General features: G+C 54.6%; 102 protein-coding genes and 1 riboswitch (2 of these 103 running past the window's edge). Of the genes, 15 read left to right on the top strand and 87 right to left on the bottom strand.

All coding sequences use genetic code 11. The features are described from left to right. The 3 genes from FHS19_RS13095 to FHS19_RS13085 all read right to left on the bottom strand — a co-directional run. On the bottom strand, positions 1 to 553 hold the 5' portion of the coding sequence (locus FHS19_RS13095) for a carbohydrate ABC transporter permease (RefSeq protein WP_183582241.1). The gene continues 281 nt to the left of window position 1, outside the view; only the first 553 of its 834 coding nucleotides appear in the window; it begins with the start codon at positions 551 to 553; its stop codon lies off the left edge, out of view. Between the two features lie 2 nt (positions 554 to 555). Beyond that, on the bottom strand, positions 556 to 1449 hold the full coding sequence (locus tag FHS19_RS13090) for a carbohydrate ABC transporter permease (protein ID WP_183582240.1): 894 nt from the start codon (positions 1447 to 1449) through the stop codon (positions 556 to 558). A 75-nt stretch (positions 1450 to 1524) separates the two neighbouring features. Beyond that, on the bottom strand, positions 1525 to 2856 hold the full coding sequence (locus FHS19_RS13085; protein WP_183582239.1) for an ABC transporter substrate-binding protein: 1332 nt from the start codon (positions 2854 to 2856) through the stop codon (positions 1525 to 1527). Between the two features lie 760 nt (positions 2857 to 3616). Between FHS19_RS13085 and FHS19_RS13080 the strand changes: the two genes are divergently transcribed. Beyond that, positions 3617 to 4993 carry a serine hydrolase gene (locus FHS19_RS13080; RefSeq protein ID WP_183582238.1) on the top strand — a complete coding sequence of 459 codons (1377 nt, stop codon included), beginning with the start codon at positions 3617 to 3619 and terminating at the stop codon, positions 4991 to 4993. 170 nt (positions 4994 to 5163) lie between these two features. Here FHS19_RS13080 and FHS19_RS13075 read toward each other — a convergent pair whose 3' ends face one another. From FHS19_RS13075 to ggt, 33 genes are all read right to left on the bottom strand, one after another. Next, on the bottom strand, positions 5164 to 6048 hold the full coding sequence (locus tag FHS19_RS13075; protein WP_183582237.1) for a carbohydrate ABC transporter permease: 885 nt from the start codon (positions 6046 to 6048) through the stop codon (positions 5164 to 5166). A 22-nt stretch (positions 6049 to 6070) separates the two neighbouring features. Further along, positions 6071 to 6961: an ABC transporter permease gene (locus tag FHS19_RS13070; protein ID WP_183582236.1), complete on the bottom strand. Its 891-nt coding sequence runs from the start codon at positions 6959 to 6961 to the stop codon at positions 6071 to 6073. A gap of 94 nt (positions 6962 to 7055) precedes the next feature. Then, entirely contained in the window at positions 7056 to 8732 is a 1677-nt protein-coding gene (locus FHS19_RS13065; RefSeq protein ID WP_183582235.1) for an extracellular solute-binding protein, read from the bottom strand. Positions 8733 to 8890: 158 nt separating this feature from the next. Further along, positions 8891 to 10342 carry a response regulator transcription factor gene (locus tag FHS19_RS13060; protein ID WP_183582234.1) on the bottom strand — a complete coding sequence of 484 codons (1452 nt, stop codon included), beginning with the start codon at positions 10340 to 10342 and terminating at the stop codon, positions 8891 to 8893. Further along, positions 10335 to 12083, bottom strand: a complete 1749-nt coding sequence (locus FHS19_RS13055; protein WP_246426557.1) for a sensor histidine kinase — start codon at positions 12081 to 12083, stop codon at positions 10335 to 10337. Before FHS19_RS13055 ends, FHS19_RS13060 begins: the two co-directional genes overlap by 8 nt. A 238-nt stretch (positions 12084 to 12321) precedes the next feature. Then, entirely contained in the window at positions 12322 to 12708 is a 387-nt protein-coding gene (locus FHS19_RS13050) for a GntR family transcriptional regulator (RefSeq protein WP_183582233.1), read from the bottom strand. Continuing rightward, positions 12705 to 13361, bottom strand: coding sequence for an ABC-2 transporter permease (locus FHS19_RS13045; RefSeq protein ID WP_183582232.1), 657 nt, complete (start codon positions 13359 to 13361; stop codon positions 12705 to 12707). Before FHS19_RS13045 ends, FHS19_RS13050 begins: the two co-directional genes overlap by 4 nt. After that, positions 13354 to 14208 (bottom strand): ABC transporter ATP-binding protein, encoded by an 855-nt coding sequence (locus FHS19_RS13040; RefSeq protein ID WP_183582231.1) that lies wholly within the window; start codon positions 14206 to 14208, stop codon positions 13354 to 13356. Before FHS19_RS13040 ends, FHS19_RS13045 begins: the two co-directional genes overlap by 8 nt. A 245-nt stretch (positions 14209 to 14453) precedes the next feature. Beyond that, a complete protein-coding gene (locus tag FHS19_RS13035; RefSeq protein WP_183582230.1) occupies positions 14454 to 15506 on the bottom strand; it encodes an ABC transporter substrate-binding protein in 1053 nt (350 codons plus the stop codon). Positions 15507 to 16406: 900 nt separating this feature from the next. Further along, on the bottom strand, positions 16407 to 17678 hold the full coding sequence (locus FHS19_RS13030; RefSeq protein WP_376771873.1) for a (S)-ureidoglycine--glyoxylate transaminase: 1272 nt from the start codon (positions 17676 to 17678) through the stop codon (positions 16407 to 16409). After that, positions 17675 to 18934: a Zn-dependent hydrolase gene (locus tag FHS19_RS13025; protein WP_183582229.1), complete on the bottom strand. Its 1260-nt coding sequence runs from the start codon at positions 18932 to 18934 to the stop codon at positions 17675 to 17677. The genes FHS19_RS13030 and FHS19_RS13025 overlap by 4 nt, the downstream gene beginning before the upstream one ends. Continuing rightward, a complete protein-coding gene (gene allB / locus FHS19_RS13020) occupies positions 18931 to 20352 on the bottom strand; it encodes an allantoinase AllB (protein ID WP_183582228.1) in 1422 nt (473 codons plus the stop codon). Before allB ends, FHS19_RS13025 begins: the two co-directional genes overlap by 4 nt. Before the next feature lie 19 nt (positions 20353 to 20371). Further along, positions 20372 to 20731: a hydroxyisourate hydrolase gene (gene uraH, locus FHS19_RS13015; protein ID WP_183582227.1), complete on the bottom strand. Its 360-nt coding sequence runs from the start codon at positions 20729 to 20731 to the stop codon at positions 20372 to 20374. Further along, positions 20728 to 21708, bottom strand: a complete 981-nt coding sequence (pucL, locus tag FHS19_RS13010; RefSeq protein ID WP_183582226.1) for a factor-independent urate hydroxylase — start codon at positions 21706 to 21708, stop codon at positions 20728 to 20730. Before pucL ends, uraH begins: the two co-directional genes overlap by 4 nt. A 7-nt stretch (positions 21709 to 21715) precedes the next feature. Next, the gene (gene uraD, locus FHS19_RS13005) at positions 21716 to 22234 is read right to left on the bottom strand and encodes a 2-oxo-4-hydroxy-4-carboxy-5-ureidoimidazoline decarboxylase (protein WP_246426556.1); all 519 of its coding nucleotides are present in this window, start codon (positions 22232 to 22234) and stop codon (positions 21716 to 21718) included. Then, a complete protein-coding gene (locus FHS19_RS13000) occupies positions 22231 to 22761 on the bottom strand; it encodes a (2Fe-2S)-binding protein (RefSeq protein WP_183582224.1) in 531 nt (176 codons plus the stop codon). Before FHS19_RS13000 ends, uraD begins: the two co-directional genes overlap by 4 nt. Further along, positions 22758 to 25034 carry a xanthine dehydrogenase subunit D gene (gene pucD, locus FHS19_RS12995; protein ID WP_183582223.1) on the bottom strand — a complete coding sequence of 759 codons (2277 nt, stop codon included), beginning with the start codon at positions 25032 to 25034 and terminating at the stop codon, positions 22758 to 22760. Before pucD ends, FHS19_RS13000 begins: the two co-directional genes overlap by 4 nt. After that, positions 24976 to 25989 carry an FAD binding domain-containing protein gene (locus FHS19_RS12990; RefSeq protein WP_183582222.1) on the bottom strand — a complete coding sequence of 338 codons (1014 nt, stop codon included), beginning with the start codon at positions 25987 to 25989 and terminating at the stop codon, positions 24976 to 24978. Before FHS19_RS12990 ends, pucD begins: the two co-directional genes overlap by 59 nt. 191 nt (positions 25990 to 26180) lie before the next feature. Continuing rightward, positions 26181 to 26840 carry a nucleotidyltransferase family protein gene (locus tag FHS19_RS12985; protein WP_183582221.1) on the bottom strand — a complete coding sequence of 220 codons (660 nt, stop codon included), beginning with the start codon at positions 26838 to 26840 and terminating at the stop codon, positions 26181 to 26183. Continuing rightward, positions 26837 to 27796: an XdhC family protein gene (locus tag FHS19_RS12980; protein ID WP_183582220.1), complete on the bottom strand. Its 960-nt coding sequence runs from the start codon at positions 27794 to 27796 to the stop codon at positions 26837 to 26839. Before FHS19_RS12980 ends, FHS19_RS12985 begins: the two co-directional genes overlap by 4 nt. Before the next feature lie 61 nt (positions 27797 to 27857). Beyond that, entirely contained in the window at positions 27858 to 29180 is a 1323-nt protein-coding gene (locus FHS19_RS12975; RefSeq protein ID WP_183582219.1) for a 5'-deoxyadenosine deaminase, read from the bottom strand. Positions 29181 to 29275: 95 nt separating this feature from the next. Continuing rightward, a complete protein-coding gene (locus FHS19_RS12970) occupies positions 29276 to 30595 on the bottom strand; it encodes an FAD-binding oxidoreductase (protein ID WP_183582218.1) in 1320 nt (439 codons plus the stop codon). Positions 30596 to 30688: 93 nt separating this feature from the next. Beyond that, positions 30689 to 31570 (bottom strand): fumarylacetoacetate hydrolase family protein, encoded by an 882-nt coding sequence (locus tag FHS19_RS12965; RefSeq protein ID WP_183582217.1) that lies wholly within the window; start codon positions 31568 to 31570, stop codon positions 30689 to 30691. After that, positions 31567 to 32397, bottom strand: coding sequence for a creatininase family protein (locus FHS19_RS12960; RefSeq protein WP_183582216.1), 831 nt, complete (start codon positions 32395 to 32397; stop codon positions 31567 to 31569). The genes FHS19_RS12965 and FHS19_RS12960 overlap by 4 nt, the downstream gene beginning before the upstream one ends. Positions 32398 to 32413: 16 nt before the next feature. Then, positions 32414 to 33622, bottom strand: a complete 1209-nt coding sequence (locus FHS19_RS12955) for an amidase (RefSeq protein WP_183582215.1) — start codon at positions 33620 to 33622, stop codon at positions 32414 to 32416. Positions 33623 to 33639: 17 nt separating this feature from the next. Continuing rightward, on the bottom strand, positions 33640 to 34092 hold the full coding sequence (locus tag FHS19_RS12950; RefSeq protein ID WP_183582214.1) for a cupin domain-containing protein: 453 nt from the start codon (positions 34090 to 34092) through the stop codon (positions 33640 to 33642). Further along, the gene (locus FHS19_RS12945; protein ID WP_183582213.1) at positions 34089 to 34871 is read right to left on the bottom strand and encodes a cysteine hydrolase family protein; all 783 of its coding nucleotides are present in this window, start codon (positions 34869 to 34871) and stop codon (positions 34089 to 34091) included. Before FHS19_RS12945 ends, FHS19_RS12950 begins: the two co-directional genes overlap by 4 nt. 51 nt (positions 34872 to 34922) lie before the next feature. Beyond that, positions 34923 to 35801, bottom strand: coding sequence for an ABC transporter permease (locus FHS19_RS12940; RefSeq protein WP_183582212.1), 879 nt, complete (start codon positions 35799 to 35801; stop codon positions 34923 to 34925). A 90-nt stretch (positions 35802 to 35891) separates the two neighbouring features. Beyond that, positions 35892 to 36701 (bottom strand): ABC transporter ATP-binding protein, encoded by an 810-nt coding sequence (locus FHS19_RS12935; RefSeq protein ID WP_183582211.1) that lies wholly within the window; start codon positions 36699 to 36701, stop codon positions 35892 to 35894. Between the two features lie 299 nt (positions 36702 to 37000). Next, entirely contained in the window at positions 37001 to 37705 is a 705-nt protein-coding gene (locus FHS19_RS12930) for an NAD(P)H-dependent oxidoreductase (RefSeq protein ID WP_183582210.1), read from the bottom strand. 55 nt (positions 37706 to 37760) lie between these two features. Next, positions 37761 to 39128: an amidohydrolase family protein gene (locus FHS19_RS12925; RefSeq protein ID WP_183582209.1), complete on the bottom strand. Its 1368-nt coding sequence runs from the start codon at positions 39126 to 39128 to the stop codon at positions 37761 to 37763. A gap of 176 nt (positions 39129 to 39304) precedes the next feature. Beyond that, entirely contained in the window at positions 39305 to 41002 is a 1698-nt protein-coding gene (locus FHS19_RS12920; RefSeq protein WP_204797522.1) for a CocE/NonD family hydrolase, read from the bottom strand. Positions 41003 to 41196: 194 nt separating this feature from the next. Further along, complete coding sequence (ggt, locus tag FHS19_RS12915) at positions 41197 to 42777, bottom strand: gamma-glutamyltransferase (RefSeq protein ID WP_183582208.1); 1581 nt, start codon at positions 42775 to 42777, stop codon at positions 41197 to 41199. Between the two features lie 268 nt (positions 42778 to 43045). Between ggt and chrB the strand changes: the two genes are divergently transcribed. The 3 genes from chrB (at position 43046) to FHS19_RS12900 (ending at position 45922) form a co-directional block, all read left to right on the top strand. Next, a complete protein-coding gene (gene chrB, locus FHS19_RS12910) occupies positions 43046 to 43645 on the top strand; it encodes a chromate efflux transporter ChrB (protein WP_183582207.1) in 600 nt (199 codons plus the stop codon). Further along, a complete protein-coding gene (chrA, locus tag FHS19_RS12905) occupies positions 43629 to 44165 on the top strand; it encodes a chromate efflux transporter ChrA (RefSeq protein WP_183582206.1) in 537 nt (178 codons plus the stop codon). Before chrB ends, chrA begins: the two co-directional genes overlap by 17 nt. Before the next feature lie 170 nt (positions 44166 to 44335). Beyond that, positions 44336 to 45922 (top strand): PucR family transcriptional regulator, encoded by a 1587-nt coding sequence (locus tag FHS19_RS12900; RefSeq protein ID WP_183582205.1) that lies wholly within the window; start codon positions 44336 to 44338, stop codon positions 45920 to 45922. A 252-nt stretch (positions 45923 to 46174) separates the two neighbouring features. On the opposite strand, the gene FHS19_RS12895 is transcribed toward FHS19_RS12900, so the two are convergent. From FHS19_RS12895 to FHS19_RS12855, 9 genes are all read right to left on the bottom strand, one after another. Continuing rightward, positions 46175 to 46618: a MarR family winged helix-turn-helix transcriptional regulator gene (locus FHS19_RS12895; RefSeq protein ID WP_183582204.1), complete on the bottom strand. Its 444-nt coding sequence runs from the start codon at positions 46616 to 46618 to the stop codon at positions 46175 to 46177. A gap of 236 nt (positions 46619 to 46854) precedes the next feature. Further along, a complete protein-coding gene (locus FHS19_RS12890) occupies positions 46855 to 47532 on the bottom strand; it encodes an SGNH/GDSL hydrolase family protein (RefSeq protein ID WP_183582203.1) in 678 nt (225 codons plus the stop codon). Positions 47533 to 47571: 39 nt separating this feature from the next. Next, on the bottom strand, positions 47572 to 50616 hold the full coding sequence (locus FHS19_RS12885; RefSeq protein ID WP_183582202.1) for an alpha-mannosidase: 3045 nt from the start codon (positions 50614 to 50616) through the stop codon (positions 47572 to 47574). Between the two features lie 214 nt (positions 50617 to 50830). After that, positions 50831 to 51691: a sugar phosphate isomerase/epimerase family protein gene (locus FHS19_RS12880; RefSeq protein WP_183582201.1), complete on the bottom strand. Its 861-nt coding sequence runs from the start codon at positions 51689 to 51691 to the stop codon at positions 50831 to 50833. Positions 51692 to 51760: 69 nt separating this feature from the next. Further along, on the bottom strand, positions 51761 to 53386 hold the full coding sequence (locus FHS19_RS12875) for a hypothetical protein (protein ID WP_183582200.1): 1626 nt from the start codon (positions 53384 to 53386) through the stop codon (positions 51761 to 51763). A 68-nt stretch (positions 53387 to 53454) separates the two neighbouring features. After that, positions 53455 to 55086: a glycoside hydrolase family 183 protein gene (locus tag FHS19_RS12870; RefSeq protein WP_246426555.1), complete on the bottom strand. Its 1632-nt coding sequence runs from the start codon at positions 55084 to 55086 to the stop codon at positions 53455 to 53457. Between the two features lie 61 nt (positions 55087 to 55147). Then, positions 55148 to 56779: a type 2 periplasmic-binding domain-containing protein gene (locus tag FHS19_RS12865; RefSeq protein ID WP_183582199.1), complete on the bottom strand. Its 1632-nt coding sequence runs from the start codon at positions 56777 to 56779 to the stop codon at positions 55148 to 55150. Positions 56780 to 56860: 81 nt separating this feature from the next. Further along, the gene (locus FHS19_RS12860) at positions 56861 to 57757 is read right to left on the bottom strand and encodes a carbohydrate ABC transporter permease (RefSeq protein ID WP_183582198.1); all 897 of its coding nucleotides are present in this window, start codon (positions 57755 to 57757) and stop codon (positions 56861 to 56863) included. Positions 57758 to 57769: 12 nt separating this feature from the next. Beyond that, the gene (locus tag FHS19_RS12855; protein WP_376771900.1) at positions 57770 to 58624 is read right to left on the bottom strand and encodes an ABC transporter permease; all 855 of its coding nucleotides are present in this window, start codon (positions 58622 to 58624) and stop codon (positions 57770 to 57772) included. Between the two features lie 584 nt (positions 58625 to 59208). On the opposite strand from FHS19_RS12855, the gene FHS19_RS12850 reads away from it, so the two are divergent. Then, positions 59209 to 60291 (top strand): GntR family transcriptional regulator, encoded by a 1083-nt coding sequence (locus FHS19_RS12850; protein WP_183582196.1) that lies wholly within the window; start codon positions 59209 to 59211, stop codon positions 60289 to 60291. A 173-nt stretch (positions 60292 to 60464) separates the two neighbouring features. On the opposite strand, the gene FHS19_RS12845 is transcribed toward FHS19_RS12850, so the two are convergent. From FHS19_RS12845 to FHS19_RS12830, 5 genes are all read right to left on the bottom strand, one after another. After that, the gene (locus FHS19_RS12845) at positions 60465 to 62243 is read right to left on the bottom strand and encodes a glycoside hydrolase family 35 protein (RefSeq protein ID WP_183582195.1); all 1779 of its coding nucleotides are present in this window, start codon (positions 62241 to 62243) and stop codon (positions 60465 to 60467) included. A 33-nt stretch (positions 62244 to 62276) separates the two neighbouring features. Continuing rightward, positions 62277 to 62555, bottom strand: coding sequence for a hypothetical protein (locus tag FHS19_RS34845; protein WP_246426554.1), 279 nt, complete (start codon positions 62553 to 62555; stop codon positions 62277 to 62279). 50 nt (positions 62556 to 62605) lie between these two features. Continuing rightward, positions 62606 to 63280 carry a type 2 periplasmic-binding domain-containing protein gene (locus FHS19_RS12840; RefSeq protein ID WP_246426553.1) on the bottom strand — a complete coding sequence of 225 codons (675 nt, stop codon included), beginning with the start codon at positions 63278 to 63280 and terminating at the stop codon, positions 62606 to 62608. 258 nt (positions 63281 to 63538) lie between these two features. Next, on the bottom strand, positions 63539 to 64429 hold the full coding sequence (locus FHS19_RS12835) for an aldo/keto reductase (RefSeq protein WP_183582194.1): 891 nt from the start codon (positions 64427 to 64429) through the stop codon (positions 63539 to 63541). A gap of 262 nt (positions 64430 to 64691) precedes the next feature. After that, on the bottom strand, positions 64692 to 65180 hold the full coding sequence (locus FHS19_RS12830; RefSeq protein ID WP_183582193.1) for a GNAT family N-acetyltransferase: 489 nt from the start codon (positions 65178 to 65180) through the stop codon (positions 64692 to 64694). A 185-nt stretch (positions 65181 to 65365) separates the two neighbouring features. Between FHS19_RS12830 and xerS the strand changes: the two genes are divergently transcribed. After that, positions 65366 to 66448 carry a tyrosine recombinase XerS gene (xerS, locus tag FHS19_RS12825; RefSeq protein WP_183582192.1) on the top strand — a complete coding sequence of 361 codons (1083 nt, stop codon included), beginning with the start codon at positions 65366 to 65368 and terminating at the stop codon, positions 66446 to 66448. An 81-nt stretch (positions 66449 to 66529) separates the two neighbouring features. Here the strand turns inward: xerS and mobB are convergent, their stop codons facing one another. The 7 genes from mobB to FHS19_RS12790 all read right to left on the bottom strand — a co-directional run bounded on the left by mobB (position 66530) and on the right by FHS19_RS12790 (position 72268). Continuing rightward, positions 66530 to 67078 (bottom strand): molybdopterin-guanine dinucleotide biosynthesis protein B, encoded by a 549-nt coding sequence (mobB, locus tag FHS19_RS12820; RefSeq protein WP_183582191.1) that lies wholly within the window; start codon positions 67076 to 67078, stop codon positions 66530 to 66532. Next, positions 67075 to 68349, bottom strand: a complete 1275-nt coding sequence (locus FHS19_RS12815; RefSeq protein WP_183582190.1) for a molybdopterin molybdotransferase MoeA — start codon at positions 68347 to 68349, stop codon at positions 67075 to 67077. The genes mobB and FHS19_RS12815 overlap by 4 nt, the downstream gene beginning before the upstream one ends. A 130-nt stretch (positions 68350 to 68479) precedes the next feature. After that, positions 68480 to 69241: a DUF4247 domain-containing protein gene (locus FHS19_RS12810; RefSeq protein WP_183582939.1), complete on the bottom strand. Its 762-nt coding sequence runs from the start codon at positions 69239 to 69241 to the stop codon at positions 68480 to 68482. A gap of 14 nt (positions 69242 to 69255) precedes the next feature. Then, positions 69256 to 69762 carry a DUF4178 domain-containing protein gene (locus tag FHS19_RS12805; protein ID WP_145024276.1) on the bottom strand — a complete coding sequence of 169 codons (507 nt, stop codon included), beginning with the start codon at positions 69760 to 69762 and terminating at the stop codon, positions 69256 to 69258. 49 nt (positions 69763 to 69811) lie between these two features. Continuing rightward, positions 69812 to 70216, bottom strand: a complete 405-nt coding sequence (locus tag FHS19_RS12800; protein ID WP_183582189.1) for a DUF350 domain-containing protein — start codon at positions 70214 to 70216, stop codon at positions 69812 to 69814. 113 nt (positions 70217 to 70329) lie between these two features. Beyond that, on the bottom strand, positions 70330 to 70998 hold the full coding sequence (locus FHS19_RS12795) for a PspA/IM30 family protein (protein ID WP_183582188.1): 669 nt from the start codon (positions 70996 to 70998) through the stop codon (positions 70330 to 70332). Positions 70999 to 71245: 247 nt separating this feature from the next. Beyond that, positions 71246 to 72268: an NADH:flavin oxidoreductase/NADH oxidase gene (locus FHS19_RS12790; RefSeq protein WP_183582187.1), complete on the bottom strand. Its 1023-nt coding sequence runs from the start codon at positions 72266 to 72268 to the stop codon at positions 71246 to 71248. Between the two features lie 267 nt (positions 72269 to 72535). Between FHS19_RS12790 and FHS19_RS12785 the strand changes: the two genes are divergently transcribed. Then, the gene (locus tag FHS19_RS12785) at positions 72536 to 73378 is read left to right on the top strand and encodes a polysaccharide deacetylase family protein (protein ID WP_183582186.1); all 843 of its coding nucleotides are present in this window, start codon (positions 72536 to 72538) and stop codon (positions 73376 to 73378) included. A 69-nt stretch (positions 73379 to 73447) separates the two neighbouring features. Here the strand turns inward: FHS19_RS12785 and FHS19_RS12780 are convergent, their stop codons facing one another. From FHS19_RS12780 to FHS19_RS12765, 4 genes are all read right to left on the bottom strand, one after another. After that, positions 73448 to 74107: a 3D domain-containing protein gene (locus FHS19_RS12780; protein WP_183582185.1), complete on the bottom strand. Its 660-nt coding sequence runs from the start codon at positions 74105 to 74107 to the stop codon at positions 73448 to 73450. Positions 74108 to 74110: 3 nt separating this feature from the next. After that, positions 74111 to 74264: riboswitch (cyclic di-AMP (ydaO/yuaA leader) on the bottom strand. A gap of 236 nt (positions 74265 to 74500) precedes the next feature. Next, the gene (locus FHS19_RS12775; RefSeq protein WP_183582184.1) at positions 74501 to 75223 is read right to left on the bottom strand and encodes an amino acid ABC transporter ATP-binding protein; all 723 of its coding nucleotides are present in this window, start codon (positions 75221 to 75223) and stop codon (positions 74501 to 74503) included. Further along, positions 75210 to 75869: an amino acid ABC transporter permease gene (locus tag FHS19_RS12770; protein WP_183582183.1), complete on the bottom strand. Its 660-nt coding sequence runs from the start codon at positions 75867 to 75869 to the stop codon at positions 75210 to 75212. Before FHS19_RS12770 ends, FHS19_RS12775 begins: the two co-directional genes overlap by 14 nt. 164 nt (positions 75870 to 76033) lie before the next feature. Next, the gene (locus FHS19_RS12765; protein ID WP_183582182.1) at positions 76034 to 76843 is read right to left on the bottom strand and encodes a transporter substrate-binding domain-containing protein; all 810 of its coding nucleotides are present in this window, start codon (positions 76841 to 76843) and stop codon (positions 76034 to 76036) included. Between the two features lie 467 nt (positions 76844 to 77310). Between FHS19_RS12765 and FHS19_RS12760 the strand changes: the two genes are divergently transcribed. Continuing rightward, complete coding sequence (locus tag FHS19_RS12760) at positions 77311 to 79059, top strand: alpha-glycosidase (RefSeq protein WP_183582181.1); 1749 nt, start codon at positions 77311 to 77313, stop codon at positions 79057 to 79059. Positions 79060 to 79168: 109 nt separating this feature from the next. Here FHS19_RS12760 and glgA read toward each other — a convergent pair whose 3' ends face one another. Then, positions 79169 to 80599 (bottom strand): glycogen synthase GlgA, encoded by a 1431-nt coding sequence (glgA, locus tag FHS19_RS12755; protein ID WP_183582180.1) that lies wholly within the window; start codon positions 80597 to 80599, stop codon positions 79169 to 79171. Between the two features lie 12 nt (positions 80600 to 80611). After that, entirely contained in the window at positions 80612 to 82717 is a 2106-nt protein-coding gene (glgB, locus tag FHS19_RS12750) for a 1,4-alpha-glucan branching protein GlgB (RefSeq protein WP_183582938.1), read from the bottom strand. Between the two features lie 196 nt (positions 82718 to 82913). On the opposite strand from glgB, the gene FHS19_RS12745 reads away from it, so the two are divergent. Continuing rightward, complete coding sequence (locus FHS19_RS12745; RefSeq protein ID WP_183582179.1) at positions 82914 to 84134, top strand: glucose-1-phosphate adenylyltransferase; 1221 nt, start codon at positions 82914 to 82916, stop codon at positions 84132 to 84134. A 71-nt stretch (positions 84135 to 84205) separates the two neighbouring features. Here FHS19_RS12745 and FHS19_RS12740 read toward each other — a convergent pair whose 3' ends face one another. The 5 genes from FHS19_RS12740 to FHS19_RS12720 form a co-directional block, all read right to left on the bottom strand. Continuing rightward, complete coding sequence (locus tag FHS19_RS12740; protein ID WP_183582178.1) at positions 84206 to 85654, bottom strand: sensor histidine kinase; 1449 nt, start codon at positions 85652 to 85654, stop codon at positions 84206 to 84208. Further along, positions 85651 to 86349 carry a response regulator transcription factor gene (locus FHS19_RS12735; protein ID WP_183582177.1) on the bottom strand — a complete coding sequence of 233 codons (699 nt, stop codon included), beginning with the start codon at positions 86347 to 86349 and terminating at the stop codon, positions 85651 to 85653. Before FHS19_RS12735 ends, FHS19_RS12740 begins: the two co-directional genes overlap by 4 nt. Next, positions 86342 to 87673, bottom strand: a complete 1332-nt coding sequence (locus FHS19_RS12730; RefSeq protein ID WP_183582176.1) for an FG-GAP repeat protein — start codon at positions 87671 to 87673, stop codon at positions 86342 to 86344. The genes FHS19_RS12735 and FHS19_RS12730 overlap by 8 nt, the downstream gene beginning before the upstream one ends. A gap of 44 nt (positions 87674 to 87717) precedes the next feature. Further along, positions 87718 to 88443 carry a phosphonate ABC transporter ATP-binding protein gene (locus tag FHS19_RS12725; protein ID WP_183582175.1) on the bottom strand — a complete coding sequence of 242 codons (726 nt, stop codon included), beginning with the start codon at positions 88441 to 88443 and terminating at the stop codon, positions 87718 to 87720. A 117-nt stretch (positions 88444 to 88560) separates the two neighbouring features. Beyond that, complete coding sequence (locus FHS19_RS12720; RefSeq protein WP_183582174.1) at positions 88561 to 89748, bottom strand: MFS transporter; 1188 nt, start codon at positions 89746 to 89748, stop codon at positions 88561 to 88563. A 121-nt stretch (positions 89749 to 89869) separates the two neighbouring features. Between FHS19_RS12720 and FHS19_RS12715 the strand changes: the two genes are divergently transcribed. Continuing rightward, positions 89870 to 90787: an ArsR/SmtB family transcription factor gene (locus FHS19_RS12715; RefSeq protein ID WP_183582173.1), complete on the top strand. Its 918-nt coding sequence runs from the start codon at positions 89870 to 89872 to the stop codon at positions 90785 to 90787. A 13-nt stretch (positions 90788 to 90800) separates the two neighbouring features. Then, positions 90801 to 91565, top strand: a complete 765-nt coding sequence (locus FHS19_RS12710) for an HAD family hydrolase (protein ID WP_183582172.1) — start codon at positions 90801 to 90803, stop codon at positions 91563 to 91565. Between the two features lie 71 nt (positions 91566 to 91636). Here the strand turns inward: FHS19_RS12710 and FHS19_RS12705 are convergent, their stop codons facing one another. From FHS19_RS12705 to FHS19_RS12695, 3 genes are all read right to left on the bottom strand, one after another. Continuing rightward, positions 91637 to 93898, bottom strand: coding sequence for a type IA DNA topoisomerase (locus tag FHS19_RS12705; protein WP_183582171.1), 2262 nt, complete (start codon positions 93896 to 93898; stop codon positions 91637 to 91639). A 234-nt stretch (positions 93899 to 94132) separates the two neighbouring features. Further along, positions 94133 to 94954, bottom strand: a complete 822-nt coding sequence (locus FHS19_RS12700) for an ABC transporter permease (RefSeq protein ID WP_183582170.1) — start codon at positions 94952 to 94954, stop codon at positions 94133 to 94135. Next, on the bottom strand, positions 94951 to 95922 hold the full coding sequence (locus FHS19_RS12695) for an ATP-binding cassette domain-containing protein (RefSeq protein WP_183582169.1): 972 nt from the start codon (positions 95920 to 95922) through the stop codon (positions 94951 to 94953). Before FHS19_RS12695 ends, FHS19_RS12700 begins: the two co-directional genes overlap by 4 nt. A 221-nt stretch (positions 95923 to 96143) precedes the next feature. On the opposite strand from FHS19_RS12695, the gene FHS19_RS12690 reads away from it, so the two are divergent. Continuing rightward, the gene (locus tag FHS19_RS12690; RefSeq protein ID WP_183582168.1) at positions 96144 to 96929 is read left to right on the top strand and encodes a TioE family transcriptional regulator; all 786 of its coding nucleotides are present in this window, start codon (positions 96144 to 96146) and stop codon (positions 96927 to 96929) included. A gap of 28 nt (positions 96930 to 96957) precedes the next feature. On the opposite strand, the gene FHS19_RS12685 is transcribed toward FHS19_RS12690, so the two are convergent. The 12 genes from FHS19_RS12685 to pdhA all read right to left on the bottom strand — a co-directional run bounded on the left by FHS19_RS12685 (position 96958) and on the right by pdhA (position 110178). After that, a complete protein-coding gene (locus tag FHS19_RS12685) occupies positions 96958 to 97401 on the bottom strand; it encodes a GNAT family N-acetyltransferase (protein ID WP_312887211.1) in 444 nt (147 codons plus the stop codon). Positions 97402 to 97512: 111 nt separating this feature from the next. Further along, a complete protein-coding gene (locus FHS19_RS12680; RefSeq protein WP_183582166.1) occupies positions 97513 to 99000 on the bottom strand; it encodes a glutamate synthase subunit beta in 1488 nt (495 codons plus the stop codon). A gap of 277 nt (positions 99001 to 99277) precedes the next feature. Then, positions 99278 to 99766 carry a dihydrofolate reductase gene (locus tag FHS19_RS12675; RefSeq protein WP_183582165.1) on the bottom strand — a complete coding sequence of 163 codons (489 nt, stop codon included), beginning with the start codon at positions 99764 to 99766 and terminating at the stop codon, positions 99278 to 99280. Between the two features lie 37 nt (positions 99767 to 99803). After that, entirely contained in the window at positions 99804 to 100598 is a 795-nt protein-coding gene (gene thyA / locus FHS19_RS12670; protein ID WP_183582164.1) for a thymidylate synthase, read from the bottom strand. A 255-nt stretch (positions 100599 to 100853) separates the two neighbouring features. After that, positions 100854 to 101729: a carbohydrate ABC transporter permease gene (locus tag FHS19_RS12665; RefSeq protein WP_183582163.1), complete on the bottom strand. Its 876-nt coding sequence runs from the start codon at positions 101727 to 101729 to the stop codon at positions 100854 to 100856. 16 nt (positions 101730 to 101745) lie between these two features. Continuing rightward, positions 101746 to 102633: a carbohydrate ABC transporter permease gene (locus tag FHS19_RS12660; RefSeq protein WP_183582162.1), complete on the bottom strand. Its 888-nt coding sequence runs from the start codon at positions 102631 to 102633 to the stop codon at positions 101746 to 101748. Positions 102634 to 102696: 63 nt separating this feature from the next. Continuing rightward, on the bottom strand, positions 102697 to 103971 hold the full coding sequence (locus FHS19_RS12655) for an ABC transporter substrate-binding protein (protein WP_246426552.1): 1275 nt from the start codon (positions 103969 to 103971) through the stop codon (positions 102697 to 102699). A gap of 162 nt (positions 103972 to 104133) precedes the next feature. Further along, a complete protein-coding gene (locus tag FHS19_RS12650; RefSeq protein WP_183582161.1) occupies positions 104134 to 105003 on the bottom strand; it encodes an AraC family transcriptional regulator in 870 nt (289 codons plus the stop codon). A 295-nt stretch (positions 105004 to 105298) separates the two neighbouring features. Beyond that, positions 105299 to 106720, bottom strand: coding sequence for a dihydrolipoyl dehydrogenase (gene lpdA / locus FHS19_RS12645; RefSeq protein ID WP_183582160.1), 1422 nt, complete (start codon positions 106718 to 106720; stop codon positions 105299 to 105301). A gap of 3 nt (positions 106721 to 106723) precedes the next feature. After that, positions 106724 to 108043, bottom strand: a complete 1320-nt coding sequence (locus FHS19_RS12640) for a dihydrolipoamide acetyltransferase family protein (RefSeq protein WP_183582159.1) — start codon at positions 108041 to 108043, stop codon at positions 106724 to 106726. Between the two features lie 32 nt (positions 108044 to 108075). Beyond that, positions 108076 to 109056: an alpha-ketoacid dehydrogenase subunit beta gene (locus FHS19_RS12635; RefSeq protein WP_076171334.1), complete on the bottom strand. Its 981-nt coding sequence runs from the start codon at positions 109054 to 109056 to the stop codon at positions 108076 to 108078. 54 nt (positions 109057 to 109110) lie between these two features. Further along, positions 109111 to 110178: a pyruvate dehydrogenase (acetyl-transferring) E1 component subunit alpha gene (pdhA, locus tag FHS19_RS12630; protein ID WP_076171332.1), complete on the bottom strand. Its 1068-nt coding sequence runs from the start codon at positions 110176 to 110178 to the stop codon at positions 109111 to 109113. Positions 110179 to 110437: 259 nt separating this feature from the next. Here pdhA and FHS19_RS12625 point away from each other — a divergent pair, with 259 nt between their 5' ends. Continuing rightward, a complete protein-coding gene (locus FHS19_RS12625; RefSeq protein WP_183582158.1) occupies positions 110438 to 111169 on the top strand; it encodes an alpha/beta hydrolase in 732 nt (243 codons plus the stop codon). 196 nt (positions 111170 to 111365) lie between these two features. Here FHS19_RS12625 and FHS19_RS12620 read toward each other — a convergent pair whose 3' ends face one another. Both FHS19_RS12620 and FHS19_RS12615 read right to left on the bottom strand, forming a co-directional pair. Further along, complete coding sequence (locus FHS19_RS12620) at positions 111366 to 111830, bottom strand: low molecular weight protein-tyrosine-phosphatase (protein WP_183582157.1); 465 nt, start codon at positions 111828 to 111830, stop codon at positions 111366 to 111368. Between the two features lie 22 nt (positions 111831 to 111852). Next, positions 111853 to 112506: a trimeric intracellular cation channel family protein gene (locus FHS19_RS12615; RefSeq protein ID WP_183582936.1), complete on the bottom strand. Its 654-nt coding sequence runs from the start codon at positions 112504 to 112506 to the stop codon at positions 111853 to 111855. A gap of 178 nt (positions 112507 to 112684) precedes the next feature. Here FHS19_RS12615 and FHS19_RS12610 point away from each other — a divergent pair, with 178 nt between their 5' ends. Together FHS19_RS12610 and FHS19_RS12605 are read left to right on the top strand one after the other, a co-directional pair. After that, on the top strand, positions 112685 to 113326 hold the full coding sequence (locus FHS19_RS12610; RefSeq protein WP_183582156.1) for a thiamine diphosphokinase: 642 nt from the start codon (positions 112685 to 112687) through the stop codon (positions 113324 to 113326). Positions 113327 to 113602: 276 nt separating this feature from the next. Beyond that, on the top strand, positions 113603 to 114121 hold the full coding sequence (locus tag FHS19_RS12605) for a C40 family peptidase (protein ID WP_183582155.1): 519 nt from the start codon (positions 113603 to 113605) through the stop codon (positions 114119 to 114121). 42 nt (positions 114122 to 114163) lie between these two features. On the opposite strand, the gene FHS19_RS12600 is transcribed toward FHS19_RS12605, so the two are convergent. Both FHS19_RS12600 and FHS19_RS12595 read right to left on the bottom strand, forming a co-directional pair. Further along, positions 114164 to 114853, bottom strand: coding sequence for a response regulator transcription factor (locus FHS19_RS12600; protein WP_183582154.1), 690 nt, complete (start codon positions 114851 to 114853; stop codon positions 114164 to 114166). 147 nt (positions 114854 to 115000) lie between these two features. Then, positions 115001 to 115343: the final stretch of a thiazole biosynthesis adenylyltransferase ThiF gene (locus FHS19_RS12595; RefSeq protein WP_183582153.1), read on the bottom strand. Its footprint extends 689 nt past the window's final position; only the last 343 of its 1032 coding nucleotides appear in the window; its start codon lies off the right edge, out of view; it ends in the stop codon at positions 115001 to 115003.

Below are 115343 nucleotides of genomic sequence, written 5' to 3'. Positions count from 1 at the left end.
CGTAAATGCCGTATTCGCTCGCGCCGTCCACCCTGCCCGAAGCGATAATCTCTTTCGGAATGCCGGACAGGTACTGCCTGAAGAAGAAAATCGTCGCCGCATTGGCGATGCCCGGCAAAATAATCGCCGAGTAGGAGTTCATCATGCCAAGGTTAAAAGTAAGCGTGTATAAAGGAAGCAGCAATATTTCAAAAGGAACCATCATGATCAGAAGCACGCAGATAAATAAGATATTTTTGCCCTTAAAGTCGTAAGCGGCAAAGCCGTAAGCTACCGTCGCGCTGACCAGCAGCGTCAGGACGACCTGCACCACGGTCAGCAGCAGCGAGTTAAAGAACCAGGTGAAATAAGCGTGATCCCCTGTGAACAAAAAGACAAAATTGTCCAGGCTCATGACTGAGAAATCTAGCTTCAGGTTCAATCCATACCGGATCAGCTCTTCGCCGGGCTTGAAGGAAGCTAACGTGATGGCGTAAAACGGCAGCAGAATCAGGAAGCAGATGACGGCGAAAACGACGACGAGGACGATGTTGAGTGCGGTATTCTTTTTCATCCCTAATCCTCCTTCTTAAACATGCCGGAGAACGCCAGCTGTGTCAGATTGATGATCATCGTAACCGCCAGCAGCACAATACCGACCGCAGCGGCATAGCCGAGGTTGTTCTTCTCGATCCCCTGGCGGTACAAGTAGCCGACGATCGTGAGGCCGATGTTTTTCGGTGAATTGTTGCCGTTCCACAGCATGAGGCTTTCGATAAACATGGCCAGTCCCGCGTAAATGCTGATTGTAAGCACATAAATCGTAGTCGGCTTCAGCAGCGGCATCGTGATTCTGGTGAATTTTTGGAATGCCGAGGCGCCGTCGATCGAGGCGGCTTCGTAGTATTCCTCCGGAATATTTTTCAGACCGGACAGAAAATACAGGATGTTAACTCCAGTCCACCGCCAGGTCGCCAGGGCGAGCAGCGCGACAAAACCAGTCAGATGACCTTTCAGGAACTTGACCGGCTCGATGCCGAAGACGCCAAGGACGCTGTTGATCAGCGACCCTTCCATCTCTCCGAACATCAGGCGGAAGATCGTCCCCGCCACTACGACGGATGTCAGCGCGGGAAAGAAGAAAGCCGACTTGAAGAACTCCCGGCCCCACATCCGTTTGTTGTTGATCAGCACGGCCAGCAGCATCGGAAACGGAATCAGAATCACCAGTGTCAACACCATATACAGCGCGCTGTTGCCGATCGACTTTAGAAAGACGCTGTCCCCCATCAGCTTCTGATAGTTGTCCATTCCGGTCCACTCGGCCTCCTGACCCAGGGTGACATGCTGGAAACTCATGCCGAACGAGCTGAGCAGCGGGTACACCCAGAACACCAGAAAAATGGCGACAAATGGGAACACGAACACATACGGGGCCACCTTCTGTGAATACAAAAACCGCTTGATCATGTCTCTACTCCTTTCTGTTTGAAAAAGAGCCGCTCCCCGAAAAGACAAGAGCAGCTCTGTTTCAAGGCATGCTGACTATTTCAGTTCCTGTTCGATCTGTGCCTGCGCATCGTCCAGCGCTTCCTTAATGTCCCGTCCGTCCTCGAAAATTTCGTTGAGCGTCGTCGTGTACAGCACGTTGTTGATCGTCGGCGAAGCCGGTGTCGATTTGATCAGACGGATTTCGTCCTTAATATCGTTCAACACGTCAAACGGGTTGTTGACGAAGTACTTCACGAATTGGTTTTCGGGATTATGCGTCACGTCCTTCATATCCCATACGTCCATGTTGATCGGGTCAAAGCCGAGCGTGTTCCAGATTTCGATGTTCGCGTCGAGGGACAGCTTGGCGTAAGCAATAAAGTCTTTGGCCAGCTGAACGTCTTTGGCCGTTTGGGTCACGACGGTGCCGGTTCCGCCTCCGCCATAAGAGCGCGGCATTCCTTTTTCCAGGACCGGAATCGGCGCGAGTGCAATTTTACCGGACAGGTCAGGCATGTAGTTCGTGTAGCGCGACATCATCCACAGCGGCATAAAAGCGGTGGCGTATTTTCCTTCATTAAACTCGCCGTAGGCTTCCTCCGTGTCCGGTTGTCCGCCGGCAATCGTGGCGATGACGTTGTTGTCCTGCAGGTCTTTCAGGACCTTCAAACCTTTTACCATGGCGTCCGAATTGACAATCGGGTTGCCTGCATCGTCGGTAAAATCGCTTTTTTGCTGAGCCAGCATCATTGATGCCTCCCAACCTGCACTCGTATCTGCTGTACCCATGTATTTGCCGGTCTTCTCGTACAACTGCATGCCTGCCTTCTTGAAATCGTCCCAGGTGACGATCGATTTGTAGTCCACGCCGGCTTCCTTCAAAATCTCGGTGTTATAGAACGCAACCGACGCGCCGACGTGAGTCGAGAGGCCGTATACCTTCCCTTCTTTGCTGTACATATCGATCTGGGACTGCACGATCGTATCTTTGTAAGGCTCGACCACGTCGTTCAGAGGTTCCAGCTGAGGGGTGCCTTTCAGAAAATCGGGAAATTTGCCGATCTCAATGTCTGCAATATCCGGTGCCCCAACGCCTGTCTGTACCGCGATCGAGAGCTTGTTATGCATGTCGTCATACGGCATGACCGTGACGTTCAGCTTGATCTGGCGGTCCGGGTTCGCCGCGTTCCATTTCTCCAGCATCTTCTTGAAATGCTGCCCGTGCAGCTCCACAAACGTCCAGTAGGACAGCTCGGTTGCCGTGTCGCCGGCCCCTCCGTCCAGGACGGACGTTTTGCCTTCCGCACTGTCGGAAGACTTGCCGCATCCCCATAACATCGTTGTCATCGTGACGACCAGCAGCAGCATCAGCCATTTTTTCTTCATATCCAGGATCCTCCCCTAATGTTCAATGATTTTCTTGCTGCTAAGCACTTGCAGGACAAAACAAATCTGACTGACCAAGAACGAGTTACCTAAAAATCATGATTAAAGCGCTTTCATTTGTGTCTGATTTCAACTCCCCTGCCGGGTCCCGGCTGGCGGCTCCTATTCACAGGAACACTTCTCCTTGGCCACGGTCCGCAGCTGAACTAAGGCAGCTTCGAAAAGTTGCTGCGAAGATGACCTCCTCGATTTTAATGTTTTCTAAAATAATTCAATACATATTGAATGAATCCGTTTGCAAGTATAAAATAACATACAGGAAATACCGTTGTAAATATAAAATCTAAAACATTTTATATTTTTTTAAAACATAACAGAAAGAGGCATTTTCCTTAGATCACTCCTAATCTTCATGTAACTGCCCATGCCAGACACTTTACTCCCTATCCAAAAACAATCCTATTGCTCCTAATTTATTTCACATACTTCTGTCAATCGACTTTTTTCTGCACGAATCTACTAATATCAACACTATTTTATATTTTTATAAAACAAAAGATCGGGAGGCAGACCTCCCGCTTTAATCCCGAACTTATGTGAATAATTTTATCAAATACACGGCAAAGTCAGCATGTTTTGAACAAAAAGTGAACGCTCACAAAAACGGATTGTAAACTAATATTACATGCGTTTATAATAATAGGTATACTAAAGCATTCAATGTCACTTTATATAACATTTCTTTGTGGAGGGATGTTCGATGACCCGCAGACGGAAACCGGTGTTAAGGAGAACCTTGATGACGACGATTGCCGCCACTGCCCTTCTGACCAGTTTGCTTCCGGCCACCTCCGGAGCAGCGCCGGGAAAAGGGTTATCCGCGATCGCATCGGCCCTGAATCCTATCCTCCGGGAGGCGGAGAAGAACGGGATTCGCATGTCGGTCGGCATCCGCGACCTCAGCGGCTCTTATGGTCATGAAACGCTGCTGCTCGGCTCGCGGGAGCCGTACATGCCGGCCAGTACGATCAAACTTGCCGTCGTATCTGCATTGATGCAGCAGGTTGACCGGGGCCAGCTGTCCCTGGCTGATCAGGTCACAGTAACGTCCGAAGACGTCGTGGGGGGCAGCGGATCACTGCAGTTCGAAAGCTTTCCGCAGGACCTGACGCTGGAACGCCTTGCCCGTCTGATGATCACCCAATCGGACAACACGGCGACCAACGTGCTCATCGACAAGGTCGGCATGGACAGGGTTCAGCTGCTGATGGACCAGCTGGATCTGCGGACGATGCACCTCGGACGTAAAATGTTTGCGGCTGCCCCCTCCCCCGCCCAAGACAATTACATCGACGCTGCGGATTTGACGGAGCTGCTCAGCCAAATCTATCAGAGCCCTTTCCTCACCGTCTCCTCCAGAAACCAGATCATCGCCTGGATGGCCCGGCAGGAGGTCAACACCAAATTTGGAGCTGCGCTGCCCGATGCGCCAATAGCCCATAAAACCGGGGAAAACGCCAACGTCACCCACGATGCCGGCTATTTTCTTGTACCGGGGCACGAGCTCGCCGTCTCCGTGCTGCTGCAGGTGACGACAACCCAGGATTTCGACGAAGCGCAGCGGATCGGCAATCCCATCGTGCAAAAGGCTGCCAGTGCCATCTACAGCGAGCTGGTCAAAGATCAGGAAGCATCCGCCGGCAGCTCGCTCACCCGCGCCGAGTTCACTTCCCTGGTCGCCAGAGAGCTTGGCCTGACATCCGCAGCGGATCGTTCGAGCCGGTTTCCCGATATCGGCGACGACAGTCCTTATGCGGCTGATATCGCCGCAGCCCGTCAAGCAGGCCTCGTACGCGGAACCGCTGACGGCCGGTTTGACGGACCGGCGGTGATCACGCGCGCCGAGATGGCTGCAATTGCGGTTCGCGCCTTTGAGTTCATTCACGGCGAAGCGTCGGCGTCAGGGGAATTTGGCGCTGCTAATCAGGGCACTGTCTCATCCTGGGCGGCAGGCTATGTCAGCAAAGCCCTCCGCTTGGGAATGATGGACCCTGATGCAGCGCGAATGACGGACCAACCTGCAAGCCGGCAGGAAGGGTTCCGATTCATCATCGGCATATGGAACTTTACCCGCTGATCCAATCCGGCTTCATCCTAGCCGCCAAACACAAAAAGGGATGCCCTGCCGTGAAATCGGCCAAAGGGCATCCCTTTTGTCTTCATTCCTTGCTTTTTCGTCGGACTCAGCACGCAAGGACGATTCCGGATCAGCGGATGTTCCGCGATCTTTTTTGGCCAGCGCCCCCCTCATTCCTTCACGGAGCCCAGCGTAATCCCCGTAATAAAGAACCGCTGCAGAAACGGATAGATGACCAGCACGGGAATCATCGCAATGAAAATTTTGGCCGCATTCAGCGTCCGGTTCGACAGCTCGCTCATCCGCTGAATCTGTTCGGCCGTCATCGTGTTGGCATCGATCACCACCACCATCTGCTGGATATACGTCTGGAGCGGATAATGGTCCGCCGCCGACATCAGCACCAGTCCGTTAAAAAATTCGTTCCAGTGGTACACGATGCTGAACAGCGTAACCGTAGCGATGACCGGCCCCGCGAGCGGAACAAAAATCTGGATCATCATCCGCCAGGGACCCGTACCGTCGACAAGAGCGGCTTCCTCCAGCTCCTTCGGCAGATTGCGGAAAAAGTTAATGACAAGGATGACGCTGAATACCGGTACGCTGTTGCCGAGAACGAGCGCCCAAATGTTGTTGATGAGCCCCAGCGACTTAACCGTCATGTACCATGGAATCAGTCCGCCGTTAAACAGCATCGTAAACACGAGGATCCACATGAGTACATTGCGATACGGCAGTTCCTTGGCATTTTTGGATAAAGGATACGCCATCAGCAGAATGACCACAAAGTTCAGGCCCGCCCCGAGAATGACCCGCTGCACGGATATCCAGAACGAGTTAAAAAATTTGCGGTCCCCCATCAGCTCCTGGTAAGAACCGAGGTTGAAACCGACGGGCCAAAGCCCGACCCGGCCCGAGCTTGCCGCAGCATTATTGCTGAGGGATACGGCAAGGGTGTACCAGATGGGCAGGATGCATAGGATGGCGATACCTACCAGGATCACGATCAGCGCAATATCAAACAGCCGGGAGCCTGCCGTGTTGTCTTTTACCATTGAATATGCACTCCTTTAGTCATCAAAAGATACGGTAGTTGGCAAACCGGTAAGCGAGATAATAGGAGATCGTGATCATCAGGAAGCTGACCACCGATTTGAGCAGGCCCATGGCGGTCGCTAGGCTGAACTGCAGATTGACCAGCCCTGTCCGGTAGACCCAGGTGTCGATAATGTCGCCGCTGGAATAGACCAGCGGGTTGTACAGATTGAAGATCTGCTCAAAGCCCGCGTTCAGCACGTTGCCAAGGCTCAGCACCGAGAGCAGCACGATCGCCGAAACAATGCCGGGAAGCGTCACGTGCAGCATCCGCCGAAATCGGGTCGCCCCGTCAATTGCAGCCGCCTCGTAAAGAGCCGGGTTGATGCCGGTCAGCGCGGCTAAATAAATGATCGTGTTAAACCCGAATTCCTTCCATACGTCGCTTCCCACGATCAAGGCCGGAAACAGGTCCGCACGCCCGAAGAACAGGACCGGCTTGATATGAAACACCGACAAGATTTGGTTCACCGGACCGGTGTAGCCGAAGATATCGAGCAGAATTCCCGAAAGAATCACCCAGGACAAAAAATGCGGCAGGTATACGATCGTCTGAATCCAGCGCTTCAAATACCTCAGCCGCAGCTCATTCAGCAGCAGGGCGAAGACGAGCGGGAAGACCAGATTTCCAACGATTTTGAGCACGGCGATCACCAGGGTGTTGACCAGAATCGTGACGCTGTCGTTCAAGGAAAACATGTATTTAAAGTTTTCGAGTCCGACCCATTCCGAATGCAGGATTCCAAGGCCCGGGTTGTAATCCTGAAAAGCCATGACGATGCCGAACATCGGAACGATGCTGAACAGGGTCAGCCAGATCATTCCAGGGAGAAGCATCAAGTAATAGTGTTTGGCGAATCCCTTGTTAATCATCTTGCAGCTCCTTCCTTTTCCGGGTCATTTGCTCCAATAAGGGGAGGCGCCGGAACGGATTCCGGCACCTGCCTTTCCTTTGGTGGATAAAAGCCTACGGCTGTGCGATTTCCGCAACTTCCTTGAGAATGTCGTCCCCGCCCTGCTTCCGCCAGTCCTTCACGAACTGATCAAAGCTGTCCAGCGGGGCCGCTCCCATAATGATTTTCAGGAACGTTTCCTTTTCCATTTTGTCGAGCGTCGCCCACTTGCTCTCCATCGTTTTCGTTTGGGAATAGGTCAGGCTGTACGTCTTTTTGTAAGGCTCCATCAGCGGCGCAATGCCGACCAAGGTGGAGTAGAGCCGCTTCCAGGCGCCCAAATCCGCATTCGGGTCCCAATACTGGATGTCCATTTTATCGTATGGCTCGAGCTTCACTTTTTTAATGTTCTCGGCATCGGCCTTGAGCAGCTTGTAACCCGGCAGATCGAGCTCCTCCGGCTTTTTGGTGCCGGCCAGCACTTCCTTCATCGCGTTGTAAGTTACATACATTTCGTCCATTGGCGCAAACACGATGCGAAGCGGGTAGTTCCCGATGCCGACGCTGACGTCGAATTTGGATTCGTCCCGGAGCAGGAGGTTTTCCATTTTGATCGCGGCTTCGGGATGCTTGTAGCCCTTGCGGACGACGAGATATTGGTTGGACGGCGTTCCCATGTGTGGCGTGAACTCTCCGTTCTTGTCGAGCAGGGTGTAGGCCTGCCAGTTCGCCTTCGGATTGTTTTTGATCGCGTCCGCCAGCGGGCCGTACCCGCCTGCCCACCACAGGCCGAAGTAGATCCCGGACGTGCCGTTTTTGATCAGCTCCTGCGCGTCCTTACGGATGCTCATTTCCGGGTCGATCAGCCCTTTGGCATACAGGTCCCGCAGCTTGGCGAGCGCCTCCTTCGTTTCGGGCTCGATCGATCCGTAGGTCGGATTCCCGTCAGCGCCCTTCAGCCAAAAGCCCGGATACGCGTGATAGGCGCCGAAGATCGGATCAAATCCGTAGTTGTTGTTGTTCGGATTGATGAAATCCGCATTAAGCAGTCCTCCGGATTGCGGGCCGCTGATGCCGATGGTGTCGTTTTTGCCGTTACCGTCCGGATCTTGTTCAACAAAGGCTTTGGCAACCTTCTCCAGCTCTTCGACGTTGCGCGGGACCTCAAGACCCAGCTTGTCGAGCCAGTCCTTGCGGATCCACATGATATGCTGCATGTCCGATTCCGCCGTCACGTTGGGCAGCGCATACATTTTTCCGTCGAAGGTCACGGATTTCATCGCGAGCCCCTCCGTCGAATCAATGATCTTTTTCAGCACCGGGGAGGCATACTGCTCGTATACTTCCGACAGGTCGGCCAGCTGGTTACTCTTGACCATCTGCCGCAGCTGGGTGTCCGTCACGACGAGAGCATCCGGAAGATCGTTGCTGGCAATGGCCAGATTGACCTTTTGCTGATAATCCTTACCGACGCCTGCCTGCCAAATGATCTTCGTATCGATATTGAGATTGTCCTTGACGTACCGGGTATACACATTGTTTTCCGGTGAATCTCCTGGCGGAAGGCTCTTATCCGCCGAATCCACCTCCTTGCCGATGTTGATCGTGACGGTTTCGCTGTACTTGCCGAACGGGTCTACCGGATCTTTGGATACGTCCGCTTCTTTCTCCGATGCGCCGCCGCTGCCGCAGGCCGACAGAACCAGCATCAGGCCCGCGATGGCCAGGCTCATCATGGATTTTGCTCTCATCTTCTTCGCCCCTTCTTTCGCTCTTGGTTTGCTTGCACCCTTAAGGTAACACAGGAACCCGCTTTTCCCGGTTAGACGGAAGTTTCAGGTTGGGATAGACATTTGACTTCAATCGGTAAGATGTCAGCGGTTACAATGAAACGTTTTCGACAGATTTCCTACTTCCCGGAGGACATTTCTCTACCCTGATCCGACTGGTTCCGATATTCGCTCGGCAGCAGCCCGGTATACTCCCGGAAAGAACGGCTGAAATATTTTTCGTCCTCATAGCCGACGTGCTGCGCAATCCAGAGGACGGTCTTGGTCGTATTTTGCAAGTAATGCTTGGCTTGGTCCAGGCGGATGCGGCGCAGGTAGGCATTGAAGTTGGTCCCGACGATTTCCTTGAAGCACTGGCTGAAATAGCTGCGGCTCATGCTGACCCTGCGGGCGATGTCCGCCGCCGTCACCGGCTGGTCCAGCTCCTCGTGCAGCATGGATACAGCCGTCATCACACTCTGAACGACTTCCGGTGAATAAGGCGCCCTGCCCCATTCTTCGCGAAGCTGTTTGCGGACGCCGTCAAACCACGCCTCCACCTGAAACCAAGAATCCAGCGGGGCGGGCAGGCGGATGCGCGACGTTCCGGTTTTTCCGGCCAGCTGATCCAACCGGTCGGCCAGGACGTAGAGCCGCCCTGAAAGCTCTGCCTGCGGCAGCCTCAGATCCTTCAGCTCCTGCAGGTTTGCCTGAAACAAACCGTCCCGGTAGATCCAGCCCGGCGCGAGCCACTGGGCCATCACGGTGAGTGTAAGATCATCATTTACGGGATTCACGCTGTTCGCGAGCACTGACAGGGACCGATCCATGACGTTGACAGCTGGGTCATATTCGTAAAAAAACTCCCCGTCGCCATATTTTCGAACCCGGTCATACACTTCGGCAGGCATTCGGCCCTGAATGCCCGTTAATCGAATCAGTGTCCACCCGGAGTCCGTTGAAGCCAACCGTACCAGTTCATCCAGCCCCTCTTCTCCTTCCTCCCCCTTCTCCCCTCCCCCGAGGGTAAAGAACAAGACTTGGCGCCCCAATTCAGCAAAACGCTCCGCATGCCGGACCGCCCATTGCACCGCTGCACCCGGTTCCGGATCGCGGACCGCTGACATCAGGGCATACCCCTGGTCCGTCGCAAAGGATTCGTCAGGGCTGCTTGCTCCAGGCAGCATGCGCAGCTTCCGGATTCGGCCTTCCTGCTCCGTAATGCGGCGGTGAATTCGTCCCAGCACCTCCTCGAACCGTTCCTTCTCCAGCTGAACCTTGGCGATATAGTCAATAGCCCCCAGCCGGATCGCTTCCTGAATATATTCGAAATCCTGATGCAGGGTCAGCACCGCGATGTACACCTCCGGATGCCGCTCACGTACCAAACGCATCAGTTCCATGCCGGACATGACCGGCATTTCCAGATCCGTCAGCAGCAGATCGACTTCATGGTTGTCGAGGAATTCCAGCGCTTTCGCTCCGTTGTTCGCCTCCCCGATCACCTCCATGTCAAAATCCTGCCAAGGCATCACCGATATGAGCCCTTTCCGGACCAGCTTATCGTCATCGACCACGAGCACTTTAATCATGGTCCGCACCTCCTTCATTAGGTAAGCTAAGCTTGATCGTCGTCCCTTCTCCGAGTCTGCTCGATACGCCGAGCTTGGCCCTTCCGCCGTAATGCATCCCGATGATCCGGTTGACGTAACTCATCCCGATGCCCATGCCGGCACTCCGGTTCCCGGCCTCCGCCGACAGCAGCGCCTGGATTTTATCCTCGGGAATACCCGAACCGTTATCCCGGATGGAGATCTCGATTTGATCCGACAGCCGTACATCCACTTGGATATAGCCGTCGTCGTCCAATCCGTGATAGAGGGCGTTCTCGACGAGCGGCTGCAAAATAAACCGGGGAATGGGCACATCCAGCACCTCTTGGTCCACGTGAATATGGACGTCGAACTGGAAGTCGTAGCGGATTTGCTGCAAAATCAGGTACTGCTTTACCGCATCGATCTCCTCCTGAATGGTGGATGTCTGGCCGAGCTTTCCCAGATTGTAATGCAGCAGTTTATTCAAGGAGGAGACGAGCCTGTCGATTTCCTCCTGCCCGTTCATGACCGCGATCCAGCGCACCGTGTCCAGGCTGTTCATCAGAAAATGCGGGTTGATCTGATACAGCAGCTTCTCCACCTCAAGATCCGCACGCCGTTTTTCCTTGGCTTCGACTTCCCGGAACAATTCCCAGATTTGATGCTTCATTTCCTGAAACCGCCGCACCAGCAGGTCAAATTCCGGAATATGGGTACGGGCAGCCGGACTGTCGATACGGTTGTTGGCCATTTGTTCGATTTCCCGGTGAAAGCCGCGAAGCGGGCGGTAAACCATTTTCCACAACAGCCATCCTAACAGCAGGCTCATACCGAGAAACAGCAGCGAAAACAGGCCGATCTGCACGAACCACCTGTTCATCTCGCGGTTATAGTCCGCCTTGGACGTTAACGACACGATACTCCAGCCTTGGTTGCTCGTTTCTTTAAACCAGTAATAGCCTTGTTCCGTGCCTGACGATTTGGCCTGGTCGAAATGTGGAAACTTCGTTCCGATCTTAAAGGAATCCGGGGCGTCGCTGTAGGCGATCCGCCCGTCGTTATCCACAAACACATGGGAAGCCGCGCCGCCGACGGCATCATTGTTCAAGATGTTTTGCGTCAGCTTGAAACCGGTCTCCATGTATATGTACAGCCCGTCCTGGCTGGGCAGATCCACTTTGCGCATGGCGGAAAGCACGTATTGATTGTCAAAGCGGCTGTTGCTGACATGCGGCCCGTAGTAGGAAATTTGGCTGTACCGGGCCAGCAGGGGGAGCTTCTCGGGAGCGAAGCTGTCCTTGACGCCCGTATTCTCCAGTTCATAGTGACGGTCGTTCATAAAATAATACATGGCCAGTCCGATACTGGGGTTGGTGAACGTGATCAGGCCAAGCTCCTCCTTCAAATCGCTGAGCGTTTTCGCCCGCTCGAACGGCTCGTCCGCCGACAGCATTTCGCTCAGCTTGTTTCCGACGCTTCCGCCGACGGCAAACTGCTGCGATACATGGTTGAGGTTGTTGATGGAGTTTTCCAGGGAAAGCTCGACCTGCTTGAGATTGCTCTGAATGCCGTTTTGGATTTTGTTGGTGAGGATGGAGTAAATGGTGAAATACGAGATGAGCACGATGCTCACAAACGGAATCAATGAGCTGAACAGAAAAATGATCATAATCCTTCGTTTCAAGGTCAAATAATGATAGATACGCGCCTTCCAACTTGTTTTCATGGCATTCATCATGGCAGTCCCTCTTTTCTCATGCTTTGCTTGGTCCCTCCTTCTGGTCTTGGAAAATGAGATGGGAGAAGATCAGATGTAGGTTAACACAGACGATGCCAGGCATGCATTAACGATTTGTCGCGTTAGCTGGGGAAAATACTCTGTATCCGGGAGCCGCTCAGGTCAGCAGCAAAAAAAGCCCGGCAGAAACGGCAATCATTCATCCGTTGTTCCGCTGGGCTTTTACGGGTGGCAATTTTCAAGGTAAATCAGGCGGCGCTTCATAAATCTTCTTCATCAGTTCCATCACTTCTTCCAGGGTAAGGCCGAAGGATTTGTAATAAGAAGTGTCATGAACCATTTGCTTCATAATCATTTCGTTGCGTATCCGCAGCTTGTCATCAGGCGAGAAATCAGCGACAAAGCATCCTTTTCCCGTGACGGTATTGATCAATCCGCATCGTTCGAGCTCTTCCCAGGCTTTCTTTACGGTGATGACGCTAACGCGCAGCTCCTGGGCCGCTTGCCGGATCGGCGGTAAACTATAACCGCTTTCCAGTTCCCCTTTCAAAATTTGGGCGCTGATTTGTTCAAAAAGCTGCTGGTAGATCGGTTTTTCGGATGTGTTCGAAATGGCGATGTTCATTGGATCTCTACTTTGTGGAAACGTTTAGCCGCAATCCGGTAAGCAATCGTCGTGAATGCAGCGAAAATAACGATTCCCGCGATCAGGATGGATGTTTGCAGAGCCGCATTGTGGACACCGCTGCCATTGAACATGTCGGACACATAAGAATTTTGAATTCCGATCCATTGCGCGAGTGTGGCAAAGACCATCGCTCCGGTAACCCCCGCGAACGCCGCCCCGCCAAATTTGTACGCTGTCTTGTAATACATGGGGATAAAGAGCACGTTGAAGATCCCAAGCATAACCAGGCACAGCCCCCAAAAACCTGGATACGGACCGAAGAAATAGTAGGTCAGATCCGGGTATAGGAGGAGATTGATGATACCAAAGATCACGGCCGGAACCATGTGCATCAATTCCAGGATGACAATGACGAGCACCCTTGCTTTTACCATATCTGTTTTGGTCACAGGCATCATCGAGGTAAACATCAGATCGTTATGCGCCCGGAATTGGCCAAATATATTAGGGACCGTGATCCAGCAAAAATACAGCAGCACAATAAAATACAGCCAGCCCGGAATGAGCATCAAAGCGCCTAATACGACAGGCAAAACAAAGAACAGCGGGTTGATTGCCAATTTTAAATCCTTCATCACCAGGTTATACATACATATCCTCCTTTTTTGCGAAATAAATCATGATTTCCTCGAGCGTGGGCCGGGCCGCTTTCACATTCAAGGATGGATCGAAGTCTTTGGCGTGAATCAATCCCGTAAAGCCGAACGAATTCGTTTTGTAGGAAATCAGTTGCTCCTTCACCGGATCCAGTTGACTTACACTACCGTTCAGTAAAAGGTAGGATTCAATAAACTCTTCTTTCTCGGCACTGTTGATGATTCTTCCGTTATGGATATAGGTAATATAATCCGCACACTTTTCCAAATCCGATGTAATATGCGTTGAGAACAGGATGCTGATTTCACCTTCCGCGACAAGCGATTGAAAAAGATCGAGCAGATCGTCCCGGGCTATCGGATCCAGCCCGCTTGTCGGTTCATCCAGAATAAGAAGCTTTGGGCCATGGGATAAGGCAAGGGCCAAATTGTACTTTACTCTCATCCCTGTCGACAACTCGACGATTTTTTTGTTTTCATCCAATTTAAATCTTCTCAAATAATAGGAATAAATTTCATCATCCCAATTCGCATAGAACTTCTTTACGACATCTGTCAAGGTTTTTATTTTGCTTCGCGTATAAAAATCGATACTGCCAAACGCATATCCGATTTCCTGCTTCAATTCGATCTCGTGTTCGGCAATGTTCTTGCCTAAAATTCGCACTTCGCCGCTGTCGGTGTGAATCAGATTCAGCATCGATTTGATCGTGGTCGTCTTTCCCGCGCCATTGGCGCCGATAAAACCCATAATATAGCCCTTTTCCAGCTGAAATGTGACGTCCTTCAACTGGAAATTCGGATAGGTTTTGCTTAAGTTTCGAATGTCTAATGCCAGCATACCGTTCCTCCTCGATAAATTGTGTATATCGTGTATGCACAATATAACACCACAGCTATGCTCAAGTCAATGGATGGATGGCGGAATGTTGAAATGATTTTTAACCATAGGGCAATCGCATTCAAAAAAAAGAAAAACAGCGCCGCTGCAGCGCTGCTTCATTTGGGTTTACAGGATAATCGCTGGACGCTCCTCGTTCTGACTTGGTCATCAGGATGGATGCGTGCGAAATGGTGAGAGGTGCCTTACTTTGCCGGTAAAAACTCAGTAGTAAACACGTTGTCGATCGGCTCCGCTTCCTTCAGAACGCCGACTTCGATGAGCTGCTTTTGCACCTCTTCCCACCGCTCCTTCGTCATGGTGCCGACGCCTTGATCTGCCGCGTCACTGCCAAATATCAGATCCATCTCCTTTTCGGCGCTGTACTTCATCATATCCAGATCCATGTCCGGGTTCTTCTCGTGGATGGCCGGGTTGATTTCTTCGGCGTGGTCCTTGTAATAATTCCACCCTTTTGCTGTGGCTTCAACGAATGCTTTGACTTTGTCCGGGTGCTCTTTGATCATCTTCTCGGTCGTAAAATATACGTTGGCGTACAGGTTATACCCGGAATCCGCAATCAACAGGGTGCCAACGTTCACTCCCTGTTGATCCAAAGTATAAGGCTCGGATGTGATGTATCCCTGCGTCAAGGCGTTAGGGTCGTTCACAAAATTGACCAATGATCCCGTGTATTTCAGCTCCCTGACCTTATCCAGCTTATATTTGTTTTTCATGTACAGCCAGAAGCTCGCCGTCGGAGCGACGTAAACCGCATGTCCGTTCAAGTCGGAGAAATCCTGGATCCCCGCTTCCTTGTGATAAATCAGCACCTGCGGGCTCTTCTGAAACGAGGCGGCGATGGCTACGATCGGAATACCCTCCTGCCTTGCGACCAGAATGTCGTCGCCGTTCGCGATGCCGAAATCGGCTTTGCCGGAAGCCACGATCTGTGTGGAGGATACCTGCGGACCCCCGGGCGTCAGCGTCATGTCCAGCCCCGCTTCCTTATAGTAGCCTTGCTGAACGGCTGCGAAGTTGCCGCCGTGTTCCGGCTCAGCGAACCAGTTGAGAACCAAAGTGGACTTATCCAGCTTCGGCTCTGCGGAAGCCGTTTCCGTCTTTTCCCCGGAGGATGCTTGTGGAGGTGCCGTTTTCCCCGAACAGGCGGCCAGTAATCCCGTCATCAATACGGCACATAAGGACAAAGCCATCATCTTTTTAACGCTGTGTTTGTTCGCTGTCATTTTCGCTGCCATGTTACCCATCCCCCTTAAAACTTGAATTTCTATGCCTATCATAGGAGATATGTCAGATTAGCGTCAATAAAGATGCCTTCATTTTGTAATCACGAACAAAAAATCAAATTAATTGTGTAACGGGTGCCTATTTCCCAACCTTATCACCCGTTTATGTAATATATAATAACATATACCTAACCAAACTGAAGCTATCTTCATCCGCCGGGCTGTAAATTCCATTGGAACAATCAAACATAAGAAAAACGTCTATCGACGCACCTTCAAAGAAGACAGACCGCGTTCAAAGGTAATTTTTCTTGCGATATCAGGAAGCTCGAGTCACCGAAGTTTATACTTTCTGATATCTTAAGAAAAACGTCTATCGACGCACCTTCAAAGAAGACAGACCACATTTAGCGGAAATTTTTCTTGCGATATCAGGAAGCTCGAATCACCGAATTTTATACTTTCTGATATCTTAAGAAAAACATCTATCGACGCACCTTCAAAGAAGACAGACCGCGTTCAAAGGTAATTTTTCTTGCAATATCAGGAAGCTCGAGTCACCGAAGTTTATACTTTCTGATATCTTAAGAAAAACGTCTATCGACGCACCTTCAAAGAAGACAGACCACATTTTGCGAAAATTTTCTTGCGATATCAGGAAGCTCGAGTCACCGAAGTTTATACTTTCTGATATTATCAAAAAAGCCGTTTGCTCTTTTCGACACCCTTAGTCGAAAGGCAAACGGATGGATGGTGCCTGAGCCTTGCCCATATCTGCCCAGATCCCCTTTTGACCAGAGGTCTTGTACCTGCTGTGCTTTAATGCTAGTATGCCGGCGACCCCTGTAAGCCCTATTTTTCCATTCTGTCCATTTCAGCATCCCGCCCGGATGACCCCTGGCTCAAGCCGGATTAATCCACTCGCGATTCTTCATACGCGTTCAATGCGGCCTGTACCGCTTCACCCGCCGGCAGCTTGACGCCGGCCCGAAGCAATACCGCCTCCAGCGCACCCAGCAGGTGCAGGACATTCGTTGGCCTGCAGCTGTACCCCATGGTGCCGATCCGCCAAATCTGACCTGCGAGCGGTCCGAAGGAGCTGGCGATTTCGATCCCGAATTGATGCAGAAGCATGGCACGGACCGCTTCCCCGTCCACGCCCGCCGGGATCTGCACGCAGGTCACCATCGGCAGCTTGGACAGCGGATCACCGTACAAGGACAATCCCATTGACGTGAGCCCGGCCATCAACGCGGATTCGTGCAGGCGGTGCCGCTTGAACCGCGCCTCCAGTCCCTCGGCCAGCACAAGACGAAGCCCCTCATGCAGCGCATAGAGCATGGAGGTCATCTCCGTATGATGGTTCAGCCGTTTGGGACTCCAGTAATCCTGCAGCTGGGCCAAATCCAGGTAATTGCTTCGGATAAGACTAGGCTCTGGCGAAGCCTCCTGCAGCAGGGCGAAAGGGGGATTGCTGCGCAGGCCCCGCTCAATGCGTTTGCGGGCAACAATTTTCCGCTCTGCGCGGTCGTTATACGTTAACGGAGCCATGCCCGAAGGAACGGACAGGCACTTTTGCGTGCCGCCGATGACGGCGTCGAGCTGCCAGGCGTCCGTCTCGACCGCCGTTCCGCCAATGGTCGCTACGGCGTCGACAATCAGCAGCGCGCCGTGGCGTCGGCAGGCTTCGCCAATGCCGGCGAGCGGCTGCATCCGGCCCGTAGAAGTCTCCCCATGAACCAAGGCGACGACATCCGGCTGAACGCGGCCGATGGCTTCAATCAATTCGGCCGGATCGAACACCGTGCCCCACGGCTTCTCCTGCGCAATGACCCTGCCGCCGCACCGCTCGGCGATCTCGTACAGCAGGTGTCCGAAGCGCCCGTAGATCGGGACGAGCACCCGGTTCCCCGGCTCTATCAGGCTTGCCATCACGGCCTCAATCCCGGACCTCGACGTTCCGTCGACAGGATACGCCCAACGGTTGTCCGTGCGAAACAATTCGCGCAGCATCCCCATCGTTTCATTCATCAATCCCGTAAACGCCGGATCAAATTGACCAAGAATCGGATAGGACATGGCCCGCAGCACACGCGGGTCGACTTCGACCGGTCCAGGCGTCATAATAATCCGCGAAATGGGCACAAGTTCGTTCCAGCTTTCCCCGGATACCGAATTCATCATCCATCTACTCCTGTCGTATAGGCAAGCTCATGCAGGCAGGCAGTTAAAACCGCCGTTCCTTCCGATAGGTGAGCCGGCTCCGTATATTCCTCCTTGGCATGGCTGATCCCGCCCCGGCTCGGAACGAACAGCATAGCTGCGCGGCTGACGGCGGCCATGATTTGGGCGTCGTGCCCCGCGCCGCTGACCATGCGCAGGCAAGGCAGGTTCGCCTCTATGCACAGCCGCTCGATCCGTCCCGCCAGGGCGCCATCCATCGGGACAGGCTCTGTCTTCACCCAACAGGCGGCCTCCATCCGCAGCTTTCTCACGGCGGCTATCCCCCGGAATGTCTCAAGAGCGGCCTCGCTGAACTCGTTTAGCATGTAACTCTCAGTGTGACGGATATCCAGGGAGAAGCGAACCTGGCCCGGAACGACGTTCGGGGTGTTGGGCCAGGCTTCGATCCGCCCGACGGTCGCTACCAACCCGCGACCGGCCTGCCACGCCATTTCTTCCACCTTGATGATCATTTCGGCAGCCCCTGCCAACGCATCGGCACGGTAAGACATCGGCGTCGTTCCCGCATGATTGCTGGTGCCCGTCACCGTGATCCCGTATCGCCGCTGTCCGACGATCGATTCGACCACGCCGATTCGCCGTCCGGCTGCCTCCAGCACGACGCCCTGTTCGATGTGCAGCTCGACATAATCGCCAATGTCCGTCCGCCGGCAGTCGGGTTGACCCCCGCGTCCGAAGCCAGCCGCTTTCATAGCCTCATCCAGTGATACGCCTTCCGCGTCGTAAATGCCGGTTCCATCGCCGATCCGGTAGCGGCCTTCAATGCTGCCCGAGCCCCAATACGTTAAGGGGAACCGACTTCCTTCTTCCTCGCAGAAGGAAACCACTTCAAGTGTACGGACAGGCGTCCCGAACCGCCGCTTCAAATAGGACAGCGCGGCGATACCGGCCGCAATGCCGGCGGCTCCGTCGTAGTTTCCGCCGACGCGGACGGTGTCCACGTGGGAGCCGGTCAGAACCACGGGGAGATCGGGACGGGTGCCCGGCAGGCGGCCGTAAAGATTCCCGGCCCGGTCATAGCGCACCTCCAGCCCTGCATCCGCCATGCGGTCCGCCAGCAACCGCTGTGCTTCACACCAAGACGGCGTATACAGCAGCCGGGTAACGCCTCCCCCGGGTTCGCGTCCGATCCGGCCCAGTTCTTCCAGCAGACGCATCATGTCCGGAAAAGCGCCCGACTCAGCGGCAATATTCATGGCGCCGCGACCTCCCCGCTGCGGCCCGCAGCATGCGGTTTCAGCGGAGTCAGCCGCCGGCCGGCGCCCGGACTGACGATTCCTGCCTCCGCCGTATAGACCAGACGGCCCCGGCAATATGTCGCTGCTACGGAGCAGGTAAAAACCCTGCCGATATAAGGGCTGTGTTGGTGGCGCTGCAGCAGATCCTCTCTGCGCAAAGCGTGCGGTGAAGAAGGCTGGATCAGCACCAAATCGGCATCGTTTCCTACCCGAATTTGACCTTTGCGGTGGCCAAGGCCAAATCTACGGGCCGGACGTTCCGATAACAACTTCGAGACCTGCGGAAGGGGAATTCCCCGCTTGATCCAACCTTCCTCCAGCATCAGCAGCAGGGTGCTCTGGGCACCGGCAATGCCTCCCCATGCCCCGAAGAAGCCGCCGCCTTCGGTCACAGCCTTCATCGTTTCCGGGCAGGGCGAGTGGTCGGAAGCGATGAAATCAATGGCGCCTGCCTTGAGACGCTCCCACATTCCTTCAATATGAGAGGCCGAACGTAGCGGCGGCGCACATTTAGCCGCCGGCCCGATACGGATCATATCTTCCTCGCTCAAAGTCAGATAATGCGGGCAGGTCTCCAGCGTCACATCAAGGCCGCGCCGTTTGGCATCCTGAATCAGATCGACCGCCTCGGGACTGCTGATGTGAACGAAATGCAGAGGGCAGCCCGCCTCTTCCGCAAAGGAAAGCGCGGAGGCTACCGCCTCGAGCTCGGCTTCGACCGGGCGGGTCAACGCATAAGCCGCCGCATCGGTCCGCCCTGCGGCAAAGGCCTTGGCGGTCAGACGCGACGTCATTTCATCACTTTCGGCATGCAGCGCAAGCAGACCCCCAAGACTGGCGATGCGCCGCATTCCTTCCCTCAGTTCGTCCGCCCCGACCTCGCGGAATCGGCCCTCCCCTTCCCCGCCGGGGTTTGACATAAACGCCTTGAATGCTATGACCCCGGCTTCGGCCAACGCCCGCAGCTGGTCCATTCGCCCCGGCACCAGTCCGCCCCACAGGGCATAATCCACCACCGACCGCCCCAGCGCCAAACGTTCTTTCTGCAGCAGCGCGTCCTGCGTAACCGTCGGCGGATTTCCGTTCAGCGGCATATCCGCGTAAGTCGTGCAGCCCCCGGCCGCAAGCGCGGCAGAGCCCGTCTCAAATCCTTCCCAATGTCCGAAATTCGGCTCGTTGAGATGGACATGCATATCCACCACGCCGGCCATGACGATCCGTCCGTCCGCTTCCACGATATGCGTAGCGGACGTGCCGGAAATGCGGTCATTGATTTCGGTGATCCGCCCGCCGCGGATGGCGATATCCATCTTTGCCACTTCGTCCTCAAGCACAACGTTTCCGCCGCGAATGATCCATTCTTCATGCGCCACCATGCTCAGCCCCCCTTATCCATCAGCATCCACGGTATGTGCTGTACCCTCCCGGTGCCAGCAGCAGCGGAATATGGTAATGATCATCATCCTTAGACACCTTGAACCGGACAGGAACAAGGTCCAGAAACGGAATTCCGCCGGCCGCTGCCTGTTCCCGGAAATAGTCGCCCGCCCAAAACGTCAGTTCGTATTCGCCTCCGGGTACCAGATCACCGTTCCACAACGGCTGCGGCACGCGCCCATCAGCCCCCGTTACACCGGATGCCAGCAGTCTCCCCCCTTCCGCATCCTGCCCCAGCAGCCGGAGTTCTACCTTAATGCCGCTCGCCGGCACCGCGCGGGACGTATCGAGCACATGGGTCGAAATTCGCCCGCTCATACGGGACCCACGGATCCTTCAGCCGGCTCCAGTGCGGCAAGAAGATCTTCCCTCGTCATCGAAAAGCCCTGAAAACCGAATGGCGGGCGCGGCTCGGTAAAGACCCCGGAAGACAATCCGTCCGCCGGTTCCACGACCGTCTCCCAAGTCCGGTTGCTCGCTTCAAACCGCACCTCGGCCAGCTGCGGAAACCGGATCAGAATCCGCTGCCCGATCAGCCAGATTAAATGCTGGATTGAAGGGGTGGAGAATTCATAAAAGACATTCTGGGCAATGTCGCGGATCTGCTGGGCGGCCGCATGCTTGCCGGCCTCCGGACGGATCGCATCCTGAGGGTCGTCATATCTCCAGCGGATATCGAGATATATAAAGAGCGGCCGGTCATAGGCGTCTGGGAGCGTCGTGTATTCATCGCGTATGAAGCCGTAAAACGAGCTGCCGCTAACTTTGATCAGCTGCAAATCCGACAGGCCGCTCCACGCTTCGCTGAGATCGTACCCTTCGGCGCAGCGCGCGAACTGCATCTCCGCAAAGGCATGGTCATTGTAGGAACGCCGGTACACAAGGCGGTTATCCAGAAACCCTCCCGGACCCGGCACCGGCAACGGAAGAAAGGGAATCCGTTGGGCCGACAGCCGCACGGCGTCAATATGGCCGTAAGTCTCCATAAACCGGATGGCCAGAAAATGCAGCAGCGCCTCCGTCGTCCCCCCTTTGAAGATTGCGGCTTGGCGCAAAATGAAATTTTTCATGGAATCGGTGGCCACCAGCTGCGCGTTGTCCCCGTCGGTGAACGAAGGCAGCAGTGCGTCGCCGCTGACCGCGAAACGGATGTTATGGGCGAACAAAATATTGTCCTCTCCGACGAAGGGGGATTCCGGTATAGGGGCCGCTTCCAGCGGCTCTGCGTAAGTCCTGTAAACCAGGACGTCACCTTTTCCGTAATAAAGCGTGCGTCCGGAGTTTAGTTTTAGCATAATTGGATCATCCTTTCTGTTCGTTGCTCCGATCCGTGAAGATCCGCCCCAGTCGGAATTGCGTAATTCGGGCAATCTCGCGCAGCGCCTGCGACCATTCACGCTCCAGATCATGATCAATTCTTTGTCGCATCGCTTGCGCGATGTCATCTTTGGTGCATCCGGTCACGGCCTTAATGAAAGGAAAACCGAATTTGCTTACATACTTCGCATTCATGGATGCGAAGGCTTCGTATTCCTCTCCGCTCAATTGATCCAAACCCGCGCCCCGCTGCTCCTGAGCCGAATATTCTGTGACTTGCAGTCGCGTGGCAAGGTCCGGGTGCGCCCGGAGCAAAGCGAGCACCCGGGACTCAGGTGCTGCGTAGACCTGTTCCATCATGCGAGTGTGCAGCTCGGCAGCCGATGCGAACGGCCGCAGCTCCCAAACCTGCTCCGCCACCCAGGGCGAATGCTCGAATACCTCGCCCAAGTGCCGGACGAATGATTCGGCCGTCCCTTCGTTCAGTTCGTTGATCGTGATCATACGCATGCATCCCCCTTCCCTCCGGGACCGCACCCTTCCCCGATGATCCGTTCCGATGCTCTCCGGACCGACCTCAGAATCGCCGCGTATCCCGTGCACCGGCACAGATTGCCGGACAGTGCCTCCTTCACTTGTTCCGGCTCGGGATCGGGATATTCACCAAGCAGCGCAATGACGGTCATGATCATGCCCGGCGTGCAGTAACCGCATTGAAAGCCCCCTTCCTCCAAAAAGGCCTGCTGCACGGGATGGAGTCCATCCCGTCCGATGCCTTCGATCGTCGTAATGGACCGGCCTTCCGCCTGATACACAGGAACCAGGCAGCTGTTGACTGGCACGCCGTCCATATGCACCATGCAGGCGCCGCACCGCCCGATGTCGCACGACCGTTTCGTTCCGGTCAAGCCCAAATCGTCGCGGAGAACGTCGAGGAGCCGTCTGGACGGCGATACGTTTAACGACACCCGCCCGCCATTGATCTCACAGGTCCACGGCTTCAGGCCGATGCGATCGGTTTCGGATTTCATACCGTCTCCACCTTTCTCCCAAGGAAGGATGCATCTTGCAGCAGGGCCGGATCTGCGGGAAGTTTCTCCAGCCAAATTCCCGTCGCCTGCCGGACTGCAGCCGCGATGGCCGGGGCAAGCCCGACGGAGCCGATCTCACCGATTCCTCTAGGTCCGTGCTCGTCACCTTCCGGCAGATCTTCGATCGGCAGCACTTCGACGGAACATGCCAAGTCGGATGCGGTCGGAATGAGATAGGTATCGAGGTTGCCTGTCTTGTACATTCCCTCCTCCATGACGGCATCCTCGCTCAGCGTAAAGCCTAGCGCCATCCCGCTCCCCCCCTCGATTTGGCCGAGATATCCCTGAGGGTTCATGACCGGGCCTGCGGCCACCGCGTGGAACTGGTTAAGCAGCCGGATGCGCCCGGTCAACCGGTTCACCTCGACCCTGACACAAACCGAGGCATAGGAATATAAATAGTGAGCTCCGATCCGCGTAGTAGGGGACACGGGGTATGCAAAGCTCGTTTCGGCACGGATGGGCTCTTTCACGACGGCGGCCAGTCCCTGGTACGTCATCACCCGCTTCCGCGTGTAAATGTCGTAAACACCTCCGGTGCCAACCTGAAGACATTCCGCCGACACGCCCGCAGCTTCGGCAGCGGCGGCCAGCAGCCGGCCGGTAAAAGGCTCCCGCATACGCCTCAGCGCCTGCCACATCATGCTGGTCGCGCGGGATGCCGTGCTGGAGCCGCTGTCCGGCACCGCATCGGTATCCCCGATGACGAGCCTGAGATCGGAAGCGTCCAGACCGTACATCTCGACCAGCATTTGCTCCAGCGTCGCGAGCAGCCCCTGTCCGCATTCTTCGAAACCGAACGCAGCCTCAACCTTCCCGTCGTGCGCGAGCCGAAGCCTGCCGCCCGACGGGTCGGGGATGCCATAACCAAGGCCTGCGCCATGCATGACGAAAGCAGCTCCGATACCGGTCTGAATCCAGGGCGGCCGGTCACCGCTCTCCGGGAGATGCTCCCGTTCCTGCCACAACTCGGACTCTTTCAAGGCATTCCATACCTTGAGTGCCCCGCCAGTCACCGAAATCGGCTGACCGAAGGGTCCGGTCCCGTCCGGCGGAAGCAGGTTCATACGGCGGAATTCCCATGGGTCCATCCCGAGCACCTCGGCGAGACGGTCCATTTGGCCCTCCAGTGCAAACAGCGCCTGGTTGCCGCCGAATCCCCGGAACTCGCCGGACATGCCGTTGTTCGTGAACACCGAGTCGCTTACGGCATCGACGGTGCCGAAGGTATAAGAGCCGATGACATGCTCCGTCGTAAAGTTCAGCACCTCCGCACCCAGTGTGGCGTATGGCCCCGTATCGGCCAGAACCCGGACCTGATGGGCAAGGATGCGTCCTGATGCATCCACTCCGGTTTTCATGCGGATGGTCATCGGATGGCGCTTCAGGCCGGCCCGCACCGATTCCATGCGGGATTGGTGAATCTTCACCGGCTTGCCCGTCGCCTTGGCGAGGAGCGCCCCGTACGGCTGGACGTTCAGCTCGTCCTTGCCGCCGAAGGAACCCCCGATCGGGCTGGACACGACCCGGATCGACTCGGGCGGGACCGCCAAAATCCGCGCCAGCTGCAGCCGGTCCATCAGGCCGTGCTGCGTGGGGGAGTAAACGGTAAGCCTCCCATCCTCACCCGGAACAAACAGCCCGCCTTCCGTTTCCATATAGGTGTGCATCTGACGCGGCGTCCGGTAAGTCGCCTCCACGATATGAACGCAAGCCCCGAACGACTCGTCGACATTTCCCCGGCGGTACTCGCTCCGGTGAAGCCGGTTGCCGTCCGGATGCAGCTGGGGCACCCCGGGGGTCAATGCTTCCTCCGGATCGGTAAGAACCCGGAGCGGCTCGTAATCCACCTCGATCAGCCGAAGGGCATATTCGGCCATCTCCGGGGTGGCTGCCGCGACGGCCGCCACGGCATCGCCGGTATACCGGACCCGATCCTCGCAGAAGACCGGCTGATCGGCGCGGGCAATGCCGAAACGGTTCAGCCCGGGCACATCCTTCCAGGTCAGGACCGCCTCCACGCCGGGCAGCGCCAACGCCCGTTCCGTCCGCACGGACCGGATGGCCGCATGCGGATAAGCCGCACGCAGTACCCGGCCGTACAGCATAGCCGGCGCGCTCATGTCCGTCAAATATTTGAGCTGCCCCGTCACTTTATCCTGGCCGTCCGGACGGACCCTCCAGCGCGTTCCGCTGCTGGATCGGTTCAGCATAGCGTCCCCCTCCTTCGGATGCAGTCTGTTGAAGCAGCTGCCACAAATCTGCGGCGATCAGCGATGCCGCTGTCTTGCGGCGGTAGGATTCTCCGGCGAATATATCGCCAGCCGGCTGGTACTCTTCCATGACCCGTTCATAAACGTCCGGAAGCCGGCTCAGGTCAGCCTTGCTCCCAACTAGCCATGCTTCAAGAGCGCCAAGGCGGGCAGGCATTGCTTTCCCACCGCCTGCCGCGATCTTCACCTGCCGGAAACAGCCGGCAGCATCGATTTCCGCAGACACTGCGGTCGTAACGAGCGACGGGGAGAAGGCTTCACGTCTCCCTACTTTGTGGTAGACTTCGATCCGCAGCAGCGAAGGCAGGGCGTCATCGCCGCCCGACGCCTGACGGATCCCGCTCTCATCAGCCCTTTCTGGAAGCCGGATCGCCAGCAGAATCCGGTCAGGGTCCAAGGCACCGGCGGCACGAAGCTCCAGCCATTCCCTTAAAGGCAGCGGCGCCTCGCGGCCCTGTTCGTTCTGCCATACCAACTCCGCGTCGTAGAGCAGCAGCGAAGGCAGCACATCCCCCACACCGGAGCATACATTGCCTCCAAGCGTCGCCACGTTTCGGACAGACGGCGCAGCCGTGCAGCGGATGGCTTTCCCCACCAAAGGATAAAGGCTGGTTAGGGTCGGATGCTTCCGGCATGTTCCGAGGGTCACCTGGGAACCGATGCACAATCCGCCGGTCTGCATGAACACCTCCCCCATGCCAGCCGCTCGCTGAAGATCGATCCAATGCGGTGAAACGCTCCGTGAACCCGCCTCCCATTCCGTACGTAGAAGCGTGCCGCCCGCTACATAGACTGCCTGCCGCCCAAGCCGGCGTTTCAGCAAATAGGCTTCACGGGCATCTGCCGGATGCCATACATTCGGTGCATCTCCCACCGGATTGAAGATAGCATCCATGGCCATCTCTCCTTTTGCAGTCTCTTGAATGCATCCTGGTGTTTTATGGAATTCATTGGTTGGTTTTACACACTATACGCCGCAACCATGTTTGTGTAAATAAACTTAACTTCAATTTAGGCAACATGCACAATCCGATTCAATCTCGTTGTGCCCGATGCCAAATCGGACATGATTCATCAAATAAGATGTCAGTATCTCTTACACCCAAGGATAGCCCGATCCGGCCAAAGCGTCCACATTCGTTTCGCCTCCCTCCACTCTTCCGGCGTATCGATATCCAGTGCAAGCCATGGATCGGCAGAGGCCAAGCGGACTCCATGAAAACGCGAAGAATCCAGGAGGCGCTTCGCCCCCTGATCCCCTTTCAGCCCGGATGCCACCTCAAACATCGTTGCCGACAGCACCGCAGGCGGCATCGTCTCCCCTCCCGCCTCACTTATCACATAATCCAGCCTGGGAGAAGAGCGCCAGACGCCGATCAGCTGTGTGAGCCATGCCGACGTCACGAACGGCTGGTCGGCCAACGCGATGAGCACTGCATCGGCACCTTCATTGGAAGCAGCCCGGATGCCACATTGCAGCGAGAGCGCCATCCCTTGATCCGCTTCCAGGCAGACAGCAACAACAAGGCCAGGGCCGTCCGCTTGGCCTGCGAGGAAGCCGGCGTCCAGCCACACCAGCGGGTCTTCGGGATGAACCACTACGATCAACCCGTTCACGCCGCTGTCCCGAAGAGCCGCCAAGCCGCTGCCGGCCAGATGCACGCCTGGTGCAAGCTCCAAAGCTTGCTTGCGGCAGCCCATTCTCCGGCTGCTTCCCGCCGCCAAGTATACGCCTATGATGCTCATGCGTGCCGTCTTTCCCAGGCAGCCGCTTCAGCGCCGCTTCTCCACTGCACCAGCCGGGCCGCGATGCTGACGGCGATTTCGGCGGCGCCTTCCGCCCCAATGGGGAGGCCCGCGGGAGCATCCACAAAGTCCGGGATCGGCAGCTCGCCAAAGAGCAGCCCGATCCTCCGCGCGGAGCCGATGACGCCGACGTACTCCGGCTGCAGCGGGAGAAGGTGCCGCAGCATATCCCGGTCACGGCGCAAATGATGGCTGGCAAGGACCACATAATCGCTGCGGCCGATGCGCAGCTCCTCAGCGATCCTTCCGGCATCACCGACAACCGTTCGCGCAAGTGGGAACCTCTCCTTGCTGCACCAATCCTCGCGCCAATCGGCCACCGCCGTCGCAAATCCGATCGGGCGTGCCATCGCCTCGAGCGCCGCCGCTTCCTCCCCAGCGCCGAAAATGATAAGCCGGCGGCTCGGATCGAGCCGGGCCGCAAAGATGAATGCTCCACGCCCTGCAACCGAATCCTTGATGGGGCCGTCATCCTCCAACCGGTAATCCATCTCTTGATCCGGCCGGAGCTCCCGAACAAGCCAGGCGGCTTTCCCCCGAAGGACGGTTTGGGCGGCTTCCCGAAGGATCGCGAGAAGACGGCCTTCAACCGGTTCCAGCAATATGCCCAGCTCACCCCCGCACCCCATATCCTCTCCCCAGATCGGGTCGGTGCCAGGCTCGGTATTATAGCTCACCCACTCCAACCGGCCGCGCTCCAGAATCCGCGGCACCCTTGCAGAAATATCCGCTTCCAGGCAGCCGGGGCTGATGCTGCCGATGCGGTGTCCGTCCGCGGCCAAGAGCAGCATGGCACCGGGCTTGCGGTAAGCATGGCCGCGCACCGATACCAGGGTCGCGAGTACAGCCGGCGCCCCTTCATTCTGCACATACCGGAGAATGTTTTCCGTTTCCATCCGAACCCCTCCTTACATGCATTTTCCTAAAAATGCGGCGATCCTGTTCCCTGAGAATGGATTACAATCTCCGGAGCAGCTTTTGCAAGGCCCGGTTCGCTCCGTTGAGTACACGAGGTTTATCCAGGGTCAGTACCTGCCTGCCTTCCATCACCACATGACCGTCGATCATCGCCATTTCGACATTCCCGCGGGTGGCGGCGTAGACGACCCGTGAGAACCAATCCGCGTCAAAGGAGGGATAGACATGATAATCTTCCAGGTCCAGCAAAATCAGGTCCGCAAGCTTTCCCGTCTCAATACTTCCGATCTCCCGTTCCATGCCAAGCACTTCCGCTCCGCCGATCGTGGCCATCCGCAACACCGTCCTCGCATTCATAACCGTTGGACCGTGCCCCACCTTCTGCATGTATGCGGATAACCGCATTTCCTGGAACATGTCAAGGTTGTTGTTGCATGGGGCCCCGTCCGCGCCGAGGCCGACCGGGACGCCGCTTCGCATCAATTCCGGCACTTCTGCGATCCCGGATGCCAGCTTCAAGTTGGACCCCGGGCAGTGGGTGACTTTGACGCCGCGCTCGCGGATGATCCGCTTTTCCTCATCATCGAGCCAGATGCTGTGCGCGAGCACAAGATTCGGTCGGGCCAGGCCGATGTGATCCAGATAAACCACGTTTCGCATTCCTCGCTCGGCCTCTACCATGGCAATCTCACCCCGGTTTTCCGAAGCGTGTGTGTGCACCAGAACACCGTAATGCTCCGCCAAATCCCGGACTTCGGTCAGCAGGCGCTCGGTGCAGGAGACGACAAAACGCGGACAGAACGCATAACGGATCCGCCCTCCGGCAGCTCCATCCCATTCCTGCAGCAATTCGACGCTTTCCCGAAGGGAACGGTCCGTGTCCTCCTGCAGCGCCCGGGGCACCTCATCCCCGTGATCCATCATCACTTTGCCGGAAAATGCCCGAATGCCGCTTTCCTCAATCGCCCGAAAGGCCATAGAGGTATGGTGCACGGTCTCCATATCGAGAATGGTCGTCGTCCCGCTGCTGATTAGTTCCCCAAGGCCAAGCAGCGCCGAAAAATACAGTGACTCCTCGTCATGCGCGGCTTCGAGCGGCCAGATTTTTTGTTTCAGCCAATCAATCAGCTCCAGGTCGTCGGCCCGTCCGCGGAAGAGTGTCTGGCATAAATGGATGTGTGTTTGCACAAAGCCGGGCAGCAGTACTTTGCCCCCGGCTTCGATCACCCGGTCGGCTTCGCTTGGCCCACCGGGTCCGATATGAGTAATGCGGTTGTCCTCAATCCGAACATCGCCATGGATAATTTCGTCGGCCGGATTCATCGTCATGATGACAGCATTGCGTATGATCGTCGTTGTCAAAGGCGCTTCCCCCTTCTTGTATGGAAAGTCCCGGAGATGCCCGCACGGATGCCGCTTCTCCCGAACTCAACTCTTCCTTCGCATTGCCCGGCTGCTCAGCCCATTTTCCCCGGGTTCAGGAGGCCGAGCGGATCGTTATGCCTTTTACGTTCCTGCATGCCGGGTATAGCCCCGCGTCCTCCATTGTCCAACAGCCAGGTATGGGGATCATAAATTTCCACGCCGATGGACCGGCAGGTGTCAATGATATGATATAACCGCTCCTCCGTGCTGTAGCGGACGACGGGCAGGCCGTTCGGCTGGAGCTTGCCCCTGGAGCGGATCCATTCAAAATGCAGCAGCATCTCATCCCCGAACATCGATTTCAGCATCCGGATCTGCTCCAAATAGCATTCTCGCTTGAACCCCGCTTGCAGGTAGGTATAGGCTGGATCGCGCTTCAGCGCCCAGAGCGTCGTATGGTTCCAGGTAAAATCGGACAGTCCGATCGATTTGCGGTATTTCTCGGGATCAATGACATAGCCGATTTCCCCGCCGAAATCTGCGGCAAGCGCCGGCAGCGCTTCGGCAGCACGCCCGGCGATTTCGGCAAAAACCACCGATTTGCCCTGGGCGATCACTTTTTCGAGCGGCTTGAAGAAGGAGGGAATCGGCCACTCCATCGGCGTGATCAGCCGTTTGGGGATCGCTGCTTCCTCCGCCAGTGCTTCCCCGAATCGAACCGCATCTTCAAAACGCTCGAAATTTACCACCGCTTGTGCCCACTCGGTCCGGGGTGCCAAAGGAATGACTACCTCGGTGACAATGCCCGTCGTTCCGTAGTTATGAATGTAGTCCTTGAGATCCTCACCATGAACTTGAAGGACCTGCGGGTCTTCTTCCATCGTCAGGACGGTCGCTTCCAGCACGTTACCGTCCCACAGGTCGCCCCAGGTGACTGAACCGACACCTCCCGAGCCACCGCATACGAACCCGCCGACCGTAGCCTTGGCGAAGGTGCTCGGATAGATCCGCAGTTCCTGTCCCTGCTCTCGGGCCGTCTTCTCCAACACGCCGAGCTTGACGCCGCACTGGACGCGGGCATAACCGCTGCCGATCTCCAGCAATTCATTCATCCCGCTCAGATCAAGCACCAGGCCGCCTTCGAGCGGAATCGCCTGTCCGTAGTTCCCGGTTCCCGCTCCGCGGACAGTAACGGGAATCCGATGCCGGTAAGCAATGCGCAGCGCTTCACGGATTTCATCGACCGTGGTCGGTACGAGAACGGCATCCGCTTTTTTGTCCTTCAGTTTTCCGCTCAGCACGGGGGAATACCAATAAAAATCCTTCGACAGCTTTTCGACCGCCGTTTCGTCGGTAAGCAGCTTCAGCGCGCTGAATGCTTCGGATATTCCAGGCTTCCATACCATTGACATGAGGGACCACCCGCTTTCTTTGGATTCGTACTTTCTTTGTATTCACGGCTTACTCAACATAGAAGGGCATTCCGTGAGGACATCCTTTCGATTTCATAAAATGGTGCGGATTCGTTCCTGAACGACCGGATTCCGAAGGGGAATCAGGGTGCCGACCCGGCATTCGGCCGTATCCCCTTCCTGGATGTCCACCGATCCTGGGGTCCCGGTCATGATGATATCGCCCGGATAAAGGGTCATCATCCGCGAGAAATAGGAGAGAATCAACCAAGGGGAATAGATCATGTCGGATACGCAGCTTCTGTACCGGACCGATCCGTTAAGCACGGTCTGTACATCCAGTGCATCCAAGTCCCCGATTTCGTCCATGCCCACTAGCTCCGGCCCGAAGCTGAAGAAGGTGTCATAGCTTTTCGAGCGGCCGAGAAAACGCGGGTTGCGGGCATGGACGTCCTGAGCGGTCATATCCAGTGTCAAAACGATGCCGGCAATGACGTGCGGCGCCTCTTCTGGGCTGACGTGCTTGCAGGTTCTTCCGATTACCAGGCCGATCTCCGCCTCGGCGGTAATGCGTCCGGCCCCATCGGGGAGCAGAATGGCTTGGCCCGGACCGATCATCGTGCTAGCCGGCTTCAGGAAGCAAATAGGCTCCATCTCCGGCGGCACGACAGCCATATTTGCCGCCTTCTCCCGGAAATTCGCGCCAACGCCCCAGACATTGACCGCTCCGTGATACAAAGGGCCGAGCTGTGCCTGCTCCAGCGGAATGGAAGGAATGCCGGACAGCACCTCTCCCCCCCGTTCCCGGAGCCATCCGGACAGTGCGGCCGCCTCGCCGGTTCGCAGCAGCCCCAATACGGTCGTCGGCCACGTCGTTCCAAGCGATTCGTTGACCCCCGTTAATGGGATGACCCGGTCGCCAGTGACGATACCCGCGCTGCCCTGACCGCTTTCCGCAAGGGTTACCAGCCTCATCGCTCGGCCACCTCTTCCGCCTTGGCCCGGATATCGCCGAACTCGAATTCGCTCAGCTCCCGGAACGCCTCCGCCAGGATGTCGGTGACCCGCTCTTGAATGATGCTGCCCTTGGCTGCCGTCGCCTGGGTCGCATCGCCGCATATGCCGCTGTCGGAAATGTCCGCCATCCGCCAGGCGAAGCGGATCTTCCCCTCAAGCGTCAAAAATTTCTGCCCGGACATGGACGGCGTCTCCGAGACAAGCCACTGATCCTGCACCCAACCCGGCTTGATGGCCTTGACGATCGACGTTTCATAATCCCCGCCATGAATGCCGTATTCCAGTTCTTCGGGTGTCATGAGATCCTCCGCACCTCCCAGGGAGGAGGGGGATAAATAAAAGACGAGCATATCGTGACGAATGCGGATTTCCCGGGACACCACGTTCAGCAAGTCGGTATTGCCGCCGTGCGTATTAAACAGCAGCAGCTTATGGAAACCGCTCAGCCTCAGGCTTTCGGCGATATCCAAAATCACTCCCTGCAGGGTCGCCGCCGACAGTGAAATGGTTCCCGGCAGACCGAGATGCTCGTTGCTTTTGCCGTAGGAAACCGGCGGCAGCAGCCATACCCGGGCATCGGGGTTCAGCTTTTCGAGCGCCAGGGTCAGCGAAGCCTCCCCGATCAGCGTATCGGTCATGACAGGCAGATGCGGTCCATGCTGTTCAATCGCGCCGACCGGCAGAATGACCAGCGTGCGCTCCTTGGGAAGCTCCTTGACCTGCTTGCTGGTCAGCCGCGGAAGGAACCTCTCCTCCCAGGCCGCACCTTCGTATCGCATAAACATAGGGCATGTTCCTTTGCTATTGGATTGGGTTGATCATGGCTGCAGCCGCGGGCTGCATCGAAGCTTCGATGTCCGCTGCCCATCGCAGCAGCTTTAGGTCCTGCCCCCTGCCGGCAATGAGCGACAGCCCGACCGGCAAGCCGCCCGCCTTCGCCAGCGGCAGCGTGACCTGCGGCAGCCCGCCCAGACCGGCAATGCAGGACAGCTGCATGATCCGCGTGCGCGTCATTTCAATTTCCTCGCCGGGAAGCCCGATTTTGGGGGCTCCGCAGGGCGCGGTCGGGATGACGAGCACGCCTTCGCTTCCGAGAAGAGACGCAAGCTGGGCAGCAATCGCTTGCTGCCGCTGGCTCGCTGCCCAGAACGCCCCCTCGGCCACCGTGGCGGTCCAAGCAAATCTTTCGGCGATGCCGGGACCGAATCGCGGTTGATGCTCCATGATCCATTCGCCATGGGCGGACCAAATTTCATAGCCTTGCACCGTTCGGAAAATGCCGGCCCACTCTGCAAGCCCCCCCTCCGTTAAACGAATGGGTTCGAGCCCGCCAAGCGGTCCGGCCGCTTCAAGCACACCGCGGAGCGACTCGGCGCAGCTGGGCTCGGCAGCTGCCCACGCTTCAGCCGGCAGCAGCATTCGAGTGAATCCCCCGCCGGCATCGAGCGGTTCCTCGAGAAGCACGCGGCCGGCCTGCAGCAAGGTGCTTGCCCGTCGAGCCATCCAGCCGACCGTGTCAAAGGCCGGGGCCAGCGGGATGACGCCGTCCATGGATACGCCGCCGTGCGTCGGGCGAAATCCGCAGATGCCGCAAAAGGAGGAGGGAATCCGTACCGAGCCGGCGGTATCCGTACCAAGGGCAACGTCCACTTCCCCGGAGGCGACGGCGGACGCCGAGCCGCTCGAGGAGCCGCCGGGGATATGTCCCGGGGCGTTCGGATTCGGCGGCGTGCCGTAATGTACGTTTTCCCCGTTCAGGCTGAACATCAGCTCATCGGTGTGAGTCATTCCGCGAAGCTTCGCTCCGCTGCCGAGCAGCCGCTCCACGGCGGCTGCATGCTTCACGGCAGGAAGATGCGTTCGAAGCCAATCGGGATTGCCTGCGGTATTGGTATGGTCGGCGACGGCAAATACGTCCTTGACGGCAAACGTGAGCCCTTGAAGGGGACCGGCCTTCGCATGTTCCGCCATCGTTCCTTCCCGAATCCACGGCGTGCAAACTGGCTGCATACGAGTTCCTCCAATCGTTATGAGTTCGCGGGAGTGAACGCTCCCGGGAGAGCTGCTCCGCGCAGCACCGCCAAATCCTCCTCGTCCAGGCTTGCCGCCGGACCTGATTTGATCAAATCGGAAAACTTCTCGTCAGGCACCATGGTCGTCAGAACATAGAGCCTGCCTTCACCGGTATTTTTGACCTGATGGTTGTTGCCGGGCGGAACCACGAAGAACGATCCCGTGCGAATCCCTGTTTCCATATCGCCTACGACGGCAATGCCTCCTCCGGCCAGCACGTAAAAGTACTCATGCGCCCCGCTATGCTCGTTCGGCGGCGTCTGCCCTCCGGCATCGAAAATTTCCACAACGGACACGAACGGCACCTGCGTCCCGTCGCACAGCATGACAAACTTGTTGGAATCCTTGCTCGAAATTTTGCGTACCTCACATTGCTCGAAATGACCCAGAACCAGACCTTCGATCATACCACTTCATCCCTTTCTTTTAGTGTGCAGGCCTGCAGCAGATCCTCGGATCCGGCAACAAAGCCATAGCACTGCTTGATATTGTATAAGGCCGCCTCCGCGCAATAAGCCGGAGAACTTGTCGCGCAGCAGTCTTCCAGCAGAATGGCGTCGTAACCGAGGCATACGGCATCCTGAAGTGTATGCATCACGCACTGGTCGAGATTGACGCCGGCAAACAGCAGCGTTTTCACGTCCAAATTGCGGAGGATGCTGTCCAGCGGCGTATCCCAAAAACCGCTGATCCGGTATTTGTCCACCCGCATATCCCCGGGCTCCGGTACCAGCCGATCAATCAGCGCCGCGCCCCAGCTCCCCTGTTCCAGTACCTTGGAGCCTGTACCCGGCAGCGGGCTGCCGATCCCATGACTGACACCGTCCGGATTATATACGTGGAGCACCGAAGGGCTTAAATTCATCCGGTCCTCCCGGTTACCCCAGTTGACCCACAGCACCGGAACCCCCTGTTCGCGAAGGGCCGGTAGCAGCCGCTGAAGCGGCTGGACGGGAGCCGTCAGCGGAGCAGTATTTACTCCGATAGAGTCCAGCCACCCGCCCGGGCTGCAAAAATCGTTCTGCATATCAATGACGACAACGGCGGTTTTGGCAAGATCGAGGGTGATCCGCTGCGGAAGAGCCGGCAGGGTCACGGTGAGAAGCGGTTTGGGATCGCTCCTGGACAAATCGGCCAGGTCCTTCGAAACGTTCCAGTAATTTTTCCGATTCCCCAGTTTGTGCATGGAAGCTTCCCTCCTTTGTTACAAGTTTGCAGTTCGGCTTGACGGATGCGGCTAGCCGGCGATGGCCGAGTCATGCCAGGAACGCAGAAGCCGGTTCGACAAGGCATTGATCAGCAGGAAAAAAACGATGCCGACCACGGCGGCCGACAAGCCGCAGGCGAACAAATACGCCGTCTGCATCCGGGTCGCCGCGACCGTAATTGCGTAACCGAGCCCGCCGTTCAGTCCGCCGATGCCCGCGATGTACTCACCGACGATGGCCCCGACGACCGACAGGGAGCAGGAGATTTTGAAGCCGGCCAAAATGTACGGCAGTGCTGCCGGGAGTCTAAGTCTCCAGATTGTCTGCATCTTCGTAGCGTTGTACAGATAGAACAGATTCTTCATGTTCTGCTCGGTCGAGTTCAGCCCGATCAGCGTATTGGATAAAATCGGAAAGAAACTGATCAGGAAAGCGATGATAACGATGGCGTTCATGCCAGCCCCAAACCAGATCACGATGATGGGCGCAATCGCCACGATCGGGATCGTCTGCAAAATGATCGCGTAAGGATACACGCTCCGCTCGACCGTTTTGGACAGCGCAAGCAAAATGGCGACGGCCACGCCGAGAATGGCGCTAAGGGCAAATCCCAAGACTGCCTCCATGATGGTCGTGCTCACCGACACCACCAGATTGTGCCCGTTCTGCGACACTGCTTGAACGATATCGGACGGCTTGGGCAGCAAGTACTCCGCGGTGCCCGTCAGTCGCAGCACCATTTCCCATACAAAGACGACGAAGACGAAGACGCTCAGCGGCGGTACGACCCGAGACACGATTTTCCCCCAGGCGTGGCTCCCGCTGCCAACACTCCTCCTGACCATAGGCGCGGCCGGCGAAGCCTGGTTCGCCGCGTCGGAAACCGCGCTCACTGCTGCTTTTTCCATGACCTCAACGACCCCTTTCATAAATGACATATTTCCATGGACCTTAGAATTCCTCTTATCCGGGTAAGCAAGAACCGGCTTATGCGAGCCTCAGTGATTCAGCACCTCGGTAATGCTGCGAACATATTTGCCGAACTCGGACGTGGTCCGGAATTCATCCGTACGCGGGAACGGCGCCTCAATCGGTACGATATCGGAAATCTTCCCCGGCCTCGGCGTCATGACGACGACCCGGGTGGATAGAAACACCGCTTCGAACACGTTATGGGTAATAAAAAGCACGGTCATCTTCTGATCCTGGCGCCAAATGCCCAGCAGTTCATCCTGCAGCGATTGGCGGGTGATTTCATCCAGCGCCCCGAACGGTTCGTCCATCAACAGCAGCTTCAGCCGGGCAATAAGCGCTCGGGCGATCGACGCCCGCATCTTCATGCCTCCCGAGAGCTGTCTCGGCAGAACTTTCCGGTAATCCTTGAGCCCAACCAATTCCAGTACGCGTTCGCCTTCTTCGTTGCGTGCCTTTTTTGGAACGCCCCGGAGGGTCAGCGGCATCGTCACGTTGTCGAGAAGCTTCGCCCAGGGCAGAAGCGTGTGCTCCTGGAACACAAAAGCGATTTCGTTCTGCTTCCGCGCTTCGCGCGGCGTCGTGCCTAGAACCGAAAGCTGGCCGGTCGTCGGCTCGGTCAAGCCGGCAATCATGTTAAACATCGTCGATTTTCCGCATCCCGACGGTCCGACAAAACAAAGGAACTCACCCTCCCCCGCACGCAGATTGACCTGCTGAACCGCAATGGTTCCATTCGGGTATACCTTGCCGATCTGGTCCATGCCGACCAAAAGCTCGGGAGTGCCGGGACTTCCGGGGTGCGGATTTGCTGCGGTTTGCTGTGCTGTGTTCATTTCCAGCCCTCCTCCATTTCTTTATGTAATAATAAATAACATCTATGCTATTGCCGCTCAATGGATATCCGCTGTTTTTGTGGTCAATTACAATAAAACGCGACTCTTTTGGGTTCTTTTACGAAAGGCATGATGGCATATGTTATGTTACATGACACAAAAAAGCCCGGAATACATCCGGACTTTCATGAAATGCCTCATGGGGGGCTGAGAAAGGTGGATCTTAGACTATTGGTCATCATCGTTTTTCCACACTACCACTCATACCGGGGTTTGTTTCCACCCTCTGCCGTTTCCGGTTATGTCAAAAAGCTCCGGTCCTTCAGAGCCTCCGCGCACAATGCCACGCGCCGTCCGAGCCGGCCGGCCATCACCAGTTCCCGTTCATCCGGCTTGCGGCTGCTGTCAGGACCCGCCAATGTGGAAGCTCCGTAAGGAGAGCAGCCGATCGGATCGGCGGTCAAGTATTCCGGATTTTCGGAATAGGGCAGTCCGACCATGATCATGCCGAAATGAAACAGCGGCACCATCGACGTCAGCACATTCGCTTCATGCCCGGTATGGATCGACCCGGCGCTCGTCAGCAGGCCCGCCGGTTTGCCTTCCAGGCTCCCGTCGGCGCACAGGTCCCCCGCAAATTCCAGAAACAGTTTGACCTGCGCGGGCATGGAGCCGTAGTACGTCGGAAATCCCCAAACGATGCCGCCCGCCCATCTTAAATCTTCGTTCGTGGCCACCGGAATGTCCCGCTGCCGGTGCATCGTTTCTTCGTATTTGACGAAACGGTCAACCATCTTAAACCGGGTCTTCAGCTGCGAAGGATCGCCAGGCTCCCCGGTGCGGTTCTTATCCTGATAAGGAGTCCGGTTGCGCTCCGACTCCAGCTCGGGAAAGCGGCAGATGCGGACCTCGGCGCCCGCCCTGCGCCCTCCATCAGCGGCCGCCTGCGCCATATCCAAGACATGGCCGTATGCGCTGTAATAAAGCACCAATATGCGGCTCATCCTAATACCTCCTCATCGCAGTATGGAAAACGGAGCATGCACTCAAACGGACGAATCATAGCGTGATCGCCCGTTTCGGGACAAAGTCGATTCGTTCGCACGCGTCTTCCCAATAGTCCTGCAGCCATGCGGAGCTCCATTTCTCTTTCGCTGAGGCTGCTTTCAGGCAAGTGCCCCCGCGCCATACCCAGCGGCGTTCCGGCAGCATGGTCAGCAGCTCTTCCGGCGTCCTGGCGTCAAGCACCACAAAGTGGGCCGGGTTTCCCGGCAGGATGCCGTATCCGTCCGCCCCCGTTACCCTGGCCGGGTACTCCGTGATCATCCGCAGCACTTCACGCATCTCGGAAGGACTGCCCATATGGGCGGCATAGGCGGTAACCAGGCCAATCAGCAGCAGGTCCCCCTTCCCGAACGGATGAAACGGGTCGTGTATGTTGTCGGAAGCCGCCGCCAGCGGAATGCCGGCCGACAGCAGCTCCTTGACTCGGGTGACCCCCCTGCGTACCGGGAAGGCGTCATGTCGGCCCTGCAGGTACAGATTCGCGCCGGGAAGAGTAACGGCGCCCATGCCTGCCTCGGCCATTAGCCCAATAATCATGGCGGCATCTTCGTCTTTCATGGCAGCCAGGGAGCATAAGTGCCCTGCCGTGACCTTTCCGCTCCAGCCGTATTCCAGCGTGCGCCGGGCGATATGGACCGCCGTCCGCTGGTTCGGATCGTCGCTCTCGTCCGTATGCAGATCCACTGGACAGCCCAGCTTATCAGCCAAGGCGAACAGCCTGTCGATGTCGGGTTCCGGATTGGGAGAAAGATGCGGGGCGCCGCCCAATCCCGTCACGCCCATCACAACCGATTCCTTGGCCGTGTCCAGCGCCGCTTCGCTGAGCTCAAAATAAGGGAGCAGCGGGAACAGCTGCAGCTCGGCATACGGCTGCAGCTCCTCTTTCACTTCGAGCGCCGCTTCGATGGTGCGCATCGCGACGTCTTTTCCCTGCTTGACGTGAAAATCCAGATGACTGCGCAGTACCACCGTGCCGTAAGAAATGGACTGTAGCGCCGAGCGTATAATGCGAGCTTTGATCTCCTCCTTGGAAAACTTCGCGGCGGCCGCGGCATAATTGACGACCGCTTCACCAAGCGTGCCCGAGACATTCCCGACCTGCGGAAGTGAAAATGCTTTATCCAGATGCATATGGGCATCCACGAAACCCGGCAGAACGATTTTCCCCTTAGCGTCGAGCTGCAGCCGCCTATCCGCGGTGGATCCGTTCCATTTGTCCAGGCACACCGCTTCATAATCCTCCACTTTACCGGTTTGGGCCGTCACCGACGTCCACTTTCCGCCGCTGATGACCAGCGTGTACAGCGTCTCCTCCGATTGTAGCGGCAGGGAGGCATTGAAGATCACCACTTCTTGTTCCACTTGGATCCCGCTCCTTTCATCCGTCAGTACTTAAGATTTCCATACTTCATCGTCGTGCGCCCGATTCAGCGGACATATAGGGCGTATGCAGTTGGCCCGGCTGGGCAATAAGTGTTTGAATGCAGGCTCCCGCTGCGTTGTTCACGCATTGGCTTGGTTCATTCCTTTAGTCCGCTTCATTCCGATGTGTCACCAAGAATCGGCAGCTGAAGCCAGGAGGTGCCTCCGCTGGCATCCACCGCCACTGTGGCAATCTGCAGTGCATCCGGCCCTTGGCGGGCGGCTTCCTGCAGCCGAATGCCGTTGGGGTGGCGAAGCAGCAGCGGGTATGCGCTGCCGCTCAGCTCCAGCCGGAGCGTCGAGCCTGCCGGGATCTCGGCGGCCAGCGGCCGCATCCGGATCGTCGCCGTTTCCCAGCCGCCGATGCTGCCGGATGCGTCGGATGCACCGGATGCGCCGATCTCCGTGCGCCCCACAGACAGAAACCGAGCTTCGCCCGCTGGCGTGACCTGCGTCAGGATGGCCGTAAGGTCGGTCGGGCCGTCCATCACCTGGCAGGAGACGGTCACCTCCGGGGCGCCGAGGATCCGCAGCGGTACGCAGGCCGGCTCCCCGGTATACACCAGGATTTCGAAGCGGTCCTGCCGGGCGCTCCGGTCCTCCGGCAGCACCGAGCGAAGCGGCATCGGCAGGCGCGCGTCGTAGACGAACACGTCCGCCGCCCGGCCGGGCTCCGCGTCTGCATCCGCAGCGAGCCGGCCGCCGCCGGAAGCCCCGTTCGCCGGCAGCTGCGTTCCGGTTAGATACCACCGGCTGCCGCCTTCCGCTCCGGCCGGATACGCTTCGGCTTCGACCCAGGCGCCGCTGCCGGCTTCATAATAACGTACCGGCTGCCGCTCCTTCAGGTCTGACCCGCCTTCGCCCTTCAGCCAATAGTCGAACCAAGCCAGCTGTTCCAGGTGGATATTGCCGTCCGCCTCCGGTCCGTAGTCCGTCCCGCCTGCTTTGCGGCCCCACGGAATATGTGTCCAAGGCCCGACCACCAGGCGGTGGAAGCAGTCCGCCCTGCTCTCCTGTGCCTGCAGCGCACGGTACGACTGCAGCGTGCCGTCCAGCAGAAAATCGTACCAGCCCGCGATATGCAGCGCCGGAACCGGCTGTTCCTTGAAGGCGTCCAGCCAGTTCAGTTGGGACCAATACTGATCGTACGCGGGATGGCCCAGCCAATCAAAATAAGCGGGAAGGTACGCTTCAAGCAGCGGATGCCCCTGAGCCAAAGGCAGCTGGGCCAGTACACCGGAAGGATCGCTCATCACGCGGGAACATGCCGCTTCGGCTTCCGCGTCGCCCTTCCTTCTCGCCGTATCCCTGGCCAGCTGGTAGGCCCAGGGCAGGCAGCTCTGAACATCGAAGCTGCCGAACGTGTACATCCAGCCGTGATACAGGTCGACCGCAGTCATCGCAGGCGCGATGGCAGCCAAATGCGGCGGATGCAGCGAAGCGGCAGCCCACTGTGTCGCTCCCTGGTAGGAAAACCCGTACATGCCGACCTTTCCGCTCGCCCCTTCCAACCCAGCGGCCCATTCGATCGTGTCATAGCCGTCTTCAGCTTCGCTCACGAACGGCGTGAACTCCCCCTCCGAATCCCCGCGCCCTCGCACGTCCTGAATGACGACGATATACCCCCGCGCAGCGTACCAAACGGGATGGGCGTATGTAACCATTGAGGCGATTTTCCGTCCGTACGGCTGCCGCATCAGCAGCACCGGGAATGTTCCTTCCTCCGCCGGACGGTAAATATCGGCATACAGCGTGATGCCGTCCCGCATGACGCAGGCTGCTTTCCTCTCTACTTTCACATGTCCAAATTCCACGGCTGTCCCCCCCAGTCTACGTTTCTTTTTATCGTTTGATGTTACATTTTATAACAGACTATTCACGAGTCTACAACGGTTTGGAAGACATCTTTGTGAAGAAGCACAATAAACAGGCCGATGTTTGGACATCGGCCACAAGTAACTCGTTTAACTATGTCATATTTCATAACAAATTCAAGATATACGAAAGACTACCAGCCGATCGCGGCTCCGTCGGAGCGGGGGTCCGCACCGCCGATCCGAAAACCGTGAGCGTCCAGAAGGATCGCCTGCGCATGACCGGTCAAGGCATCCCAGTCGCCGATCTTTCGAACCTCATGCCCCATGGCGGCCAGATCGCTGAGCACCTGCTCCCCCACCCTGGCTTCCATCTTCAGTTCCGTGGAGGCTTCGCCCCATGTCCTGCCCCACACCCAGCGAGGCTCGTTGATCGCTTCCTGCGGGTCCATTCGGTAATCGACGATCCGGGTCAGAAGCGCCGTCTGCGTCTGCGGCTGTCCCTCTCCTCCCATTGAGCCGTAGAGCAGATAAGGCTTCTGGTCCTTGAGCGCAAGTGCAGGCATCAGGGTGTGAAAGGTCCGTTTCCTCGGTTCAAGCCGGTTGGGGGAGGACTCGTCCAGGGAGAAAAACGATCCGCGGTTCTGCAGCAGAATGCCCGTTTCCCCAGCCGTTACGCCCGATCCGAACTCAAAGTACAGGCTCTGGATAAAAGAAACCGCGTTGCCGTCCCCGTCCACCACGGCGGCATACGCCGTATCGCTGCCGAGCGGTTCGGCCGTGAGCGGAGCGGCCGAACCGCAACTTATGCGTCCCGCTAATTCCGTGCAGTAGGCCTTATCCAAAAAGCGATCCACCGGAATGTTCCGGAAATCCGGATCGGTGAGCTCGAGGTTGCGGTCGCGGAAAGCAAGTTTCACCGCCTCGACCAGCACGTGGTAATATGCTTTCGAACCGTGCGGAATGCTGTTAAAATCAAAATGTTCGAGCATTTGGGCGATCATGATACCCGTAAACCCCTGCGAGTTCGGAGGAAGCTGGTACAGCTCCAGATCGCGGTAGGAACCGGTAAGCGGGGTCACCCAATTGCCCTCGTGATCGGCGAAGTCGTCCGCCAGCAGCAGCCCTCCGGACTGCCGGATGTATGACGCGATGTCCCGGGCCAGCCCGCCCCGGTAAAATTCGTCCCGGCCCTTGGACGCGATCCGGCGCAAACTTTGGGCCAAGCCGCTTTGGATCCATCGGGCGCCTGCCTGCGGGACTCCGACGCCGTTCAAATACGCGGTAGCCGAATAGGGATTCGCAGCCAGCAGACCGGCGCACAGCGTCGTATTGACGTATTGGCTGCGGGATATCGGATAGCCTGCTACGGCATAGGTAATCGCCGGTTCGAGGACGTCCCCAAGCGGCAGGGTACCGTATTCCCGCAGAATGGCACTCCAGCTGTCCACCATCCCGGGAACGGTCACTACGCTGCGGATGCCGCGCGTCGGAATGGCCTGCTCGTCGGCATAAGCCTCCGGCGATGCCATGTACCCCGAGCGGCCGCTTCCGTTGTAGCCCCGGACTGCGCTCTCTCCGGGGCTGTACAACAGCCAGAAAGAATCGCCGCCAAGCCCGGTCATATGCGGATAGACGACCGCGAGGGTGCTGCTGACCGCGACCGCAGCGTCAAAGGCATTACCGCCCTTTTCCAGCATTCGGGCGCCCGCGGCGGAAGCCAGCGCATGGGGGCTGACCACCATCGTTTTCGTGCCGATTGAAGCCTGCTTCATCACTCTTCCCTCCTGCAGCCTTAAATTGTTAACTAAATTAACATGCAGCAGGTTTTTTTGGCAATAACTACTTTTCAAGCAGAGGGAAAACCGTTATAGTGTAAATTTAAATAACATCCATGCCACACGGATGATCCACGCTTCGAAAGCGGTCCAGCCTTCTTTCCCATGATGCCGAAACTTTGCCTTTAGAATGCGTTCCCCGCATCCTGCCCAAATCGAGGATTAAAATGTCAAAATCGTTGAACGACAAGGAAGGAAGTGCACCATGCTGAAAACATACGCAGAATTATCCCTCGCCATGTTCCGGACCGGAATTCTCGGGTATGGCGGCGGTCCGTCGACCATCCCCCTCATCCGGCACGAGGCCGTCTCCCGGTACAGGTGGATGGCTGATGAGGAATTCGGGGAGGTGCTGGCCATCGCCAACACGCTGCCCGGTCCGATCGCGACCAAGCTGGCCGCTTACCTCGGCTACCGCCTGAAAGGGACGCTCGGCGCGCTGGTCGGGGTGCTGGCCCATATTCTTCCCTCGGCGGTCGCCATGATTGCACTGGTTTCTTTTATCGACGTCTTCAGTTCGTCCCGCATCATCCACGGCATGATCGAAGGGGTCGTACCGGTCGTGGCCGTCATGCTGGCTCAGATGTGCTATGAGTTCGGCGAAAAGGCGGTCAAGGGCCTGGGTAAATATATTGCTCTCGCATGCGGGATTATCGCGTTTGTCCTGCTGGAGTGGGTGCAGCTTCACCCGGCGATCCTAATCGCCCTCGCGCTTGTCTACGGCTCGGTTCACTTTACGGTCATGGGCAGGCTGAAAGAAGCCCGCAAGCGGAAGGAGGAACGCCGTCATGGAGACATGGATTGAGCTCCTCATCGGCTTCTTTCTCGCCAACGTATTCGGCTATGGCGGTGGCCCCTCCTCCATTCCGCTCATGTACCGGGAGATCGTGCCGCATTACCATTGGCTGTCGGGCGCGGAGTTTTCCAACATGCTCGCTCTCGGCAATTCGCTCCCCGGACCGATCGCGACGAAGATCGCCGCTTACGTAGGTTACGATGCGGCCGGATGGATGGGGGCCCTTGCCGCCGAAGCCGCCACCGTCGTGCCGTCCGCCGTCGCCTTAATCGTATTGATGCGAATTTTGCAGAAATACAAGCAGTCCCAGGCGGTCAAGGGCATGACGCTGCTCGTGCAGCCTGTCATCGCCGTCATGATGCTGCAGCTCACCATTCAAAGCTCCAAAGAGTCCATTGTTTCCATCGGCTGGATCCAGTTCGGCGCTATCGCCCTCATCGCGTACTGGCTGATGCAGCGACGCAAAGTTCATCCCGCACTCGTCATTGTGGGGGCATTTATCTACGGTGGCATCTTCCTGGGAAGATAGCCCCCGCCTCCGATGCCCCGAGCCAACCCAAACGTACGTCCGTTCTATTTCCCGTTGCAGTAGCCGCCTTTCCTGTTGATTGAATTCAATCCGGTGCAGCCCTTCCCCAAGGGCTTCCCTTGTATGTTTCGCGTTTCGACAGAGTTCAGTTGCGAAAGGATGATGACTGTATGTATTTGACCATCGAAGATGCACTCACCATTTACCCGCTTTCTGAAGGAAAACTGACCGCAGGCCGCAGTGGTTTGAACCGTATCGTCAAATCAGTCAACGTGATGGATGCACCCGATATTTCCGATTGGGTCCGGGAAGGAGACATATTGTTCACGACGGCTTATTTGATCAAGGACAATCCCGGGGATGGGGTCCGCCTGCTGCAGAAGCTGGTTGACAAAGGGGCGGCGGGAATCGGCATCAAGCTTGGACGGTTCTGGGCTTCGGTTCCCAGCGAAATGTTGGAGGAAGCCGACCGTCTCGGTTTTCCCCTCATTGAGCTTCCGTTTCCGTTTACGTTCTCGGATCAAATGAAAGGCTTGTTCAATGCTGAACTGCAAAAGAACACGCTCCTCCTGCAAAACGTCCTGGACAAACAAAAGGAGCTCATCCGCTTCGCGCTCTCCCCTGTCGATACGGGCCGCCTGTTTGACCGGATCCGCGAAATTCTCGGTGTGCCCCTGGCCGTCACCGGCATGCGCGGCCAAACGCTCTTCAGCACCCTGACTACGGACGAAATGCAGCTGCTCAAAAAACGTCAGCTCAAAGATACGCCGCAGTGGCTCCGCTGCGAGCAGGGACGACTGCTGTGCGTGCCCCTGAAAGGCCCCGGCCAGGAGCATGACTTCAACAGCCGGGCAATTTTCAGGCTTCCTCCGGGCATTCCGATGAAGGAGGAGGAAGGGCTGTACCACCAGGCGGCCGAAATTATAGGCTACCATTTGAACGCGGTCGAACGCAACGATCTCACCCAATCGACACAGAACGAATTTGCGGCAATGCTGAAAAACTACCTCAAGCAGCGAGTTTCCGCCGAAGCGCTCGTCGCCTGTGCTTCCAGCCACGGCATCCCTTTCGGCAGCAGTTCTTTCCAATGCGTGCTTACCACATGCAATCCCGAATACGCCGGCCGGGCCGACCATCTGCTCAAGAGCGTCAAGCAGGAATTCCATTATCATCCGATGCTCAAGGATTTATCCCCCTTGCATTTTCAGCTGGAGGACACCATTCTCTCGATCTTCCCTTCCGAGCTCCCGCGAAGCTCCGGAAAGCTGCCTCAGCTGTTGACGCGCGTCTTTTTCGAGCTTGCCGCCAAAGCCGGCGGGCATCTGCACATGACGGTGAGCCATGCTAAAACACGGCCCGACCAGCTGGAAGCCGCTTACCGTGAATGCCAGCACGCCCGGGACACAGCTGCCCGGCTCAACCTGGACGCGCTCGTCGTCGAGTTTGCCAACGTGGAAATTTCTTACATTTTCCAATCCGTTCCGGTTCATAAAATGCGGCAGTTCGTCGAAATGGCATTGGCTCCGCTTCTGGACCGGGCACCCGACTCCGCCCAAGAGTTGCTGCGAACGCTGGAGCTATACATGGCGAACAACGGACAGATCCACGAAACCGCCAAGCAGCTGTTCATTCACCGCAACACTGCCGCCTACCGGCTCGAGAAAATCAGCGAGCTGCTTCAGATCGACTTCAAGGATTATCACCACCTGTTGCGGATGAAACTGGTCCTGATGTTCCGGGATATGCTGCGGACGTAAGCGGGGAACCGGGCGGTCGGAGCGTTCCCCCTGACCCGCAAGCAGTTAATCGCAAACAAGCATCCCCTTAGAACCGCCGCTCCGGTCAGGGGATGCTATTGCGAAATGGCGGCAGGTGTCAGGCGCAAGCCGCCTTTTCTCCAGGATAGATCCGCAGGAGGGATGGTTCAGGTGGGCATAGCCTAGGTACGCATTACTCATGTTTCTGTTGTGAATTTTTCATATATTGTTTTATTAACATAATTAGAATGGTTAGTCCTCAGTGCCCGTTGCGTTCATGTGTTGGATCAAGCGGTTGAGCACGTTCACCGTTGTTCCGTATTCTTGCTTCGTGATCGGCGCAAACATTTGGACGGCGGCTTCCTTCACCGTTGCGGCCACCTCAGCATACATGTTCTCGCCGGCATCCGTGAACTGCAACTTGGTTTCGCCAGGTTCCGCTGGTTCAACGATATACACCCATCCCCTGCGGACCAAGGAATCGATGACTTCATTGAATTCATCGGCTCCGAGATAATGGCGGGCATACAGCTTTTCTTTGACGGCCAAGCCGCTCAGGTGGATCCGGTTCATGATCTGCCAATGAAAACGGGTCAGGCCGATCTTTACCAAGGACCGATCCATATAACGCGTCATGGCTTGATCCGTTTCCTTCAGATACCATCCAAAACCGTAAGAAGTTTCGCTCTCCATCATGGTTCCTCCTCCAATTCTTTGTACATGATTATAGGAGGATCGGCGCCAAAGAAACATGACCATTTTAGCCATCAGTACATAAACCGGAGTATATAAGCAGGAAGAGGCAAGCGTATGAAATACGCTCGCCTTTAACCTGTGTTTATTGTGAAATTTTCATATGGTGATATATTTACACCTTAGTCAACGGGTTCACCCGCCGATGCTTTACTCTGATCCTGTTCGGATCCTGACGATTATCGCATGCTAACCTCACCGCTCATACGCTTCCAATCGAAGCCAATCGCCTGCAGGAAGGCGCGTGCGATCAGCATGTGGCCGGTTAAGCTCGGGTGTACCCGGTCTGATGCGATGGCGGTAGGATGCACATAACCAAACATCGGCTCAAATACCGCCTGCGTGTCCACGAATAGTGCTCCTACGCGCTTGGCAGCCCTTTGGGCCGCCCGGCCGTACTCATCCATCCGCCGTCTCATCCCATCCTCGGCGTTTGGTTCGATATAGAACGGAGTCATGATGACAAGCCCTTTCAGGCCGGGGAGCGCCTGCTCTGCCAGTTCCAACAACGTGTGTTCATACTCTTCCAACAGCACATGCGATTCCGGAATCGCCGGCTGGTCGAACTGCCGCCACACGTCATTGATGCCGATCATGATGGACAGCCAATCCGGCTTTAAATCCAGCACGTCCGTTTGCCATCTTGCTTTCAAATCCCTGACCGTATTGCCGCCGATCCCCATGTTCGTAACCCGAAGGTTCAGCTCCGGATACGCCGTCTGAAGCAGAGTGTCCACCAGCGATACATACCCTTTGCCTACACCTTGAAACAATCCTTCCCCGTAAGGAAATTTACGCTCGCAGTCCGTAATCGAATCGCCGATCATGACCAGACGCTGTCCTTTGTCCATCTTCATCTTCGCCGTTCCTCCCATCTTTCCTTTGGTCTTTCCCTTCTACGCATCATGCAGCACAAGCCGAATCGTTTTCACTTCGAAAGGACGGAAATCAAGCTTGAGCTTCCCTTCTGCAACCGGCAGGCCAGCCGACACTTCCTCCAGCATATTGGTTTCATACGCTTTTTTAACGGGGAGGCCAAAGATCAATCCGCACGATACCGTGGCACCTTTGCATTCATAAGCCCGGATTATCCAGTCGCCCGATCCGTCTTCAGCCAGCTTGACCGTCTCCGCAATCACATTGGCTTGATCGACTTGAACGAAGGACTTATGATCCACGCGGCTCCCGCTGTGCACAATGCTTACCGGGTAATTCAGCTCATACGCTTCCTGAACGACGGGACTGTCCAGAAAGGACCCGTTCCATACGAAGAATCCGTACGTAAACCTGTGCGTTCCCTGATCCGACGCTTCGTCCGGATGCGTCGGCGAGCGAAGCAGCGTCAAGCTGATCGTGTTATCCTGCACGGCAATCCCGTACTTGCAATCGTTCAGCAGCGCAAAGCTGCGGTTCGTCTCCGCAAGCACCGCCCACTTATGCTGGCATACTTCAAACCGGTCGGCATCGTGGGGCCTGGAAGCATGATTCGGCCGTTTGACGTAACCGAACTGAATTTCCTGTATCGATTCGTTCGCATGGACGCGTACAGGAAAATCGACTCTCAGCATTTTGTTCTTCTCATGCCAATGTACCGTCGTATGAAATTCAATGCGGCGGCTGCCGGCCCGGAGCCGGATGTCCTGAATCATCTTAGACCGATGAAGCACGCGTTCGACACGGATGTTGGCAAACAGGGGACCCTGAGCGGTGACCTGGACCTCTGCCTTCTCGTCCAGCGCGACCGGAGCCGCCTGATAGCCCCGGTCAATTTCCCATGCGTCGAATGCCGACGGCTGATCGCGGAACATCTTCATGACATTGCAATGTCCCGCCGTCCATTCCGTCCCGGTTTCCTTATCCAGAATGCTTGCGATCTCTCCGTGCTCATTAATGACGACGGCAAGGAATTCGTTCTCAAGATGCGACTTCGTTGCGGATAAGACAGCTTGTCCCGACGCTTCCGGCGTTACGTCAGCCGCAGTAACCGTATATGCCGCCCATCCCGCAGACGGCGTTTCGACTTCCGCATAACATATGCCTTCATGCCGCTGCACAGGGAGCGTTTTTCCGTATCGGTCTGCTATGGCTAGGGTGCCTTCGGGCAGGGCTACCAGCTCTTTCCTTGCCCAGGAGAGCGAGTTAAACGCCGTGACGCCGGAACGTCCGCCATCCGCAAGCGCCTCTCTTGCGCCGGAGGCCATCGCATCGACGAGCCCGCTTAATTCCGTCAGCTCAGCCTGCGCTTCCTCATGGACGCGGTGAATGGACGTGCCCGGCAAAATATCATGGAACTGATGCAGCAGCAGCTTCTTCCACAACCGGTCCATCTCCTCGTACGGATAGGACCTGCGCTGAAGCAGGCTGGCAGCAGCACCCCACATTTCAGCCTCGTGCAGCCCGACCTCCGCCTTCCGGTTTAGCCGCTTGATCCGAGCCTGCGTCGTATAGGTTCCCCGGTGCGCCGGATAGTATAGCTCCCCGACGTATTTGGCATCGGGAATGCCTCTTTCGATCTGATCCTCAAAATAGTCGATCGGCGAGCCATGCGTCGTACGCGGTACACCCTCCAAATTTTCAAGCCGGCGGAGGAATTCCAAGTCATCCCGGTTCGCCCCGCCGCCGCCGTCGCCATGACCGAACTGTACGAGTCTTGTCGCAATGCCGTCCTTCTGCACCCGGTCATTCCACTGCCTGATGAGAAACGACGGATTGACCCGAATCGGAAAATCGCCATAATCCAGCAGATGGGTCAGCACCTGTGAGCCGTCGATCCCTTCCCAAAGAAAGGTATTGTACGGAAACGGCTCCGACACATTCTCGTACGTCTGGAACATTTTCACGGAAGCAAAGTACCGGAGCCCGCAGCCCTTCATAATTTGCGGCATGTTGCCAGAGTACCCGAACACGTCGGGAAGCCACAGCATTTCGTTCTCCTTGCCGAACTCTTCCTTGAAAAAGCGCTTCCCGTGCAGTATTTGCCTGATCAGGCTCTCCCCGCCGGGCAGATTCGTATCGGATTCCACCCACATGCCGCCTTCCGGAATGATCCGTCCTTCCTCCACCGCTTGTTTGATGCGCCCGTACAACTCGGGATACAGGTCCTTGGCAAGCTGGAACAAGTAGGGCTGGCTCTGGACGTAGCGGTAATCGGAATATTCCTCCATGAGGGCAAGCTGATTGGACATCGTCCGGGCGATTTTCCGCTTGGTCTCTTCCATCGGCCACAACCAGGCGATATCGAGATGGGACTGCCCCATGAGGTACAGCAAGGGTGCCGTCGATCCGTTTACGCATGCCAGGAGCGGTGCCATCCGCTGCCGGCATTGCTGTATGTTCGCCGTCAGCGCATCCTTTGCAAGCCCCCAATCGATCGTCCGGACGACCTCCGTCAAACCGCGGTCGATTTCGGCCGCGCGCAGCGAATCCGGATCAACATGATTTCTAACTTGAACCAAGCATTCCAGATCGATATAAAATTGATAGATTTCCTCTTCGAAAAGGCAAAGATGAGACTCACCAAACACCGGCTGAATGCCCGAATGGCCGGCATACGCCTCGGCGGCGACCTCAAACCGCTCGCCGGCCTTCGCACTGCGTGTCAACGTCACGTCATGGTGCTGAAAATCCAGCGCCCCCCGTACGATTCCGTTCACGTAGACCGTCGCCTCCGAACCAAAATCGGCCCGGATGACCAAGCGTTTGCCCTCGGCTTCCGTGGGAGCGGCAACCGATGACCGAAGCCATGCATACGTCCAGTCACCGCCCCACCGGTCGCCCGGCTCTATCGCCTCAAATCGGTTACTCTCTATTTCCTCGCAGGATAGCCGCTGCTTCGTGACAAAGCAGGTGAAATCGACCCGCGAGATCACGGTATAGATGTAACGGTTTCTATCCTTTAGCAGCTTCTCAACATGGTATAGAATCTCTTTTCTCTTATCCAAATGAAGGATCACATCCTATGGTTTGATCTGGTTTGGTGCTGCTGTCCCAGCTTCCTCACGTTTCAGGCAGCCGGTCAACGCATTGAACGGCCGGCTGCCGGATACGAAGGATGGGTTCAGCGACTTGTCAAGCAGCTGCCTGATCTGATGACTTCCCCGCCCAAACTTCCGCTGTAAGGTCCTTTCACCCCCATGGCAAGTGCACGGGATATACTTATCGCGTTCCTCTGCCTTCCGCACCGATTCCGGCGGCGGAGAATACGCGTTCGAACCCGGCTTTGGAGCGGATGATCAGCTGCTCCGGCGTCTCTTCCGGCATGGCCTGCGTCAGGACTTCCTGCGACACGATGCCGTCATATCCAATACGCTGCAGCCCTTTTAAAAATCCCTCCAAGTCGATGACGCCTTCCCCTGGGTACAGACGCCCGTTATCCAGCACAGCCTCGACCGGCAAATCCGGTGCATCGTTGATATGCACATGAACGATCTGCTGCGACTGCAGCTTCTCGATGTCGGCTGCGGTCAAACTGTTCGTATGCCAGTGATACGCATCCAGAAGCAGGCCGACATTCGGCTCACCGATCGCACCGATCCAGTCCAGCGTCTCTTCCATCGTCCAGATGAAAGGGTACTTCCAGGCCGTCCGCAAATGATGCGGACCGACGAATTCCAGTCCCAGGCTGATGCCATAGGCGCCGAGGATTTGGGCGCAGATACGCAGACGCCGGGTGGCGAGCGCCATGAAATGCGCCGGTTTGGCGTCGGTCGACGGCAGGATGTACGTACAGCAGCGCGTGCAGCCCAGCGACCGGGCCGCCGCAGCCGCTTCCGTCAAGCCGGGGAGCCCGGCCAGGAATTCGTCCTCGCCCGCTCTCCATTCCACGGGCAAGCCGATCGCGCCGATGACGACTCCGTGCTCCTTAAGCTTAGCTGCAGCTCTCTCCGTTCCCAGCCGCTCAACCAACCCCCTGGCATCAACGTCAACCGCTTGAAAACCGTTCGCACCCGCCAGTTCGATGAACCTTTCCTCACTTTCGATTGCTCCCAAACCTGCAAGTGTCAATCCCTTCAGCATTTGATGTTCCTCCCTCACTGTTTTAAAAATGTATCCATGATTTCAAATCCGTCAGAGCAACCCGGCGCTCTATTTACCGGTCGTTCCTTGAACCGGCGTCAGGCTGAGCTTCGGATCGGCCAAGTCGAGCCTATACATGACCTGATTGTAATTATAACGCGGCGTCGGGACATGATTTGTGAACGTATTCGTATAGGTGCCCTCGAAGTAGATCATCCGGCCTCCCTCCTTGTTGAAAAACTTATGCTGGGCCACGTTATAAAAAGTATAGTTGTTATGCGTGACGATCTTTTTGGCCGTGGTCCAAGGACCTTGAGGCGCGGGAGCTTCCGCGTACCAGATTTCCCCGAGCACCGAGGACTTGCCTTGCGTCTGCTGCCCGATCATCACGTAACGCTGCCGGTAATCGTTCCACTCGACGGAGCTTGAAGCGATTTGGACCACTTCGCCTGTATCGGCGTCTTTTAATTGAAAGAAGGTCGGATCGTCCGCCTGGATCACTCCGGAATCGATCAGTTCCTTTTCTTGATCCTGGGTGAGCGGCGGGGTGTTCTTCTTCCAGCCCCATACGAGCTTGCCGTCCGCGTCGCGTTCAAGGGACGTCTGGGACCCATTGTAAGTCGTTCCCGGCGTCAGGCACGTAAACGATTCGTATTGGGCATAGTCGATGATGGCGTCATAGCTGGCGGCGACGCGCAGATTCGGCATCCGGTGTTCGGTAAAGAGCCAGTAGCCCTTGCCGTCCTCCTCGTAATAGGACGCCTGGCCGCCCGGATGGCGCCAATCGTCTTTGTCAGGGAACTGGACGACCTGCTCGAACTCCTTTTTCTCGTCGTTAAAGGCAAGAATACCGAAGGCGCTGAGCTCGGGATTATGCGTACTGTAGCCGGCGAGCAGGCGCTCTTGTCCGGTGCGATCCTTGACGGTCATCAAGCCGAATACCCATGCGATGCCGGCACCGTCAGGGAGCTGCGGCACCAGGCTTTTAACGAAACCGTCCTCTTTCGTAAAGTAATCCAAATCGATACCAGTATCGGGGTCGAGGCCGCCTTTTTCCGGCAGCTTCGATGTCGCCCCCGTCACGCGAAAGTTCCCAAGCGGATAGGCAGGTCTGTCGGTATCGCCCCAGAACCAGTACAGCCGGTTGCGGTACTTAATCGTTTGGACGGAGTCCTGCCCCATCACCAGCCCGTTCAGGAGAGGCTCCTTGACCGGCGGCTTCTGGCCGAGCAGGACGCTGTCCCGGTAAATGCCCTGACCGGTGACCCGGTATAACCGCTCGGCAATGTTGACCCGGTCCATTTTCAGCGTCACGCTTCCGCCGGGCGTCACGTCGACAGCCTGGCCGCGGTAACCGAACATGTCTGTCGGCACCTCATAGCCGTCGCTCGACAGATGGAAGAAGACCGTTTGTTCCATCAGGCCCGGCTCATTGAAAGCCACGATACCTGCGCTGTCCGTGAAATACAACATATTGTTCGTCGTCTTCAGCTCGACAAGCGGAATACCCCGCCCCGTCTCCGAATCCACGACCTTGATCATAAACGGCTTCTGAACCGTTTTCTTGGCGCTGCTAACATCCGGCTTGGCGCTGTTTGCTTCCGCCTGCGCCGCCATCGCGGCGCCCGGCGCGGTCATGACCGTCAGCATGACGCAGGTCCATATTCCCGCGCTTTTCCACGGTTTCCATTTCATTTCGTGTACCTCCTGGGCGGAGTGCCCTATTGGGATCGGCGAAGTATTGTCCGCTTCCGCGTCAGCCGTCACTTGCGGTTCTGAACCGGCTCAAGACCAAGCCGCGGATCATCCAGATTCAGCTTGTACATAACCTGGTTGTAGTTGTAACGCGGGGTTGGAATATGGTCCGTATACGTATTCGTATAGGTCGCCTCAAAGTAAATGACGCGTCCGCCGTCTTTAAAAAAGAACTTGTGCTGGGCCGGATTGTAGAAGGTGTAGTTGTTATGCGTAATGATCTTCTTCGCTGTCGTCCAGGGACCTTGCGGCGAATCTGCTTCAGCGTACCACATTTCCCCTAGCACCGACGTTTTGCCAAACAGCTGCTGTCCGATCATCACGTAGCGCTGCCGGTAATCGTTCCATTCGACGGAGCTTTGGGAGAGCGAAACCTCTTCGCCGGTATCCGCATCTTTCAATTGATAGTAACGCGGATCGTCCGCCTTGATCAGGCCAAGCCCGATCAATTCTTTCTCTTGATCCTGGGTCAGCACCGGGGTGTTCTTCTTCCAGCCCCATACCAGTTTACCGTCCGGATCGCGCTCAAGGGACGTATTGGCGCCGTCGTAAGCCGTTCCCGGAGCCAGGCACGTAAACGACTCGTATTGGGTATAGTCGATAATAGCGTCGTAGTCGGCGGCCACGCGCAAATTCGGAATCCGATGCTCGGTAAACAGCCAGTAGCCCTTGCCGTTCTCCTCGTAATAGGTCGCCTGACCGCCCGGATGGCGCCAATCGTCCTTGGAAGGAAACTGGACGACCTGTTCAAACTGCTCCGTCTGATCGTTGAAGGCCAGGATGCCGCGCGCGACGATATCTGGATTTAGCGTCATGTATCCTGTAAGCAGCCGCTCTTTGCCCGTGCTGTCCTTTGCCGTCATCAGACCGAAAATCCATGCCATGTTCCCCCCGTCGGGAAGCGTCGGCACCATGCTTTTGGCAAATCCGTCTTCTTTGGTGAAATATTTCAGATTCACGCCGACATCCGGGTCAAGACCGCCATTTTGCGGCAGCTCCGACGTCGCGCCCGTCGTACGGAAATTTCCCAGCGGGTACGCCGGTCTGTCCGTATCGCCCCAAAACCAGTACAGCTTACCGTTGTATTCGATCGTCTGCACGGAGTCCTGACCCATGATCAGACCGTTGATCACCGGCTCTTGAATCGGTGTATGGAGTCCGAGCAGCAGACTGTCGCGGTAGATCCCTTGGCCGGTCACCCGATACAGCCGCTCGGCGATATTGACCCGGTTCATCTGCAGCGTGACGCTGCCGCCGGGCGTGATCTCGACGGCCTGCCCGCGGTTGCCGAACATGTCGGCGGGAATTTCGTAGCCATCGCTGGACATATGGAAGAAGACTGTCGTATCCATCAACCCGGGTTCGTCGAAGGCCACGACGCCCGCGCTGTCCGTATAATACAAAATGTTATTCGTCGTCTTCAGCTCCACAAGCGGAATGCCCCGGCCCGTCTCGGCATCCACGACCTTGATCATGAACGGCTCCTGTACCTTTTTTAACGTGCCTCCTGCTTTTTGCTCGGCGCTATTCCCCGCAGCCTGGGCCTGGGCCGGCGTAACGCCCGGTCCCATGGTGACCAACAGCAGCGCGGCGCAGGTCCATACTCCCGCATGCTTCCACATCTTCATCTTCAATACCATCTCGGCTTCCTCCCGACTTCTTATCGATTTGTCATTGGTGGAATGATCTCGATGCTGTTGGTTAGGACGTTTTGGACAGGACTCTTTGGGCCGCATCGTTGTAAATCTTCAGCACTTTATCGATATCGCCCATTTTTTTAACTTGGTCGATAAATTTCGGCCAGTTGTCAAAGCTCTGCTTCCCGGCGACAAACTTCGCCTGCTCCTCCGTAACGAACGTTTTGATCGGGTTCATGATCTCGGATATTTCCTGGCTTTCGTCCGGGGTGAACTGGATGGCCGGCTCGCTGTACCATGACGGAACATAGTCGTTGTTCGGCATTGGCAGACTTGTTAAATAAGGCGACTTTTCAAGCGGGACTTCCTCATACTTGCCGTTAAATACGGTATAATCCGTTGCGGCAAAATCTACGAATGCTCTGGAATCATTGACCATCTGCAAACCTGGATTATAATTTTTGCTTGCCCGGATCCCGTATTTATCCCCTTCCAGCCATGGGTCCTTTGCCGTTTTAAAAGAATCCATAAAGGTCGGATTGCCGTCTTCGCCGATTTTGTAGGTTGTTCCTTCGATTCCCCAAGTCACGAGCCTGATGTTTTCATCGGAATATTGCAAATCGATCAGCTTGATTAATTCCTCCGGATTTTTGGCTTTGGAGCTGATGCAGAAGGTGGCCCAGCCCAAGTCCGGGGTGTTTCCGTTTGTCGCTTCCTGCCATGCCGTTCCGTACTTCGGATTATCCGGGTACAGCGAAACCGCAAATATTTTGCCGTCATCAGCATTCCTCGTATAATCACCCGGCTCCGTAAACCACTGGGTCAGCCACATGAAGGTATCGCCATTCATCGCCTTCTTCCGGATCGTATCGTCCGTATCAATCGTATATTCGGGATCCAGCAGCTGTTCCGAATACAGCTTATTCGCGAACTGAAGGGCGTCTTTATATCCTTCATTAAAAATACCGTAAACGTATTTACTGCCATCCCAGTAGATGTCGTCCTTGATGTGATTGGCGGAGAAGAGCGATCTTAAACTGTTCCACTTCGTATCCACCGGGTACTTATCGGGATACAGCTGTTTCAGTTTTTTGGCTGCATTATAGAAATCATCCAGTGTTTGCGGAATTTTGATATTGTTCGCTTTGAACACATCGTATCTGTAAGCGGATACGTTTTGAATCAGCAAGCCTTTATCCTCAGGAAATCGGGGCGTCGAAGTTTCTTTGAAAGAGTACATTTTCCCTTCGGGATTGGTCACACGCGCCATGCCGTTCTTCACCTTGCTGAGATAGTTCATATAGTTGGGCATTAAATCCTTATATTGGCTGAGCTCAAGAATTTGGCCTTGTTCAGCCATGTCCGTGATATCGTAAAATAATGGCGTGACGAAGAAATCCGTCAAATCGTCGCTTGCAATCATGAGCTTCACTTTTTCGTCATATTCCGATGACGGAATATAATTAAACTTAATATTCAGTTTTTTGCCCAGTTTGGCTTCCATCTGCTTCTTCCATTCCTTGCCGATCATGCTGTTCTCGTTGTCCACCCCGCTCGACGGAAGCGTTACGGAAAAAGATAACGTGTCGCTATCCGCAGAATCCGTGGAAGCCTCGTCGGACTTGGAGCAGGCCGTTACGGAAAAGGCCAGCATGCAAGCCAGGATCAGGCTGAGCATTTTTGCTTTTTTAACCATCCCAATTCCTCCTATACATTTGATTATTTTAATATGGCGTAAAAGAATCTTTCCTCTTACATCCATGTTGAAAACATGTTGTCAGCCCTTAATCGCTCCCACCAAAACGCCCTTCGTAAAGTGCTTTTGAAAGAACGGGTAAATCGCCATAATGGGGAACATCGTAATAATGATCACACTCATTCGGATCGCCTTCGGATCAAGCGTTGATCCCGACGAATTGATGGCCACGTTACCGGCGCCTACCCTGCCTTGGATCGCGTTGGTATCCAGCGCAAATAAATAGTTTCGCAGAATCATTTGCAGCGGATACTTATCCTGATCCTTCAGGTAGATTAACGCTTCAAACCAGCTGTTCCAGCTTCCTACCAAACCAAACAATGCAAACGTCGCCAGAAGCGCCTTCGACAACGGCAGGACGATTCGGAACAGGACGACGACATCGTTGGCTCCATCCATGACTGCCGATTCTTTCAGCTCTGCCGGTACATTCGAAAAGAAGGTCCGGAACAAAAACACATTGTAGGCTCCTACCGCGCCGGGAAGGATCATCACCCAAACGGTGTCAAGCAGATGCAGGCTGCGCATAAGCAGGTACGTAGGAATTAATCCTCCGCTGAAAAACATCGTGATCATCAGAAAGATGGTGATGAATTTCTTGCCCGCAAATCCGGGGATGGTCAGCGGATAAGCCAGCAATGAGGTAAACAGCAGCATAATACCGGTAGAACCTACGGCGTAAAGGATCGAATTCAGATACCCCTTATAAATGAGCGAGTCTTTAAATACGTCTGCGTATGCCTGTACGGTAAAGCCTTTCGGCCAGATCGTAATGCTTCCCGAGGCGATGTACTTCCCGCTGCTGAAGGAGGTAGCGATAATATTCAGAATGGGATACAGCACCACGACAAGGATCAACAGCATGATGAAAATGTTAAAAGCATCAAAAACTCTGGAACCGAAGCTGATTTTTCTCAAGATTCTCCCCCCCTAAAACAAACTCGTCTCCGAGACTTTGCGGCTGACCCAATTGGAAATATACAAAATGACAAAGGATATGACCGACATAAATAATCCGATGGCCGTGGTGTATTCGTATCTCGCGCCGAGGATCCCCTGACGGTATACATACGATCCAATGACGTCAGCCACGCTGTAAGTTTCGGGCGAATACAGCAGGATAATTTTCTGAAAATCGGATCCCAGAATTCCTCCCAAGGCGAAAATCAGCAGGATGATCGTCGTCGGTTTGATCGACGGCCAGGTAATGTGCACGATTTTTTTCCACCGGCTCGCTCCGTCCACTTCTGCCACATCGTAATAGGTCGGATCGATCCCGCTCAAAGCGGCAAGATAGATGATCGTTCCAAATCCAACCCCCTGCCATATGCCGGAAGAGATGAAGATCGTTCTGAAATAACCCGGCTCGAGGAGAAACATGATCGGGGTGCCGCCGAAGTATGTAATGATTTGATTGAAGAGGCCGTCTCTGGCCGTGAAGTCCTTCAGCATCCCAGCAACGATAACCACCGAAATAAAATGCGGAAAGTAAGAAACCGTTTGAACGATTTTTTTAAAATGCTTGTTTCTCAGCTCGTTAAATAACAAGGCGAGGATAATCGGAGCAGGAAATGACCACAGCAGCGTATACAGACCAAGAAGCAGCGTGTTTTTTAATACGCGGAAGGCCATCGGGTCATGAAAAAACGTGGTGAAATATTTAAAGCCGACCCAAGGACTTCCCATGATCCCCTTTGATGCGTTGTAATCCTTGAAGGCGATGGTAATTCCGTACATCGGAAAGTAGCTGAAGACCAGCACCGTAATCAAGCCGGGCAACACCATCAGGTACAGATACCGGTGTTTCCACAGTTTGGACCATCGCTTTTTATTGGTTGCCGCCAACACAAACACCCCTTTTTTAGTTACTTCAAGTCATCGATTGAACTCCGGCCGTTCTTCACCTAAAAGCCCCCGCTGGACTGACCCCTGTGAGTGGAAGCGCATTCAATACCAGCTGTTAAATACCTCTTGCAGGATCGAAACGCTTTCAAACAGGCGTGTAAACTTGGATCTTTACAACAATGAAGACCGTAATACAGCCACTTTAGCATCCACATCAAGCAGGCAAAAACATATGCGTTTTCCTCAGAGTTATTATGCTAAGCGAAGGATAACACATACTAATTTAGGCGTCAATATATAGATTTACGATTTTATTAATATGTAGTTAGTATACTATTTTGTTATTCAACAACACTCCAGTCACCATACGAGAATCCAACTAAATTCAAGTTATATTGCGTGATATCTCCATTCGTTTAGCTGAGATTTATACAAGGAAGTTGAGTTAGTTCGCATTACTTGGTATACTATCTATTAAACCAAGCGCTATAAGTAAGTATATGTCCACATAAGAGGTGACCTGCATGAGCAAGAACGATACAACATTGCCTAAGTACCAGCTGGTGAAAGATTATGTGCTGTCACAAATCGAGAATAACGAGCTTGGCAAGGATGACCGGATTCCGAGCGAATCGGAGTTCTCCAAGCTGCTGGACGTCAGCTCCATTACGGTAAGGAAAGCATTGGCGGAGCTCGTCAATGAAGGCGTCATCTATCGGATCAGGGGAAAAGGCAGCTTTGTCGCCAATCCGGCGGAGCCTGTCAACCCAACGTCCAATTACGTGACCTTTATCATTTCCGGCAATGACATGTACGACAGTTCGTATATGAAGATCATCAAAGGCGTGCAATCCTTTCTGAACCAGCAGGGATGCAAACTCATCATTGAATTTGTGGAAAATGATGTCGAGCAGGAGCGGGAGCTGATCCTGAAGCTGATTCAGTCCGAGAACCGCGGGCTGTTGATCTATTCTGCCAATCCCGACGCAGCCAGGGAATACCTGAACGAAATCCGGAAGAAGTCGATCCCGTTCGTCATGCTCGACCGCTTTCCCGCCGGTTATCCGGTCAACTGCATCACATGCAATAACCATGACGGCGCCTATGAAGCTGTTAGGTATTTAATTGCCCAGGGTCACCGGAAGATCGGTTTCGCCGCATATGATTTTCATCTAAGCACAGAGGTCGAACGGTACAACGGATACCGCCATGCCATGGCAGACGCCTCCCTCGGTCCGGATGATGATGTGTTGTTTCTTCAGCGGGATTTGGATTATGCGAAGCTGCAGCAACAAATTCAAAGAGGTGAGCTCACCGCCCTGTTTTGCGTGAACGACAGACGGGCGCTCGAAGTGATCGGGCAGCTTACGCAGCAAGGGGTCAGCATTCCGGAGCAAATTTCAATTATGGGATTCGATGACGTGGAGAGCTCGAAATATGCCAAAGTATCTTTGAGCACTGTCAGTCAACCCTTTGAGATGCTGGGATACGAAGGGGCAAAACTGCTGTTTGAGAGCGGTAAAGATGGATCCGGCGGATTCAAAAAAATATTGCTGTCTACCGATCTCGTTATCCGCGAGTCGATCCGGCCCTACGTAGAGCCCTGATGCTCTGCGTTTCTGTTATGAATTTTTCATATGATGAAATGAGTAAATCACAAATCAAAAAGGGAACGGCCGCCAATGGCCGTTCCCTTTTCCCGTTCAAGAGATGATGATCCTGATTTATACTAAAAGTTCGTGTATGCCGCTCTTGCTCGCAGCAATTAACGTTGTTCGCTTTAACCCAGCCGTGCCTGATCCACCAGTGCGACGGATGGCTGCCGCGTACCGTGCAGCTCAAACAGAATGATTTCATTCAGGCCATCGCGCAGCAGCGGTGCCGGAATATACAGCGTGGACTGCGGCCCAACCTCCCAGTAACGCCCTAGGTTAAATCCGTTAATATAGGCGACGCCTTTCGTCCAGCCTGTGACGTCCAGAAACGTGTCGGCGGTTCCGCTGACCTCAAAGGTCCCTCTGTAAAAAGTTGGGGTATTCCGGCTCGCAGCGTCCAAGCCGGCAGTATCTTCTTCCTTCAGGTGCGGAACGAAGGCCAGCTGGTCCAGGTTGTTCAGCGGAAGAGTATGAATCGTCCATCCGAACAAAAACTGGTTGCCTAACCGGACTCCTTCGGTAATCCCTTTCGGATCGTGCATGTACGGCCCGTAATTGACCCTTCCGAGGTTCTCCACCAAAATTTGCAGCTTCGCGCCGTCGGACGGAATGGTCAGCTTCAGGCTGCGCTGCTCGTCCCATCGCTGCACGACGCCCCGGTACTCCCCATCGACAAAAATAAGTGCCCGGTCCCGCACTTCCTGCAGAATCAGGTCGGCTTCGCCGCGCGGCCCGGAGACGAAGGTTGTATACAGGATAAAGCCGTAGTCCTGATCCAGCTGCTCCATCGTTACCGGCACGGCCCGCTCCACCGCGTTCGACAGGTCGGAGAGCGAGTCGAATAAGCCGACCCGGTCGGTCAATCTGATCTCACCGTAGCTCTTCCGCTCGATCGGATCGGGAAGCTGCAGTTCCGGCAGATCCGCGTATTTGGCCAGGACGTCCCGGACCGCATAAAATTTCTCCGTCGGCTCTCCCCATTCATTCAGCGGGGAATCGTAATCATAGCTCGTGACGGTCGGCGCGTACCCTTCTTCACCGCAGTTCGCTCCATTATAGAAGCCGAAGTTTGTCCCCCCGTGGAACATATAGAAATTGACCGAAGCGCCGGCCGCCAGCATGTCCTCGAACACGCGCGCGGCATCCGCCGCATCGCGGGTATGATGCGGCTTGCCCCAGTGGTCAAACCAGCCGTTCCAGAACTCCATGCACATATACGGCTTGTCCGGCTGATAGGCTTCCAGTTCCTGAAAGGCTTCGACGGCTCTCGACCCGAAGTTGACCGTCTCCAGCACGCCCTCCACCATGCCGCCCTGCAGCATAAAGTCTCCCGGCCCGTCCGAGGTGAACAGCAGCACGTCTACACCGCGGGATGTAAGCCCTTTCTTCAAATGGTTCAGGTACGCTTTGTCATTGCCGTAGCTGCCGTATTCGTTCTCGATCTGCATCGCGATGATCGGTCCGCCGTTCGTGCTGAGCAGCGGAACCAGCTTCGGAATAAGCACGTCATAATAAGCATCGACGTGGCCCAAATACCGGTGGTCGTTGCAGCGCAGCCGGATGCCCGGTTCCTTCAGCAGCCAGGCGGGCAGACCGCCGAACTCCCATTCGGCGCAAATATACGGGCTGGGCCTGACAATGACATGCAGGCCGAGTTCACCGGCCGTTTCGATGAAGCGGACGAGATCCGCCCCGTGATCAAACACGAATTCCCCTTTTCTGGGCTCATGGATATTCCACGCCACATATGTCTCCACCGTGTTAAAGCCGCAAGCCTTCAGCTTCGTTAACCGGTCACGCCAGTACTCGGGAACGACCCGGAAATAATGGATCGCCCCGGAAACCAGGCGGATGGGCTCGCCGTCCCACACAAACTGCTTGCCTTGAACGCTTAGTACACTCATCGTTTCGCCTCTCTCATGAATGGGATTTGGAGGTTATTGGCTTTCCATTTTTTTATGATAAGCCTCTGTCATCTCATCCGCAACCTGTTTCAGCGTCGGATCGTTGCGGAGCTGCTCGATGAGCTTGTCGTAGTTCTCGATCGTGTCCTTGCCGATGATCACTTTCGTCCGCATATCGCTCACTTTTTTCGAAATTTCCGGATAGTATTTGTTGTAAGCTTCGGAGTACAATTCATTGCTAGGATTCGGCGTTTTGATCTGTTTGCGCTCGTTGACGATTTCCACATTGCGGTTGTACACGTCATCCGGCATGCCGACGCCCCCGATCGACATATCGTCGCTGATGAGGTGGATCAGGTTGTTCAGTTGCCGTCGCCCACCTGGTCCTTGGCTGCCTGCGGCGTCGGGATTTTGCGGCCGTTCTCGACCGTGTAATCGACCCCTTCAATGCCGTAAGTTGCCAGCTCATTACCCTCCTTGCCGTAAGCGTAATCGAAAAATTCAAGGATTTTCTTCACCTTGGCTTCCGGCACTTTTTTCGGAATCAGGTACACGCCGTAATACGGCGATCCGGATGGCGTATATTTCTCTCCGCCCGCGTTTTGCAGATAGGTGATCGGCATGTAATCCGCCGTCGGCACCACTTCCCTGATTTTGGAACCCGTCACCCAGGCATGGTTCATCGACTGTGATGTGCCGCCCGATGTGCCGCCCCGGATCAGGTCAACCGTCTGGGAGTACTTCAGGATCGCGAAGTCTTTCGGGAACAGTCCGGCGTCGTATGCCTTTTTGATCCAGAGGAGCGCATCCCGCGACGCGTCTTCCATAATCGTCGGTACCAGCTTGTCGTCCTTCAGCTTCCACGCTCCCTGCACGCCGTTGAACACCCCGTACACAAAGCCCATCGTATCGCTGTTGGCGGCATAAGGAATCTCGTCGGCCTGGCCGTTTCCGTTCGGGTCCTTCTCCTTGAACACCTTCAGCACATCAAAAAATTGGTCCATGGTGCGCGGGGTTTGCAGCCCCAGCTTGTCCATCCAGTCCTTGCGCAGAATCGGGAATGCTCCTCCTCCATAGCTCGGATAATAGCGGGGAATGACACCCGGCCAATACCGGCTTCAATTTAGCGAAACGAAGCTGGGTAAGGCCGAATAAAGGGTGGTTCACCCGGACTTCAAGCATGCAAAAAGGCTCCCTTCCCGGAACTTGAAGAATTCCAAGAGGGAGCCTTTTCGATTTAACAAATGATTCAGTTGAACAGGGCTTCGTCACCCGCCGCTTCAACCTTATCCGCCTTACGTCAGACCTACCCAGTCCTTCGGGGCTACTTCCTTCCAGCGCGCCCGGATCTCCTGGTACTTGTCATGGCTTAGGCTCGTGCCTGCAAGCATCTCCGCGTTCTGAGACCAGCGCCCGGGCTTGTTTGTTCCCACGATCGCGGTATCCACCCCGGGCGTATCCAGCGTAAAATGAAGGGCATCCGCTACCGCCTGCTCGCGGTCCCGCAGAAAATCATACTGCAGCTCCTTCAGCCGCTGCGAGTATTTATACGGGTAGGCGTTCTCGGGGAGCTCGTCGTAAGTCCAGGCTACGTTGGCGATCGGCCGCTTGGCGATGATCCCCATCCCCCGCTTGCGGGCTTCCGGCAGCGTCAGGTCAATCACTTCCTGGTCGGCGATGTTGAGCGATACCATCAAGCTGTCAAACACGCCGGTTTGTACCGCATACAGCGCGTTAATCGAATCGCCGCTGTAGCCGATAAAGCGCGTTTTTCCCTGCTGCTTGGCCTTTTGCAGCACCTCGATCACCGCGCCTTGTCTCAGCACGTCTTCCGAGCAGCTGTGCAGATGAATGCAGTCGACGTAATCCGTTTTCAGCCGCTTCAGGCTGCGGTCTATGCTTTTCTCCAGCAGCTCAGGGTCCCAATCCTTATAATCCAAACCCGAGGCATGTCCGCATTTGGTGAATAAATAATATTCGCTGCGGCGGTTCGCTATCGTTTTGCCGATCAGCTCCTCGCTGTCGCCGTAGCACTCCGCCGTATCGATCATGTTCAGGCCCGCATCAAGCGCGCTCCCCAGCAGCTCCTCGACTTTGGAAAGATCCGTCTCCTTGCCGATCTCCGCGCCGCCAAAGCCCAAAATACTCACTTCCATGCCTGTATTGCCGAACGCCCGTCTTTCCATAATGAAATCCTCCCCTGGTTTCATAATTGGATGCCTACATCGATACGAAGTGACTTTTACGCAGTATATGAGATGTTTACCCATGCCGGCGCGTCGCTAAACCGCTGACTTTCACAATGGTATTGTCCCGAGCCCGCTTCGATTCAAGAAGAGCTCCCTTTCCAGCCACTGGGAGCCTATGTATTTTTATGGAATGGACTTAAGAAACTCCAACACGGGAATCCGTCTCCAGAAGGTTACCAATGCCAAACCTCAGTTCAATCTATAAGCTGGTGAAATACTGGCTGATATTTCCGTACTGTGGGTGAACCTTTTCCGAATACCGCTCGTTCGTGTAGTTGCCGATCACTTTCCGCCAGAAGGCTTGGGCCGGCAGATTGTTCTTGATCTGGGTCACCTTCCATCTGCCCTTGAACCGCTCGAACAGCGCCTGGGCAGCCCAGGTCCCCATGCCGGTGCGGCGGTATTTTTGCATTATAAAAAACTCCGTCATGTAAAAGTCGCCTTCGATCGGGTCATACAACCGGTCCACCAAAGCAAAACCGGCCGGCACCTTATCGTACGAAATCAAAAAAGCATGCTTGCCGGTTCCCCTCCGCCAGTATTCATCGATTCCCGGGTATTCGGGAAATTTGCCGTTGTCATCCACCACGATATCCTGGTAGCGGGAAAAATCATACATATACAGCTGCATCAAATTGTAGATGACTTGCCTGCGCTTATGCGGAACCAGGTCCAGCCTGAACTCCATAGCTTCACCTTCCTATTTTCCTGTTCACGATCCTGACTTCCTTTCCACTATATAACTTTGTCAACGGACGGGCAAGGTTATACCCTTTTGGATTCTCCTGTCTTACGAGCAAATAAAGCGGACATCTGTTCGCCCATTGTGTTAAAATAAATGGATACGACGACAAGGAAAGATGAGGGATGACGATGAACGTTCAAAAGGAACAAGACCGGAAAAAGCTCGACGACAAAGTGCTGACTATGCCTTGGTACGTCCAGCAATTTATCGATTACAAGCTGCCTGATCTGTCGCCGTCCACTTTGCTTGAATATATCCGGGATTACGAAACGTTCTTCAACTGGCTCCGGGCCGAAGGATTGTCCGCTGCGCCGGACAACGGCAAGGTAACGCTGGAAGAGCTGGAAGTGCTGCGGATGGAGGATGTGGTCAGCTACCGCTTGTATTTAACGACCCGCCGGGAGAGCGCCAACTCCAAAATTACCGTCTCCCGCAAGCTCTCTTCGATGCGCTCCCTGTTTCATTATTTAAGCCAAATTGCTGAGGATGACAACTTTTATCCGCTGCTGAAGCGTAACATAATGGCCAAGGTGGAGATCAAGCGGATCCACAAACCGAAAGACACGGCCGCCAAACTGAAGGGAAAGATCCTCGAGGAAGATGAGCTGCTGGAGTTTATCGGCTATATTATGGACGGCTACGCTAAGGATGTTGCGAATAACAAGCAGGCGCTGCATGCGCATGAACTGAACAAGGAACGTGACGCCTGCATTGCCAGCCTGATTTTGAATTCGGGGCTTCGGGTATCGGAGGTCGTGAACCTGAATGTCGACGATCTGGATATGAACAACAAAATGCTTTATGTGTACCGGAAGGGCAATAACGACGAGACGTTCAAGACGCCGGTCTATTTCCGCGAGCAGGCCAGGGATGATTTGGCCCAGTATCTTACCCTGCGTCAATCCAGGTACAAGGTGCCCAAGCGGGAAAAGGCGCTGTTTGCGGCGCTTCCGAACGGCCAACAGGAGGGCGGACGCATGACCAAGCGGGCGATTCAGGCGATGATCATCAAGTATGCCAAACGCTTCGGCAAGCCGTATCTCACCGTACATAAGCTCCGGCATTCCTTCGCCACCGACTATTATTTGCAAAACGATATTTACAAGACGAAGGAACAGCTCGGCCACGCCTCCACTGAAACGACGGAAGTGTACGCCCATCTCACGGACAAAACGATGTCCGAGGCGATTGAGCGGAGGCTGGAACCGTAACGCTCAAGCAAGGTCATCATAAAAAACAGCACTGCCGCATCCGGTCATCGGAGTTGGCGTGCTGTTTTTGAATGCAAACGATCATTTCAGTTCATTCCGTGGTGCCATGCTTACGTGGTGAAGCAGCCATTCCATGATCCGGCCGGTGTCATTGACCCCAAATACCGGAACGGAACCCGGCGGGAGCTCGATGCTCCCCTTCATCACGTCATCGGCAAGCCAGGAGACGACGGCTGTCACGGAAGTGATCTGGGCAGCCAAGGCATGATCTTCCTGGCTGCGCACCATCACGAGTTTGGGATACTCCGCCTGCTTGAAGCCCTCCACCAAAATCATATCGTATCCGGAAAACCGCCCGATGAGCTCGTCCAGCCCGGTTTCCGTTTCCTCGATGACGGCCGTTCGCCGCGAGGACACAAGGGCGACGGCACCGGCCCCCGATTTCCGGTGCCGATACGAGTCCGTTCCCGTATGATCGATGTCAAAATCATGGGCGTCGTGCTTAATCACGGCTGTCCGTATGCCCTTGGCCGCTAGCCGCTCGACTAGACTGCAGACGAGCGTCGTCTTGCCGCTGTTCTTATACCCGACGATTTGCCAGACGGGCGGTTTTGCTTCCTGCCGGCTCATCTTGAACCCTCTTTAAGCAGCAAAATTTGCACCTTGGATCCGGCCGGTGTGACTGCTTTGGCGGGCGGGATGACGATCAGGCAGTCGCTGTCTTTGATCGTTACCATGACACTCGATTCGTCCACCGCTGCTGGAACGGCATACACCATTCCACCGCGGACTTCCACTCTTCCGCGTACGTAGCGGGTAAAAGCGTTCACCTTCGTATAGTCGACGTCCAGGACGGCTGTCCATTCCTTAAGGTAGGCATTCTTTCTGCCCATCATGCCCTGAATCGTCGGCCGGACGAACAGCTCAAAGCCGACGAAGCAAGCGCCGGGGTTGCCGGACAGCGCAAAGAGCAGCTTGCCGTCTTTTACGGCCGCCGTCGTGACGCTGCCGGGGCGCATGGCGATTTTGTTGTAGAGCATCTCTACCCCGCCGCCGCGGACGAGATCGCCCATAATGTCGTAGTCACCGACCGACACGCCGCCGCTGGTTACGACAGCATCGTAATCCCGAAGAGCCTCTTCGACCCGTGTTTGAGCCAGCTGCAGATCATCCATAATAGCCTCCAGGATAAAGGGTTCGCCCCCTGCTTCCCGCACCTGGGCCGCGAGCATGTACGTGTTGCTGTTGCGAATTTTCCCCGGCTGCAGCGGCTCTTCGACGGACAGCAGCTCCGATCCTGTCGAGAAAATCGCGATTCGCGGCTTGCGGTACACCGGAACATGGTGAATGCCGAACGTCGCCAGCACCGAGATTTCTCCGGCCGAAATTCGGGTTCCCTGACTAAGCAGCTGCTGTCCCTCCTGAACCTCCAGGCCGATCGGGGTAATGTTTTGCCCCTCCTGGATTTTTCGCTTCAGTCCAACCCAGGCCCGTTCGTCCTCTTCCCGCTGCTCTGTCATCTCCAGCATGACGACGGCGTCCGCGCCGTCCGGTACCTCAGCGCCCGTCATGATCCGTGCAGCTGTCCCCGGCCGGATCACTTGACTGGACACGCTCCCGCAAGGAATTTCGTCGATGACTTCCAGCCAGACCGGATCGTCCGAGCTGCAAGACGCCGTGTCGGCGGAACAAATCGCGTACCCGTCCATTCCGGAGCGGCGGAACCGCGGAAACGGATGCGGGGCGGTGACGGGCTCGGCCAGAAAGCGTCCGATGCTCTCCGCCAGCGGTACCGTCTCTACGCCGCCAGCCTCGACATAACCGGCGATCAGCCTTTGGGCATCCTTGACCTGCATCGGCTTCCGGTGAAATTTATCGTAATCGGTTCGTGTCTGATCCATTATGTATCATCCTTCCGTAGCTGAATGTCTCCACTGTCTATCATGACACAAAAAAACGCACGAATCCATGCTTCGTGCGTTTTCGTCTGCCGTGAACACGGCATTCATGACATTCGCTTGCGGCCGGCCGTCACCTGCGCCTTGTGATCTTGCCCGATCCGACCCGAGTTTTCGGCTTCGTATACGACCGCTTCGGTGAATCAAATAGGCTGGAGCCGCTGCTGCCGCCCCTGGATATGCTGCCTCTGCTCGGCGTCGTCGTATCTTTCCTGCGGTCAAAGATGCTGCCGCCAGAACCGACGCTCGTATTCGTGTCGCTGTTTTTGCCGCGGCGGAGAATCGAGCCCTTCTTTTCAACCGTCAGCGGGGGCGCCACTTTTTTATCATTTGTCGTCGGCGTGTGGTACGTTCCCTGTTTCGGCTGATAAATGTCCCTGCTCGTATAGCCCCGGTAGGAGCCTCCACCGCCGAACGAATCAAAAAGTTGTCCGATGAGCGCGGCCGTCAGATATCCCTGCAGGAAGCTTGAGTCGTAATTCCGCTGCACATATTGCTGCGAGTCGATTTCGATCAGCGTATCGCTTGGCTTGGCGGTATCCTTCTGCAGATGGTACCATTCGTTGCCATACACCAGAAACATCCGGTCGGCATCTTCCGGCGACATCTGGTCGGGCTTCTTCTCGTCCGTCAGTTCCTTCGCAACCTCGGGAACCGTCTTGTCCGCAGCCCGGTACACATACGACGTGGCGTTTCCGTCGCGGTTCACCGACTCCAGCGGATACGTTTCCTTGACGTTCGGCGAGCCGATGCCGCATCCGGTTAGCAGAGACAGCACAAGGCTGGCGACAAGCAGAAGCTTCAGGCCGAGAAACCTGCTTCTCTTCTTACCCATCATGTGCCCCACCTCTAATTGGCCCGGATGACTTTCACATCACCTGGGATTACTTTCTCTCCTTCATACAGCATAAAGCGTCCGTTCTGCCACTCGATCCGCAGCAGATGATAATCGTCGGATTGGTACTGCCATACGTGCTGCTCTCCCCCTTGCGTGAACGGGGTTTTGCCTTGTATCAACACATGACCGATGTATTCTTCTTCCATATAGTATACCCGGTCGTCCAGTTCGATCTCGGTCGGTACTTCGGCAGGATTGTCAAGCCGTCCGTCGATCGGAGCGTACAGTTCATATTCCACGGTCTCGCGCTCTTCAATATGAAGGTAAGCGATCGTGTTTCCGTCCCGCAGCGTAAGTAGAACGGCGTTTCTTCCGCGGTTGTGTACCCTTCCGATCACTTCATACGTGACCAGCGACACCTCGCAAATATCCCCAGGCATCAGCGCCAGCATGCTTTTCTCCGGTTTCGGCGGTTCTGGCTTGGCAAACAGATTGCCGATTCTTTTAAATACACTCATATGCTATAACTCCTTAGGTAATCAAACTTTAATATATAATGGGGTCGTGCTACAGGCAGGCGGTAATAATGAGGGCGCCTACCAAATGAAGGGTACCGGCAAACAGGCCGTAACCCACTTTGCCCTGCTGCGTGCCGGCATCCAGGTCAAGCTTGGCCCACCACCTCATCAGGACGCGCACGATTGCTTCCAGTACGAGTAAGATCAAGAAGGAGACGATCGATACGACCAGCGCCTCCAGCAGGTTATTCGAAGTCCGAATCGAAACGGACAGAATGTACCCCTGGGACAGCAGCTTGATCACCAGGCGCGAAGTAACCGCCATGTTCCCCGCCTTGACTTCTTCAAAATCTTTGTACTTGGTAAACAGCGAATCCACAAACATCAAAACAAAGAGCAGGATCGCCCCGGAACCTGTCCATACCAGAATCCCTTTAATGATATTAAAATCCATCTACCTTAGCCTCCACATCTTCTCAACGTCTCACCCTCATACATAATAAAAGCGAAGGAGAAATATGACAAATGTTCCCCCTTCGCTATTCATCATACCCGGTTTACGGCAGATTATTTGTTCTCGTACTGCTTCATGAGCGCTGCCAGCTCATCTTCAACCTCTTTATCCTTGCCAAGCTGCTCGAACTCGTCGTCAAGCGATTTGTCCTTGGCGGACATTTCGTTGCTGGCTTCGGCTTGCGCTTCCATCTGGAGCATTTTCTCTTCCATGCGCTTCATACCGTTCGTCGCGGAATCGGTGCTGAAGCCGTTCATCGCCTTGTTAATTTCGGTTTGCGCTTTGGCCGCGTTGTAACGGGCTACCAAGGTCTCCCTTTTGTTCTTCATTTCGGTCAGCTGCTTGCGCATTTCCTCGAGCTTGGCACGGAGATTGTCGGCGGAAGCCTTGTTCTGGTCGTAGCTTGCTTTGTATTCGTTCATTTTCTGCTCGGCCGATTTCTTCTCTTCCAGCGCGCGGCGGGCCAGCTCAACGTTCTGAGCCTGGGCTGCGGTGTGTGCTTGCTGAGTGCGCTTCTCGACGAGCGCCTGCTGCTCTTCGTACAGCTGTTTGAACTTCTTCTCAATAGCGATTTGAGCGGCTACGGCTTTCTCGGCATCTTCCAAATCTTCGGTCATATCGCGAATGTATTGATCCGTCATCTTAATTGGGTCTTCTGCCTTATCGATAATCGCATTGATATTGGACATTGTTAAATCGCGCAGTCTTTTGAAAATTGCCATGGTCTCTGTTCCTCCTGAAAGGTTTAATGTGTTCTTCTTGATATTCTTTTACGCAGCACTTTTCGGACCGTTTCAAAAATCGCCATTTTTTTTTGCGGCGTTCGTTTCATCTTCCATAATATAGCAGCAGGGAGCGTTCATTCAAGCTCATGTTTACCGTTTAAAAAAACGCGGGAGCCGATCCGACGGATCCGACTCCAGCGTTTTGTTTTGAACGTTAGTTTGCTTGTTGTTCCGCAATGCCTGGTTAAAAAGCACGCAAGTATTGTTTCGGGATTTTCTGTTCTCCGTTCAGCTCCTGAGCTGCATGGAGTGCCCAGTAAGGATCCTTCAGCATGCCTCTGCCGACGGCAACCAGGTCAGCCTTTCCTTCCAGCACCACCTGCTGCGCTTCCTCGTAATCTTCCAAGCGGCCGACGGCGATCACCGGTACATTCAGCTTCGCCTTCATTTGTTCCGCCAATTCCACCTGGTAGCCTGATCCGGCCTTCGGTCCTCCGTTCGATCCGATATGGCCTTCACCGCCGGAGGATATATGGAATACGTCCACGCCCGCATCCCGGTATCGTTTGCAAATTTCCGCGCAGTAATCGATGTCATAACCGCCGTCCACATACTCCTTGGCTGATACCCTCATCAGAACAGGCATGTCTTCTGGGACCGCCTTCTTGACGGCTTTAACGACTTCTTCTCCGAACAAAGCCAGGTCTTTTCCATAGGCATCGTCTCTTCGATTGGTCAGTGGCGAATGGAACTGGTGGATCAAATAGCCGTGAGCGCCGTGAATCTCCACGGTATCAAAGCCGGCTTCCACCGCTCGCCGGGCCGCTTCCCCATAGGCTGTAACCACACTTTGAACCTCTTCGGTGGACAAAGCTCTCGGAATTTTATACTTCTCGTCAAAACGGATGGCCGACGGAGCAACGGGCGGGTTTGCGTCCTCCGCCTTGCGGCCGGCATGGCCCAGCTGGATGCCGATCCTTGCGCCATAGGCGTGCACTTCGTCGACGATTTTGCGGTATGCGGGGATCTGCCCGTCATCCCATATTCCCGTATCCCGGTTTGTAATCCGTCCGTCGGGGTGAACCCCCGTCATCTCTACGATAATCAATCCGGCTCCGCCGACTGCGCGGGATACATAATGGACATAATGCCAATTGTTAGGGATTCCGTCTTCAGCCTGTACCGAATATTGGCACATCGGAGGCATAACAATCCGGTTTTTCAGGGATAATCCTTTAAGTACATAAGGTGTAAATAGATCTGCCATTGTTTCGTGTCTCCTTTATGTTGTATATCCTTAAGCCTATATGACAACAGGGTTTTATAATTGCGGTGCCGCCGTTCATCGTCCATACCTCGGCGGTTACGGCCAACGTGCAGTGACCGTAAACCATCAGTTCTATTATACACCCTTTGCCGAACGATATGAAAATGCGGCCGTGTCTGATTCAAGCAACATAATTGCCTCAACTTATGGACATAACAAGGATAAATCATACTTCCGTTTGTCCCCAGTGGAAAGGAGTCGAGACGGATGAAAAAGAAGCTGTTATGCAAATTGCTGCCTTTCCTGCTGGTCTTGTTGTTGATCTGGCCATGGCTGGACGGGCGGCCGACTGCCGCCGCTCACGGCAGCGAACCCCCGGGACATCCGCCAAGTTCCGAGCCTGCAAGGGAAACCAGCAGCCGAGAGGCGAAAGAAAAGCGGAAGGAACAGCAGATCCTTACGCTTGGCCAGCTGATCAAAAAATATCCCGAAACGTTCAAAATTCACGGTCCACGCGTCAAAGAGGTGGCCCTGACCTTTGATGACGTACCAGACCCCCGATTTACACCGCAGATTCTGGATGTTCTCAAAGCCCATCATATTAAAGCCACCTTTTTTGTGATGGGAAGCCGGGCGAAGAAGCACCCCGAGCTGGTCGAGCGCATCGTCCGTGAAGGACATGTGATCGGGAACCACTCCTATAATCATCCCGTGTTTCATAAATTGGAGATGGACGAGTATGTAGCCGAGATTAAGCGAACGGAGAACACGCTTTACGGCATCGTCGGCTATAAGCCCAAACTGATCAGGCCGCCGTATGGAGACATCACGGAACGGCAGCTGCGCTGGGCCAAACAGCAGGGCTATAAAATCGTAAACTGGAACGTCGATTCTCTCGATTGGAAAGGAATCGGCAAGGAAGCGGTCAAGCGCAACGTGCTGTCCACCGTTGGGCAGGGCTCGATCATTCTTCAGCATGCTGGTGGCGGAACCACGTCCAATCTCAGCGGCACGATCGATGCCCTTCCGGACATCATCCAGACCTTGAAGAAGAAGGGCTATTCCTTCGTCACACTGCCGAGGTTACTTCACGTTCCAAAAGACAAGTAAAGCGAAGTGTACAAAAAAACCGGCTTTAATAAAAAGCCGGTTTTTCCATGTTGTTATGAGTAGCATTAACTATTTAATGAAGTACAGCTCAACATCCTGGAACCCGAAGGCGCTGACGCTTGCCGGGCTGCCAGGCACGAAAATGTCGATGCGTTTGCCCTTAATCGCGCCGCCGGTGTCCTTTGCTGTCGCTACAAAGGCTTTCTTCGGAAGGCCAGGGAAGCTGTGGCCGGTAACCAGCACTTTCGTTCCCAGCGGGATAATGGAAGGGTCAACTGCGATCGTGCCCAGCTTCAGCGGGTTGCCGAAGTAGTCCACTGCACCCCATTTGCCGTTTTCACTAGCGGCAGAGGAATACGCCGTAGCTCGGACGTCCAGCGTTTTAGAGTAATTAAAGGTTTTACCCCATGCTTCCACAACTTTGTCATCGCCGTTGACGTTCAGGGATGCAGCGGTGATGATGGAGCCGCTGTCCTCTGCGGCAAATGCCTTGGCTGTGCTTGCTCCGGGAACGTTTAATTTTAGGCCAGGGTAAATATTGGTTGCTTCTACATTCGGATTTGCACTCATCAGTTGATTCAAATTAACGCCATATTGTTTAGATAGTGTATAGAAGGTGTCTCCATCCTTCGCTACATGGACCGAGTCCGCAAACGTGGGTACCGCTTGTACCGCCAGAGAAATGCCGATGATGGCTGCAAGTGTCTTGATTCCTTTAAATCTTTTCATGGTTCCTCCTTAAGTCGTGATGCCTGCGAGGTTAGCTGTCGGATTCGGATTGAGGAGACAACCCTACGCCCTATCGGTGCGATTCACCCCAAGCGTACTATGTACACAAATTACATCCCCCGCACTTTACCTTAAAAAGTTTCGGCTCAACAAATATATCACAATTTTGTAACCTGTGCGCATGAAAATGTTACCAATTCGAAACCCTTGAAATATCAAGCTTTATATAGAGTTGTTAGCGGACTTATGCCAGGAACCAATGACTTAATTCCTTTAATAAAAGTTACAACTTTTTCATTCATTTTTACGATTTATTCATTAAAAGGGACAAAAAAGCCCTGAATGAGTAATATTCTCGTCCAGGGCTTTATCGTTTTAGATGATAGGCTCTCATCAAAGAACCTTACTCAGAAAATCTTTCGTGCGGCTGTTTTGCGGGTTGCCGAACACATCCGCAGGTGTCCCCTGCTCGACGATTTGTCCGCCGTCCATAAAGACGATCCGGTCGCCGACCTCCCGGGCAAACCCCATCTCATGCGTCACGATGACCATCGTCATGCCGCCGTCTGCGAGCTTCTTCATAACCTCCAGCACTTCGCCGACCATTTCCGGGTCCAGCGCTGAGGTAGGCTCGTCAAAGAGCATGACGTGAGGCTGCATCGCCAGCGCACGCGCGATAGCGATCCGCTGCTTTTGCCCGCCTGACAGCTGGGACGGATAGGCATCCTTCTTCTCGGATAATCCTACCGTGCGCAGCAGGTCAAGGGCAATCCGTTCCGCCTCGGCCGGCGGCTGCTTTTTCACCTTAACCGGCGCCAGCATGAGGTTCTGCAGCACCGATTTATGCGGGAACAGGTTGAAATGCTGGAACACCATGCCCATTTTTTCGCGTGTGGCATTGATGTTATGGCGTTTGTCCGTTATCGGCTCGCCTTCAAACGTAATCTGTCCCCCTGTCGGGGTTTCGAGCAGATTCAGGCAGCGGAGAAAGGTACTTTTTCCCGAGCCGCTCGGGCCGATCACGACGACCACCTCGCCTTTGGCGATATCGATGTCGATGCCTTTCAGAATCTCCAGCTTGCCGAACGATTTGCGCAGATCCTTAACGCTGATCATCGGTATTCAGCCTCCTTTCGAATGCCCCAAGCAGCTTGGACAGGGTAAACGTCATAATGAAGTAGATGGCCGCAATGACCAGCAGCGGACTGAGATAATCATACGTAATCCCTTGAACGGCCTGAGACTGATACATCAGATCGGCTACGCCGATAAACGATACGATCGATGATTCCTTGATAATCGTAATGAACTCATTGCCGATTGCCGGCAGCACGCTTTTCACCGCCTGAGGGAGCACGATGTACCGCATCGTCATGCTGCGCGTCATTCCCAGGGAACGGGCTGCTTCCGACTGGCCTCGGTCTACTCCCTGAATTCCGGCACGGAACACTTCCGCAAGGTAGGCGGAGCTATTAATGGACAGCGTGATCGCACCGGACTCGATCGGCGTAAGTTTGATCCCAAAGGCCACGAGGCCGTAGTGAATAATAAACAGCTGAACAACCATCGGTGTGCCGCGGAGTATTTCCACCCACACCGACCCGATCAGCCGCGGCAGCCAAAAGCGGGACATCCGCATCAAAGATATAATAATGCCCAGCACGAAGCCGCAGATGACGCCGATGGCCGCCAGAAGCAGTGTATACTGAATACCTGTCGCAAAATACGTCCGGTAATCCCAAAAAACGGAGAACATATTCATAAGATCCAATAACCTCCTTTGTCATCCCTGCCTGTCTCATCCTTCCCCTGTATACAACAGATCGAGACGTATTAAAAAAGAGTATCCATCATTGAACAGAAAAAATAGCGAATTCGCTTCGCTATTTTATCCGATGTATAAAATGAGAAAAGACAGCTTAACCTTTATTTCTGTGCAGCCAAATCGCTCGCTTCGGCTACGAACTGCTCAATCTTGTTTTCGGATTTAAGACGGTCCAGCGTTTTGTTGATTTGATCGACAAGTTCGGTGTTGCCTTTTTTGATCCCGATCGCGTAGCCGTCTTCCTTATAATCAGGGACCGCATCCGCTATCACCAGACCTTTAACGTTCTTGATGTATGCTTCGGCAACCGGCTTCTCCATAATGGAGGCATCCACGCGGCTCGAATTCAGCTGCAGGACGATGTCGGAAATTTTGTTCAGACCGGTGATCTTCGCCCCCGGAATCGTCTTGGCGATGTCCTCCTGGATGGAACCCTTCTGAATGCCGAGCGAAGCTCCTTCCAAAGCTTTCATCGTGCTGTATTTGTCTTTGTCAGCCTCTCTGACGACGACGGCCTGCTCTGCCTTATAGTAATTGTTCGAAAAATCGATTTGTTTCTTGCGTTCCTCGCTTGGTGTAAGGCCCGAAATGACAAAATCGACGCGGCCGCTGGACAGCTCGCCGAGAAGCGCATCAAAGCTCATGTCCTTCACTTCAAGCTGCGCCCCCATGTCTTTGGCGATTTCCTTGGCGATTTCGATATCAAACCCGACAATTTGGTCCTTGCCGTTCACCATTTTATGAAATTCGTACGGCGGGAAGTCCGCGCTTGTTCCAAGCACGATCGTTTTGCCGCTGGCCGGCTGTTCGCCCGCTGCCGTGCCGCCCTCAGCCGAAGGTTTGCTTCCGCATCCGGCAAGCAGGGAGCCTGCCAGCAGAATGCATGCCGTTAGAATACCCCATTTTTTCATATCTATCTCTCCTGTCCGTTTTCAATGATACTTATTGTTGTTCAAAGGCATGATCCGTATCCGGCCTACCCCGAAAAACCACGGTTCTAATCATACAATAAAAATGCATGATTATGCAATGACATTTTCATACAGTGGTCAATACATTTTAAAATAGCCAGAATCATGCGGATTATGGCTCTTTAATTCCATTTATTCCTAGTTCTATTGTTCCTTTTAGTCACCTCCCCATCTTTTTCGGAATACATATGTATTTGCCGTTTCAAAACCTGCTTCAACCTAATATCGATGCATAAATCGCTTCAAAAACCTGCACCCTTGAAAGAAAAGCTTCTTATGATGTAATTACACCATAAGGAGACTCCTAAGCAAAAAATTCACCGAAACGCCAGAATACGGCGGCAGCCATGGTTCATCATTCCGGGAATGAGGTATTAATTAGCTAGATATTTAGTGGAGGTGTAGTCATGCTGCTGGAAGCTTTATACCATGTCCCCCGGGACAAATGGGCCTATGCATACGATCCGAAGACGATACATCTGCGTGTCCGCACCAAACGCAATGACGTGGATACGGTGGTGGCGATGACCGGAGACAAATACGACTGGGATTCGACCTACTTTGAAATTACGATGGAAAAAGCCGCGACCGACGAAATGTTCGATTATTGGGAAGCCGCCGTGCTGCCTAAATACAAGCGCCTGAGCTATGCCTTCCGGGTCACTTCCGGCAAGGAAACGATTTATATGCTCGACAACGGGCTGTACCGTCATTGTCCGGCGCCTACGGGCGGCTATTACGAATTTTCTTACATACATGAGATCGACGTATTTAAGGTGCCGGATTGGGCAAAGGATGCTATTTTTTACCAAATTATGCCTGAACGTTTTGCCAACGGGGATCCAAGCAATGATCCGAAAAGCACACAGCCCTGGGGGGGACAGCCGACAACGGACAATTTCTTCGGCGGCGACCTGCAGGGCGTCCTGGATCATTTGGACGATCTCATCGATCTGGGCATCAATGCGATATATTTCACACCATTGTTCAAGTCGCCGTCGAACCATAAATATGACATCGTCGATTATAAGCAGGTTGACCCGCATTTTGGGGACAACGAGCTGCTCAAGCAGGTTGTTGAAGCCTGTCACAGCAAAGGGATCCGAGTCATGCTCGATGCCGTGTTCAACCACTGCAGCGAACAGTTTCCACCGTTCCAGGACGTCCTGAAACATGGGGAAAAGTCCAAATATGCCGACTGGTTTCATATCAACCAGTTTCCGGCCCGGGTTGAGAACGGGATCGCCACGTATGACACGTTCGGCTTCTTCGGTAATATGCCGAAATTCAACACGGCCAACCCCGAGGTCAAGCAGTATTTGCTGGACGTTGCCGAGTACTGGATCAAGGAAATCAAGCTGGATGGCTGGAGGCTGGACGTGGCGAACGAGGTCGATCACCATTTTTGGCGGGACTTCCGTATGGTCGTCAAAAACGCCAATCCGGATGCTTATATTGTCGGAGAAGTGTGGAGCGATTCCCTGGCCTGGCTGGTGGGCGACCAGTTCGACTCTGTCATGAACTACCCTTTTGCCGACAAGGTGCTGGAGTTTTTCAACGGTGGGATGGACGGACTGACGTTCGCCAACAAAATGGGCACCATTCTGATGCGCTATCCGCAGCAGACGAACGAGGTGGTGTTCAACATGCTGTGCAGCCATGACACACCGCGCCTCTTGACGCGCGTCGGCAACGACAAGCGCCGGATGAAGCTGGCGGTCGTCTTCCTGTTCACGTTCATGGGGACGCCATGTATCTTCTACGGCGATGAGGTGGGCCTCACCGGCGGCGGCGATCCGGACTGCCGTAAATGCATGGAGTGGGATCCGAAGAAGCAGGACCGCGAGCTGTACGATTTTTACAAGCTGCTCATCGATCTGCGCAAAAAAAACAAAGCGCTTCGCGAAGGCCGCTTCCGCTTTTTGAAGGCGGAACCGGGCAATCCCAACATCATTTACGAGCGCATGGACAGCCGGGTTCATTTCACCATCTGGATGAACAACACCGACAAGCCGCAGGTGCTGTCCCACCCGATGGTTACGAACGACTGGAAGGACGCCTTGTCGGGCGACAAGGTTCCTACCCAGAACGGAACGATGAACGTCAGTCTGGACCCTTACGGGTACCGGATTTTGTACCGAAATCTCACCAAATAAATCGCCTTCTAACAAAAAGCCTTCCGGAGTTCCGGAAGGCTTTTTTCAATGGATTCACAGCAGCCCGTTGTTATTATCTTGGAGCCGGCTTGAATCAGCACCCGTTTGCTCAAACGGTCACACGCTCGTAAATGTCCATGTATTCCTTGGCGGACATGTTCCAGCTGTAATCCCCGGCAAGGGCGTTCTTGACGATTCTGCTCCAATGCTCCGGCTGTTGGTAAAACGCCGCCGCGCGGCGGATCGTATGCATCATATCGTGGGCGTTGAATGCCGTAAAACTGAAGCCGTTGCCCTCGCCGGTGAACTCGTTGTAAGACTGCACTGTGTCGTTTAGCCCCCCGGTCTCGCGAACGATCGGGATGCTGCCGTACCGCAGCGCCAGCAGCTGACTGATGCCGCATGGCTCGAACTTCGACGGCATGAGGAACATGTCGCTGCCTGCATATATTTTGCGTGACAAGGCGTCGCTGAACGTAATCTGCGCCGACATGTTGTCCGGATGCCTCCCTGCCGCTTCGCGGAACCAATGCTCGTAGGCGGAATCACCCGTGCCGAGCAAGACGAACTGGAAGTCGTCGTAATCCAGCATTTCGTCCAGCACCCGCGTCACGAGGTCCAGTCCCTTGGACTCCACCAGCCGGGTCACCATCGCGATGAGCGGCACGTCCGGGTTAACCGGCAAACCGAGCTCCTCCTGGAGCCCCGCCTTATTCTCCTTCTTTTTCGCCAGGTTCGTCCGGTATTTTACGTAAAGGCTCGCATCGCTTGCAGGATTATAGCTCTTCGTATCCACTCCATTCACGATCCCGCTTAGCCGGTCACCGAGCGAATACAGCAGCCCTTCCAGTCCGTATCCGTAGTGCGCCGTCTGAATTTCCCTGGCGTAGGTCGGGCTCACCGTCGTCACGTGATCGGCGTAGACGATCCCGCCTTTCATAAAGTTAACGTTCCCGTAAAACTCAAGGCCTTCAGGCGTAAAATAATGGTGTCCCAGTTCAAGCAGTTCGCCAAGTACCTCGTAAGGATATATTCCTTGGTACAGCAAATTATGTATCGTAAACACGGTACGGATGTGCTGGTAGTACTCGTTGTGGCGATAGTGCGCCTGCAGCAATACCGGTATGAGTGCCGTATGCCAGTCATGGCAGTGCAGCACGTCCGGCTCGGAGCCGATCAGCGGAAGCACCTCAAGCACAGCCCGGTTGAAAAAGGCGAAGCGTTCGCCGTCGTCCATGTATCCGTAAACGCCGTCCCGTCCGAAATAGTATTCGTTATCGAGAAAATATACCGGAATGCCGTCGTACACGAGCTTTTCGATGCCGCAGTATTGATTTCTCCAGCCGACCGGCACTTTTATTTCCGTGAGATGCTGCATTTCATCCTTAAATTGTTGTGGTATCCCTTTATATTTGGGCAAAATGACCTGCACGTCCGCTCCGCTTCGCTTAAGCGCTTTGGGCAGGGCGCCGATCACGTCGGCTAGTCCCCCTGTTTTGATAAACGGTGTCGATTCCGCTGCTGCAAATATGACTTTCATCTCTCCTGCCTCCTATTCGTTGATCCGCGGGCCGTCTTCCGTCACCGGTTTCCTCCCGGCGCCTCTGCCCGTTCTTTTCTTTGTCTCTGCAATAGGCTTATCTATCTTTTCCTGGGCTTTAGATGCCGACACCCGGGTGGTTTCACCGGACTTGCCGGACTTTGCCGAAACACTTGGCTTGCTTTGCTTGCTCGGTATGCCCGGGACCGCCTTTTTCGTGCGGGGCTGCTCCCTTTTATATATCAGCATACTGAGCGGCGGCAGCGTTAATTCCAGACTGCACGTTTGTTCATGCCAAGGGATCTTCTCCGTATGCACGGGTTCGGCGCTAAACTCGTCGCTTCCGCCATATCTGGAATCCTCGCTGAAGAACACAGGCACATACGTGCCGGCTTTGGCAATTCCGATCCGGTAATGCTCACGCCGCACCGGTTGAAAATTAATAATGACGACAAGCGTGTCACCGGCCTTTTTTCCTTTTCTGAGGTACGAAATGACGCTTTGTGTGTTGTCGTGCGGCGTGATCCATTGATACCCTTCAAGCTCATGATCCCGCTCCCAAAGCGCCGGTTCGTTTAAATACAGCCGGTTTAATTCTGCGGTATACCGCTGCATGCCGCGGTGGCTCTCGTAATCCAGCAGCAGCCAGTCGAGCTGCTCCTGGTCCTTCCATTCGATAAACTGGCCGAACTCCCCGCCCATAAACAACAGCTTCTTTCCGGGATGAGTCATTTGGTATCCAAGAAGCAGCCGAAGGCCGGCGAACTTCTGCCCGTAATCTCCAGGCATCTTGCTGAGCAGCGATTTTTTGCCGTGGACGACTTCATCATGGGATAAAGGCAGGGCATAGTTCTCAGAATAAGCATAGGCAATCGGGAACGTCAGCAGGTGATGCCGCCCGGGCCGCCGGTCAAACGGCGTTTCCACATAATCCAGCGTGTCGTTCATCCAGCCCATGTTCCATTTGTAATTAAAGCCCAGGCCGCCTTCATGTACGGGTGCGGTAACCCCGGGCCAGGCGCTGGATTCTTCGGCCATCATCAGCGTATTTGGGAAATAGTTGAACACAACAGTGTTCAACTGCTGAAGAAAAGCAATCGCCTCGGTGTTCTCGAGACCGCCATTCTCGTTGCGCTGGAACTGTCCTTCCTGCTTTTCGAAATCGAGCCGCAGCATGCTGGTGACCGCGTCGACCCGAAGCCCGTCTATGTGGAACACGTCCAGCCAGAACATTGCGTTGGAGATCAGGAACGAGCGCACCTCCGGTTTGCCGAAGTCGAAGCTGAGCGTGCCCCAGCCGGGTTTTTCAGCCTTATAGGCATCGCTGTATTCAAACAGCGGCGTCCCGTCAAACCGGCGGAGCCCGTGGGCGTCCTTGGCGAAATGGGATGGCACCCAGTCCAGGATGACGCCGATATCGGCCTGGTGCAGGGCATCGACCAAGTACATAAAGTCATGAGGTGACCCGTAGCGGCTCGTTACAGCAAAATAGCCGGTTCCCTGATATCCCCAAGATAAATCGTATGGATGCTCCGCGAGCGGCATAAACTCGACATGGGTATAATGCATTTCCTTCAAATAGGGAATAAGGAGATCGGCCATTTCCCGGTATGTATAAAAGGTTCCGTCCTCCTTCTGCCGCCACGTGCCGAAATGGATCTCGTATATATTCAGCGGCTTGCGGTAAGGTGCTTTTCTCTTTCTTCGCCAGGGGCCGTCTTTCCATACATATCCCGCTAGATCCGTGACAACCGAAGCGGTGGCTGGGCGAAGCTCCGCCTGAAACGCATAAGGATCGGCTTTCAGGAACCTTTCTCCGTCAGGTCCGGTCATGTCATATTTGTAAAAAGTACCTGAACGGATTCCGGGAAAAAAGCGAGTCCAAAAACCTGAATCGGGTATCTTATATAACGAATCCTTTTCTCCGTTCCAGTTGTTCCAGTCTGCCGCCAGGCCCACGGCTTGGGCATGGGGCGCCCAGACGGTGAACCGGACGCCTTCCTCGCCTTCTTCCACAGCAGGATGAGCGCCCAACGTCCTGTGACTGTGATAGGAGGTCCCTTCATGAAACAAATAGATGTCTTCCGCGGACAGCGGCTGACCCGGCGCCTTATTCATGTTCTCCAAATGATCACCTGCTTTAGGAATATAGTGCATGTAAACCATTACCCCATTGTAGCCAAAATGAAAATAAAAATGACCGCTGAAAAATAAAATTGTAATTTTTCAGAGATATTTCAATATACTCGTTTCAGATGGGCGATAGTCGTTTATTTATGTACTACATTGACAATTTTGAATGGGAGGAAACGACATGAAGAGAAAAGAATGCATCGCCATGTTGCTTGCCGGAGGTGAAGGGCGCAGATTATCACCTCTGACATCGAAACTGGCAAAGCCCGCTGTTCCGTTCGGCGGCCGTTACCGTATTATCGATTTTCCTCTCAGTAACTGCGTAAACTCAGGCATTGACACCATCGGTGTGCTGACGCAGTACGAGGCTGAATCGCTTCATCTGCATATCGGGGAAGGCGAACCATGGGGCCTCCAAAAAAATGGAGAGGACGGAATTACCCTGCTGCCTTCTTACAACACAGGATCTTCTGAATATTTGGGAACTGCTGATGCCATTTATAAAAATATCGAATATATTGACCGTCACCAGCCGGAGCATGTACTGGTTTTGTCCGGTGACCATATTTACCACATGGATTATAAACAAATGCTTCAATTTCACCAAAAGAACGGCGCCAAAGCCACCATCTCTGTCATGGAGGTGCCTTGGGAAGAAGCCAGCCGTTTCGGGGTCATGAGCGTGGACGAATCGCTGCGCATCTCGGACTTTGCCGAGAAACCGGCCGAACCCGAAAGCAACCTGGCTTCCATGGGCATCTATTTGTTTGAATGGGAGTACCTCCGCAGACATTTGATGGAGGACGCTGCGAATGACGCATCCAGCCATGATTTCGGTAAGGATATCATTCCGAAGATGCTGGCGGATCAGGATGAACTGTTCGCGTATCGCTTCGATGGATATTGGCGAGATGTCGGCACCGTCGCCAGCCTCTGGGAAGCACACATGGATCTCTTGTCCGAAGAGCTGGACTGGAAGCTGCACAACAGCGAGTGGCCAATGTATACCCGTCCATGGCGTACGAAGCTCGGATCGACCCGGAACCGCAGCGTGATGGCGACCAACTGTCTGATCTCAGAAACGTGCACGATGGACGGCACGGCGCAACAATCCGTCATGTTCTGCGGCGTCGAAGTCGGCAAAATGTCCGAAATCAAGGACAGCGTCGTGATGCCAAACGTCCGGATCGGACGCAATGTGCTGATCGAGCACGCCATTATTGGCGAAGGAGCGATCATTAAAGACGGAGCCGTCATTAAAGGAACGCCGGGACAGGTAACGGTAGTCGGCCCTTACGAAACCGTTATGCCGAAACCAAGCATTCGTACCCAGCCTTCCCGACTCCTGCAGGATGTATACGAAAAAACCGGACGCCTGCGTGCCGAAGGCTTATCCTCTTAATACTATATGTGCGAATATACAAAGAGCGAACCCCTTTTTTCCGGGGGTTCGCTCTTTGATGTGTATGGACTTCATGAAAGTTTCTCGTCTGCGGGAGGCAGCTCGGCAACGCCGTCCGCTTGAGCGGTATTCTCCGGCAGCCGGGGCAGGGACACGACGATCGTCGTTCCCTCCCCCAAAGTGCTCTGAATGAGCAAAATGCCTTTATGAAGCTCAACCAGCTGCTGGGAGATGGCAAGCCCAAGCCCGGTGCCGCCGTTGAGCGGATCCACCTGAAAGAACCGGTCGCGCACTTTTACCAAGTGATCCTCGCTGATCCCGATTCCCGTATCCCTCACTTCGGTAACGACATTGTCGCCTTCGAAGTACACAACGAGATCGATTGCCGAATGCTCATGCGAAAATTTGATCGCATTGTCCACCAGGTTCAGGAATACCTGCTTCAAGCGGTTCGCGTCCCCGGCCACGAGCGGTCGATCCTCGGACTTCAGCCGGAGCTCGATTTGCCTGCTCTCCGCCTTCGTCCACAGGTTCAGCATGATTTCCTGAAGCAGCTCTTTGATGTCGACCCGGCCGATCGCAATCTTCATCTCATTCTGCTGCAGCTTGGAGAAGTCGAGGATTTCTTCGACCAGGCCGATCAGGCGCTCGGTCTCCTTCGTAATGATCTCCATGCCAATTCGGGTCTCCTCGGGATCGTAGCCCCCCGAATTAATCGTTTCGCTCCACCCTTTAATACTCGTCAGCGGCGTCCGCAGCTCGTGCGAAATCGAGGAAATGAAATCGTCCTTCACCTGATTGCTCCGGACGATCTCCTGGGCCATGTAGTTCAGCGTGGATGCCAGCTCGCCAAGCTCGTACTTGTAGTCGCCCTTGATCCGCTGGTTGAACTTGCCGCGGGCCATCTCGGCGGACACGGCCGTAATCGTGTTCAGCGGCTGTACGATCGAGTTGGCCAGACCCATGCTGAATACGAGCACGATGGCAAGTACAGCCGCTCCTACGCCCGTAGCCAGCATGGTTAGATTGAACAATTTGTCGTTGACCGTTTCCAGTGAGGTGACGTAACGGACGATGTAGCCATCCTGCCCGCTGTTCTGCTCCATCTTCGACACGGCCATGACATTCTCGCCGGTGCTGGCCTGACGCCCGACCCAACGTCCGACGTTGCCGGACAGCGCCTGGGAAATATCAGCCGTTTTGACGGACATGTCGGGCTGGAATTCCGAAGAGTTGATCAGCACGTTCCCCTGGGTATCCAGAATTTGCACGTTGGCCGAGTTCAGATCATAGTAGGTCAGCATGGAAGCTAGGTCGCGGTTCCCGTCGAGTCCCGGGTTGATCCGCTGGTAATAATAATCCTCTACATTATCGATATGGTTTTTAATATGACTATAAATGCTGTCATAGTAGTACGTTCGTATCGCTAATAAAAAAATGACTTCCGCCAGCAGAAGCGCCGAGAACACTACGATAAAGTAGTGCAGGACGATCTGCCTGCGTATGCCTTTCTTGATCATTGTCCCTGACCCTTCCATTTATAACCGTGGCCCCAAACGGTCTGCAAATATTCGGGGTCCGACGGATTCTCCTCGATTTTTTGGCGGAGACGGCGGATGTTCACGTCCACGATCTTAGGATCGCCCATATATTCTTTGCCCCATACATGATCGAGCAGTACGTCCCTGCTGAGAGGCGTGTTTTCTTTTTCGAGGAAAAATTGGATCAGCGAAAATTCCGTTGGCGTCAATTCGATCGCATGCCCGTTCTTCTTGAACTGCTTGGAAATCAGGTCCAGGCTGAACGGGCCGGAGTGGAAGCTGACCTTCGCCGTCGTTTCGCGGTGAACATTCACCCGGCGCAGCAGCGATTGAATCCGCGCAATTAATTCGGTCGGACTGAACGGCTTGCTCACATGGTCGTCGGCGCCGACGGACAGTGCGTACACCTTGTCCTGCTCCTGCACTTTCGCGGTCAAAAAGATAATGCCGATCCGTTCATTCGTTTCCCGGATGCGGCGGCATACCTCAAAACCGTCGATCCCCGGAACCATGACGTCCAGCAGCGCGATATCGATATCGGGATTGGACGTCAGTTTATCAAGCGCCTCGTTCCCGTTTGCCGCCTCCAGCACATCAAAGCCGTTGCGTTTCAGGTTGATCACAATAAAACTGCGGATGGAATCCTCGTCTTCCAAAATTAAAACTTTACTCACTGATCTTTTCCTTCCTTTCAATCGGGGGTACCTCGTTCTTCAGCTGCTTCCGGCTGTTATCGATATCAAAGTCCCCGTATTTCTTGTAGCCGATCACCTTGTCGTTGGTCCGGTACAGGTACTTCCATTCATCATGCTGTTTATCCCACTCGGCCAGGGTGAAAAATTTGATCTCGGCCACCGTTTTGCCGGTATCGACCATCAGGAAGCGCAAATACTGGTTCTTGATGGACTTGGTGTCCACCGTCACCTTGTTATGCCACTCCGGCGGGAAGAAGCCCAGCTCGAAGCCGTTCTGTAAATCACGATATTGCTCGGCGACGAATTTTAGTCCTTGTTTGCCGTCCCACTGCGAATACACGAAGAAGTTCGGAATTTCATCCGGCTTGAAATAGTTCCAGCCGATCGGCGGTTCCACGCTGCCGATTTCGATGATCCCGTCGTTGTTCACGTCGCCGCTCTTGACCGGCAGATCCTTGAAGGTGGTGTCCTGATTACCCCCGAACACGGACTTCAGCTTCCCGTCCTCCATCACGATGATGCTGGAATAGGAGGCGTCTCCCCCGCCGATCGAGGTGTCGATCACAATGCCTTCCTTGGCTTTACCTTCTGGATCCTTATAGACGTTACCTGCGACAATATTGTAATAATTCGAAACGTACGGATCCATATCCAGCTTGTCAATTTCGACATAACTGCCCTCTTCATACTGGTATGTGGCCACAAACGCTTGATCATTCTGCTTCAGGCTAATAATCGTCAGGTCGTTCTTTTTGTCACCATTCAGGTCCATAATGACGAAATTGGTGTAATCCTGCATCAGGTCTTTCTTGATGCTGCCCTCCGTGTACGTATAGACGTACAAACGGTTCACAGGGTTTTCGTCCCTTCTGGAATACCCGGCGATAATATCCGGTTTGCCGTCATTGTTCAGGTCTTTGAACTGAAGGGATTCCAGCACCCTTCCTTCTCCGTCAAAGGAAGTCTGCTTCGTCCAGGTCCCCTTCACCAGCTTGAAAATCATGCAGTGGATGACCACCTGCTGATCCGGCGTTTCGTAAAATACGACCGCTTCGTTGACCTTATCACCGTCCAGATCGATGAAATGGATCAGGTTCGTATCGGTTTCTTCCCTTGAGCGGATGAGATCGGCTCCATCGGGAAGCTGAGCGTGAATGATCGAGCTCAGTGTCTCTTTATCCGCGGACAGCATCGGCGTCTTCATCAAGCTGACCGGGTCGCTGATGAACGTACAGCCGCCCAGCACAAACATCAGCAGGACCGCAGCCGCAGCACGTATCCAGTTTGTTTTCAAAAATTGCATTGCATCACTCTTTTCTATACCAAGCCCACAAGCAGGCGCAAAGTCTAAATCATATTCTTTTCCCTCATCGTCAGACGGCGGCCGCGGATGTCGAATGCGACTTCGCCACCGGACAACCCGACGATACGGGTGGCAAATTTCTCGGCAAGCTCGATCGGAAGCACGGAAATGACGGTGACGCGCTCCTCCTCGCACAGATTTTTCAGCGTTTCGATCACGCTTTCCGCCGATTTCGGATCCAGTCCGACCACCGGCTCATCGGCGAGAATAACCTTGGCCCCATGAACCAAAGCCCTTGCAATGGCTATGCGCTGCTTTTCACCGCCGCTCAGCGTGCCGGCCTTCATACGGGCTTTATCCAAAAGACCCATTTGCTCGATGACGTCCATCGCGCCCATATAATCGTCCGAACGCACCATCCCCGTCACCATGCGCCAAAGCGGCGTCTGGCTGGCTTGGCCGATCAGCACGTTCTTCAGGCCCGTCCGGTTCGGATAGAGCTGCGGATTCTGCTCTAAGTATGCCCATTCGCGTCTAATTTTTCGTTTTCCGCCGAGAGGTTCCTTCAGCACATCCTGGCCGTCGATGACAAACGTCCCTCCGTCCCATTTTTCCTTCAGCGCCAGGCACCGCAGCAGCATGCTCTTGCCGCTTCCACTGGCACCGACGACGGCGATGAGCTCGCCCTTCTGGATATCAAGGGATACCCCTTTGAGTATCGGAATTCTGTCCACACCGACTGACTTGGTTAAATGCTGAATTCGTATCATGACATTTCTCCTCTTGTCCTGTGATCTCTATCTCTTCTTGGCTTAGAACAATACGTTTCTATTATATCGATTATATAGAGTTTTCGCACATTATTGAACCTTTTGGGCAAAACTATTCTATAGCGGCTCCTGGCTGCGTCCAGCCGAAGTCCGAAAGGCGGTGCCGACGGCGCCGAATAAGGCGAAAGCAAAGCCCATCACGATGAATACGCCACCGTTCCACCCATACTGCATCAAGGTCCCCCCAATGTTCGGGCCGGCGATGCTGCCTATATTAAAATGAAAGGATGCGATGACATTCGCCGCGGGAAGCAGCGCCTTCGGGAGAATATCCGCCGCATAGGCCAGGCCGAGCGAGAAAAACGAGCCGACCATGCCCCCTGCCAGGCACAGGAGCAGAACGAGCCCGGCTGTCGCCGTTCCTGCCAGCGGCACGGCCATAAAGGCGGCGCCGCCGATCAGGCCGCAGGCGATGAGCACGTTCTTGCGGCCCACGCGGTCGCTCAGCATGCCGAGCGGCAGCTGCAAAATCAATCCGCCGATGCCGATGAACGGAAGCATGAATGCGATCTGGGACTCGCCCATCCCGGTTCTTAATCCGTAGACCGGAAAATTGCTGTTGATCCCGGCTTCCATATACCCGTACAGCAATGCGGGAAGCAGTGCGTACCAGGCGAGTGCATAGCTTCTGCGGAAACGCCGCGGAGGCTGCGCCTCCCCTTCCGTCCGCTCCGGGCGAAAATCGGGCAGCTTCGCCCGGACCAGCACAAGGACGATCAGCATCAGCACCGCCAGCACGACGAAGGGGACCGCATTTCCGAACCTCAGCAGCTGGATGCCCAGCGGCCCGAAGCTGAAGCCCAGGCCATACGACATGCCGTACAACGAGAGGTTTCGGCCCCGATATTCGGCCGGCGTGACCATCAGCACCCATAATTGGGCAGCATAATGAACGGCGCTGTCGCCGATGCCGACGAGCAGCCTTAGGATAAACCACACCTTTACGTTCGGCACAAGCGGAAACAATATGACGGAAACGAGCACGAGCACAAGGCCGGCGCTCACCAGCTTCTTAAAGCCAAGCGCGCCCAGCGTCCGCTCAGCGACGAGCGTCATGGCGAACGACCCGACATACAGGGCGGCTGCGTTTAATCCGTTAACGGAAGACGATACGCCCATCTGCTCCAGAAATATGGACAGGACCGGCAGCAGCAGCCCCTGGCTGAGCCCTGCCGCAACGATCACGGTGATCAGAATGAGGTAATGAAAAGATAATCCGCGATTCCTGTAGTTCTGTGTTGACAATGAAAATATCCTCCTTGAGTGCAAATCCGTTCAAACTCCCTGAACATTATAGTGGACAACCCTGCTATCAACAAGCCATAATGGAATGAGCGCACAGATTTCATAGGAGGTTATTGGTTTCATGAACTATGAAGTAAAGGTTGACGTTTCACCGATTTACGAGCTGCTCAGCAGCTTTATGGTGTACATTTCGAAGAAATGGATTCGCAACCTCGACATCGGGCCCGAATGGATCGGTGAAGTGAGCGGCAAGCTTCCACCCGAAGTGACTTCCGCCTTAGGCCCGGCCGCAGCTTGGCCATTCGACGATTACGACGTGCTGTATGCCTGGGCGATTCACCGCGCAAACGGCGATACCGTCCGCGCCTTTTTGGATTGCCTGCATGAAACGCCGGCAGAGGTGCTGTACCAAGCCGCCTCCCCGTACCTGCCTTCTTTAACCGTAAAGGAAGCTGAACGAATTCGTGATTCATATACACCGCTGCTCGAGTTATGGTATGAGCATTATTTCAAGCATGAGGAACCCGCCATTATCCCGCTGATCGAAGAGGATGCGGCGGAGAAGCGCATGCTGCTGACCAAGATGGAGCCCCAAAGCCTGGTGGAGTATGCTTCCGGCGGGCTGGTGGTTGAGGACGTTCCCGGGCTGGAGACCATCGTGTTATTCCCGACCGTGCATAATCGCCCGATCAACGCCTACTGCTTTTACCGGAAAATGATGCTGATCCAGTATCCTGTCGACGTTCCTGAAGAACAGGAGGATGAGCCGCCGACCTGCCTGCTGCGCATGACGCATGCGCTGGCTGATCCGAAGCGGCTTCGCCTGCTGCGGTATGCGGCGGAGAAGCCGCGTTCCCTGGACGATATGATGCGGGATCTGAACCAGACCCAGGAGCTGCTAAAGCACCATTTGATGATCCTCCGGGTAGCCGGTCTGCTCCGCATCCATTTGGGTTCCTACAACACCGAGAAATTCAGCATTCGTCCGGACGGAGCGGCGGAACTTCAGATGTTTCTGGAGTCCTACATCCGTCTTTAAGGAGTGACCTAAATTGAAAGCACCAGAACAGCATATTCTGTTCGATCTGGATGACACGCTGATCCACTGCAACAAGTATTTCGGCATCGTCCTCGGGGATTTTTTTGAATGGGTACAAAAATGGTTTGAGCCCCACCAGATTAAGACAGAAGAGATCCGCAGCAAGCAAATCGAAATCGACGTTGCCGCAGTCAGCCAAGCCGGCTTCAGCAGCGGCATCTTCCCTAAATCGCTGATCGAAACATACCGCTTCTTCAGCCGCAAGTTCAACCGCCCTGTCCAGCCCGACGAGGAACAACAGCTGATGGAGCTCGGGCTGAGCGTGTACGAGCAGGAAGTAGAGCCTTACCCGGGCATGGTGGAGACGCTGGAGTCGCTGAAATCACAGGGACATCACCTGTATCTGTATACCGGCGGGGAGACGGCGATACAACAGCGGAAGATTGACCAGATGAAGCTAAGCCAGTATTTTGACGAACGGATCTACATTACGCAGCACAAGAACGAAGCGACTCTGGAGAACATCCTGAAACAGGGAAGCTTCTACCGCCCTTCCACCTGGATGATCGGCAACTCCCTGCGCACCGATGTGATGCCGGCATTATCGGCAGGAATCCACAGCATTTATATCAAGCAGCAGAACGAATGGATTTATAACATGGTGGAGCTGCAGAAGGATCCGGACAGTTCCCTCTACACTGTCACAAGCATCGAGGAAGTTCCCGAAGTCATCCATAGCAAGAGCATCGTTTCTTCCGCGAACACCTTGAGACAGTGAGTTGTGCCGACTCCATAAAATAGGCAAAAAAAAAGAGCGGGCCCGTCGGGGTCCGTTCTTTTTGGTATGATTTATGTCGATCGCTCGATGCTCAGCTTGCCGGAACTTTGATCCTGCAGCACGATCCGCGCTTTATACGGTTCCCCGCTTCCGCTGAAGGACAGCAGCTTCGTACGGCCGGAAGCCAGCAGCGATTTCAGCATGTTGGCACTGATTTTCTTGCCCGAGAACTCCTTCCAGATCACAAAGCCGCAGCCGTCCTTGAAGGCGGTGCAGCCATAACCCTTCTTCCCTTCGATAATCTGGCCGTGGCAGCCCGGCCGCGGACACGGCCCATGCGTCAGCCGTTCCCCCGGCGGGGCAGGGGCGGCGGCAGCAGCGGCGGTCTCCGTACGGGCCGTCCGCGAAGCGGATCCTGTCCCCCGCTTGCCTCTGCCTGTTGCCGACCTTGAGCGAGACTTCCCTCGGCCCTGTTCCTGTTCCGTACCGAAGAGCGAGGATGGTGCCGCCTGCTGGACGCCAACCTTTTCAATGATGGAAACCGTAAACTTGCGAACATTGTCCATAAATTTGACCGAGGCCGCCTCGCCCTTGGAGATTTGATGAAGACGCCGTTCCCACTGCCCGGTCATCTCGGGAGACGTCAGCAGCTCAACGCCTGCCTGGCGAATGAGCTCGACCGCTGTCCGTCCCTTCTGGGTAATCGTGATCTTCTTGCCTTGCATGGCGATATACCCGACCTTCTTCAGCCGTTCGATCGTCGCCGCACGGGTGGCCGGCGTGCCGAGACCGCTGTCCTTCATCGCATCCCGCAGCTCGTCGTTTTCAATCGTCCGGCCCGCGCTTTCCATCGCCTTCAGCAGCGTTCCCTCCGTATAGCTCTTCGGCGGCTGCGTGGCTTTCTCTTTGGCTTCGCTCTTGCCGCATTTCACCGCCTTTTCGGGATCCAGATCGAAAGCCCGGTCATTCCACTCCAGATTTTCTTCCTCTTCCTCCTGCTTTGAGGATTTCGTTTTCTTACCGCCCTTATCGGTGCTCGGCAGCAGCACCTTCCATCCCAGCGACAGCAGCTCCTTCACGTTCGTTTTGAACAAGTCCCCCTCCACCTCGGTCAGGACTGTATGCTGCTTGTATAAGGCGGGCGGATAGAACTGGGACAAAAACCGCAGAATGATCAGGTCGTACAGCTGCTGTTCCTCCTTGCCCAACTGGCCGGGCCGCTTAAGCGTCGGAAGGATGGCATGGTGATCCTCAACCCTCTCCGGATTGCAGATCGCCTTGTTGTTCTTGTGCACCAGGGATGAGTTGGCCCCTTCAGCCTGTTCCTTGTATGAAGTGGATTTCAGCATATGCAGCGCCTTATGCATCCCTTCAATATTTTGCTCATTGACGTAGTTCGAGTTGGTCCTTGGATATGAAATCACCTTATGCCGTTCATACAAAGCCTGCGCGATGTCCAGCGTCTTCTTGGCGGAGAAGCCGAACTTGGCATTCGCGTCCCGCTGCAGCAGCGTCAGATCATACAGCTTAAAAGGATACTCCTTCGTATCTTTGACTTCGTATTTAGCGATTTTGCCTTCCTTTCCTTTAACTCTTGCGGCAATCGCCTCGGCCTTCTCCTTGGAGGTCAGCCGGTCCCCCTGCCACGTTCCCGTGTACTCCAGCGCCTCTTGGCGAAAATGAGCCTTGACCTCGTAATACGTCAGCGACTCAAACGACTCGATTTCCTTTTGCCGGTCATAAATGAGCGCCAGCACGGGCGTCTGAACCCGCCCGACGGACAGCAGTGTATTATGCTTGGTCGTAAACGCCCGGGTCGCGTTCATGCCGATAAGCCAGTCCGCCTCGCTGCGGGCCCTGGCGGCCTGCGTCAAATTTTCGAATTCCTCGGCGGCGCGCAGCTCTCTGAAGCCCTGGGCGATACTCTCCGCGGTCAGATCCGAGATCCATAGCCGCCGGACGGGCTGCTTCAGCTTCAGCTGCTGCTGAATCAGCGCAAAGATGTACTGCCCCTCCCGTCCCGCATCGCAGGCATTGACGATCCGGTCGCAGCGTTTTGCCAGCTCCCCGATCGTTTTCAGCTGGTCTTTCGTTTTATAATGCGGTACGATTTTGAATTGATCGGGCATGATCGGCAGATCACGAAAGTTCCATTTCTTGTACCGGTCATCATAAGCGTCCGGCTCTGCCAGACCGACGAGATGTCCGATGGCCCAGGTAATGATATACTGCTCCCCCTCCAGATAGGAACGGGCATTCTTCGCCCTCGGTTCAATAACCGCAGCAATGTTGCGCCCCATATCCGGTTTTTCTGCTATGACTAGAGTTTTCAACAAGCATTCGCTCCCCGCATGGAAAAAGGCCGAGAAAAGCTGCTCCCGGCCGGTTTATTCATGGATAACTTCCACGTTCTGATAGAATTGACTCTAAATTATGATAGCATATGAGAGTCCTGATTTTCAATGCAATCGGGGAAGCCTGGGGAGAGTCATCTCGTGGCTGCGGGGCCTCCCACTGCATCAACCTTAGCGGTTTCAGTCCCTGACGATGTTTGCGGTTGGTTTCGGTCATTTACTTTTTTTGCGGTAAAGCCGAAACGCAAGCGGCATAAACACGGCAATCATACATCCCAGGCCGATCAGCGTGGTGGTCAGTGCCGCAGCACCCGTCGTGCCATGCATCAGTGCCCGGGCGGATGAGGAAGCCAGGCTGACGGGATTGTAAGCAACGACCGGACCCAGCCAGTCCGGCATGGTGGACGTATCGGCAAACACGTTGCTCGTAAACATGAGCGGATACAGTACGAGATAGGACATGGTTGTGAGCGATTCGGTTTTTCGTACGGACAGACCCAGGCAGGCAAAAATCCAGCTGAAACCGAAAGCATACAGCATCACGAGCAGCATTGACAGCAGCATTCCAGGCAACCCCGCTTCCGGGCGGAATCCGAGCAGCATCCCGAGTCCTAACGTCGTGATGATCCCGACGGCAAAGGAAATGAGGTTGATGGCCATCGTGCCGATGATCGCCGCGGGCTGCCAGAACGGCAGCGTTCGAAATCGGTTGAAAACACCGCGTTCGATATCCGTTTTAAGATTGATGCCGATGTATACTGTCATGGTGGTAACGGTATACACCATCATGCCCGGCAGCAGGTACTGCAGGTAATTATCCGTTGATCCGGAGATGGCGCCGCCGAACAAATACGTAAAGATCAGCAGAAAGACCGCCGGAAAAATGATCGAATCGATCGCTAAATAAGCCGCGTTGCCGATCGTTTTTCGCCACGAGCGCCAAATAAAGGCCAGTACCGCCTGCAGCGCGCCCGGCCGTGGCGGACGCTCCTTCAAGTTCAGGGCGGCCAGCATTTTGGACTGTGCATCACTCATCGGTTCTCCTCCTTCAAAGTTTCTACTAGAGCGCCCCTACCGGTCAGCGTGAGAAAAACCTCGTCAAGACTAGGCTCTCCCAGCGAGTATTGGTGCGTATAAATGCCTGCCTCACTGAGTTCCGTCAGCGCCAGCGCAGCCTGCCGCGGATCGGAGACTTGAGCCGACAGTTCGGCGGGATTCGCATGAAGCCTGGCTTCGGTTTGAAGTACGCGCCGCAGGACCTGCTCGGCTTCTCCGCGCTGCTTCGGGTCGGCCAGCCGGATCTGAATCGAACCCGAACCGATGGAAGCCTTTAGTTCGGCGGGCGTCCCTTCGGCGATGACGGAGCCCTCGCCGATCACTGCCACGCGGTCGGCAAGCTGGTCCGCTTCCTCCAGATACTGGGTCGTCAGCAGCACGGTTGTGCCATGGTTCACTAAAGCGCGCACGATATCCCACACTTCGCTGCGGCTCCTCGGATCCAGACCGGTCGTCGGTTCGTCCAGAAACAGAAGATCCGGCGCAACGAGCATTGCCGCCGCGATATCCAGCCTCCTCCGCATGCCCCCGGAATACTTTCCGGCCGCACGGCCGGCCGCATCGGTCAGGCCAAACGCATTCAGCAGCTCTTCGGCCCGGACTTTGGCCTCCCGGGCGGAATAACCCGCCAGTCTGCCGAAGAGGACCAGATTATCACGGCCGCTCATCTCCTCGTCCACGGCGGCGAATTGTCCGGTGAGCCCGATCCTTCGGCGGACGGCATCGGCCTCCCGAACGACGTCGAGCCCAAAGATCCGGACCGAACCGGAATCCGGTGCAACCAGCGTAGACAAAATGCCAACCAGCGTCGTCTTGCCTGCCCCATTGGGGCCGAGTACGCCGTACACGGTTCCTCGCCCAACCCGCAGGTCCAATCCCTTGAGAACATCCTCCGTGCCATAGGCTTTCCTTAGACCACGCACTTCAATGGCTAATTCCTGTTTCATGTTCTACCTGCCTCCTCACTCGCTTGAATTCAACTCACACCCAAATTTTATAACACTGATGCAAATGGGAAGGCTTGCAGAAATTTTCAACTGTATGCTTAGTAACTCTGTAACGGGACATTATCATGTAACTTTAAGCTTTTTGTGCAGTGTTTGCCGGCATGTTATTCTTGGGGGAGTGAAGATAGTCCAAGCGCCGCATAGGGGGGGGGGAAAAGGAATTGCGTTATTATAAGCCGATCGAAATCGCCAGGGAATTGTATATCAGCACCAGCGCCCTGCGCCACTATGAATCCTGGGGGGTAGTCCCCGAGCCGGAGCGTTCGGATAACGGCTACCGCCTGTACACCAAGGTGCACCTGGCTTATTTCCGCTGCCTGCGTGCCATGTTTTCGGGATTCGGCGTCGGGGTGACCTCTGAAGTGCTTCGCTTGATTCAACAACGTGACATGGACGGAGCTTTCTGGCTCGTCAATCAGGAGCAGGCTCGTCTGCAGCATGAAAAAACGGTTGCCGAGCAGACCCTCGCTTTGCTTCAGGATCCCGAACTGCCGCTTGTCTCCGGCAAACGATTGAAGAGCCGCATGACGATCGGCGAAGCAGCTGAGCTTACGGATGTTCAGGCCTCGGCGATCCGGCATTGGGAAAAAGAAGGACTGATCCAGCCGGATCGGGATCCCGAAAACGGGTACAGGCTGTTTACCCCAACGCATGTCCGGCAAATTTTGCTGATTCGTACATTAAGGAAGACGGTTTATGTGTTGGAAAACATGAAAGAAATCGTGCAAGGCGTCGAGCAGCATAGCGTTGAAAAAGCGAAGGAGGTGACGCTCGAGGCGTTATCGAGCATCCATGACCGGAACCGGCGGCAGTTCTTCGGGGTACACATGCTGGTCGAGCTGTGCGTCGAAGAAGGACTGATCGATCCGGTAGAATACATTAAAGGCTTGTGGTTTGATTATTACCAAAAAGCGAAAGCGGAAAAAGCACCCGGGGAAGCTCCCTGACCGGGTGCTTCGCTTCGGATGCATTGGTTTACCGTTGCAGCTCCAAATGCAGGAGCGGGAATGGCCGTCCGGAGCCGTCCAGCTCGGAACGCCCCGTCCGTACAAATCCGTAGCGCTTATAAAACGCGTATGCCCCTTCGTTCTGTTCGTTGACGTCGACCCGCAGCCCGCTCCCCTTCAGCTGCTCCGCATACTGGAGTAACCGGGTGCCGATGCCTTGTCCATGCCGGTCGGGATCGACGAACAGCATTTCCACCATGCTGCCGTCCAGCCCGATGAAGCCCAAGGGGACGCCGCTGTCATCCTTTTCCACCCACACTTCCACAAGCTTCAGCGCCTGCTCGTCTACAATCTGTCGGTAGAATGCGATGTCTGCCTCGGTTAAAAAAGCATGCGTCTCACGGACCGCCCGGTACCACAAATCAACCAATTGATCGTGATCCTTCTCCACATAAGCCGTTATTTGTCCCACTGATTTCCGCCTCCTTACTTCGATATTTGACATGATGTAACGAAAAAAAATATCAGCCCCGACACAATCGGAGCTGTTGTCTTAAAATACCCGAAAGACGATGTAGCAGCCTTATACCAGCACCGTCGATCCCATCAAATATTTGTCCACTTCACGGGCAGCTTCGCGGCCTTCGTTGATGGCCCATACGACCAAGCTTTGGCCGCGGCGCATGTCGCCGGCTGCGAAAACTTTGTCCACATTCGTGTTGTATTTACCCTTCCGTGCCTTTACGTTCGAGCGGCGGTCCGTTTCGAGGCCGAGCTGTTCGGTAATCGTCTGCTCCGGTCCGTCGAAGCCGATGGCGATCAGCGCCATTTGCGCTTTGAATACCCGCTCCGTTCCCGGAATCGGCTGATAGATTTTACGTCCGGTTTCGTCCACCATCCGCTGAATTTGAACGGTGTGCAGCTCCTGGAGGTTACCTTTATCATCCCCCACGAATTTGGTGGTCATGATGGAAAATTCACGCGGATCGCTGCCGAAGACCGCTTTCGCCTCTTCCTGGGCGTAGTCGAGCGTGTATACGTTCGGGAACTGCGGCCAAGGGTTGTTGATTGGATCACGCTCCAGCGGTGCCTTCTCATGCGTGCCAAACTGCGTTACGCTTGCGCAGCCATGACGCAGTGCTGTTGCGACGCAGTCCGAACCGGTGTCGCCGCCGCCGATCACGATAACGTCTTTGCCTTCTGCGGAAATGTAGTTCCCGTCGGCAAGACCCGAGTCCAGAAAGCTCTTGATCGTACCGTTCAAGTAAGTCATGGCATAATGAACCCCGTTCAAATCGCTGCCTTCAATGTTGAATTCGCGCGGTTTGGTAGCTCCGCCGCACAACACGACCGCATCGTAATCGTCAACGAGCTGCTGCGCAGGGATGTCCTTGCCGATTTCGGTGTTCGTAATAAACTGGATGCCTTCCGCTGCGAGCAAGTCCACGCGGCGCTGAACGACAGATTTGTCGAGCTTCATCGACGGGATACCGTACATCAGCAGACCGCCGATGCGATCCGCGCGCTCATATACCGTCACGCTGTGGCCCGCTTTGTTCAGCTGTGCTGCCGCGGCCAGTCCTGCCGGGCCCGAGCCCACGACCGCCACGCGTTTGCCTGTACGCTTCTCCGGTGGATTCGGCACGACCCATCCTTCTTCAAACCCTTTATCAATAATAGCCTGCTCGATCGTTTTGATCGTTACCGGCTGGCCGATCAGGCCGACGGTACAAGAGCCTTCGCATGGAGCCGGACAAATCCGGCCGGTGAACTCCGGAAAGTTATTCGTTTTATGCAGACGCTCCAGCGCTTCTCTCCACAGGCCGCGGTAGATGAGGTTGTTCCATTCCGGAATCAGATTGTTGACCGGGCAGCCCGATGTGCCTCCGGCCATATCGATTCCCGTATGACAGTAAGGTGTTCCGCAATCCATACAGCGTGCGCCCTGGGTGCGCAGTTCTTCTTCGGACATATGTTTATGGAACTCTTCCCAATCCTTAATCCGCTGTGCAGGATCGCGATCCGCCGGAAGCTGGCGGCTGTACTCCATAAAGCCTGTTGGTGTTGACATGACGCATTTTCCCCCATCCGTTCTTTTCTATCTTGTTGAAAGTTTCTTCCTATCTATCACATTACGACACGTAGATAGATTGAACCCGAGTCTGTGCATGTATTATCCCCTGAGCACGGCGCAGCTTCCGTGTTAGAGCATGATACTCTCAAGTTCATTCTACATAGATATTTCAATTATAGTATCATTTGAAACTTTGAATATTAAATGGATTATCCGCATAATTATTTGTACTATTTAACATCGAAATCACATGTCATGATAACATGAATTTCGGTTAGCTTTTGCGGATATAGGTGCAGAAACGGTAGGAATACGGGTTTTTCTCATCCGTGATCCCGTCGATCTCTTCTTGCAGAATCCAGTCTCCGAAGTCTACTTCCGGGAAGTAGGTGTCGCCTTCAAACGTCTCGTCGATCCGGGTAACGATCAGGCAGTCGGCGACCGGAAGCAGCTTATAGTAAATCTCGGCTCCTCCGATCACCATGATCTCTTTATTCTTGCCGAGCTCAACCGCTTCTTCTATGGTATGAATGATCTGGGCTCCCGGTGCCTCGTAATCCGGATCGCGGGTCAGGACCACGTTGTCGCGTCCAGGCAGCGGCTTACCGCCAAAGGATTCCCATGTCTTGCGGCCCATGAGGACCGTTTTGCCCATCGTTTTCTCCTTGAAAAAAGCCATGTCCCGCGGAAGCCGCCAAGGAAGCTTGTTGTCCCGCCCTATTACTCCGTTTGAGCCCATGGCCCAGATAAACGTCATTGTCATGGTCCGAAAGCTCCCTTCAACATAAAATAAATGCCGGCTAGATGGCTACCGGCGCTTTAATCCCCGGATGATGCTGATAATTCACGAACTCGAAATCCTCGAACTTATAGTCGAAAATCGATTCGGGCTTCCGTTTGATCACAAGCTGAGGCAGCTCGAATGGCTCTCGCTCCAGCTGGGTTTTGACCTGTTCCAAATGGTTTGAATAAATATGCACATCGCCGCCGGACCAAATGAATTCCCCGACTTCGAGCCCGCACTGCTGGGCTACCATGTGCGTCAGCAGCGCGTAGCTGGCAATATTAAACGGCAGACCGAGGAAGGTGTCGACCGAACGCATCGTCAGCATGCAGGACAATTTGCCTCCGGCTACATAGAATTGGAATACGAAATGGCACGGAGGAAGCTTCATGTTCTCAATTTCCGCCACGTTCCATGCGCTGACGATATGCCGGCGGGAATCCGGATTCCGCTTGATCGAATCGATCACATTCGCAATCTGATCGATATGGGTGCCGTCCGGTGCCTCCCAGTTCCGCCACTGAGAGCCGTACACCGGTCCCAAATCCCCGTTCTCGTCAGCCCACTCGTCCCATATGGAAACGCCGTTTTCTTTCAGGTACCGAATATTCGTATCGCCGCTCAAAAACCACAGCAGCTCATGGACGACCGATTTCAAATGGATGCGCTTCGTCGTCACCAGCGGGAAGCCCTGGGACAGGTCGAACCGCAGCTGCCGTCCGAAGACGGAAATCGTGCCGGTTCCGGTCCGGTCTTCCTTAGGGGTGCCATGTTCCAGTATGTCCTGCAGCAGCTCCAAATAGTTTCGCACTTTGTATCCATCCTCTCGATGCCGTTGTCTATATATCTGTAGATCGTGTATAGTCTAGTTTACCATGCGGGGGCATGGTTGATAAATACCTAAAAAAGTCACCTCCCCGTGACCAGAATCAGCTCGCTTGCCGCTTCCCGGAGCTAACTGCAAAAAAACGGTCCCCAGGATTTCGCCCAAGAACCGTCCAAACGTCCGAATGTGTTGTTGTGGTTTCATTATTCTCACGCCATTTTTCATATGGCAGAAGAAGCGTTACCCTTTCACGGCTCCAATCGCCACACCGCCGATGATCTGCTTCGAAAAGACCGCAAACACGATGATGATCGGCACGATCGAGATCGCCACGCCCAGGTACAGCAGGCCGTAGTCCATTCCGTAATAGCCCTGCACGAGCGCAACCAGAACCGGTAACGGATATTTGCTCTGCGAGAAGAACAGGACGAGCGGGCCGAGGAAGTTGTTCCAGGAGCCGATGAAAGTAAAGATGCCGAGAGCGGAAACCGCAGGACCCAAGATTGGCAGGATGATCTGGTTGAACGTCCGGAACTCGCCCGCCCCGTCGACCCGTGACGATTCGATGATTTCGTCCGGAATGCTTCCGTCGATAAACTGTTTGATAAAAAAGACGTTGAAGGCGTTCGCCGCCGCCGGCAGAATGATGGCCGCGTAGCTGTCGAGCAGGCCGAATGTGCTGAACAGCCGGTATACCCCGATCAGGGCCAGCTGCCCGGGCACCATCATCGTGGCCAGCAGGGCGAAGAACAGCTGCTTGTTGCCTTTAAACCGGAATTTGGCGAAGCCGTAGGCCGTCAGCGCCCCGATATACAGGGACAGCACCGTCGTGGATCCCGCAATGAAAAAGCTGTTCATGAATCCCCGCCATATGTTGATTTTTGCGGCCATGTTGCTGTAGTTCGCCCATAGATCCTTCCCCGGCAGAAAGATGAACGATGAGGCGATGTCGGCATTGCTGTGGCTGGAGTAGATCAGCATGAGATAAAACGGGATGATACAAATGATGGCAAACCCGATCAGGAATATATACATCAGCACCATGCCGGCGGACAGGCGGCGTTTGGGCTTGGCGGCATACGGAATATCCCGCCGGATCGGTCTAATCGCTTCCATGTTATCGACTCCTTCCTCAAGCCTTCTTCCGGTTCGTCAGCACAAACGACAGGACGGAGAACAGAATGATAATGATGAACAGGCAGAACGCGATGGCAGCTCCATAGCCAAACCGCGTGCTCTGAAACGCGACGTTGTACAGGTACATAATGCTGGTCATCGATGCGCGGTCCGGCGCCCCTGTGCCGTTGGTAAGGGTGAAGGGCTGATCGAAAATCTGCATCCCGCCGATGATTGACGTAATGACCTGGAACAAAATGATGGGCTTCAGCATCGGAACCGTGATATGCAGGAAAATATGCTTTTTCGTAGCACCGTCGATTTCTGCGGCCTCGGTCAGCGAGGGATCGATCCCCTGCAGTCCCGCCAAATAAATGATCATGGAGTAGCCGAAGTATTGAAAGAACAAAATCGAGGACACGATCAGCCGCATAAACCAGGCGTTGTTCTTCCAGTTGATCGGATCGTGGATGATTCCGCTCTCGACGAGAAAGTGGTTCAGCCCGCCCGACTGCCAGTCGAAAATCAGGCTCACCAGCAGCCCCAGCGAAGCGGCGGTGACGATATGCGGGAAGAAGTAGACGGCGCGGAAGATGTTTCTTCCCTTGACGAACTTCTCGTTTAAAATAAAGGCGAGCACAAGCGAAACGGTCAGTTGGGGGATGACGGACACGCCCCAAATAAACAGCGTGTTGAGAAAGGTTTTGTAAAATATCGGGTCGTGGAATACCGCAATGTAATTGCCCAGCCCCACGAATTCCGGCGTCCGGATCCCGTCCCAGTTCGTAAAGCTGATATACAGCGAGTATAGAATCGGATACAGTCCGAACAGCAGAAAGATGATAAAGAATGGTGCAATGAAAAAATAACCGTAATGGTCCTTCCGGATCGATTTGGCAAACATGGACGCACCTCCTGGTTTGGGTTGTTCCAACGTTGTCGCAGCCGAATGTTCAGCCGCTAGGCGTCAATCCACCTCCAGCTCGGGGTACCTGAGCTTGACGTCCCGTTTAATTCTTTGGATGGCTTCTTCTTTCGTCTTCATTTTGTTGTTCAAATACAGCTGCAGTACGTTTTTGTATATGTCATTATTGATCACCGTATCAAAAGGCGTCCGCTGATAGCTGGGCACGTTTTTCGCTTCCTCGGAAAAGAACTCGAAGTGCTTCTGGTTCCCCAGGTAAGCGGAAGTGAGTGTCGGAGCCAGCTGGTCGTCCACAACCCGGTTGCTCGTAAAGTAATCCTGATCATGGGCCAGCTCGGTCAAAAACTCGTGATCGAAATTGTAGAACTGGATGAATTTCCACGCCAGATCCTTGTTTTTGCTTTTGCTGTACATGGCGATATACGTGCCCCCGGAGCTGAACGAGGCCGGGCCGTGTGCGAGCCCCCATTTTCCCGAGGTGTCCGGCGCATTCGCCTTGAACGTGTACTGCAGCGCCCAGCTCGCCCCCGGATAGAACATCACCTCGCCCTTTTGCATGGATGCGGCATAGCCGGCACTGCCGTCGTCAAATTCGGCCAGCACATGCCGCTGCCGCGCTTCCCTCACCATATCGAGCACCTTCAGATAAGCGTCGTTGATGACAAGCTTGTTGTCCTTGACCCATGGAATGCCTTCGTATGACACGGAAATGGCGTTCCAATTCGCCAGGGCGTGCACTTTGCCCCCGCTTTCTTTGGCAACCCTTTCGCCGATGTCGAAAATTTTGTCCCAAGAGTCGATCTGCTTGCTGACTTCTTCCGGATCGTCAGTGCCCAAATATTGTTTGGCCAGATCCCTGCGGTAATAAATGCCTCCAGGTGTCGCTTGATAGCCAAGCGCCTTGACGTTCCCTTCAGAATCCTTTTCGTTGGCTTGCACGAAAGGATACTGCTCGGGAATGAGCTTGTTTGCATCGTACGGAGCCGCAGACAGATTCTCCAGGTAGGGAACGTCGATCAGCTCACGGATATTCCCGTTTTCGAGCATGAACACGTCCGGTGCCTTGGAGGCCGTCTGCAAGGCGGATTTCAGCTTGGTGATGTAGAAGTTGCCGGGGATGTTGACAAAGTTTACCTTGACCCCGGGGTATTTCTTTTCGAACTTATCAATGGCGTAATTTGCCTCATCGGTAAAACTCCATACGGTAATTTCCTGGCTAGAGCCCGTTCCTTTGCCCGAGACCGTACACCCGGCCAACAGGATGGACAAGCCCAGCAGACTCAGCATAAAGGTATATCCCCAATGATTTCTTCTCATGAGCACCCGTCCTTTGCTTTTCGCTTGATGTGGGTCAATCCCAGGATAACGGTTAGTCCCCCCTCATTCACGATTAAAAGGAAACGCTTACATATAAGTTTGTTATCATTTTATGGGATTTTTGGCGGCCGGGCTCATCGGATATTGGCCTGGATTGTTCATTTATTGCGCAGTCCTGCCGCTTTGCTTACGAAATTCGGATGGCGTGCAGCCATTGTATTTTTTAAAAATGCGGTTAAACGAGTTCAGATTGTTGAATCCGTTCCGCACTGCGATCTGCAGGATGGATTCAGAACCGCCTAGCAGCTCCCATTTAGCCTGTGCAATCCGGTATTGATTCAAGTAATCCATAACCGTCATGCCGCGGGCGTCCTTAAACAGCTTGCATAAATAAAATTTGTTAAAGTTCGTATGCTCGGCAATGTCATCCAGCTTCAGCGGCTGGTCGTAGTTCCTTTCCATGTACTCGCACACCGCCTCAATAAAGGCGAATTTCTTGCTCTGGGAACAGGCGCCCCCTGGATAATCCTCTTCCGCTTGACCCGGCTTGAGCCGGATCAGGCGAACGATCAAGTCGTACAGCCTTGCTTTCATAGACCATTTATAACCGGGCTGCCTGCCCGATTCTTCTTCAGCAATCGCTTTCATCATCAGCGCTAAATTAGCTTTCTGCACCAAATGCGCCGGAATGACGGTGTTGTGCGATACGAGCGACTTTAAGCTCTGCTCATCCGGGCCGCATGGGTTCGTTCCCGTTAAAAAATGCATGCGAAAGACGATAATCAGCAGCTTGCCGGTGCCGGGCAAAAAAGAGTGGACTTCACCCGGCTTGATCATCAAAATCTCCCCTTTCTTCAGCTCACATAAATGATGGTTCAATTCGATGCGCGCCCCGCTTTCGGCCACGTATACAATTTCCACTTCTTCATGCCAATGCGGCGCAAAAAGAAACGTTTCTTCCGTCTGAACCACACGAATCGGAAAATCTTCGTCCATCAGTCCTCTTTCCAGAAATGAGGTCAACGTTCCCATAACATCCCCCACCTTTCCTAGAATGAAACGTTCTGCTCCTTCCATTGTAGCAAAATCCCCAACGGATCAGCATCATCACCCAGAGGATCCCATAATTAGAAAAAAAATAAATACCCTCTTACTATCATATGGGTGGGTTGCAAAACAGCCCCTTCTAGGCCGGATATTTCAGCGGTAATCGGATCCGGGCCCTTTACCAGTCACACTTGAAATGTGAAGTCCCTTAAAAGCAAAAAAGGAAAGAGCCGCAAGAGGCGGCTCTTTCCTTGAGTTACTTCTGCTGTATGATAATAACTTAGCGGCGTGGTGCGATCACGTGAATCGGATTGCCCAGCGCAAGCTCGGCGGTTTCCATGACGATTTCGCCCAGTGTTGGATGCGCATGGATTGTCAAAGCGATATCTTCCAGCGTAGCGCCCATTTCGATAGCCAAGCCCAGCTCAGCGATCAGGTTGGAAGCTTCCACCCCGGCGATATGGCATCCCAGCACAAGCTGAGTTTCTTCGTCAAAGACCAGCTTCACGAAGCCGTCCGCAGCGTTGAGGGACAAGGCGCGTCCGTTGCCCGCAAACGGGAACTTAGCCGCTTTTGCCTTGTAGCCTTTTTCCTTCGCTTCTTTTTCGGTGTAGCCTACGCTCGCGCACTCAGGATCGACGAACGCTACAGCAGGAACGACTTTGTAGTCCACAACGGAAGGATGTCCGGAGATGGCTTCAGCCGCTACTTTACCTTCGTAGGAAGCTTTGTGTGCCAGTGCAGGACCTTTAACGATGTCGCCGATTGCAAAAATATGCGGCTTGTTCGTACGTCCTTGATGATCAACTTTGATCAGGCCGCGGTCATCCAACTCGATACCGATCAGGTCGAGTCCGAGCTCTCCGTCGGTGTTTGGACGGCGACCAACCGTAACGAGCAGGTAATCGGCCGTGACTTCTTTCGTTTCGCCGTTCACGGAGTATTTCACCGTGACTTCGTTGTCGGTTTGAGTCGCGCTTTCCGCTTTGGCGTTCGTGATGATTTCCACGCCGGTTTTGGTCATGCTCTTCACAACGAGCTTCGTCATGTCCGGATCGAATCCGTTCAGGATGGAATCCAGTCCTTCGATGATCGTTACTTTCGTTCCGAATTTGGAGTACATTTGGCCAAGCTCGGCACCGATGTATCCGCCGCCGATAACAACCATGCTCTTCGGAATTTCAGGTAGGCTCAGCGCTTCTGTCGAGGACAGGATGCGGCCGCCGAACGGGAACGGTTTGAGCTCGATCGGACGGGAGCCCGTAGCGATGATGCAGTTTTTGAAACGGTAGCGAGGGGACTCGTGCTCGTTGAATACGCGCGCCTCGTTTTCGTTGATGAACATGCATTCGCCGTTGAAAATTTCAACCTTGTTGCCTTTGAGCAGGCCGGCAACGCCGCCGGTCAGCTTTTTCACAACGCCGTTTTTGAATTCCTGGGTTTTGCTAAAGTCCACTTTTACATTTTCGGCAGTGACGCCGAAAGATTCGCCGTGAACGGCAGACTCATATTGATGAGCCGCCGCAATCAGGGCTTTGGAAGGAATACATCCGCGGTTCAAGCATACGCCGCCCACTTCGGATTTATCCACAATCAGAACCTTTTGTCCAAGCTGGGCAGCACGGATAGCTGCCACGTAGCCGCCGGGACCAGCACCAATCACTAATGTATCGATATCGAGAGAAGCGTCACCTACTACCATATCTTACACCTCCATAACCAGCAGCTCAGGATTGCTGAGCAGTGATTTAATATAGTTCATAAAGTTTTGGGCTGTGGCACCGTCGATGATGCGGTGGTCAAAGCTCAGGGACAGGGCCATAACTGGAGCTGCCACGATTTCGCCGTTCTTCACGACAGGTTTTTCGGTAATGCGTCCGGTACCCAGGATCGCCACTTCAGGGAAGTTGATGATCGGAGTAAAGAACATGCCGCCGGCGGAACCGATATTGGTGATGGAGATCGTGCTGCCTTTCATTTCTGCCGGAGCCAGTTTGCCGTCACGGCCGCGTGCCGCGAGGTCGCGGATTGCGTCGGCGATCATCCAGATGCTCTTACGGTCGGCATCTTTGATGACCGGTACGATCAGACCGTTGTCCGTATCGGTTGCGATACCGATGTTGTAGTACTTCTTGTAGACGATTTCGTTGTTTTCTTCGTCGATCGTCGCGTTCAAAGCAGGGAATTGACGGCTGGCCGCCACAAGCGCTTTGACGATAAACGGCAGGTACGTGACCTTCGTGCCTTTCTTCTCGGCGATCGGCTTCATGCGGGTACGGAATGCTACCAGCTCGGTCACGTCCACTTCGTCCATGATCGTAACATGCGGAGCCGTGTACGCCGATTTCACCATGGCGTTGGCGATTGCCTTACGGATTCCCTTGAACGGTACGCGCTCTTCTTCAGCACGCGGATCTGCAGCAGGTGCTGCCGCCGCTGCAGGAGCAGCCTTGTCTTCAGCTTTCGCTGCTGCAGGTGCTGCCGCTTGGCCGCCGCCGTTTTTGAACGCTTCGACGTCTTCTCGAGTAACTTTACCGTTGTTGCCGGTTCCGTTCACTTGCGCGATGTCAACACCTTGCTCACGCGCAAACTTGCGCACGCTAGGCGTAGCCAGCACTTCTTTGTTCGGAGCTGAAGGAGCCGGAGCTTGGTCAGCGCCGCCTTCTTTGGCATCGGATGGGCTGCTTGCCGCAGGGGAAGAAGTCGTATCCGCGCTGCCTTTCGCTGCGTCGGCTTCTTGGGCGCCGTGGTCGCCGGCAGGAGCTTCCTGCTCAGGCACTTCGCCTTCCGCGTCGATAATGGCGACTACTTCGCCCACACGGCACACCTGTCCGTCCTTCGTGAACACTTCCAGCACTGTGCCGTTAACCGGACAAGGCACTTCTACAACCGCCTTGTCGTTCTGCACTTCCATAATGATGTCGTCGTCTGTTACTTTATCGCCAGGCTTGATATGCATTTTGATAATTTCGCCTTCATGCAAGCCCTCTCCCAGTTCGGGGAACCGATATTCAAATTTTGCCACGTTACTACCTCCCTATTGAATGACTGCGATTCTTAGAATTCCATGACTTTGTTGACTGCAGCGATGACTCGAGCCGGTGTAGGAAGCCATGTGTCTTCGATTTGGGCAAAAGGATATACCGTGTCAGGTCCAGCTACACGCAGTACTGGAGCTTCCAGGTGAAGAATCGCCTTTTCGTTGATTTGAGCAATGACCTCAGCCGCGACGCCGGAAGTTTTTTGTGCTTCCTGTACGACGATGGCACGGTTTGTTTTCTTGATCGATGCAACGATCGTATCGATATCCAAAGGATTCAGCGTACGCAGGTCGATGATTTCGGCTTTGATGCCTTTCGTTTTCTCAAGCTCTTCCGCTGCTTTCGTTGCCGTGTGAACCATCATGCCGTAGGCGATGATCGTCACGTCGGAGCCTTCGCGGACCACGTTGGCTTTACCCAGCTCAACGACGTAATCCTCTTCAGGCACTTCGGCGCGGAACGCGTGGTACAGGTTCAGGTGCTCCATGAAGAACACCGGATCGTTGTCGCGGATCGCCGCAATCATCAGGCCTTTGGCGTCGTAAGGGTTCGACGGCACTACCACTTTAATACCCGGAGTTTGTACCGCCAAACCTTCCAGGGAATCGGTGTGAAGCTCAGCCGCTTTAACCCCGCCGCCAAACGGTGTGCGGAATACGATCGGCGCATTGTAGCGTCCGCCGGAACGGAAACGCATGCGGGCTGCCTGTACAAACATTTGGTCGAGCGCTTCAAAGATAAAGCCGACAAACTGGATTTCGGCTACTGGACGGAAGCCTTGAATCCCGAGGCCCACAGCCAAGCCGCCGATCGCGGATTCAGCCAGCGGCGTGTCAAAGACGCGCTCCTCTCCGAATTCTTTTTGCAGCCCTTCCGTTGCACGGAACACGCCGCCGACATTACCTACGTCCTCACCAAACACAATCACGTTCGGGTCACGCTTGAGTTCCACGCGCAGCGCATCGCGGATTGCTTCCTTCATATTCATTTGTGCCATTGCTTCATTTCCTCCTTAAACATTCGTTAAACTACGCAAAACGGATCAAACGATTTATTGGAAATCGGCCTTTTGTTCTTCCAAATGTTTCGGTGTTTGTTCGAACATGCTGTCGATCAGGCCGGGAACGGTCATTTTTTGAGTTTGTTCCGCTTTTTTGATCTCTTCGTTCACTTTCGCTTTGGCTTCCTCTTTCACGCGGGCCGTGTCTTCTTCCGACCACAGGCCTTTCTTCTCCAGGTACTTGCCGAGGCGCGTAATCGGATCCTTCGCGTTCCATTCGCCTTCTTCGTCCTTCGTGCGGTATTTGGTAGCATCGTCAGACAAGGAGTGCGGACGGTAACGGTAAGTTACGCCTTCGATCAGGGTTGCGCCTTCGCCGTTACGCGCTAGCTCAGCAGCTTCTTGAACAGCACTAATAACGGCAAGCACGTCCATACCGTCGACTTTTACGCCGCGGATGCCGGCTGCAACCGCTTTGTGCGCGATCGACAAGGCTGCCGTTTGTTTTGCGAAAGGAGTCGTAATGGCGTAGCCGTTGTTTTGTACGAAGAAAATAACAGGAAGTTTGAAGCGTCCGGCATAGTTCAGGCCTTCGTAGAAGTCGCCCTCGGAAGATCCGCCGTCACCTGTGTACGTAATGACCACTTGCTTCTGCTTCTTCAGCTTGTAGCCCATGGCAATACCCATCGCGTGCAAAATTTGCGCACCGATAATAATTTGAGGCATCAAAACGTTAACGCCCTCAGGAATGCGGCCGCCTTCTTGATGTCCGCGGGAGTACAGGAATGCTTGGTAAAGCGGAAGTCCGTGCCATACGATCTGCGGCATGTCGCGGTAGCCCGGGCAGATAAAATCATCTTTCTCCAGCGCGAATTCACTGCCGACCATTGTAGCTTCCTGACCGGAAACCGGTGCGTAGAAGCCGAGACGGCCCTGACGCCCAAGGTTAACGGCACGGTCATCCCAAGTACGTGTAAATACCATACGGTACATAATTTCTTTTAACTGATCATCAGTAAGTTTAGGCATTTTCGCTTCATTAACAATTTCACCGTCCGGAGAAAGCACGGAAAGCGCTTCGACTTCCTCGGTGTACACTTCATAAGGAACCTTGCTCATTCTCTTCACCTCAACAAAAAAATTTGAATATCAAGTTCCGCTGTTATAGAATTATTATACACCTGTTTTATTCAATTCGTCAAAGCTATTGCGGATTAAATTTCAAAATATTTGCGCTTTGTATGTATAACAGGTTAATCTATTTTGTATAACAGACAGAATGCTTTGACTGAAACAGGTACAAAATCGGCAAACATGGGTTATAGTAACTTATTGTTTTCCCGATTGCAAAAATTAACCGCACGAAAGGTGATCATGAATGACGGATTCAAAATACTTGAAACGAACCATTCACAAGGAACAACTGGAGAGCCGCTTTTTAAATGAAAGCCGCAACCTGCGCGTATATCTTCCGCCCGGTTACCACGAGGTCGTCAGCTATCCGGTCATCTACTGCCAGGATGGCGAGGAATTTTTTAATTTCGGCCGGATCGCCACCATCGCCAATCAGCTGATCCTGGACGATCTCGCCGAACCCTTCATCGTCGTGGGCGTCGAGGTCGACACCGCCGTGCGAACCGAAGAATATGCGCCGTTCGGCAGCCGGTTCGAGGCTTACACCCGTTGCTTTGCCGAAGAAATTATTCCCTTCATCGAGCAAAAATATCCGGTGCGCCAGGACCCCGAGCAGCGCGTGCTGGCCGGTGACTCGCTGGGGGGATGCGTATCGCTCCACTTGGCCATGAACTATCCGGAACTGTTCCACCGGATCATCAGCTTGTCCGGCGCGTACTATACGGACACCCAGGAAATCGTAGCCGATAACGACGACTTGTCCTGGCTCGATGTCTACATGATCGTCGGCCTCCAGGAAACCCATTTCGAGAGCGACCTTGGGGTCTACAACTTCGTCGAGATCAACCGAAGCATGAAAGAACTGCTGTTGGACCGCGGCGCAACCGTTCAGTATACCGAGAAAGACGGCAAGCATATTTGGGGCTTCTGGCAAAAAGAGCTGCCGGATGCGCTGCTTTATTTTTTTCGCGCCTGACCCCGTTTCCCCCTATTGAACAGCACAAAGGTGAACATGTTCCGGTATGAATGCTAATGCAGCAGCCACATCTCAGCCGACGTTCACCTTTTTTATCCCCGCAAGTGGTTACGCTTTCAATTCCAGCCTGAAAAAACGGCAGTGCGCCTGCCGCTTTCCTTCTTGATCATTGCCTTGTTCGGGCGTGTCTTTTCTATTATAGCTTTTCTTGGCATATTTTGTCCAAAAGTACCTGGCAGCCCGCGTCCATCAATTCGTAAACCTGCTCGAAATTCCCCGTATAATACGGGTCCGGCACTTCGCGAAGCTCATGATCCGGCAGCAGGTCCATAAACTTCAGGATGGCCGCCTGTTCACCCCCCGGAAGCTTGCGCAGGTTCGCCGCGTTGCTGTCATCCATGCAGACGATGTAGTCGAAGGTTTCGAAATCGCTGCTCGCGACCTGTCTCGCCTTCATCCCCGCATAACTGATCTTGAACTGATCCAGCATCCTCCGGGTTCCTTCATGCGGAATCTTACCGATGTGCCAATCTCCCGTGCCGGCGGAATCCACGCTGATCTTTCCTTCCAAGCCGGCCTCGCCCACTTTATGCCGCATGATCGCCTCAGCCATCGGTGAGCGGCAAATGTTGCCCAAACAAACAAATAAAACGGAAATCATGTATGTCTAGTCCTCCTAGCTTTTATGCTGATCCCTTGTGCCGCTTGTCGCCAATGACCGGCTGAATCGCAGATGGCTGCAGCGAACGCCGCGGGAGCTTCCATTGATAGAAAACGGACAGCATCCGGAACACTACCACAGCCGCAAACAGAACGATCACTTCCAGTGTAGTCTGGATCCAATGCAGTCCGATGGCTACCCCGGCCAGCATCGCCCACACGGCGTAAATTTCGTCGCGAAGCACAAGCGGCTTCCTTCCGGCGAGCAGATCCCGGATCATTCCTCCCCCACTGCCCGTTAACACGGCGGCAACAACGACCGCGCTGAGCGGATGATGCATATTGGTCGCATACAATGCGCCTTGGATGGCGAAGGCTGATAACCCCACCGCATCCAGCAGCGCCTCCGCTCTCTTCCAGTGCCTGATCCAGTTTACAGGCAGCAGGAAAGCGACGATCACTGCCACAATCGCCAATTTAATCAGCAGTCCCTGGCTCCAGAGTGTCGTCACCGGCACGCCGATCAGCACATTGCGGATGACCCCACCCCCGAAGGCGGTCACCAGGCCGAGAACCAAGATTCCCAAAATGTCGTACTCTTCCTCCATGGCTACGAGCGCACCGGACATGGCGAAAGCGATGGTGCCGATTATGCTGAACAGTTCAAAAACGTGCATGTCCACTTTCTTTCTGACCTCTCCCTAACATATGCTGTCATCCATTGTAGCCGCTGCCGGCCGAATTGTGCAACCATCTATTCTGATTTATACTAGAATAACTTCCAAGCCCGTTCGGTAAAAAGCGATTTAAAGGGCTTGCCAAGAGCCGTCAATGCGACAATCGGAGGTAAATAGGATGGAACAGAAACGGGTATTGATCTTTTCCGGAGGCGATCTGTACAAGCAATACTTGAAAGAAATCAGGCCTTCCGACTTTTTGATCGGTGCCGACCGGGGAGCGTTATTTCTAATAGAAAACAAATATAAGCCTGACCTGGCGGTAGGCGATTTTGACTCTATATCTCCGGACGATCTGCAGAAGGTTAGAAGCGTCAGCAAGCAGCTCATCGATTGCGATCCCATCGACAAGGATTTGACCGATACCGAGCTAGCTCTGGACCTGGCCATCAAAGAACAGCCGGATTTCATACTGCTGATGGGGGTGACAGGTTCAAGACTCGATCACACGTTATCCAATATTCAGATGATGAACCGGGTATTGCAGCACCACATCTCCTGCGCCCTGCTGGACCGCAACAATTATATGACACTCACCGGCTCCTCCATCGAGGTGCAGGACAGAGGGTACAAGTATGTTTCCCTGCTGCCCATGACCCCCGAAGTGACCGGAATTACGTTAACAGGATTTCAGTACCCCCTGGATAACGCTACGCTTAAAATAGGTGAATCCCTCGGCATCAGCAACCAATTAACCGGTTCCCAAGGCACAATTTCCGTGGAAGGCGGACTCCTGCTGGTCATCCAAAGCAATGATTAAGAGCCGTTTCTTTTGTTTGACAACAATTTTGTAACCGAAATGAAATATTACAAAAAACAATGAAAACCCTTGATATATCAAGGGTTTTTTAATTTTCTTAAAGGATGAGAATATGTATTTCTTAATTTTTTGTAACTTTTAATCGTTTTTTAATAAAAGCCCATTTCTCTTACAGCCTCAACGTTTTGTTACACCTCATCCAGAATTTAGGGTGTTACAAAGCTGTTATACTCGGAGACGAGCTTGAGAGAAAACGAAATTTGGAGGTAATACAACATGAACAAACAACTGATCCAAAAAGTAGTAACCGTAGGGTTATGTGCATCTATAGGTTTTGGTGGAATGATCGCAACGAGCGCACAGGTAACGGAAGCCTCTGCCGCTGATACTCAAGTTGCAACGACATCGACAACGACTGGACAAAAAGTCGTAAATTACGGAAAACAATATATGGGTACTCCTTACAAGTTCGGCGCTTCGACCAGCACAACAAGAAATTTTGACTGCTCTTCTTTTATGAAACATATTTTTAAAAAGTACGGCGTAAACTTGCCGCGTACATCCGCAGCGCAATCCAAAGTCGGAAAAGCCGTATCGAAAGCAAACCTGAAGCCCGGAGATCTTGTGTTCTTCTCCAGCGGCAGCAGAGCCAATGGCCATAACGTAACTCACGTGGCAGTGTATGCCGGCAACGGTAAAATTCTGCACACGTACGGTTCTCCCGGCGTAACGCTCTCCAATCTGAACTCCGGCAACTGGAAGAAAACATACCTGAAAGCACGCCGCGTGCTGTAGGTTATAAAAGCAATCACCTGGAAGGCTGGTAGTCCTGTAGGACTATTGGCCTTCTTTTATTATATAACCCACTCCGCGTACGGTGTGAATCAGTTTTGGCTTAAATCCACGGTCAACCTTTTTCCTCAAATGCCGAATATATACATCCACGACATTGGTCACCATATGAAATTCGAATTCCCATACATACTTCAAGATGTCCTCACGGCTGCACACTTGATTGACGTGCCTGGCCAGATACAGCAGCAGGTCATATTCTTTGGCGGTCAGTTCAATAGGCGTTCCGCCGCGCGTTACCGTCCGGCTCTTGGGGTCGATGTCCAGGTCGGCAATCGTGACCGTCTGTCCGTACTGCTCCTCGATCAGCCCGAACAGCGACAGCAAATTGTGGATTCGGGCCAGCAGTTCCTCGGTATCGGCAGGCATTTTCAGCACGTCGTTTGCGCCAGCACGGAAAAGCCTAGCAGCAGGCACGTCCATATCGGCCGGCGTCAGAACGACGGCAGGGAACCGCCGGCCCTTCTGCTCCCGCTGGACGGTGCGAATGAGCCGGGTTAAAGGCACAGAGGAATCGGTCAAATCCATAAGCAGCAGGTCGACCGGATGGCTGCGAGCGAATTGAGCAGCTTCTTCTTCGTCCCCGGCAATATATATTTCGAAACGTTCTTCCAGCAGAGCGTCAACGACGTCACTGTCCCTCGCCATTCCTATAGCCAGGATGCTTTCGTGCATGTCAGCCCACCGACTTTTTTAGTATTGATGACGTGCGGTCAGTACCGCTTGCTCCGGCGAGCACGCCGACTGTTTCCCATTAGGGTGACCACAAAATGAAAAACCATTCCGCAGTACGGAATGGTCTGAATTTGAAAATGATACCTTTTACCCAAAATACCGATGGTACAACGACCTGGCCTCGGGAATATCCTTGGTGCCGTGCACAAGCACTCTCCCGTCAGCAAAGATGACCATCCGCTTGGATTCCAATTGAAACGAGACCAGAAAAGGATTGGCGTCGACGATGCCCTCCCCGAGCTTGGCCAGCCGGTCGGCCGTTTCCGCCAAATCGAGGGACCGCTTGCTTCCGGGACGGATTTGGACGGTATCGCGCCCGCAGAGCACGTCGGTTTTCTCCAGATTCGACGCCGAAAGGTAGGGGTAAGTCCGCCGATGTCCGCAGGTCGGGCAGTCCTCCATTTTCGCATGGTCTACACCGATCGTGATC

The sequence above is a fragment of the Paenibacillus rhizosphaerae genome, assembly GCF_014192015.1.
GTDB lineage: Bacteria > Bacillota > Bacilli > Paenibacillales > Paenibacillaceae > Paenibacillus_AQ > Paenibacillus_AQ rhizosphaerae.
The sequence above is the reverse complement of the archived record's forward strand: the minus strand, read 5'-3'. Positions and strand labels throughout refer to the sequence as shown.

Excerpts from the sequence above, each read along its gene's own strand:
- FHS19_RS13090 (WP_183582240.1), bottom strand. The coding sequence starts at position 1,449 with ATGATCAAGCGGTTTTTGTATTCACAGAAGGTGGCCCCGTATGTGTTC.
- FHS19_RS13085 (WP_183582239.1), bottom strand. The coding sequence starts at position 2,856 with ATGAAGAAAAAATGGCTGATGCTGCTGCTGGTCGTCACGATGACAACG.
- FHS19_RS13080 (WP_183582238.1), top strand. The coding sequence starts at position 3,617 with ATGACCCGCAGACGGAAACCGGTGTTAAGGAGAACCTTGATGACGACG.
- FHS19_RS13075 (WP_183582237.1), bottom strand. The coding sequence starts at position 6,048 with ATGGTAAAAGACAACACGGCAGGCTCCCGGCTGTTTGATATTGCGCTG.
- FHS19_RS13070 (WP_183582236.1), bottom strand. The coding sequence starts at position 6,961 with ATGATTAACAAGGGATTCGCCAAACACTATTACTTGATGCTTCTCCCT.
- FHS19_RS13065 (WP_183582235.1), bottom strand. The coding sequence starts at position 8,732 with ATGAGAGCAAAATCCATGATGAGCCTGGCCATCGCGGGCCTGATGCTG.
- FHS19_RS13060 (WP_183582234.1), bottom strand. The coding sequence starts at position 10,342 with ATGATTAAAGTGCTCGTGGTCGATGACGATAAGCTGGTCCGGAAAGGG.
- FHS19_RS13055 (WP_246426557.1), bottom strand. The coding sequence starts at position 12,083 with ATGATGAATGCCATGAAAACAAGTTGGAAGGCGCGTATCTATCATTAT.
- FHS19_RS13050 (WP_183582233.1), bottom strand. The coding sequence starts at position 12,708 with ATGAACATCGCCATTTCGAACACATCCGAAAAACCGATCTACCAGCAG.
- FHS19_RS13045 (WP_183582232.1), bottom strand. The coding sequence starts at position 13,361 with ATGTATAACCTGGTGATGAAGGATTTAAAATTGGCAATCAACCCGCTG.
- FHS19_RS13040 (WP_183582231.1), bottom strand. The coding sequence starts at position 14,208 with ATGCTGGCATTAGACATTCGAAACTTAAGCAAAACCTATCCGAATTTC.
- FHS19_RS13035 (WP_183582230.1), bottom strand. The coding sequence starts at position 15,506 with ATGGCAGCGAAAATGACAGCGAACAAACACAGCGTTAAAAAGATGATG.
- FHS19_RS13030 (WP_376771873.1), bottom strand. The coding sequence starts at position 17,678 with ATGATGAATTCGGTATCCGGGGAAAGCTGGAACGAACTTGTGCCCATT.
- FHS19_RS13025 (WP_183582229.1), bottom strand. The coding sequence starts at position 18,934 with ATGAATATTGCCGCTGAGTCGGGCGCTTTTCCGGACATGATGCGTCTG.
- allB (WP_183582228.1), bottom strand. The coding sequence starts at position 20,352 with ATGGTGGCGCATGAAGAATGGATCATTCGCGGCGGAAACGTTGTGCTT.
- uraH (WP_183582227.1), bottom strand. The coding sequence starts at position 20,731 with ATGAGCGGGCGAATTTCGACCCATGTGCTCGATACGTCCCGCGCGGTG.
- pucL (WP_183582226.1), bottom strand. The coding sequence starts at position 21,708 with ATGCTAAAACTAAACTCCGGACGCACGCTTTATTACGGAAAAGGTGAC.
- uraD (WP_246426556.1), bottom strand. The coding sequence starts at position 22,234 with ATGATCACGATCAACGAACTGAACGAAGGGACGGCCGAATCATTCGTC.
- FHS19_RS13000 (WP_183582224.1), bottom strand. The coding sequence starts at position 22,761 with ATGAAATCCGAAACCGATCGCATCGGCCTGAAGCCGTGGACCTGTGAG.
- pucD (WP_183582223.1), bottom strand. The coding sequence starts at position 25,034 with ATGCTGAACCGATCCAGCAGCGGAACGCGCTGGAGGGTCCGTCCGGAC.
- FHS19_RS12990 (WP_183582222.1), bottom strand. The coding sequence starts at position 25,989 with ATGGATGCTATCTTCAATCCGGTGGGAGATGCACCGAATGTATGGCAT.
- FHS19_RS12985 (WP_183582221.1), bottom strand. The coding sequence starts at position 26,840 with ATGAGCATCATAGGCGTATACTTGGCGGCGGGAAGCAGCCGGAGAATG.
- FHS19_RS12980 (WP_183582220.1), bottom strand. The coding sequence starts at position 27,796 with ATGGAAACGGAAAACATTCTCCGGTATGTGCAGAATGAAGGGGCGCCG.
- FHS19_RS12970 (WP_183582218.1), bottom strand. The coding sequence starts at position 30,595 with ATGTCAATGGTATGGAAGCCTGGAATATCCGAAGCATTCAGCGCGCTG.
- FHS19_RS12965 (WP_183582217.1), bottom strand. The coding sequence starts at position 31,570 with ATGAGGCTGGTAACCCTTGCGGAAAGCGGTCAGGGCAGCGCGGGTATC.
- FHS19_RS12960 (WP_183582216.1), bottom strand. The coding sequence starts at position 32,397 with ATGTTTATGCGATACGAAGGTGCGGCCTGGGAGGAGAGGTTCCTTCCG.
- FHS19_RS12955 (WP_183582215.1), bottom strand. The coding sequence starts at position 33,622 with ATGCAGCCAGTTTGCACGCCGTGGATTCGGGAAGGAACGATGGCGGAA.
- FHS19_RS12950 (WP_183582214.1), bottom strand. The coding sequence starts at position 34,092 with ATGATCGAAGGTCTGGTTCTGGGTCATTTCGAGCAATGTGAGGTACGC.
- FHS19_RS12945 (WP_183582213.1), bottom strand. The coding sequence starts at position 34,871 with ATGCACAAACTGGGGAATCGGAAAAATTACTGGAACGTTTCGAAGGAC.
- FHS19_RS12940 (WP_183582212.1), bottom strand. The coding sequence starts at position 35,801 with ATGGAAAAAGCAGCAGTGAGCGCGGTTTCCGACGCGGCGAACCAGGCT.
- FHS19_RS12935 (WP_183582211.1), bottom strand. The coding sequence starts at position 36,701 with ATGAACACAGCACAGCAAACCGCAGCAAATCCGCACCCCGGAAGTCCC.
- FHS19_RS12930 (WP_183582210.1), bottom strand. The coding sequence starts at position 37,705 with ATGAGCCGCATATTGGTGCTTTATTACAGCGCATACGGCCATGTCTTG.
- ggt (WP_183582208.1), bottom strand. The coding sequence starts at position 42,777 with ATGAAGCAGGCTTCAATCGGCACGAAAACGATGGTGGTCAGCCCCCAT.
- chrB (WP_183582207.1), top strand. The coding sequence starts at position 43,046 with ATGCTGAAAACATACGCAGAATTATCCCTCGCCATGTTCCGGACCGGA.
- chrA (WP_183582206.1), top strand. The coding sequence starts at position 43,629 with ATGGAGACATGGATTGAGCTCCTCATCGGCTTCTTTCTCGCCAACGTA.
- FHS19_RS12900 (WP_183582205.1), top strand. The coding sequence starts at position 44,336 with ATGTATTTGACCATCGAAGATGCACTCACCATTTACCCGCTTTCTGAA.
- FHS19_RS12895 (WP_183582204.1), bottom strand. The coding sequence starts at position 46,618 with ATGATGGAGAGCGAAACTTCTTACGGTTTTGGATGGTATCTGAAGGAA.
- FHS19_RS12890 (WP_183582203.1), bottom strand. The coding sequence starts at position 47,532 with ATGAAGATGGACAAAGGACAGCGTCTGGTCATGATCGGCGATTCGATT.
- FHS19_RS12880 (WP_183582201.1), bottom strand. The coding sequence starts at position 51,691 with ATGCTGAAGGGATTGACACTTGCAGGTTTGGGAGCAATCGAAAGTGAG.
- FHS19_RS12875 (WP_183582200.1), bottom strand. The coding sequence starts at position 53,386 with ATGAAATGGAAACCGTGGAAAAGCGCGGGAATATGGACCTGCGTCATG.
- FHS19_RS12870 (WP_246426555.1), bottom strand. The coding sequence starts at position 55,086 with ATGGTATTGAAGATGAAGATGTGGAAGCATGCGGGAGTATGGACCTGC.
- FHS19_RS12865 (WP_183582199.1), bottom strand. The coding sequence starts at position 56,779 with ATGGTTAAAAAAGCAAAAATGCTCAGCCTGATCCTGGCTTGCATGCTG.
- FHS19_RS12855 (WP_376771900.1), bottom strand. The coding sequence starts at position 58,624 with ATGGTGTTGCCCGGCTTGATTACGGTGCTGGTCTTCAGCTACTTTCCG.
- FHS19_RS12850 (WP_183582196.1), top strand. The coding sequence starts at position 59,209 with ATGAGCAAGAACGATACAACATTGCCTAAGTACCAGCTGGTGAAAGAT.
- FHS19_RS12845 (WP_183582195.1), bottom strand. The coding sequence starts at position 62,243 with ATGAGTGTACTAAGCGTTCAAGGCAAGCAGTTTGTGTGGGACGGCGAG.
- FHS19_RS34845 (WP_246426554.1), bottom strand. The coding sequence starts at position 62,555 with ATGCCGGATGACGTGTACAACCGCAATGTGGAAATCGTCAACGAGCGC.
- FHS19_RS12840 (WP_246426553.1), bottom strand. The coding sequence starts at position 63,280 with ATGGACAAGCTGGGGCTGCAAACCCCGCGCACCATGGACCAATTTTTT.
- FHS19_RS12835 (WP_183582194.1), bottom strand. The coding sequence starts at position 64,429 with ATGGAAAGACGGGCGTTCGGCAATACAGGCATGGAAGTGAGTATTTTG.
- FHS19_RS12830 (WP_183582193.1), bottom strand. The coding sequence starts at position 65,180 with ATGGAGTTCAGGCTGGACCTGGTTCCGCATAAGCGCAGGCAAGTCATC.
- xerS (WP_183582192.1), top strand. The coding sequence starts at position 65,366 with ATGAACGTTCAAAAGGAACAAGACCGGAAAAAGCTCGACGACAAAGTG.
- mobB (WP_183582191.1), bottom strand. The coding sequence starts at position 67,078 with ATGAGCCGGCAGGAAGCAAAACCGCCCGTCTGGCAAATCGTCGGGTAT.
- FHS19_RS12815 (WP_183582190.1), bottom strand. The coding sequence starts at position 68,349 with ATGGATCAGACACGAACCGATTACGATAAATTTCACCGGAAGCCGATG.
- FHS19_RS12810 (WP_183582939.1), bottom strand. The coding sequence starts at position 69,241 with ATGGGTAAGAAGAGAAGCAGGTTTCTCGGCCTGAAGCTTCTGCTTGTC.
- FHS19_RS12805 (WP_145024276.1), bottom strand. The coding sequence starts at position 69,762 with ATGAGTGTATTTAAAAGAATCGGCAATCTGTTTGCCAAGCCAGAACCG.
- FHS19_RS12800 (WP_183582189.1), bottom strand. The coding sequence starts at position 70,216 with ATGGATTTTAATATCATTAAAGGGATTCTGGTATGGACAGGTTCCGGG.
- FHS19_RS12795 (WP_183582188.1), bottom strand. The coding sequence starts at position 70,998 with ATGGCAATTTTCAAAAGACTGCGCGATTTAACAATGTCCAATATCAAT.
- FHS19_RS12790 (WP_183582187.1), bottom strand. The coding sequence starts at position 72,268 with ATGGCAGATCTATTTACACCTTATGTACTTAAAGGATTATCCCTGAAA.
- FHS19_RS12785 (WP_183582186.1), top strand. The coding sequence starts at position 72,536 with ATGAAAAAGAAGCTGTTATGCAAATTGCTGCCTTTCCTGCTGGTCTTG.
- FHS19_RS12780 (WP_183582185.1), bottom strand. The coding sequence starts at position 74,107 with ATGAAAAGATTTAAAGGAATCAAGACACTTGCAGCCATCATCGGCATT.
- FHS19_RS12775 (WP_183582184.1), bottom strand. The coding sequence starts at position 75,223 with ATGATCAGCGTTAAGGATCTGCGCAAATCGTTCGGCAAGCTGGAGATT.
- FHS19_RS12770 (WP_183582183.1), bottom strand. The coding sequence starts at position 75,869 with ATGAATATGTTCTCCGTTTTTTGGGATTACCGGACGTATTTTGCGACA.
- FHS19_RS12765 (WP_183582182.1), bottom strand. The coding sequence starts at position 76,843 with ATGAAAAAATGGGGTATTCTAACGGCATGCATTCTGCTGGCAGGCTCC.
- FHS19_RS12760 (WP_183582181.1), top strand. The coding sequence starts at position 77,311 with ATGCTGCTGGAAGCTTTATACCATGTCCCCCGGGACAAATGGGCCTAT.
- glgA (WP_183582180.1), bottom strand. The coding sequence starts at position 80,599 with ATGAAAGTCATATTTGCAGCAGCGGAATCGACACCGTTTATCAAAACA.
- glgB (WP_183582938.1), bottom strand. The coding sequence starts at position 82,717 with ATGAATAAGGCGCCGGGTCAGCCGCTGTCCGCGGAAGACATCTATTTG.
- FHS19_RS12745 (WP_183582179.1), top strand. The coding sequence starts at position 82,914 with ATGAAGAGAAAAGAATGCATCGCCATGTTGCTTGCCGGAGGTGAAGGG.
- FHS19_RS12740 (WP_183582178.1), bottom strand. The coding sequence starts at position 85,654 with ATGATCAAGAAAGGCATACGCAGGCAGATCGTCCTGCACTACTTTATC.
- FHS19_RS12730 (WP_183582176.1), bottom strand. The coding sequence starts at position 87,673 with ATGCAATTTTTGAAAACAAACTGGATACGTGCTGCGGCTGCGGTCCTG.
- FHS19_RS12725 (WP_183582175.1), bottom strand. The coding sequence starts at position 88,443 with ATGATACGAATTCAGCATTTAACCAAGTCAGTCGGTGTGGACAGAATT.
- FHS19_RS12715 (WP_183582173.1), top strand. The coding sequence starts at position 89,870 with ATGAACTATGAAGTAAAGGTTGACGTTTCACCGATTTACGAGCTGCTC.
- FHS19_RS12700 (WP_183582170.1), bottom strand. The coding sequence starts at position 94,954 with ATGAGTGATGCACAGTCCAAAATGCTGGCCGCCCTGAACTTGAAGGAG.
- FHS19_RS12695 (WP_183582169.1), bottom strand. The coding sequence starts at position 95,922 with ATGAAACAGGAATTAGCCATTGAAGTGCGTGGTCTAAGGAAAGCCTAT.
- FHS19_RS12680 (WP_183582166.1), bottom strand. The coding sequence starts at position 99,000 with ATGTCAACACCAACAGGCTTTATGGAGTACAGCCGCCAGCTTCCGGCG.
- FHS19_RS12675 (WP_183582165.1), bottom strand. The coding sequence starts at position 99,766 with ATGACAATGACGTTTATCTGGGCCATGGGCTCAAACGGAGTAATAGGG.
- FHS19_RS12665 (WP_183582163.1), bottom strand. The coding sequence starts at position 101,729 with ATGGAAGCGATTAGACCGATCCGGCGGGATATTCCGTATGCCGCCAAG.
- FHS19_RS12660 (WP_183582162.1), bottom strand. The coding sequence starts at position 102,633 with ATGTTTGCCAAATCGATCCGGAAGGACCATTACGGTTATTTTTTCATT.
- FHS19_RS12655 (WP_246426552.1), bottom strand. The coding sequence starts at position 103,971 with ATGAGAAGAAATCATTGGGGATATACCTTTATGCTGAGTCTGCTGGGC.
- FHS19_RS12650 (WP_183582161.1), bottom strand. The coding sequence starts at position 105,003 with ATGGGAACGTTGACCTCATTTCTGGAAAGAGGACTGATGGACGAAGAT.
- lpdA (WP_183582160.1), bottom strand. The coding sequence starts at position 106,720 with ATGGTAGTAGGTGACGCTTCTCTCGATATCGATACATTAGTGATTGGT.
- FHS19_RS12635 (WP_076171334.1), bottom strand. The coding sequence starts at position 109,056 with ATGGCACAAATGAATATGAAGGAAGCAATCCGCGATGCGCTGCGCGTG.
- pdhA (WP_076171332.1), bottom strand. The coding sequence starts at position 110,178 with ATGAGCAAGGTTCCTTATGAAGTGTACACCGAGGAAGTCGAAGCGCTT.
- FHS19_RS12625 (WP_183582158.1), top strand. The coding sequence starts at position 110,438 with ATGACGGATTCAAAATACTTGAAACGAACCATTCACAAGGAACAACTG.
- FHS19_RS12620 (WP_183582157.1), bottom strand. The coding sequence starts at position 111,830 with ATGATTTCCGTTTTATTTGTTTGTTTGGGCAACATTTGCCGCTCACCG.
- FHS19_RS12615 (WP_183582936.1), bottom strand. The coding sequence starts at position 112,506 with ATGCACGTTTTTGAACTGTTCAGCATAATCGGCACCATCGCTTTCGCC.
- FHS19_RS12610 (WP_183582156.1), top strand. The coding sequence starts at position 112,685 with ATGGAACAGAAACGGGTATTGATCTTTTCCGGAGGCGATCTGTACAAG.
- FHS19_RS12605 (WP_183582155.1), top strand. The coding sequence starts at position 113,603 with ATGAACAAACAACTGATCCAAAAAGTAGTAACCGTAGGGTTATGTGCA.
- FHS19_RS12600 (WP_183582154.1), bottom strand. The coding sequence starts at position 114,853 with ATGCACGAAAGCATCCTGGCTATAGGAATGGCGAGGGACAGTGACGTC.